General features: G+C 64.9%; 106 protein-coding genes and 1 tRNA gene (2 of these 107 only partly in view). 53 read left to right on the plus strand and 54 right to left on the minus strand.

All coding sequences use genetic code 11. The annotated features are described in order from the left end of the window. A protein-coding gene (panC, locus tag ACFC2Y_RS09680) for a pantoate--beta-alanine ligase (RefSeq protein ID WP_375174698.1) crosses the window boundary here: on the plus strand, positions 1-823 show its 3' portion. Its footprint begins 59 nt before the window's first position; only the last 823 of its 882 coding nucleotides appear in the window; the start codon falls outside the window, past its left edge; it ends in the stop codon at positions 821-823. Positions 824-825: 2 nt separating this feature from the next. Here panC and ACFC2Y_RS09685 read toward each other — a convergent pair whose 3' ends face one another. After that, positions 826-1,434 (minus strand): LuxR C-terminal-related transcriptional regulator, encoded by a 609-nt coding sequence (locus ACFC2Y_RS09685; RefSeq protein ID WP_375174697.1) that lies wholly within the window; start codon positions 1,432-1,434, stop codon positions 826-828. 111 nt (positions 1,435-1,545) lie between these two features. On the opposite strand from ACFC2Y_RS09685, the gene ACFC2Y_RS09690 reads away from it, so the two are divergent. From ACFC2Y_RS09690 to ACFC2Y_RS09770, 17 genes are all read left to right on the plus strand, one after another. Continuing rightward, positions 1,546-2,742, plus strand: coding sequence for a substrate-binding domain-containing protein (locus ACFC2Y_RS09690; protein ID WP_375174696.1), 1,197 nt, complete (start codon positions 1,546-1,548; stop codon positions 2,740-2,742). 76 nt (positions 2,743-2,818) lie between these two features. Next, on the plus strand, positions 2,819-3,583 hold the full coding sequence (locus tag ACFC2Y_RS09695; protein ID WP_375174695.1) for an ABC transporter ATP-binding protein: 765 nt from the start codon (positions 2,819-2,821) through the stop codon (positions 3,581-3,583). Then, positions 3,580-4,284, plus strand: a complete 705-nt coding sequence (locus ACFC2Y_RS09700) for an ABC transporter ATP-binding protein (protein ID WP_375174694.1) — start codon at positions 3,580-3,582, stop codon at positions 4,282-4,284. Before ACFC2Y_RS09695 ends, ACFC2Y_RS09700 begins: the two co-directional genes overlap by 4 nt. Before the next feature lie 11 nt (positions 4,285-4,295). Next, positions 4,296-5,288, plus strand: coding sequence for a branched-chain amino acid ABC transporter permease (locus tag ACFC2Y_RS09705; RefSeq protein WP_375174693.1), 993 nt, complete (start codon positions 4,296-4,298; stop codon positions 5,286-5,288). A gap of 7 nt (positions 5,289-5,295) precedes the next feature. Next, on the plus strand, positions 5,296-6,369 hold the full coding sequence (locus tag ACFC2Y_RS09710) for a branched-chain amino acid ABC transporter permease (protein WP_375174692.1): 1,074 nt from the start codon (positions 5,296-5,298) through the stop codon (positions 6,367-6,369). Next, entirely contained in the window at positions 6,366-7,217 is an 852-nt protein-coding gene (locus ACFC2Y_RS09715; RefSeq protein WP_375174691.1) for an alpha/beta fold hydrolase, read from the plus strand. The genes ACFC2Y_RS09710 and ACFC2Y_RS09715 overlap by 4 nt, the downstream gene beginning before the upstream one ends. Before the next feature lie 61 nt (positions 7,218-7,278). Next, the gene (locus ACFC2Y_RS09720) at positions 7,279-8,112 is read left to right on the plus strand and encodes a helix-turn-helix domain-containing protein (protein ID WP_375174690.1); all 834 of its coding nucleotides are present in this window, start codon (positions 7,279-7,281) and stop codon (positions 8,110-8,112) included. Continuing rightward, entirely contained in the window at positions 8,109-9,107 is a 999-nt protein-coding gene (locus tag ACFC2Y_RS09725; protein WP_375174689.1) for an ArsJ-associated glyceraldehyde-3-phosphate dehydrogenase, read from the plus strand. Before ACFC2Y_RS09720 ends, ACFC2Y_RS09725 begins: the two co-directional genes overlap by 4 nt. 61 nt (positions 9,108-9,168) lie before the next feature. Then, complete coding sequence (gene arsJ, locus ACFC2Y_RS09730; protein WP_375174688.1) at positions 9,169-10,434, plus strand: organoarsenical effux MFS transporter ArsJ; 1,266 nt, start codon at positions 9,169-9,171, stop codon at positions 10,432-10,434. After that, positions 10,431-11,444 carry an ACR3 family arsenite efflux transporter gene (gene arsB, locus ACFC2Y_RS09735; RefSeq protein WP_375174687.1) on the plus strand — a complete coding sequence of 338 codons (1,014 nt, stop codon included), beginning with the start codon at positions 10,431-10,433 and terminating at the stop codon, positions 11,442-11,444. The genes arsJ and arsB overlap by 4 nt, the downstream gene beginning before the upstream one ends. A gap of 306 nt (positions 11,445-11,750) precedes the next feature. Beyond that, positions 11,751-12,422: a TetR/AcrR family transcriptional regulator gene (locus ACFC2Y_RS09740; protein ID WP_375174686.1), complete on the plus strand. Its 672-nt coding sequence runs from the start codon at positions 11,751-11,753 to the stop codon at positions 12,420-12,422. A gap of 57 nt (positions 12,423-12,479) precedes the next feature. Beyond that, positions 12,480-13,538: a C4-dicarboxylate TRAP transporter substrate-binding protein gene (locus ACFC2Y_RS09745; RefSeq protein WP_375174685.1), complete on the plus strand. Its 1,059-nt coding sequence runs from the start codon at positions 12,480-12,482 to the stop codon at positions 13,536-13,538. Beyond that, positions 13,535-14,095 carry a TRAP transporter small permease subunit gene (locus tag ACFC2Y_RS09750; protein WP_375174684.1) on the plus strand — a complete coding sequence of 187 codons (561 nt, stop codon included), beginning with the start codon at positions 13,535-13,537 and terminating at the stop codon, positions 14,093-14,095. Before ACFC2Y_RS09745 ends, ACFC2Y_RS09750 begins: the two co-directional genes overlap by 4 nt. Next, positions 14,088-15,392, plus strand: coding sequence for a TRAP transporter large permease (locus ACFC2Y_RS09755; protein ID WP_375174683.1), 1,305 nt, complete (start codon positions 14,088-14,090; stop codon positions 15,390-15,392). The genes ACFC2Y_RS09750 and ACFC2Y_RS09755 overlap by 8 nt, the downstream gene beginning before the upstream one ends. Positions 15,393-15,406: 14 nt before the next feature. Next, the gene (locus tag ACFC2Y_RS09760; protein WP_375174682.1) at positions 15,407-16,402 is read left to right on the plus strand and encodes an MBL fold metallo-hydrolase; all 996 of its coding nucleotides are present in this window, start codon (positions 15,407-15,409) and stop codon (positions 16,400-16,402) included. Next, entirely contained in the window at positions 16,402-17,145 is a 744-nt protein-coding gene (locus tag ACFC2Y_RS09765) for a glutathione S-transferase family protein (RefSeq protein ID WP_375174681.1), read from the plus strand. Before ACFC2Y_RS09760 ends, ACFC2Y_RS09765 begins: the two co-directional genes overlap by 1 nt. Then, positions 17,142-18,050 (plus strand): fumarylacetoacetate hydrolase family protein, encoded by a 909-nt coding sequence (locus ACFC2Y_RS09770; protein ID WP_375174680.1) that lies wholly within the window; start codon positions 17,142-17,144, stop codon positions 18,048-18,050. Before ACFC2Y_RS09765 ends, ACFC2Y_RS09770 begins: the two co-directional genes overlap by 4 nt. A 115-nt stretch (positions 18,051-18,165) precedes the next feature. Here the strand turns inward: ACFC2Y_RS09770 and ACFC2Y_RS09775 are convergent, their stop codons facing one another. Beyond that, positions 18,166-20,043, minus strand: coding sequence for an FAD-dependent monooxygenase (locus tag ACFC2Y_RS09775; RefSeq protein ID WP_375174679.1), 1,878 nt, complete (start codon positions 20,041-20,043; stop codon positions 18,166-18,168). A 118-nt stretch (positions 20,044-20,161) separates the two neighbouring features. On the opposite strand from ACFC2Y_RS09775, the gene ACFC2Y_RS09780 reads away from it, so the two are divergent. Then, positions 20,162-20,602: a MarR family winged helix-turn-helix transcriptional regulator gene (locus tag ACFC2Y_RS09780; protein ID WP_375174678.1), complete on the plus strand. Its 441-nt coding sequence runs from the start codon at positions 20,162-20,164 to the stop codon at positions 20,600-20,602. A 75-nt stretch (positions 20,603-20,677) separates the two neighbouring features. Here ACFC2Y_RS09780 and ACFC2Y_RS09785 read toward each other — a convergent pair whose 3' ends face one another. Both ACFC2Y_RS09785 and dmdD read right to left on the minus strand, forming a co-directional pair. Beyond that, a complete protein-coding gene (locus ACFC2Y_RS09785; protein ID WP_375174677.1) occupies positions 20,678-21,826 on the minus strand; it encodes a WD40/YVTN/BNR-like repeat-containing protein in 1,149 nt (382 codons plus the stop codon). Positions 21,827-22,040: 214 nt separating this feature from the next. Then, positions 22,041-22,847 (minus strand): methylthioacryloyl-CoA hydratase, encoded by an 807-nt coding sequence (gene dmdD, locus ACFC2Y_RS09790; RefSeq protein WP_375174676.1) that lies wholly within the window; start codon positions 22,845-22,847, stop codon positions 22,041-22,043. Positions 22,848-22,986: 139 nt separating this feature from the next. Here dmdD and ACFC2Y_RS09795 point away from each other — a divergent pair, with 139 nt between their 5' ends. Then, positions 22,987-23,982, plus strand: coding sequence for an MDR family oxidoreductase (locus tag ACFC2Y_RS09795; RefSeq protein ID WP_375174675.1), 996 nt, complete (start codon positions 22,987-22,989; stop codon positions 23,980-23,982). Between the two features lie 383 nt (positions 23,983-24,365). Here the strand turns inward: ACFC2Y_RS09795 and ACFC2Y_RS09800 are convergent, their stop codons facing one another. From ACFC2Y_RS09800 to ACFC2Y_RS09815, 4 genes are all read right to left on the minus strand, one after another. After that, on the minus strand, positions 24,366-24,767 hold the full coding sequence (locus ACFC2Y_RS09800; RefSeq protein ID WP_375174674.1) for a hypothetical protein: 402 nt from the start codon (positions 24,765-24,767) through the stop codon (positions 24,366-24,368). 245 nt (positions 24,768-25,012) lie between these two features. After that, positions 25,013-25,894 carry an amidohydrolase family protein gene (locus ACFC2Y_RS09805; RefSeq protein WP_375174673.1) on the minus strand — a complete coding sequence of 294 codons (882 nt, stop codon included), beginning with the start codon at positions 25,892-25,894 and terminating at the stop codon, positions 25,013-25,015. After that, positions 25,891-26,367, minus strand: a complete 477-nt coding sequence (locus ACFC2Y_RS09810) for a MarR family winged helix-turn-helix transcriptional regulator (protein WP_375174672.1) — start codon at positions 26,365-26,367, stop codon at positions 25,891-25,893. The genes ACFC2Y_RS09805 and ACFC2Y_RS09810 overlap by 4 nt, the downstream gene beginning before the upstream one ends. Continuing rightward, positions 26,364-27,146, minus strand: coding sequence for a crotonase/enoyl-CoA hydratase family protein (locus ACFC2Y_RS09815; protein ID WP_375174671.1), 783 nt, complete (start codon positions 27,144-27,146; stop codon positions 26,364-26,366). Before ACFC2Y_RS09815 ends, ACFC2Y_RS09810 begins: the two co-directional genes overlap by 4 nt. A gap of 88 nt (positions 27,147-27,234) precedes the next feature. Here ACFC2Y_RS09815 and ACFC2Y_RS09820 point away from each other — a divergent pair, with 88 nt between their 5' ends. Then, complete coding sequence (locus tag ACFC2Y_RS09820; RefSeq protein WP_375174670.1) at positions 27,235-29,073, plus strand: feruloyl-CoA synthase; 1,839 nt, start codon at positions 27,235-27,237, stop codon at positions 29,071-29,073. A 4-nt stretch (positions 29,074-29,077) separates the two neighbouring features. Continuing rightward, positions 29,078-29,836, plus strand: a complete 759-nt coding sequence (locus ACFC2Y_RS09825; RefSeq protein ID WP_375174669.1) for an SDR family NAD(P)-dependent oxidoreductase — start codon at positions 29,078-29,080, stop codon at positions 29,834-29,836. Positions 29,837-29,961: 125 nt separating this feature from the next. Here ACFC2Y_RS09825 and ACFC2Y_RS09830 read toward each other — a convergent pair whose 3' ends face one another. The 8 genes from ACFC2Y_RS09830 to ACFC2Y_RS09865 all read right to left on the minus strand — a co-directional run bounded on the left by ACFC2Y_RS09830 (position 29,962) and on the right by ACFC2Y_RS09865 (position 38,105). Next, a complete protein-coding gene (locus ACFC2Y_RS09830) occupies positions 29,962-31,107 on the minus strand; it encodes an iron-containing alcohol dehydrogenase (RefSeq protein WP_375174668.1) in 1,146 nt (381 codons plus the stop codon). A 94-nt stretch (positions 31,108-31,201) separates the two neighbouring features. Continuing rightward, positions 31,202-32,587, minus strand: a complete 1,386-nt coding sequence (locus ACFC2Y_RS09835; RefSeq protein WP_375174667.1) for an aldehyde dehydrogenase family protein — start codon at positions 32,585-32,587, stop codon at positions 31,202-31,204. Further along, positions 32,580-32,948, minus strand: a complete 369-nt coding sequence (locus tag ACFC2Y_RS09840; RefSeq protein WP_375174666.1) for a VOC family protein — start codon at positions 32,946-32,948, stop codon at positions 32,580-32,582. The genes ACFC2Y_RS09835 and ACFC2Y_RS09840 overlap by 8 nt, the downstream gene beginning before the upstream one ends. 1 nt (position 32,949) lies before the next feature. Beyond that, complete coding sequence (locus tag ACFC2Y_RS09845; RefSeq protein WP_375174665.1) at positions 32,950-34,314, minus strand: glutamine synthetase family protein; 1,365 nt, start codon at positions 34,312-34,314, stop codon at positions 32,950-32,952. 73 nt (positions 34,315-34,387) lie between these two features. Further along, positions 34,388-35,425 carry a TRAP transporter substrate-binding protein gene (locus tag ACFC2Y_RS09850; RefSeq protein ID WP_375174664.1) on the minus strand — a complete coding sequence of 346 codons (1,038 nt, stop codon included), beginning with the start codon at positions 35,423-35,425 and terminating at the stop codon, positions 34,388-34,390. 55 nt (positions 35,426-35,480) lie between these two features. Continuing rightward, the gene (locus ACFC2Y_RS09855; RefSeq protein WP_375174663.1) at positions 35,481-36,809 is read right to left on the minus strand and encodes a TRAP transporter large permease subunit; all 1,329 of its coding nucleotides are present in this window, start codon (positions 36,807-36,809) and stop codon (positions 35,481-35,483) included. Continuing rightward, positions 36,799-37,344 (minus strand): TRAP transporter small permease subunit, encoded by a 546-nt coding sequence (locus tag ACFC2Y_RS09860; protein WP_375174662.1) that lies wholly within the window; start codon positions 37,342-37,344, stop codon positions 36,799-36,801. Before ACFC2Y_RS09860 ends, ACFC2Y_RS09855 begins: the two co-directional genes overlap by 11 nt. Beyond that, entirely contained in the window at positions 37,341-38,105 is a 765-nt protein-coding gene (locus ACFC2Y_RS09865) for an N-formylglutamate amidohydrolase (protein WP_375174661.1), read from the minus strand. The genes ACFC2Y_RS09860 and ACFC2Y_RS09865 overlap by 4 nt, the downstream gene beginning before the upstream one ends. A gap of 118 nt (positions 38,106-38,223) precedes the next feature. Between ACFC2Y_RS09865 and ACFC2Y_RS09870 the strand changes: the two genes are divergently transcribed. Next, positions 38,224-39,087, plus strand: a complete 864-nt coding sequence (locus ACFC2Y_RS09870) for a MurR/RpiR family transcriptional regulator (RefSeq protein WP_375174660.1) — start codon at positions 38,224-38,226, stop codon at positions 39,085-39,087. Between the two features lie 133 nt (positions 39,088-39,220). Here the strand turns inward: ACFC2Y_RS09870 and ACFC2Y_RS09875 are convergent, their stop codons facing one another. From ACFC2Y_RS09875 to ACFC2Y_RS09915, 9 genes are all read right to left on the minus strand, one after another. After that, positions 39,221-39,961: a GntR family transcriptional regulator gene (locus tag ACFC2Y_RS09875; RefSeq protein ID WP_375174659.1), complete on the minus strand. Its 741-nt coding sequence runs from the start codon at positions 39,959-39,961 to the stop codon at positions 39,221-39,223. Positions 39,962-40,126: 165 nt separating this feature from the next. Next, positions 40,127-41,287 (minus strand): acyl-CoA dehydrogenase family protein, encoded by a 1,161-nt coding sequence (locus ACFC2Y_RS09880; RefSeq protein WP_375174658.1) that lies wholly within the window; start codon positions 41,285-41,287, stop codon positions 40,127-40,129. A gap of 145 nt (positions 41,288-41,432) precedes the next feature. After that, positions 41,433-42,590 carry an acyl-CoA dehydrogenase family protein gene (locus tag ACFC2Y_RS09885; RefSeq protein WP_375174657.1) on the minus strand — a complete coding sequence of 386 codons (1,158 nt, stop codon included), beginning with the start codon at positions 42,588-42,590 and terminating at the stop codon, positions 41,433-41,435. Positions 42,591-42,714: 124 nt separating this feature from the next. Continuing rightward, positions 42,715-43,878: an ABC transporter substrate-binding protein gene (locus ACFC2Y_RS09890; RefSeq protein WP_375174656.1), complete on the minus strand. Its 1,164-nt coding sequence runs from the start codon at positions 43,876-43,878 to the stop codon at positions 42,715-42,717. A 29-nt stretch (positions 43,879-43,907) separates the two neighbouring features. Further along, on the minus strand, positions 43,908-45,737 hold the full coding sequence (locus ACFC2Y_RS09895) for an AMP-dependent synthetase/ligase (protein WP_375174655.1): 1,830 nt from the start codon (positions 45,735-45,737) through the stop codon (positions 43,908-43,910). Further along, positions 45,728-46,489, minus strand: a complete 762-nt coding sequence (locus tag ACFC2Y_RS09900) for an ABC transporter ATP-binding protein (protein ID WP_375174654.1) — start codon at positions 46,487-46,489, stop codon at positions 45,728-45,730. The genes ACFC2Y_RS09895 and ACFC2Y_RS09900 overlap by 10 nt, the downstream gene beginning before the upstream one ends. 178 nt (positions 46,490-46,667) lie before the next feature. Beyond that, positions 46,668-47,438 carry an ABC transporter ATP-binding protein gene (locus ACFC2Y_RS09905; protein WP_375174653.1) on the minus strand — a complete coding sequence of 257 codons (771 nt, stop codon included), beginning with the start codon at positions 47,436-47,438 and terminating at the stop codon, positions 46,668-46,670. Beyond that, the gene (locus ACFC2Y_RS09910) at positions 47,435-48,529 is read right to left on the minus strand and encodes a branched-chain amino acid ABC transporter permease (RefSeq protein ID WP_375174652.1); all 1,095 of its coding nucleotides are present in this window, start codon (positions 48,527-48,529) and stop codon (positions 47,435-47,437) included. Before ACFC2Y_RS09910 ends, ACFC2Y_RS09905 begins: the two co-directional genes overlap by 4 nt. A gap of 3 nt (positions 48,530-48,532) precedes the next feature. Next, a complete protein-coding gene (locus ACFC2Y_RS09915) occupies positions 48,533-49,408 on the minus strand; it encodes a branched-chain amino acid ABC transporter permease (protein ID WP_375174651.1) in 876 nt (291 codons plus the stop codon). A 145-nt stretch (positions 49,409-49,553) separates the two neighbouring features. Here ACFC2Y_RS09915 and ACFC2Y_RS09920 point away from each other — a divergent pair, with 145 nt between their 5' ends. From ACFC2Y_RS09920 to ACFC2Y_RS09950, 7 genes are all read left to right on the plus strand, one after another. Beyond that, positions 49,554-50,174 (plus strand): TetR/AcrR family transcriptional regulator, encoded by a 621-nt coding sequence (locus tag ACFC2Y_RS09920; RefSeq protein ID WP_375174650.1) that lies wholly within the window; start codon positions 49,554-49,556, stop codon positions 50,172-50,174. 27 nt (positions 50,175-50,201) lie between these two features. After that, positions 50,202-51,410 carry an acetyl-CoA C-acetyltransferase gene (locus ACFC2Y_RS09925; RefSeq protein ID WP_375174649.1) on the plus strand — a complete coding sequence of 403 codons (1,209 nt, stop codon included), beginning with the start codon at positions 50,202-50,204 and terminating at the stop codon, positions 51,408-51,410. 11 nt (positions 51,411-51,421) lie between these two features. Beyond that, on the plus strand, positions 51,422-53,569 hold the full coding sequence (locus ACFC2Y_RS09930; RefSeq protein ID WP_375174648.1) for a 3-hydroxyacyl-CoA dehydrogenase NAD-binding domain-containing protein: 2,148 nt from the start codon (positions 51,422-51,424) through the stop codon (positions 53,567-53,569). Beyond that, the gene (locus ACFC2Y_RS09935) at positions 53,566-54,693 is read left to right on the plus strand and encodes a CaiB/BaiF CoA transferase family protein (protein WP_375174647.1); all 1,128 of its coding nucleotides are present in this window, start codon (positions 53,566-53,568) and stop codon (positions 54,691-54,693) included. Before ACFC2Y_RS09930 ends, ACFC2Y_RS09935 begins: the two co-directional genes overlap by 4 nt. An 11-nt stretch (positions 54,694-54,704) precedes the next feature. After that, positions 54,705-55,475: an enoyl-CoA hydratase/isomerase family protein gene (locus tag ACFC2Y_RS09940; protein ID WP_375174646.1), complete on the plus strand. Its 771-nt coding sequence runs from the start codon at positions 54,705-54,707 to the stop codon at positions 55,473-55,475. Positions 55,476-55,568: 93 nt separating this feature from the next. Beyond that, entirely contained in the window at positions 55,569-56,180 is a 612-nt protein-coding gene (cobO, locus tag ACFC2Y_RS09945; RefSeq protein WP_375174645.1) for a cob(I)yrinic acid a,c-diamide adenosyltransferase, read from the plus strand. Between the two features lie 3 nt (positions 56,181-56,183). Next, the gene (locus tag ACFC2Y_RS09950) at positions 56,184-57,629 is read left to right on the plus strand and encodes a cobyric acid synthase (RefSeq protein WP_375174644.1); all 1,446 of its coding nucleotides are present in this window, start codon (positions 56,184-56,186) and stop codon (positions 57,627-57,629) included. A gap of 80 nt (positions 57,630-57,709) precedes the next feature. Here the strand turns inward: ACFC2Y_RS09950 and ACFC2Y_RS09955 are convergent, their stop codons facing one another. The 14 genes from ACFC2Y_RS09955 to ACFC2Y_RS10020 form a co-directional block, all read right to left on the minus strand. After that, on the minus strand, positions 57,710-59,254 hold the full coding sequence (locus tag ACFC2Y_RS09955; protein WP_375174643.1) for an aldehyde dehydrogenase (NADP(+)): 1,545 nt from the start codon (positions 59,252-59,254) through the stop codon (positions 57,710-57,712). 127 nt (positions 59,255-59,381) lie between these two features. After that, the gene (locus ACFC2Y_RS09960; RefSeq protein ID WP_375174642.1) at positions 59,382-60,530 is read right to left on the minus strand and encodes a fumarylacetoacetate hydrolase family protein; all 1,149 of its coding nucleotides are present in this window, start codon (positions 60,528-60,530) and stop codon (positions 59,382-59,384) included. A 10-nt stretch (positions 60,531-60,540) separates the two neighbouring features. Beyond that, positions 60,541-61,308, minus strand: a complete 768-nt coding sequence (locus ACFC2Y_RS09965; protein WP_375174641.1) for an enoyl-CoA hydratase/isomerase family protein — start codon at positions 61,306-61,308, stop codon at positions 60,541-60,543. Continuing rightward, positions 61,305-62,399: a carbohydrate ABC transporter substrate-binding protein gene (locus ACFC2Y_RS09970; protein ID WP_375174640.1), complete on the minus strand. Its 1,095-nt coding sequence runs from the start codon at positions 62,397-62,399 to the stop codon at positions 61,305-61,307. Before ACFC2Y_RS09970 ends, ACFC2Y_RS09965 begins: the two co-directional genes overlap by 4 nt. Next, entirely contained in the window at positions 62,396-63,589 is a 1,194-nt protein-coding gene (locus tag ACFC2Y_RS09975; RefSeq protein ID WP_375174639.1) for a CaiB/BaiF CoA transferase family protein, read from the minus strand. The genes ACFC2Y_RS09970 and ACFC2Y_RS09975 overlap by 4 nt, the downstream gene beginning before the upstream one ends. Positions 63,590-63,613: 24 nt before the next feature. Further along, complete coding sequence (locus tag ACFC2Y_RS09980; RefSeq protein WP_375174638.1) at positions 63,614-64,402, minus strand: SDR family NAD(P)-dependent oxidoreductase; 789 nt, start codon at positions 64,400-64,402, stop codon at positions 63,614-63,616. Beyond that, a complete protein-coding gene (locus ACFC2Y_RS09985; protein ID WP_375174637.1) occupies positions 64,399-65,577 on the minus strand; it encodes an aldose 1-epimerase family protein in 1,179 nt (392 codons plus the stop codon). Before ACFC2Y_RS09985 ends, ACFC2Y_RS09980 begins: the two co-directional genes overlap by 4 nt. Positions 65,578-65,668: 91 nt before the next feature. Then, entirely contained in the window at positions 65,669-66,583 is a 915-nt protein-coding gene (locus tag ACFC2Y_RS09990; protein ID WP_375174636.1) for a sugar phosphate isomerase/epimerase family protein, read from the minus strand. A 15-nt stretch (positions 66,584-66,598) separates the two neighbouring features. Further along, entirely contained in the window at positions 66,599-67,684 is a 1,086-nt protein-coding gene (locus tag ACFC2Y_RS09995) for a Gfo/Idh/MocA family protein (protein ID WP_375174635.1), read from the minus strand. A 22-nt stretch (positions 67,685-67,706) separates the two neighbouring features. Further along, positions 67,707-68,723, minus strand: a complete 1,017-nt coding sequence (locus ACFC2Y_RS10000; RefSeq protein WP_375174634.1) for an ABC transporter ATP-binding protein — start codon at positions 68,721-68,723, stop codon at positions 67,707-67,709. After that, the gene (locus ACFC2Y_RS10005) at positions 68,723-69,781 is read right to left on the minus strand and encodes an ABC transporter ATP-binding protein (protein ID WP_375174633.1); all 1,059 of its coding nucleotides are present in this window, start codon (positions 69,779-69,781) and stop codon (positions 68,723-68,725) included. Before ACFC2Y_RS10005 ends, ACFC2Y_RS10000 begins: the two co-directional genes overlap by 1 nt. Continuing rightward, the gene (locus ACFC2Y_RS10010; RefSeq protein WP_375174632.1) at positions 69,778-70,713 is read right to left on the minus strand and encodes a carbohydrate ABC transporter permease; all 936 of its coding nucleotides are present in this window, start codon (positions 70,711-70,713) and stop codon (positions 69,778-69,780) included. Before ACFC2Y_RS10010 ends, ACFC2Y_RS10005 begins: the two co-directional genes overlap by 4 nt. Positions 70,714-70,718: 5 nt before the next feature. Continuing rightward, positions 70,719-71,579 carry a carbohydrate ABC transporter permease gene (locus tag ACFC2Y_RS10015; protein ID WP_375174631.1) on the minus strand — a complete coding sequence of 287 codons (861 nt, stop codon included), beginning with the start codon at positions 71,577-71,579 and terminating at the stop codon, positions 70,719-70,721. A gap of 63 nt (positions 71,580-71,642) precedes the next feature. Further along, positions 71,643-73,253: an extracellular solute-binding protein gene (locus ACFC2Y_RS10020; protein WP_375186435.1), complete on the minus strand. Its 1,611-nt coding sequence runs from the start codon at positions 73,251-73,253 to the stop codon at positions 71,643-71,645. A 232-nt stretch (positions 73,254-73,485) separates the two neighbouring features. Here ACFC2Y_RS10020 and ACFC2Y_RS10025 point away from each other — a divergent pair, with 232 nt between their 5' ends. Beyond that, the gene (locus tag ACFC2Y_RS10025; protein WP_375174629.1) at positions 73,486-74,493 is read left to right on the plus strand and encodes a LacI family DNA-binding transcriptional regulator; all 1,008 of its coding nucleotides are present in this window, start codon (positions 73,486-73,488) and stop codon (positions 74,491-74,493) included. A gap of 194 nt (positions 74,494-74,687) precedes the next feature. Here the strand turns inward: ACFC2Y_RS10025 and ACFC2Y_RS10030 are convergent, their stop codons facing one another. After that, positions 74,688-75,689 carry a LacI family DNA-binding transcriptional regulator gene (locus ACFC2Y_RS10030; RefSeq protein ID WP_375174628.1) on the minus strand — a complete coding sequence of 334 codons (1,002 nt, stop codon included), beginning with the start codon at positions 75,687-75,689 and terminating at the stop codon, positions 74,688-74,690. Positions 75,690-75,809: 120 nt separating this feature from the next. Here ACFC2Y_RS10030 and ACFC2Y_RS10035 point away from each other — a divergent pair, with 120 nt between their 5' ends. From ACFC2Y_RS10035 to ACFC2Y_RS10080, 10 genes are all read left to right on the plus strand, one after another. Further along, entirely contained in the window at positions 75,810-76,868 is a 1,059-nt protein-coding gene (locus tag ACFC2Y_RS10035) for a sugar phosphate isomerase/epimerase family protein (RefSeq protein ID WP_375174627.1), read from the plus strand. Beyond that, a complete protein-coding gene (locus ACFC2Y_RS10040; protein WP_375174626.1) occupies positions 76,868-77,998 on the plus strand; it encodes a Gfo/Idh/MocA family protein in 1,131 nt (376 codons plus the stop codon). Before ACFC2Y_RS10035 ends, ACFC2Y_RS10040 begins: the two co-directional genes overlap by 1 nt. Continuing rightward, the gene (locus tag ACFC2Y_RS10045; protein WP_375174625.1) at positions 77,995-78,843 is read left to right on the plus strand and encodes a sugar phosphate isomerase/epimerase family protein; all 849 of its coding nucleotides are present in this window, start codon (positions 77,995-77,997) and stop codon (positions 78,841-78,843) included. Before ACFC2Y_RS10040 ends, ACFC2Y_RS10045 begins: the two co-directional genes overlap by 4 nt. Further along, positions 78,840-80,351 carry a sugar ABC transporter ATP-binding protein gene (locus tag ACFC2Y_RS10050; protein ID WP_375174624.1) on the plus strand — a complete coding sequence of 504 codons (1,512 nt, stop codon included), beginning with the start codon at positions 78,840-78,842 and terminating at the stop codon, positions 80,349-80,351. The genes ACFC2Y_RS10045 and ACFC2Y_RS10050 overlap by 4 nt, the downstream gene beginning before the upstream one ends. After that, positions 80,348-81,337, plus strand: a complete 990-nt coding sequence (locus ACFC2Y_RS10055) for an ABC transporter permease (RefSeq protein ID WP_375174623.1) — start codon at positions 80,348-80,350, stop codon at positions 81,335-81,337. Before ACFC2Y_RS10050 ends, ACFC2Y_RS10055 begins: the two co-directional genes overlap by 4 nt. Next, a complete protein-coding gene (locus ACFC2Y_RS10060) occupies positions 81,334-82,317 on the plus strand; it encodes an ABC transporter permease (RefSeq protein WP_375174622.1) in 984 nt (327 codons plus the stop codon). The genes ACFC2Y_RS10055 and ACFC2Y_RS10060 overlap by 4 nt, the downstream gene beginning before the upstream one ends. A gap of 36 nt (positions 82,318-82,353) precedes the next feature. Continuing rightward, complete coding sequence (locus ACFC2Y_RS10065; RefSeq protein WP_375174621.1) at positions 82,354-83,472, plus strand: substrate-binding domain-containing protein; 1,119 nt, start codon at positions 82,354-82,356, stop codon at positions 83,470-83,472. Between the two features lie 68 nt (positions 83,473-83,540). Beyond that, positions 83,541-84,104, plus strand: a complete 564-nt coding sequence (locus tag ACFC2Y_RS10070; protein ID WP_375174620.1) for a cupin domain-containing protein — start codon at positions 83,541-83,543, stop codon at positions 84,102-84,104. Between the two features lie 331 nt (positions 84,105-84,435). Continuing rightward, complete coding sequence (locus tag ACFC2Y_RS10075) at positions 84,436-84,660, plus strand: hypothetical protein (protein WP_375174619.1); 225 nt, start codon at positions 84,436-84,438, stop codon at positions 84,658-84,660. A 2-nt stretch (positions 84,661-84,662) separates the two neighbouring features. Continuing rightward, the gene (locus ACFC2Y_RS10080; protein ID WP_375174618.1) at positions 84,663-85,061 is read left to right on the plus strand and encodes a hypothetical protein; all 399 of its coding nucleotides are present in this window, start codon (positions 84,663-84,665) and stop codon (positions 85,059-85,061) included. A 60-nt stretch (positions 85,062-85,121) separates the two neighbouring features. On the opposite strand, the gene ACFC2Y_RS10085 is transcribed toward ACFC2Y_RS10080, so the two are convergent. Continuing rightward, positions 85,122-88,595 carry an AAA family ATPase gene (locus ACFC2Y_RS10085; RefSeq protein WP_375174617.1) on the minus strand — a complete coding sequence of 1,158 codons (3,474 nt, stop codon included), beginning with the start codon at positions 88,593-88,595 and terminating at the stop codon, positions 85,122-85,124. Between the two features lie 361 nt (positions 88,596-88,956). Between ACFC2Y_RS10085 and ACFC2Y_RS10090 the strand changes: the two genes are divergently transcribed. The 5 genes from ACFC2Y_RS10090 to ACFC2Y_RS10110 all read left to right on the plus strand — a co-directional run bounded on the left by ACFC2Y_RS10090 (position 88,957) and on the right by ACFC2Y_RS10110 (position 92,536). Then, entirely contained in the window at positions 88,957-89,907 is a 951-nt protein-coding gene (locus ACFC2Y_RS10090; protein WP_375174616.1) for a homocysteine S-methyltransferase family protein, read from the plus strand. A 244-nt stretch (positions 89,908-90,151) separates the two neighbouring features. Further along, positions 90,152-90,751 (plus strand): GNAT family N-acetyltransferase, encoded by a 600-nt coding sequence (locus ACFC2Y_RS10095; protein ID WP_375174615.1) that lies wholly within the window; start codon positions 90,152-90,154, stop codon positions 90,749-90,751. A 171-nt stretch (positions 90,752-90,922) separates the two neighbouring features. Next, the gene (locus ACFC2Y_RS10100; RefSeq protein ID WP_375174614.1) at positions 90,923-91,444 is read left to right on the plus strand and encodes a GNAT family N-acetyltransferase; all 522 of its coding nucleotides are present in this window, start codon (positions 90,923-90,925) and stop codon (positions 91,442-91,444) included. Between the two features lie 8 nt (positions 91,445-91,452). Then, positions 91,453-92,121 (plus strand): GNAT family N-acetyltransferase, encoded by a 669-nt coding sequence (locus tag ACFC2Y_RS10105; RefSeq protein WP_375174613.1) that lies wholly within the window; start codon positions 91,453-91,455, stop codon positions 92,119-92,121. Between the two features lie 19 nt (positions 92,122-92,140). Next, positions 92,141-92,536, plus strand: coding sequence for a hypothetical protein (locus tag ACFC2Y_RS10110; RefSeq protein ID WP_375174612.1), 396 nt, complete (start codon positions 92,141-92,143; stop codon positions 92,534-92,536). A gap of 532 nt (positions 92,537-93,068) precedes the next feature. Here the strand turns inward: ACFC2Y_RS10110 and ACFC2Y_RS10115 are convergent. The 4 genes from ACFC2Y_RS10115 to gmd form a co-directional block, all read right to left on the minus strand. Next, positions 93,069-93,158 (minus strand) — tRNA-Ser (locus tag ACFC2Y_RS10115). A 207-nt stretch (positions 93,159-93,365) separates the two neighbouring features. After that, a complete protein-coding gene (locus tag ACFC2Y_RS10120) occupies positions 93,366-95,618 on the minus strand; it encodes a molybdopterin-dependent oxidoreductase (RefSeq protein ID WP_375174611.1) in 2,253 nt (750 codons plus the stop codon). A 93-nt stretch (positions 95,619-95,711) separates the two neighbouring features. Further along, on the minus strand, positions 95,712-96,662 hold the full coding sequence (locus ACFC2Y_RS10125; RefSeq protein ID WP_375174610.1) for a GDP-L-fucose synthase family protein: 951 nt from the start codon (positions 96,660-96,662) through the stop codon (positions 95,712-95,714). 8 nt (positions 96,663-96,670) lie between these two features. Further along, complete coding sequence (gene gmd / locus ACFC2Y_RS10130; RefSeq protein WP_375174609.1) at positions 96,671-97,792, minus strand: GDP-mannose 4,6-dehydratase; 1,122 nt, start codon at positions 97,790-97,792, stop codon at positions 96,671-96,673. Between the two features lie 240 nt (positions 97,793-98,032). Here gmd and ACFC2Y_RS10135 point away from each other — a divergent pair, with 240 nt between their 5' ends. Continuing rightward, positions 98,033-98,761 (plus strand): hypothetical protein, encoded by a 729-nt coding sequence (locus ACFC2Y_RS10135; protein WP_375174608.1) that lies wholly within the window; start codon positions 98,033-98,035, stop codon positions 98,759-98,761. A 27-nt stretch (positions 98,762-98,788) separates the two neighbouring features. Here ACFC2Y_RS10135 and ychF read toward each other — a convergent pair whose 3' ends face one another. Continuing rightward, entirely contained in the window at positions 98,789-99,886 is a 1,098-nt protein-coding gene (gene ychF, locus ACFC2Y_RS10140) for a redox-regulated ATPase YchF (protein WP_375174607.1), read from the minus strand. Between the two features lie 70 nt (positions 99,887-99,956). Then, entirely contained in the window at positions 99,957-100,304 is a 348-nt protein-coding gene (locus tag ACFC2Y_RS10145; RefSeq protein WP_375174606.1) for an H-type lectin domain-containing protein, read from the minus strand. A 286-nt stretch (positions 100,305-100,590) separates the two neighbouring features. Between ACFC2Y_RS10145 and ACFC2Y_RS10150 the strand changes: the two genes are divergently transcribed. The 3 genes from ACFC2Y_RS10150 to ACFC2Y_RS10160 all read left to right on the plus strand — a co-directional run bounded on the left by ACFC2Y_RS10150 (position 100,591) and on the right by ACFC2Y_RS10160 (position 103,798). Then, positions 100,591-101,694, plus strand: a complete 1,104-nt coding sequence (locus tag ACFC2Y_RS10150) for a C4-dicarboxylate TRAP transporter substrate-binding protein (RefSeq protein WP_375174605.1) — start codon at positions 100,591-100,593, stop codon at positions 101,692-101,694. 92 nt (positions 101,695-101,786) lie between these two features. After that, positions 101,787-102,413, plus strand: a complete 627-nt coding sequence (locus ACFC2Y_RS10155; RefSeq protein WP_375174604.1) for a TRAP transporter small permease — start codon at positions 101,787-101,789, stop codon at positions 102,411-102,413. 71 nt (positions 102,414-102,484) lie between these two features. Further along, the gene (locus tag ACFC2Y_RS10160) at positions 102,485-103,798 is read left to right on the plus strand and encodes a TRAP transporter large permease (protein WP_375174603.1); all 1,314 of its coding nucleotides are present in this window, start codon (positions 102,485-102,487) and stop codon (positions 103,796-103,798) included. Between the two features lie 18 nt (positions 103,799-103,816). On the opposite strand, the gene ACFC2Y_RS10165 is transcribed toward ACFC2Y_RS10160, so the two are convergent. Continuing rightward, positions 103,817-104,161, minus strand: coding sequence for a winged helix-turn-helix transcriptional regulator (locus ACFC2Y_RS10165; RefSeq protein WP_375174602.1), 345 nt, complete (start codon positions 104,159-104,161; stop codon positions 103,817-103,819). 93 nt (positions 104,162-104,254) lie between these two features. Between ACFC2Y_RS10165 and ACFC2Y_RS10170 the strand changes: the two genes are divergently transcribed. Next, complete coding sequence (locus ACFC2Y_RS10170; RefSeq protein WP_375174601.1) at positions 104,255-104,581, plus strand: nuclear transport factor 2 family protein; 327 nt, start codon at positions 104,255-104,257, stop codon at positions 104,579-104,581. A 134-nt stretch (positions 104,582-104,715) separates the two neighbouring features. On the opposite strand, the gene ACFC2Y_RS10175 is transcribed toward ACFC2Y_RS10170, so the two are convergent. From ACFC2Y_RS10175 to ACFC2Y_RS10200, 6 genes are all read right to left on the minus strand, one after another. Further along, a complete protein-coding gene (locus ACFC2Y_RS10175; RefSeq protein WP_375174600.1) occupies positions 104,716-105,135 on the minus strand; it encodes a F0F1 ATP synthase subunit epsilon in 420 nt (139 codons plus the stop codon). Between the two features lie 11 nt (positions 105,136-105,146). After that, positions 105,147-106,571, minus strand: a complete 1,425-nt coding sequence (gene atpD / locus ACFC2Y_RS10180) for a F0F1 ATP synthase subunit beta (protein ID WP_375174599.1) — start codon at positions 106,569-106,571, stop codon at positions 105,147-105,149. 19 nt (positions 106,572-106,590) lie between these two features. Continuing rightward, positions 106,591-107,466: a F0F1 ATP synthase subunit gamma gene (locus tag ACFC2Y_RS10185; protein ID WP_375174598.1), complete on the minus strand. Its 876-nt coding sequence runs from the start codon at positions 107,464-107,466 to the stop codon at positions 106,591-106,593. Positions 107,467-107,478: 12 nt separating this feature from the next. Next, the gene (gene atpA / locus ACFC2Y_RS10190) at positions 107,479-109,017 is read right to left on the minus strand and encodes a F0F1 ATP synthase subunit alpha (protein WP_375174597.1); all 1,539 of its coding nucleotides are present in this window, start codon (positions 109,015-109,017) and stop codon (positions 107,479-107,481) included. Further along, complete coding sequence (locus ACFC2Y_RS10195) at positions 109,017-109,583, minus strand: F0F1 ATP synthase subunit delta (protein ID WP_375174596.1); 567 nt, start codon at positions 109,581-109,583, stop codon at positions 109,017-109,019. The genes atpA and ACFC2Y_RS10195 overlap by 1 nt, the downstream gene beginning before the upstream one ends. Positions 109,584-110,074: 491 nt before the next feature. Beyond that, positions 110,075-110,836: a class I SAM-dependent methyltransferase gene (locus ACFC2Y_RS10200; protein ID WP_375174595.1), complete on the minus strand. Its 762-nt coding sequence runs from the start codon at positions 110,834-110,836 to the stop codon at positions 110,075-110,077. Between the two features lie 61 nt (positions 110,837-110,897). Between ACFC2Y_RS10200 and gloB the strand changes: the two genes are divergently transcribed. Then, complete coding sequence (gene gloB / locus ACFC2Y_RS10205; protein ID WP_375174594.1) at positions 110,898-111,659, plus strand: hydroxyacylglutathione hydrolase; 762 nt, start codon at positions 110,898-110,900, stop codon at positions 111,657-111,659. Between the two features lie 168 nt (positions 111,660-111,827). Next, positions 111,828-112,622 carry the 5' end (the start) of an ATP-dependent Clp protease ATP-binding subunit ClpA gene (gene clpA, locus ACFC2Y_RS10210; protein ID WP_375174593.1) on the plus strand. The gene runs 1,539 nt beyond the window's last position, so the window shows 795 of its 2,334 coding nt (coding positions 1-795); the start codon lies at positions 111,828-111,830; its stop codon lies beyond the right edge, outside the window.

Below are 112,622 nucleotides of genomic sequence, written 5' to 3' on the forward strand. Positions count from 1 at the left end.
CGGGGAGAGCATCGGCGTAGTCCCCACCATGGGCGCCCTGCACGCCGGGCACCTCAGCCTCGTGGACGCCGCGCGCGAGGGCACCGACCGCGTGATCGTCACCCTTTTCGTCAACCCGCGCCAGTTCAACAGCCCCCAGGATCTGGAGAATTACCCAAGAACGGAGGAAAGCGACGCGGCCAAGCTCATGCCCTACGGCATCGACGTGCTCTACATCCCGGAGCCGGAGGAGATCTATCCCGAGGGCTTCGCCACCACGATCTCCATCACCGGGCTGACCGAAGGCCTGTGCGGCGCCACCCGGCCCGGGCATTTCGACGGTGTCGCGACGGTGGTGGCTAAACTCTTGCTGCAAACCGATGCCGACCGCGCCTATTTCGGGGAAAAAGATTACCAGCAGCTACAGGTCGTCCGCCGTCTGGCCACCGACCTCGACCTGAAAACCCGGATCATCGGCTGCCCCACGATCCGCGAGGAGGACGGGCTTGCCATGTCCTCCCGCAACCTGCGCCTCGATGCGGCGGCCCGTGACACCGCCCCGGCGATCCGCCGCGTGTTGACCGACACCGCCCATGCGATCGAATGCGGCATAGCGGTCCCTGCCGCCCTTGCCGCCGCCCGCGAAGCCCTCGCAGCGGCGGGGATGGGCGAGATCGACTACCTCGACCTTCGCGGCGACCCGGATCTGCAGCTGATGACGGAGGCCAACCGCCCCGCCCGGCTCTTCATCGCCATCTGGCTGGACGGGGTGCGCCTGATCGACAACCTGCCCGTTCCGGCCACGCAGCCGATCAGTACCGACAGGCCCGTTCAGCCCGCCTGACCCTAGCGCCCCACGATCCGGGATTCGTCCAGGCTGCCCATGGACTGGAACAGCGCGCTGGTGTTGGCCACGCCGAACTTCTTGAGCAGCTTGGCGCGATAGACCTCCACCGTGCGGTGCGACAGGTCCAGCTTGATCGCGATTTCCTTGCTGGTCAGCCCGTCCGCCAGCAGCGAGACGATCTCCCGCTCGCGCCTGGTCAACTCCCGGTAGGGCCGGATTTCCGACAGATCGGCAAAGCTCCAGACCGCGCGCATCAGCGGCTCGTCGGGGGTGAAGGAATGCCCCCGCACCCGGCACCAGAACAACGTCCCGTCCTTCTTGGCCATGATCCGTTCGTCCCAGTAACGGTTCGTCTCACGCAACTCCTCGACCCCACGGTCGCGTATGTTCACGAATTCCTCGTTGCTGGGATAGAGCGCCGAGAAATAGCAATCCCGCAACTCCGCAGGGGCATAGCCGAACATCGCGGCGAAGGCCTGATTGCAATCGCGGATCACCCGGTTTTCGGTCAAAACCAGTCCGATAGGGGCGTGATCAAAGGCGATGCGCGCGAAATCACCCGTTTCATAGGCCTCGTCGATACGCGATTCTACTGTACGTGTTTCCACAATATTGTGCCGTTCCGACCCTGGGAGGATACTCTCGTCCGCAGATAGGCTTAGACGACGACCCTCTGGGACACAACGTTGCAGCGTCGTCTGACAACGGGAGGATAGATTATGAAATCGCTATTCCGCGCGATTGGAACCGCTGCGGTCGGCCTGGCACTGGCGACCACGGCAATGGCCGAGGACCCGATCAAGATCGCACTGGTCCACGGTATGTCCGGCTCGTCCTTCGAGGTCTTCTCGAAGCAGACGCACACCGGCTTTGAAATGGGTCTCGAATACGCCACCGGCGGCACGATGGAGATCAAGGGCCGCAAGATCGAGATCATCAAGAAGGACACCCAGTTCAAGCCCGACGTGGCCCGCGCCGTCCTGGCCGAGGCCTATGGCGACGACGAGGTTCTGATCGCCGTTGGCGGCACCTCTTCCGGCGTGACCAAGGGGATGCTGCCCATTGCGGAGGAATACGAACGTATCCTCCTCGTCGAACCCGCCGTGGCCGACAGCCTGACCGGGCCTGACGCCAACCGCTACATCTTCAAGACCTCGCGCAACTCCTCCATGGACATGCAGGCACAGGCGCTGGCGCTCCAGCCCGACGAGAACCTCCATGTCGCCACCCTGGCCGAGGATTACGCCTTTGGCCGCGACGGGATCGAGGCGTTCAAATCCGCCCTCGACGGCAGCGGCGCGACCATCGTGACCGAGGAATACGTGCCCCAAGGCACCACCGACTTCACCGCAGCCGCCGAACGCATGTTCAACGCGCTGAAGGACAAGGAGGGCCGCAAGGTCATCCTGATCTACGTCGCCGGCGGTGGCGATGCGCCGGGCAAGATCCAGGCCATGGACCCCTCGCGCTATGACATCGAGATCTCCATGGGCGGTCACATCCTGCCGGTCCTGCCGACCTACAAGCGGTTCCCCGGCATGGAAGGCGCGGTCTATTACTACTACGAAGCCTACGACAACGAGATCAACAATTGGCTTGTCGAGGAACACATGAAGCGGTTCGAGACCCCGCCGGATTTCTTCACCGCAGGCGGCATGGCCTCGGCCCTCGCCATCGCGAAGGCGCTTGAGACGGCAGAAACCATCGACACGGAAGGCCTGATTGCTGCGATGGAAGGCATGACCTGGGACACCCCCAAGGGCCCGATGACCTTCCGCCCCGAAGATCACCAGGCGCTGCAGTCCATGCTGCACTTCAAGATCCGCGTGGACGAGGGTGTGGACTGGGCGATCCCGGAAAAGGTCCGGATCATCGAAGCCGACGAGATGGACATCCCTCTCGGCCGCATGAACTGATCGGCGCCATCCCGGCCCGATCCCCGGCCCGCCCCCGACGGCGGGCCGGACACCCCAAAAGACTGCCAGACATCCCATGACACGCCCTTCCCTCACGACCGAGGACCTGACGATCCGTTTCGGCGGCCATGTCGCGGTCAACAAGGTCTCCTGCGACTTCCGCCCCGGTGAACTGACGGTGATCGTCGGCCCGAACGGCGCAGGCAAGACGACCTACTTCAACCTCATTTCCGGTCAACTGACCGCCACCGAAGGCCGCGTCCTCAAGGACGGCGTCAATCTGACGACCCTGTCGCCGTCGGCCCGCGCGCATCACGGCATCGGCCGTGCGTTTCAGCTGACCAACCTCTTTCCGCAGCTTTCGGTGCTGGAGAACATCCGTCTCGCCGTGCAGGCCCATTCCGGCGATGGCTGGCGCATGTTCAAATCCGCCGCCGCGCTGACCGACCTCACCGCCCGCGCCGAACGCTACCTCGAGGCGGCCAAGCTGACCCGGGTGGCGCATCTGCCCGCCGCCACCCTGCCCCATGGCGACCAGCGCAAGCTGGAGGTCGCCCTGCTGATGGCGATGGAGCCCGACATCTACATGTTCGACGAACCGACCGCCGGCATGTCGCTGGATCACACGCCCGACGTGCTGGACCTGATCGCCGAGTTGAAGCACGACCAGACCAAGACGATCCTGCTGGTCGAACACAAGATGGACGTCGTCCGCGCCCTCGCCGACCGCATCATCGTCCTGCACAACGGCGAACTTCTGGCCGATGGCGCCCCCGAAGAGGTCATGTCCAGCCAGATCGTCCGCGACGTCTACCTCGGCAAGTCGGAGGACGCGGCATGAGCCTCCTCTCCCTCCGCTCCATGAAGACCGACATCGGGCAATACGCCGTGCTGCACGATGTCTCCATCGAGGTGCCCGAGGGCGGCGTCTTTGTCCTGCTTGGCCGCAACGGCGCGGGCAAGACCACCACGCTGCGCTCGATCATGGGGCTCTGGCAGCCCTCCCCCGGGTCCGTGCACTTTCGCGGTCAGGACATCACCGGGATGCACACCGCCGACATCGCCCGCCTCGGCATCGCCTTCGTGCCCGAGGACATGGGCATCTTCGGCAGCCTCACGGTGGAGGAGAACCTCGTCCTCGCCACCGCCTCCGGCAGCTTCGACCAGGACCGCCTGCAGCGGATCTATACCCTCTTCCCCGCGCTGGAAAAGTTCTGGACCAAACAGGCCTGGAGCCTGTCGGGCGGGCAGAAACAGATGCTGTCGGTCGCCCGCTCGATCATCGAACCCCGCGACCTGATCCTGATCGACGAACCGACCAAGGGCCTCGCCCCATCCATCGTCGATGCCATGGCCGAGGCCTTTCAGGACATCTCCGCCACCACGACGATCCTGCTGGTGGAGCAGAACTTCCAATTCGCCAAACGGCTGGGCCGCGACATGGCCGTCATCGACGACGGCCGCATCGCCCACGCCGGAACAATGGCCGATTTCGTGGCCGACAAGGCCCTGCAGGACCGCCTGCTCAGCCTGTCAGCCTGAGGACCCAGATCATGGACCAACTTTCCCGCACCCTCGAACGCTTCGGCGGCGTGAACCTGTTGCCCCTCGCCGTCGCGCTGGTGGCCTTCGTGCTGATCGGCACCCCCTCCTCCTGGGTCACTCTGACCGTGGCGGGCCTCGCCATGGGGATGATGATCTTCCTCATGGCCTCGGGCCTGTCGCTCGTCTTCGGCCTGATGGATGTGCTGAACTTCGGCCATTCCGCCTTTGTCAGCTTCGGCGCCTTCGTTGCCGCCTCCACCCTCGCCTACTTCAGCGGCTGGCTGGGCGGGGACAGCGTGATCCTCTCGGCCCTCGCCCTGATCCTCGCCATCGCCGCCGCCATCGCCTTTGGCCTCATCGGCGGCTGGTTCTTCGAGACTGTGATCATCAAGCCGGTCTACAAGGACCACCTGCGCCAGATCCTGATCACCATGGGCGCGCTAATCGTCGCCGAACAGATCATCCTGGCCATCTGGGGCGGCACGCCGATGTCCGTCCCGCGCCCCGCCTTCCTCGAAGGGTCCTGGATCATCGGCGATGTCTCGATCGAGATCTACCGCATCTTCGCCCTTGCCCTCGGTGTCGTCGTCTACGCCCTGCTCTACCTCGTGCTCAACCGCACCCGGATCGGCCTGCTGATCCGCGCCGGCGTCGAAAACCGCGAGATGGTCGAGGCGCTCGGCTTCCGCATCGACCGGCTCTTCATCGGGGTCTTCATGGCGGGCTCCGCCCTGGCGGCCATGGGCGGGGCGACCTGGGCGGGCTATCAGACGCTGATCGACCCCGCGCTTGGGGCGGAGATGATGATCATCGTCTTCATCGTCGTCATCATCGGCGGCCTCGGCTCCATCGAGGGCACGCTTCTGGGCGCCCTGCTGGTCGGGCTGGTCTCCAACTACGTCGGCTTTCTCGCCCCCAAAATGTCGCTCGCCTCCAACATGATCCTGATGGTGGCGATCCTTCTGTGGCGGCCTGTCGGCCTGAAACCCGCGATCAAGTGAGGGCGCTATGACAACTCCGCAAACCAAGGGCGCCCTGCTGGTCAAGACCGTGGTCTTCGTCATCGCCGCGATGCTCCTCTTCGCCCCCTTCCTCTTCCAGGACGTCCGCTCGATCGAGGTCGCGGCCCGCATCTGCATCTTCATCGTGCTGGTCGCCAGCTATGACCTTCTGATCGGCTACACCGGCATCGTCAGCTTCGCCCATACGATGTTCTTCGGCTTCGGGGCCTATTGCGCGGCCATCGCGCTGAAGGAAATGGGCAATGGCTGGGGTTCGGTCCTCGTTGGCTCCGCCGCCGGGATCGCCCTGTCGCTGGCGCTGGCCGTGGCCATCGGCCTGCTGTCGCTCCGCGTCAAGGCGATCTTCTTTGCCATGATCACCCTCGCCGCCGCCTCCGTCGCGCTGGTGCTGGCCTCGCAGCTGAACCAGATCACCGGGGGCGAAGACGGGATCACCTACCGCGCGCCGGACCTCTTCAAACCGGCAACCAAGCTCTGGGTGGACGGTGAGGGCAAGGTCGCCCGCCTCTTCGGGGTCCGACTGAACGGCAAGATCGCCGCCTATTACTTCGTGTTCTTCACCTCGCTCGCCCTCTTCATCGTGATGCTGCGCATGGTCGCCTCCCCCCTCGGCACCGTCCTCAAGGCCATCCGCGAGAACGAGGCCCGGGCCGAGGCCACCGGCTACCGCGTCGTCAGCTACCGGACCTTCGTCTTCTGCATCACCGCCGTCATCGCCTCCCTCGCGGGCAGCATCTATGCGATCTGGCTGAAATACACCGGGCCGGACACCGCCCTGTCCTTCGCCATCATGATCGACATCCTGCTGATGGTGGTGATCGGCGGCATGGGCACGCTCTGGGGCGCGGTGATCGGCGCGGTGCTGATGGTGCTGGCGCAATACTACCTGCGCGACCTGATGGAGGTCGCGGCAGAGGCCACCACCGCAATCCCCCTCCTGCCAGACCTGCTGGACCCCGACCGCTGGCTCTTCTGGCTGGGCATCATCTTCATCCTGCTGGTCTACTTCTTCCCCAAAGGGATCGCCGGCACGATTATGGACCGGGGGGCCCGCACATGAGCGCGCCCCGCCATGCCCTCGTCCCGGTGATGGACCACGAAATCCACGTCACCGAATGGGGCACCCCCGGCAAGCCCGGCCTGATCATGTGGCACGGCCTCGCCCGCACCGGGCGCGATTTCGACGAACTGGCCGCCGCCCTCTCCGCCGATTACTTCGTCCTCTGCCCCGACACGATCGGCCGCGGCCTTTCCAGCTGGTCCGCCGATCCGGAGCGGGAATATTCGCTCGAATACTACTCCGGCATCGCCGCCGACCTGATGGACGCCTACGGGCTGGAGAGGGTCGGCTGGATCGGCACCTCCATGGGCGGGCTGATCGGCATGCGCCTAGCGTCCGGCCCGCTGGCCGACCGGCTCAACTGGCTGATCGTCAACGACATCGGCCCGGAAATCCCGCAAGACGCCATCGACCGCATCCTCGCCTATGCCGCCACCTCGCCCGAGTTCCAGACCGTGACCGAGGCCGAGACCTGGCTGCGCACCGCCTACATCCCCTTCGGCGAGGCGCCAGACGCCTTCTGGCGCCGCATGGCCCGCAGCTCCGTCCGTCGCCAGGCCACCGGCACCTTCACCACCCATTACGATCCGAAGATCACGGTTCAGTTCACCGCCTCCCCCGACGATTTCCGGGGCTGGGACCGCTTCAGCAAGATCACCCTGCCGCTGCACCTCATCGCCGGGGCGACCTCCGACCTCCTCACGCCCGAGATCATCCAGCGGATGCAGGCGCTTCAGCCCGCGATGGAGGTCTCCGTCGTCGATGGCGCGGGCCACGCCCCCACCCTGTCGCGCGATCAGGACATCGCCCGGGTCAAGGCCATCATCGCCCGGCTCATCAGCACCTGACCCCCGGCGTCACAAAACCTTCACTTGCGACTCCACTCTATATTTCATAATTCCATGAATTATGGAAAAAGCGATCTCCGATATCCTGACCACCCTGGGTCACCCGCAGCGGATCGCGCTGTTCCGCCTGCTCATGCGTCGCTATCCCGACCGCGTGCCCGCAGGCGAACTGGCCATGACGCTCGACATTAAACCCAGCACCATGTCCACCTATCTCTCTGCGCTACAACGCGCGGGGCTGGTGACACAGGAGCGCGTCGGCACATCGCTTCTCTACGCCATCGAGATGACAACCGTGCAACGGATGTTCGACTACCTTTTTGTGGACTGCTGCCGCAACCGCCCTGACCTCTGCCTTTCTCTCAGCCCAGGAACCGCCCCCATGTCTGATAAGAAATACACCGTCCTCTTCATCTGCACCGGCAATTCCGCCCGGTCGATCTTTGCCGAAACCCTGCTGCGCGACCTCGCAGGCGACCGGTTCACCGTCTATTCCGCCGGCACCCGGCCGCAGTCCGAACTCAACCCCTTCGCCGTGCAGGTGCTGAAGGACAAGGGCCACGACACCTCCGCCCTGCGCGCCAAGAACGTCGCCGAATTCTCCGGCCCCGAAGCGCCCGACCTCGATTTCGTCTTCACCGTCTGCAATCAGGCCGCGAACGAGGAGTGCCCGGCCTGGGAAGGCCAGCCGATCAGCGGCCACTGGGGCATGGAAGACCCGGTCAAGGTCACCGGCACCGACGCCGAAAAAAGCCTCGCCTTCCAGCAGGCCTATGGCGCCCTGAAACGCCGGATCGAAGCCTTCACCGCCCTGCCGGTCGACAGCCTCGACCGCATCGCCCTGCAATCCGCCGTCGATGACATCGGCCGCACCGGTACGGAAACCACAGCATGACCACCTACGCGCTCAACGGCCTAGGCCGCATGGGAAAACTCGCCCTCCGCCCCCTGTTGGAGCGCGGGGCGAAGATCGCCTGGATCAACGACGCCACCGGCGATCCGGAAATGCACGCCCACCTTCTGGAATTCGACACGGTCCACGGTCGCTGGCCCGCCGCCTTCTCTCATGACGCCGATAGCGTCACCATCGACGGCTCCCGCCTGCCCTTCATCGGCACCCGCGACCTGACGGCCTTGCCTCTCGACGGGGTCGACGTGGTCATCGACTGCACCGGCGCCTTCAAGACCGAAGCGAAACTCGCCCCCTATTTCGATGCCGGTGTGAAAAAGGTCGTCGTCTCCGCCCCGGTCAAGGACGGCCCCACGGCCAATATCGTCATCGGTGTGAACGACACCACCTATGACCCCGCCGCACATCACATCGTCACTGCCGCCTCCTGCACCACCAATTGCCTTGCCCCGGTGGTCAAGGTCATCCACGAAAACCTGGGCATCAAACACGGCTCCATGACCACGATCCACGATGTGACCAACACCCAGACCATCGTCGACCGCCCCGCCAAGGACCTGCGCCGCGCCCGCTCCGCCCTCAACTCGCTGATCCCCACGACCACAGGCTCCGCCACCGCGATCACCCTGATCTACCCCGAACTCAAGGGCCGCCTGAACGGCCACGCCGTCCGCGTGCCGCTCTTGAACGCCTCGCTCACCGACTGTGTTTTTGAGGTCGAACGCGCGACCACCGCCGAAGAGGTCAACGCCCTCTTCAAGACCGCCGCCGAAACCGACCTCAAGGACATCCTGGGCTACGAGACCCGCCCCCTCGTCTCCGCTGACTATACCAACGACACCCGCTCCTCCATCGTGGATGCGCCCTCGACCATGGTCGTCAACGGCACCCAGGTGAAGATCTATGCCTGGTACGACAACGAGATGGGCTATGCGCATCGCCTTACCGATGTCGCGCTGATGGTCGGGGCCGCGCTCTGATCCCCGGCTCCATCTTTCCTCAAATACTCAAAAGACCCAACCACCCGGAGCGACCGCCCCGATGACTGACCGCCCCCAAGGCCTCTCCGCCTATATCGCCGTCACCGCCGCCTACTGGGCCTTCATGCTCACCGACGGGGCGCTGCGGATGCTCGTGCTGCTGCACTTCCACACCCTCGGCTTCACGCCAGTGCAGCTGGCCTATCTCTTCGTGCTCTACGAGGTCGCGGGCATGATCACCAACCTCACGGCCGGTTGGATCGCCGCGCGCTTCGGCCTGACCGCGACACTCTACGCCGGGCTTTCGATCCAGGTGCTGGCGCTGCTTGCCCTCACCCAGCTCGACCCCGGATGGGCCATCGCCACCTCCGTCGCCTTTGTCATGTGCGTCCAGGGGGCCAGCGGGGTGGCCAAGGACCTCGCCAAGATGTCCTCCAAATCCGCCGTCAAACTCCTCGCCCCGACAGAGGGCGGCGGCCTCTTCAGATGGGTCGCCCTGCTGACCGGCTCGAAGAACACGGTCAAGGGGCTGGGCTTCCTGCTTGGCGCGGCCCTCCTTGCCACGCTTGGCTTCACCGGGTCGGTGCTGGCCATGGCGTTGATCCTCGCCCTGATCCTGGCCGCCGTCGCCACCTTCATGCCCGGCGGCCTGCCACGCGGCCGCAAGGGGGCAAAGTTTTCCGAGGTCTTCTCGAAATCCGCCAACGTCAACTGGCTGTCGGCGGCCCGTGTCTTCCTCTTCGGGGCGCGCGATGTCTGGTTCGTCGTCGGCATCCCGATCTACTTCTACGCGGTCCTCTCCGACGGGACGGAGGAGGGCAACCGCGCCGCCTTCTTCATGATCGGCAGCTTCATGGCGCTCTGGATCATCCTCTACGGCGCGGTTCAGGCCGCCGCCCCGCGCATCCTGCGCGCCGCCACCCGACCCGAAGCCGATCTGATCAGCGCGGCCCGCCAATGGGCCGCCCTCCTGTTCCTCGTCCCCGCCGCGCTGACCGCCGCGACGCTGACGACCTCCGGCCCGCAGGACTGGCTGACAGTCACCCTTGTCGCGGGTCTGCTGGCCTTTGGGGCGATCTTCGCGATCAACTCCGCGCTCCACTCCTACCTGATCCTCGCGTTCACCAGATCCGAACGGGTCACCATGGACGTCGGCTTTTACTACATGGCCAATGCCGGGGGGCGCCTGATCGGCACGTTGCTCTCCGGCCTGACCTACCAGATCGGCGGCCTGCCTCTGGTCCTCGGCACGGCCTCCGCTATGGTGGCGTTGGCCGCGCTCACCTCCGGCCGCCTCGATCCGCAACACCAAGACATCCCGACATGAACACATTCGAACGCCTGCTGACCCTCTGGGTCGCGCTCGCCATGGCGGCAGGGCTGATCCTTGGCACCCTGGTCCCCGGCCTTGTCCAGACTGTCGCCGCCGCCGAGGTCGCCTCGATCAACCTCGTCGTGGCCGTGCTGATCTGGGCCATGGTCTATCCCATGATGGTCAACGTCGATTTCGGGGCCGTCGCCGGGGTCGCCCGCCAGCCCAGGGGTCTGTTGGTTACCCTCACGGTCAATTGGCTGATCAAACCGTTCAGCATGGCGCTACTGGCCGTTCTCTTCTTCGAGCACATCTTCGCCCCCTGGATCGACCCGCAGGATGCGACGCAATACATCGCCGGGCTGATCCTGCTGGGTGCGGCCCCCTGTACCGCCATGGTCTTCGTCTGGGCGCAGCTGACGCGGGGGGATGCGACCTACACGCTCGTCCAGGTGTCAGTGAATGACTTGATCATGGTCGTGGCCTTTGCCCCGATCGTGGCCCTGCTCCTCGGCGTAACAGACATCACCGTGCCATGGGAAACGCTCGTCCTTGCAACCATCCTCTACGTCGCCCTGCCTCTGATTGCGGGCCTGCTCACACGCCGCGCCCTCGGGACGGCACAGGCCATCGACGCCTTCACCACCCGGATCAAGCCGCTCTCCATGGTCGGCTTGATCGCCACCGTCGCCATCCTCTTCGGACTGCAGGGCGAGGTCATTCTGTCGAAACCCGCGGTCATCGCGCTGATCGCCGTGCCGATACTGATCCAGAGCTACGGGATCTTCGCCATCGCCTATGCCGCCGCCTATGTCCTGAAGGTGCCGCACCGCATCGCCGCCCCCTGCGCTCTGATCGGCACGTCGAATTTCTTCGAACTCGCCGTGGCCGTGGCGATCAGCCTCTTCGGCCTGAACTCCGGCGCGGCGCTGGCCACTGTCGTCGGGGTCCTGGTCGAGGTCCCGGTGATGCTCTCGCTCGTCGCCTTCGCCAACCGCACGCGGAATAGCTTCATCACAGAGTGACCACGCGTCCCGGCCCCCGCGCCGGGACCCGCTGAGCCGACGCGCCGGATGCATCGGCTAGGACGCACGGGCGCGCTGTGGTGACAGCGGATACGGGTAGAGAGCCGTGCGAAGGTGGACCCTCGGCGAGGCTCCGGCGCAGGGCCGTGGCAGATCGACCGCAACCCGGCCCCCGCGCGTCCCGGCCCCTGCGCCGGGACCCCGCCCTACCGACGCTTACCCCATAAAATCAATAAATTCATCCACATACCAAAAACACAAATCCGGTCATTGACTCATCGCCCGATTCAAACAACTGTTTCAATCATGCGCTTGAACCCTGATGATCGCAGCCGCTCCGACACCCGCGTCGCCATCCGCGCCGCGGCCGAGGACCTATATGCCGAGCAGGGGATCAACGGGGTCACCACCCGGGCGCTGGCCGAACGGGCCGGGGTGAACATGGCGGCGGTGAACTATCATTTCGGCAACAAGGACAACCTCACGCTGGAGGTCTTCCGCGATGTCTGCCGCCGCACCGTGCGGCGCCGTCTCGACAGCCTGAACCGGATCGAGGCCGAGGCACAGGCCACCGGCACCCGCGCCCGGGTCGCCGATATCGTCGAGGCCTTCGTCGACGCCTACGTCAACGAGGACGACCCGCAATCCGGCATCCTGCTGGCCGAGTTCGTTCTCAAGCACCGGGTGGAACCCAACGAATGGACCCGCGCCATCGTGGCCGAGGAACTGGACGAGCTGGCCCTGCGCTATATCGCGGCGCTGAATGCCGCCGCCCCGCACCTCACCCCGCGTGAGGCGCACTGGCGCTACCATCTGATGGTCGGCGCCATCCTGATGACCCTCAGCGACGAGGCCACGGGCGGGCGTATCGCACGCCTCTCCAATGGCCTCTGCGCACCCGAGAACCGCATGGAATTCCGCCATCAGATGGTGGCCTTCCTCAGCGATTCCTTCGGCAGGGGGGACGACCGAACCTGACATCAACCAATGACAAGCCGGGCCAACCGGCACACTGAAATCTCTGGGAGGAGAAACATGACCAAACTCACCACGACCGGCCTGGCCGGTGCCTTCGTCCTCGCGTCGGGCCTGCCCGCCCTGGCCGAAACCTATTCCTTCACCATCGTCGCCGGCCACCCGCCGATCACCGGCGGCGTCGCCGAACTCAACGAGGTGTTCATCCCCGAGGTGAACAAGCGCCTCGAAGCCATGGGCCACAGCGTCAACTGGACCGAGGCCTACGCCGGCTCCGTCGCCGATTTCCAGGGCGTGCTGGAGGCCGTCGAAAGCGGGATCGCCGAATTCGGCTATGTCCCTCACCTCTTCGAGGGCGACAAGCTCCCGCTGGAACAGATCACCTATGTCACCCCCTTCGGCACAAGCGACCTGAGCGTGCTGATGGATGTGATCGGCAAGCTGCACGACGAAATCCCCGAAATGGACGAAGCCTGGGCCGAGAACGGGCAGAAGGTCCTCGCCCCTGTCGGCATCGACAGCTACCACTTCGTCACCAACTTCGAGATCAACTCCATGGCCGATCTCGAAAACCGCAAGATCGGGACCGCCGGCCTCGCGCTCAACTGGCTGAAGGACACCGGCGCGATTCCCGTCGCGGGCGCCCTGCCGACCTTCTACAACTCCATGTCCACGGGGCTCTATGACGGGGTCATGACCTTCGAAAGCGCGATCACGCCCTACAAGTTCTTCGAAGTCGCGCCCAACATCACAAAGATCGACTTCGGGGCGCAGTACGCCTCGGCCCTCACCGTCAACCTCGACATCTGGAACGACCTGCCCGAAGACGTGCAGGCCGCGATCCAGGAGGCGGCGGACCTCTACCGCGAAAGCACCGCGCAATACTACCAGGACGCGGGTGCGAACTCACTCGCCAAGGCCGCCGAAAGCGGCGCCACGATCAAGGAGGTCTCGCCGGAGTTCCGCGCCGAATACGCCGCCGCGCTGCCCAGCTTCGCCACGGAATGGGCCAAGAAGCTGGACGCCGAAGGCAAGCCGGGCACCAAGACACTGGAAACCTACATGCGCCTGTCCAGGGAAGCCGGGGTGGAACACGCCCGCAAATGGGGTGACATGTGAGCCAGCCTGACACAGCAACCCTGCCCGACCGCCTCCCCGGCGGTCGGGTCGCCCGGTGGCTGCAGATCGCGGCCCTCGTCCTGGCCGTCATCGGCGGCCTCGGCACGCTCTTCATCATGGGCATCATCAACGCCGATGTGATCGGACGCGGGGCCTTTGGCAAACCGGTGCCCGCCACCGCGGAAATCGTCTCCGCCATGATCGTGGCCGTGGTCTTCCTGCAATTGCCCCAGGCGACGGCAGCGGGGCGCAACGTCCGCGCCGACATGCTGATCGGCAAGCTGCACGCGCGCGGCGGACGCTCCGGCCCGATGCTGGATTTCTTTCACCACCTCGTGGGCGCGATCATGCTGGCGATCCTGCTGCGCTACATCTGGCCCGAGATCATGGGCTCGATCCGCGGCAATGAAACCGTCGGCCTCTACGGCATCTTCACCATGCCCCGCTGGCCCTTCGTCACCGCCGTGCTGATCGGCTGCGCGCTGACGCTGGTGCAATACCTCCTTCTCACTCTGGGCTTTGCCAAGGCCGCCTTCGGAAACCCCACGCATGACTAATGTAGAAATCGGCATCGCCTCCATCGCGATCATCCTGCTGCTGATCCAGATGGGGATGCATGTGGCCATCGCCCTGATGACCGTCTCCTTCTTCGGCGTCTTCTTCGTGAAGGGCAAATTCATCGTCGCCGGATCGCTGCTCAGCCAGGCTGCACTCGACGGGGTCGCGCGCTATTCGTTCGGGGTGATCCCGCTCTTCGTCCTTATGGGGGTCCTTGTCGGGGCCTGCGGGCTGGGCCGCGATGTCTTTGACGTGGCCGGACAGCTCTTCCGCAAGTTCAAGGGCGGGCTGGGCATCGCCACCGTCTTTGCCAATGCGGTCTTTGCTGCGGTCAACGGCACGTCCATCGCCTCGGCTTCGGTCTTCACCAAGGTCGCCGTGCCCGAATTGGTCCGCCAGGGCTACACTCCGCGCTTCTCCGTCGGGGTGGTCGCGGGCTCCTCGGTGCTGGGCATGCTGATCCCGCCCTCTCTGCTGCTGATCCTCTACGGCATCATCGCGGAAACCTCGATCGGCGACCTCTTCACCGCAGGCATCGTGCCGGGGTTGATCCTGGCCGCCTTCTTCTGCCTCGCCATCATCTTCATGGCCCGCTTCTTCCCCGGCTTCACCGGCGCGCCCGAAACCTCGAGCCTGCCGCTGATGTCGCGCGGCACCATGGCGCTGAAATCCCTGCCGATCGTCCTGCTGATCCTGCTGGTCCTCGGCGGCATCTACGGCGGCTTCTTCACCCCGACAGAGGCCGGCGGCGTCGGCGCCCTCGGCGCGCTCATCATCGCGCAGATCAAGGGCCGACTGTCTTGGCGCGAAATCGGACGCATCCTGCTGGAAACCGGGCAGGTCACCGCCTCGATCACCTTCCTGATCATCGCCGCGCACATGTATTCGCGCCTGCTCGCCCTGACCGGGCTGCCGAACGCGATGACCTCGCTGCTGGCGACCTATGACCTCGGCCTCTATGCCGTGCTGGTCCTCTACCTGATCGCGATCCTGCTGCTCGGCACGATCCTCGACAGTTCGTCGATCCTGCTGATCCTGCTGCCGCTGATCCTGCCCGTGGTCATGCCCTTCGGCGTCGACATCATCTGGTTCGGCATCCTCACGATCATCGCCGTTGAGGTCGGCCTGCTCACGCCACCGCTCGGCGTCGCCTGTTTCGTCATCAAGGCGAACATCGACGACGACCGCATCACCCTCAACGACATCTTCGCCGGTGCCGCACCCTTCGCCCTGATCATGGTGGTGATGGTGGCGCTGGTGCTCTTCTTCCCCTGGCTCGCCACGGCGCTGCTCTGACGAAAGGTCATCCCATGTATTCAGACACCAAACGCGATCTGGAAAACCTCGGCAACGGGCTCTGGGCCTGGGTCCAGGGGGATGGCTCCTGGGGCTGGTCGAACTCCGGCCTGATCACCGGCGAGGACGGGCAGTCCCTCGTCGTCGACACGCTCTTCACCGGCAAGCTGACAGAGGACATGCTGGAGGCCTACCGCCGCGCCGATCCCGCCGCCGCGCAGATCGACATCCTCGTCAACACCCACTCCAACGGCGACCATACCTTCGGGAACCACCTGGTTGGTGACGCCCGGATCATCGCCTCCGAAGCGGCCCGCGAAGAGATGGAGGAGCGCCCCGCCTCCTTCTTCAAGGCCGCCGCCGCCGACCCCGCCGCCTACGGCGTCTTTGGCAATTTCCTGCACAACTACATGGGCAAGACCTTCGATTTCTCCGACATCGAACACACCCCCCCGACCGAGGTTTTCAAGGGCTCGAAGACCCTCACCGTCGGCGGCCGCAGGGTCGAGCTGACCGAGCTGGGCCCGGCCCACACGCGCGGCGACATCATCGTCTACCTGCCCGACAGCAAGGTCTGCTACACCGGCGATCTGGTCTTTCACGGCGGCCACCCGATCATGTGGGCCGGGCCGGTCGGCAACTGGATCGCCGCTTGCGACCATATCCTCGGCCTCGACGCCGACATCATCGTCCCCGGCCATGGCGCGATCACCGACAAGAGCGCCGTACAGGGCCTGCGCGACTACTTCGCCCATATCCTGGCCGAGACGAAGAAATGCTACGAGGCCGGGCTGAGCTGGGAAGAGGCCGCCTTCGAGGTGGGCTATGCCAATTTCGACAGCTGGCTGGATCGCGAGCGTGTCGTTGCCAACGTGGCCACGATCTATCGCGAACTGTCGGGCGGCAAGGTCAACCCCATGCAGGAAGACGTGCTGCGCCACATGCTGCGCTACTCCGCCGGGGCCAAATGCCCGCATGACGAGGCCTGCGGTTGCGGAAAGGCCCACTGATGCTTGAACTGCTGAACAACCCGATCTCCACCTGTTCGCAGAAGGTCCGTCTGACCCTGCACGAAAAGGGCATCCCCTTCACCGACACCACGCTGAATTTCCGCAAGAAGGATCACCTCAGCCCGGAGTACCTGAAGCTGAACCCAGATGGCGTGGTGCCCACCCTGCTGCACGACGGCCGCCCGGTCTGCGACAGCTCCGTCATCATGGAATACCTCGACGAGGTCTTCCCGGCGACGCCGCTCTCCCCCACCAATCCCTATGACCGCGCCAAGATGCGCAAATGGCTGCGCTTCATCGAAGAGGTGCCGACCGCCGCCATCCGCATCCCCAGCTTCAACAAGGTCTTCGTCCGCCACCGCCGCGACCTGAGCCAGGAGGATCTGGACAAGGACACCAAGGCCCGCACCCTGCGCAAGACCTTCTATGAGGAAATGGGCCGCGACGGGTTTTCCGACGCGCGCGAGGCGGAGTCGCTGGAACGCCTGCGCGAAACCGTCACCCGGATGGATGGGGCGCTGGCCGACAAGGACTGGCTCTGCGGCCCGCTGACCCTTGCGGATTTCTGCGTCGTCCCCACCATCGACCGGATGCGCGATCTGGGCCTCGCCCCGATCTGGGACGACCTGCCCAACTTCGCCCGCTGGTGGACGGCCATGCAGGACCGCCCCGCCTACCGCGCCACCTATTACGAGGGCACTCGCGTGTCCGACATCTATCCCGATCTGAAGGAACCCGCATGAAACTCGTCACATTCGAAGCCACCCCCGGCACACAGCAGATCGGCATCCTCGAGGGCGAGGAAATCGCGATCCTCGACGGTGCCGCCAACCCCGCCTTCGCCTCCATGCTCGCCCTGATCGAGGCCGGCGACGAGGGCCTCGACGCCGCCCGCGCCGCGCAATCCGGCGCCAAACGCATCGCCCTGTCGGAGGTCCGCCTGCGCGCCCCCCTGCCCCTGCCGGTGCAGATGCGCGATTGTCTGACGTTCGAGCTGCACCTGCGCCAGGCCCGCGCGCGGCTCATGGGCAAGGAACCGGACGAGATCGAGCTGCCGCAGATCTGGTACGACCAGCCGATCTACTACAAGGGCAACCGCTTCTCCGTCTCCGGCCCGGAGGACGAGATCATCTGGCCCAAGGGCGAAACCCGCCTGGATTTCGAACTCGAACTCGGCGCGATCATCGGCAAGGGCGGCTGCGACATCCCCGCTTCCGAAGGGGTCAACCACATCTTCGGCTTCCTGATCTTCAACGATTTCTCCGCCCGCGATCACCAGATGATGGAAAGCGCCGGCGGCCTTGGCCCGGCCAAGGGCAAGGACTTCCGCACCGCCAACGCCATGGGCCCCTGTCTGGTGACCCGGGACGAGATCGGCGACGGCTCCGGCCTGACCATGATCGCTCGTGTGAACGGCGAGGAATGGGCACGCGGCAACTCCTCCTCCATGCACCACAGCTTCGGCCGGATCATCGAACATGTTTCCCGTGACGAGGTGCTGCACCCGGGCGAATTCCTCGGCTCCGGCACTGTCGGCGGCGGCTGCGGGCTGGAGATCGGCCGCTTCCTCGAACCCGGCGACGTGGTCGAACTGGAGATCGAGGGCATCGGCGTCCTGCGCAACCGGATCGCGCCCGAGCGGCGGTAGCGTCGGCGGGCCTGGCGGCGGGGTAGAACCCCGCCCGACGCCCGCGCGCGTCTCACTCTGCAATCCCCGCACCGTAGGGTGGGGGTTCCACCCCACCTACAAACACCCCCACGCCCTAACGCGCCGACAAAAAAACCCCTTCGAAAAACGCCGCCAACCCCGCATGATCCCCGGTCGGCAGAACATGCGCCACGTACTGATCCGGCCGCACGATCACCAGCGCGCCCTCTGCCCTGTCGATCCCCCGCATCGCATAGATATCCCGCGCCGGGTCGGTCCCGAATATCTTCTCATGATCCATCAGCCCGAACCGCCCCTTGCGCGGCTTCAATCCCTCCGGCATCTCTTCATAGGCCAGGTCATGCACCCCGGCCGCGAACACCGCCCGCAGGTCGATCACCGCATCCGGGTCCGCCCCCTCCGGCGTGACCCGCAGCACCGGTGAGCCCGCACTGCCCAGAAAATCGCACAGCCCCGCAATGGCCCCGCCGGGCAGCCCGCGATCCTCCTCCGGCGCAAAGGCAAAGATCGTCCAGCGCGCCGCAACACCGATCACATGGCCCAGATGGATCGGCTTGGAATCCGCCAGCCGCACCACCGGCGCCGAATGGAACCGCGCCCCGATGGCGAACCCGCGGGCCAGCCCCTGATGCGCCGCCCCCCCGGTCAGCGCCGAGGGCGGATAGGTCACCGACATCCCCGCCGTATACCGCCCGTTCTTGATGAACGCCTCCTGAAAGCGCGGCGCATCGCCCCCCGCTCCCTCTGGCCGCTCGCTAATGATCCGCGACCACTCCCGGTCAAAATCAATGAGGTCCTGCGCCACCGCCTGCCGCTCCTCCGAATAGCTGCGCAGCAGGTCCGGCGCAGCCCGCCCCGTCAGGACCGAGACCAGCTTCCACCCCAGATTGAACGCATCCCCCATGGAGACATTCATCCCCTGCCCCGCCTTGGGCGAATGCGTATGACAGGCGTCCCCGGCGATGAACACATGCGGCAGCACATCGCCCTCCGCATCGTCGAACTTGTCGGTCAGCCGCTGCCCGATCTCATAGACCGACCACCAAACCACATCCTTCACATCCAGCGCATAGGGCCGCAAAATCCGCTGCGCGGCCCCGATCAGATCCTCGACCTGGATATTCCGGCTCTTGACCCGCTCCCCCTCGTTCAGCTTGTCGACCTCGATATAGAACCGGACCAGATACCCCCCCTCGCGCGGGATGATCAGCAGCGTGCCCTCCTCCGCCGACTGGATCAGCGACTTGCGCCGGATGTCCGGAAAATCGGTATTGCACAGCACATCCATCACGCCCCAGGCATGGTTGGCGCTGTCGCCGACCAGCTCCCGCCCGATGGCCCGGCGCACCTGCGACCGCGCCCCGTCGCACCCCACGACATAGCGCGCGCGCAGCACCACCCGCTCGCCCTCCCGGCCGGGATCGCAGCGCTCCAGCGTGACGGTCACCGGATACTCTTCCGCCCCGTCATCGACCACCAGATCGACCAGCTGCAGTGCATAGTCCGGCACCAGACGCGACGGCGATTTCTCCATCACCTCCAGATACATGTCATGCACCCGCGCCTGGTTGAGGATCATATGCGGCATCTCCGACAGACCCTCCTCCACATCCGGGATCCAGCCGTTACGGGTGATCCGCGATGGGTCCTCCGCATCGGGCTTCCAGAAGGTCGTCTCCCGCACGTCATAGCCCTGCGCCATCACCTTGTCGGCGAACCCATAGGCCTGAAACATCTCCATCGACCGGCAAGAAATCCCGTCCGCCTGCCCTCGTTCCAGCGGCCCCGCCTTGCGCTCCACGATCCGGGTCGTGATCTCCGGAAACCCCGCCAGATAGGCCGCCAGGGTCAGCCCCGCCGGACCGCAGCCGACGATCAGCACATCCAGCACCTCCGGCACCTCTCCCTGCTCACGCGCGGCGGGGTGCAGCTCGGGGTCTCCGGCGCGAAATCCGTTCAGGTGATACTGCATGCCGTCCTCGCAGGATAATAAGTCAACATACTAAATACGCCGATTCCCGCGCCGTGGAAAGAAAATAGTATGTACAGCTACCATTTCCCGCTAAGCTACTGCCAATTCAGGGGAACCCATGTCACGACCCGCCATCACTATCCGTTCCGCCCGCCTTCCCGGTCACCTGATCCGGCGGCTGCACCAACTCTCGACTCGCGTGTTCACCGAGCAGGTGAAGGCCGCAGGCTTTGACCTGACCCCGATCCAGTTCGTCGCCCTCGACGCCCTGTCGCTGAACGACGGCATAGATCAGGCCGGCCTGGCCCAGGCCATCGCCAAGGACCGCGCCACCACCGGCGCCGTCGCCGACCGGCTGGAACAAAAGGGCCTCGTGACCCGCGTCGTGAACCCCCGCGACAAACGCGCCCGCACCCTGACCCTGACCGAAGAGGGCCGCGACCTCCTCACTGCCATGACCCCCGTGGTCGAGGCGCTGCAGACCGACATCCTGCCGGGTCTGACGGAAAAGGAATATGCCCAGTTCGTTGCACTGGCGGAAAAGGCAACCCGGGAATGAAGCCCCACCACCCGACGCAACGGGTCCCCTCTCCCCTCGGGGGAGAGGGTTAGGGAGAGGGGCAAGCCACCACCTCTACCGCTCCAGCACCTCCACCGACAGCACCGTCGGCAGATGCCGCGCGATCTCGTCCCATGTCTCCCCCTCGTCCACCGAGGCAAAGACCGATCCGGAGTTCGTGCCGAAATACACCCCCGCAGGCTCCGCCCGGTCGCCCGCCATCGCCTGCCGCAACACGGTGAAGAAACAGGCCTCCTGCGGCAGACCCGCCCGCTTGTCCTGCCAGCTTTCCCCGCCGTCGGCGGATTTCCATACCGCTGCTTTCGCGTCCGGTGGATAGCGCCCCTCCATGTCGCCGTTCAGCGGCAGGGTCCAGACCACGTTGGGATCACGCGGATGCACATGGATTGGAAACCCGAAGGTCGACGGCAGCCCGGCCGAGATATCGTCCCAGCTGCGCCCCCCGTCCACGGACCGCCAGACCCCATGATGGTTCTGTTGATACAGCAGATCGCCCGCGCCCTCCGCCCGAACCATGTTGTGCACGCAATGGCCGACCTCACCGTCCGAGGGCCCGGCCGGATGGTGATGATCGGCACAGGCCCCCTCGTTGCCCAGCCGGTTGCGCCGCTCCCACGTCTTGCCGCCATCTTCGGTGGCAAAGACCCCGGCGGCGGAAATGCCCAGCCACATGCGCTGCGCATCTTCCGGGTCAGGGACGATCGTATGCAGCACCAGCCCCGCGCCGCCGGGGTTCCAGCTCTCCCGCGAGGGATGCTCCGTCAGCCCGCCGACCTCATCGAAACTCTCGCCCCCGTCCGCGCTGACCAGCAGGCGCGCGGGTTTCGTTCCCGCGTAGACCCGTCCATGCGCCGCCCGCAGCGACCAGACCTGCGACATTCCCTCGAAGGGCGCGGGGGTATCCGTCCAGCCGATCATCTCGGCAAAGCCCGGGTCGTTTGAGGCCCATTCATCCATCTCGCCCCGGCTCAGCTTGACCAACTCCCAGCTCTCGCCCCCGTCCGCCGACCGCCAGACCCCGGCCCCGAACCAGTCGCCCCCGCCGCCGGCCCAGATCACGCCGCTCTCCGGATCGCCGACGACGTGATTGATCGGCCAGCCGCCGCAGAAGGGCCCCCGCACCCGCCAGCCCGACCGCGCCGCACCCCCCTCGATCAGGAATGCCCCCTTGGTCGTACCGACCAGCACCGTGACCTCGCCCATACCGATTCCCTCCTGTTGCGCAGCCCCAGCTTACGCCCGGACCGCCACAGGACCAAATCTATTTCGCGCTTTCGTTAAACAAAGATCACGTCCCGCCCCCGCGCAGGGACCCCGCCAAACATAACCATTGCCTCGTCCCGGCCCCCGCGCCGGGACCCCGCCGAAACCGGAAAACCAGAAAGAGGTCCCGGCGCAAGGCCGGGACACGCCATCGTCAGCTGTTCGGCCGGATTCGCGCCGCGCTCTTGTCGGCGAAGGCCGCCAGCCGCTCCCGCGCGGCGGGCTGCGTATTCACGATCCCGGCCACGCAGCTTTCCGCATAGGCCGCATCCAGCGCCGACATGTTCTGCATGTGAGAGATCGCCGAGCAGATCGCGAAGTTCGTCAGCGGCAGGTTCTCCGCCGCCCGCCGGGCCAGTTCCATCGCCTTGTCAAAGGACGAGCCCTCCACCCGGTATTGCGCCAGCCCGAGGTCCACCGCCTCCTGCCCCTGATGCACCCGGCCCAGCAGGATCATGTCCAGCATCCGCGCCTTGCCGATCAGATCGGACACCCGGATCGTCGCGCCGCCGCCGGTGAATATCCCCCGCTGCCCCTCCGGCAGGGCGAAATAGGTCGTCTCGTCCATCACCCGGATATGGGCCGAGGCCGCCAGCTCCAGCCCGCCGCCGACGACCGCCCCCTTCAGCGCGGCGATCACCGGCACCCCGCCGTATTCCATCTTGTTGAACGCCTCGTGCCAGCGCAGGCAGACATGCATGAAATCCGCCGGGCTGCGGTCCGCGTCGTGATGTTCGATCAGGTCCAGCCCGGCGCAGAAATGATCCCCCGCCCCCGCCAGCACCACCGCCTTCACCCCCGCCCGCGGGGCGAGCGAGAAGAACTCCACCAGTTCCTCCACCGTGGCCAGGTCCAGCGCATTGCGCTTGGCCGGGCGGTTCAGCGTGCAGACCCAGACCCCGTCCTCCTGCGGGTCGAGGGCAAGGTTGGCAAAGCGGGCGATATCGAGATCGAGGGGCATGTCGGGTCCTTTCCAGTCATCGGCCTCCTCCGGGCCGTCGCCACAGGATTGGTCCGCCACCGCGCCGGGCGCAAGCCCGACCGGACTCGACGCGCCCCGACCAACGGGCTAACCACGGGTTAACCAAGAGGAGGATACCATGGCCGAGACATTCAATGCCTTCGTCATCACCCGCGACGACGACACGAAAGAGCAATCCGCAGGCTGGACCACAGTCTCGATGGAGGACCTGCCCGAGGGCGACGTCACCCTCCGCGTCCGCCACACCACGATGAACTACAAGGACGCGCTCGCCATCACCAACAAGAGCCCCGTCGTCCGCCGTTTCCCCATGGTCCCCGGCATCGACATCGCAGGGGAGGTCACCGCCTCCGACAGCCCGGATTTCGCTGTGGGGGACGAGGTGATCATGAATGGCTGGGGCGTGGGCGAGGTGCACTGGGGTGGCTATGCGCAATATGCCCGGATGAAATCCGACTGGCTGCTGAAGAAACCCGCGGGCCTCTCCGGCGCGGATTGCATGGCCATCGGCACCGCCGGCTATACCGCCGCGCTCTGCGTCCAGCGCCTGCTCGACGCGGGGCTGACCCCCGACAAGGGCACCGTTCTGGTCACGGGCGCCAACGGCGGCGTCGGCTCCTTCTCCGTTGCGCTGCTCTCGGCCCTGGGCTTCACCGTCGCGGCCTCCACCGGCCGCCCCGAAGAGGCGGACTACCTCAAGTCCCTCGGCGCGAGTGAAATCGTCGACCGGGCGGAGCTGTCCGAAAAGGGCCGTCCCCTCGACAAGGAGCTCTACGCCGGCGCGGTGGATTCCGTCGGCTCCACCACCCTCGCCAATGTGCTGTCCAAGGTGAAATACGACGGCACCGTCGCCGCCTGCGGCCTGGCCCAGGGCTTTGACCTGCCCGCCACCGTGATGCCCTTCATCCTGCGCGGCGTGACCTTGGCCGGGGTGGATTCGGTCATGGCCCCCAAGCCCCGGCGCGAGGCCGCCTGGGCCCTCCTGGACAAGCACCTCGACCGCGCCAAACTGGCAGAGATCACGCAGGAGGCGGATATCAAGGACGTCGCCGACATCGCGCCGGACCTGATCGCCGGCAAGATCCGCGGCCGCCTGCTCTTCAAGGTCGACTGAGGGGCGCCTGCGTCACCGTAGGGCGTCATCCCCGGGCTTAGCCCGAGGACTCACCTCGCACCCTCCGAACAAACGTCATCCTCGGGCCCGACCCGAGGATCTCCCGTTAGAAAGCGCACGCCATACCACAAGATCCCCGGATCAAGTCCTGGGACGACCTACTTTGCTATCCTCATATCTGGTCACCCCACCCCAAGCACAACAGGTCCCCTCTCCCCTCGGGGGAGAGGGCTAGGGAGAGGGGCAGCCCACACACTCCACACAGCGCCACCTAGCGAATTTCACAAATTTCAGAAATTAATGAACATTAACAGCACCTTATCCGCGGATAAGGTAGCCGAAGCCGCCACCAAAGACCAGCCCCTTCGTCACACAGCACCACGTCAGGCGTAGAAATCCACGATCGGGGTCGAGGGGTCCAGCCCGGCCTCCTCCAGCTTCTGCAGCAGCTTGGTGGTGAAATCCTCTTCCGGAGGAATGTCGTCCGTATCCGCCAGAACCCCCTGCACGATGGAGGCCAGGGTCTGCACCCGCGGAGTATCCGGCCAGCCGGGGCCCTGGGTGATGAGCTTGGGCTTTTCCCGGGCCGCGGTGCCGCTCTCGCCGGTCTTCGCGGCCTCCGTCACCGGCGCGACCCCGGCCGGGTCGATCTCCCTTACCCGCAGGGCGGCCTCGCCGCGTGTCAGGCCGGATGTATCGTATTTCGACAGCATCCGGTCCACGATCCGTTTCTGGGTCGCAGACAACATCGTCTCACTGACCCGGGCCACCTCTGCCAGTGGCATGCCAATTTCCGATTGCATCATTGTGCTTTTCCAAAGCTACCCCGGGACCGTCCCCGGTAACGGAAGGTTAAGCCTCGGACCCTTTCCGCACTCTTAACGACGCAGTGCATTTGAAACAAAAACGACCCCCGCCGCGAGATGCGGCAGAGGTCTGATACGAAACGCTTTTTCCTGAACGCAGCGCCAAAGCCCAACAAATCCGACGGGAAATTTTCAGGGCCGGTTAGTGAAAACTTGAACGACCCTCAGGCCGCGCCCAGCAGGCGCATGGCGTTTTCCTTCAGGATCAGCGGGCGCACCTCGTCCTTGATCGGGATCTCCTCGAAGTCCTTCAGCCAGCGGTCCGGCGTGATCGCCGGCCAGTCCGACCCGAAGAGCATCTTCTTCTTCAGGATCGAGTTGGCGTATTTGACAAAGATCTCGGGGAAGTACTTGGGCGACCAGCCGGACATGTCGATATAGACATTCGGCTTGTGCGTCGCGACCATCAGCCCCTCTTCGGTCCAGGGGAAGCTGGGGTGCGCCAGGATGATCTTCAGGTCCGGAAAATCCACCGCCACGTCATCCACATGCACCGGGTTGGAATATTTCAGCCGCATCCCCATGCCGCCCCGCATCCCCGATCCGACGCCCGTCTGGCCGGTGTGGAACAGGGCAATCGCGCCTTCCTCCTCGATGGCCTCGTACATCTGGTAGACCAGCTTGTGATCGTTCGGCCAGAAGCCCTGCATCGTCGGGTGGAACTTGAACCCCCGCACGCCGAAATCGCGCACCAGCCGCCGCACCTCGCGCACGCCGGCCTTGCCCTTGTGCGGGTCGATGGAGGCGAAGGGGATTAGGATGTCGTCATTCTCGGCACAGAGCTGCGCGACCTCCTCGTTGGAATACCGGCGGAAGCCCGTCTCGCGCTCCGCATCCACGGGGAAGATCACCGCGCCGATCTTGCGCTCGCGGAAATACTCGGCCGTCTGCGGCACGGTCGGCAGCATCCCCTCCGCCCCTGCGGGGTTCTTGAAATACTTGGCCATCCCGGCCTGAAACTCGTTGTAGCCATCGTCGCGCCCGTGGTTGCACGGCTCCTCGGCATGGGTGTGAATGTCGATCGCGACCAGATCGTCAAAGTTCATGATGTCCCTCCCAGTCGGGTGTATTTCTGCAACAAAGCGATCAGCTGCCGCCCCTCCGCAGGGGTCAGTCGGCTCACTTCGCTGTCGGCATAGGTGAAGAATTCATCCGCATAATCCCGGACAAAGCGTTCGCCCTGCGGGGTCAGCCTCAACTCGATCCCCCGCCGGTCCGCCTCCGGAATATGCCGGTCGATCAGCCCGTCCTCCTCGAAAGAGCGGATCAGTTTCGTCATATGCGCAGGCTTGATCCGCAGCGTCTCCGCCACCGCGCCCTGCCGCACGCCCGGGTTGAGATAGATGGCCCAGAGGACCGAGAACTCCCCCGGTTTCAGCCCCAGTTTTCCCAGGGTTTCGTAGAACAGACCGAAGACCTCGATCTGCCCCATCCGAAACAAGAACCCCAGGGACGACGCCAGCGGACCGAGGTCGACCTCGGCCTCTCCGTCCGTCTTCGGCGCGCCGTCCCTGCTCACCGGTCCGGATGCGCGAGCCGCGCCGCCTTCTTGGTGAGAAAGGCATTCAACCGCTCCTCCGCCTCGGGCGAGGTCTGGGTCATGGAGGCCACGAAGCTCTCGACGAAAAGCCCGTCCGACCGCGCCATATCGGCGATTCGGGGGAGAGCCTGCAGGATGGCATAGTTCGACATTTCAGCATTCTGCGCCGCCTTCCGCGCGAGGTCGATGGCAAAGTCCCGCGCCGTCCCCTCCGGCACGACATACTGGCAGAGGTTCCAGCTCTCGCCCAGCTCGGCCGAGACAGTCCGCCCGGTCAGCATCATGTCCGTCATCCGCGCCACGCCGCACAGCCGCCCGACCTTGACCGACCCGCCACCGCCGACAAAGATCCCGCGCGTCCCCTCGGGCAGCGCGAAGAAGGTCGACGAATCAGCGACCCGGATATGGGTCGAGGCCGCAAGTTCCAGCCCGCCGCCGACCACGGCCCCGTGCAGCGCCGAGAAGAAGGGGATCGCCCCGCCTTCGATCGTCTCGAAGATGGCGTGCCACAGGCGGGAGTGATGCACCCCCTCGATCGGGCTGCGCTTCACATGCTCCGCGAGATCCAGACCGGCGCAGAAATGCTTTCCTTCCCCGCAGATAACAGCCGCCTTGGCCTCTTTCTGCGCACGCGCCACGACCGTACCGAGCGCCTCGATCAGCCGGTCGCTCACCGCGTTGCGCTTCTCCGGCCGGTTCAGGGTGATGATCGCGACGTTACCATCAAGCTCGTAGAGTACGATATCGCTGTCGGTCATGGGGTCCTCACTTTTGTCATTGATTGTTTCCCAGAAAATTGTTTCCTTGTAAACGAATTTCTCGGGCACCATCGGAGGAGAACCCGTCATGGCAAACGCACCCCGTTACCGGCAGGCCGCGCTCTGGGAGCCCGTCCTGAAGTGGGAGCAACGCGCCGACGGCAGCTGGCTGATCTGGCGCGAGGACGAGATCGCCCCCTATCCCGACCGCATGACCGACATGATCGACCATTGGGCTGAAAAAACCCCTGACACGGTCTGGATGGCCGAACGTGACGGCGACGCCTGGCGCCAAGTCACCTATGCACAGCTGGCCCGCGATGTCCGGCGCATTGGCCAGTGGCTGCTGGATCGGGGCCTCTCAACCGAGCGGCCGGTGATGATCCTGTCGGAAAACACCCTCGAACATGCGATCCTCGCCCTCTCGGCGCAATATGTCGGCCTGCCCTCCGCCGCGGTCTCTCCCGCCTATGCGCTGGTCGCCACGGATTATGCCAAGTTGCGCGGCATCGCCGACCAGATCACCCCCGGCGCGGTCTTCGCGCAGCAGGCCGGGCCCTTCGCTGACGCCATCCTCAAGGCCCTGCCCGACGACATCCTCGTCATCACCACCGCGGGTCGCGTCGAAGGTCGCCCCACCACGCTCTGGTCCGAGATCGACAGCACCCCCACCGAGGCCGTGCAGGCCGCGCACGAGGCCTCCGGCCCCGATACGGTGGTCAAATTTCTCTGCACCTCCGGCACCACCGGCACGCCCAAGGCGGTGACCCAGACCAATCGTATGCTGACCTCCAATCAGGAGATCATTGCGGATTGCTATGCCTTCCTGCGCGACGAACCGCCCGTAGTCTGCAACTGGCTGCCCTGGAGCCATACGGCCGCAGGCAACAAGGTCTTCAACATGGTGCTCTATAACGGCGGCACCTATTACATCGACCACGGCAAACCGACCCCCACAGGCATGGCCGAGACGATCCGCAACCTGCGCGAGGTCTCGCCCAACTGGCACCTGACCGTGCCTGCGGGGTTCGAGGCCCTGGCCAAAGAAATGGACACCGATGACCAGCTGCGCGAGAGTTTTTTCAAGAACCTCAAGCACATGATGTATGCCGGGGCCGGTCTGGCCCAGCACACCTGGACCCATCTGGAGGAGCTGGCCGAACGCACCGTCGGCCACAAGATCCTGATGTCCACCGGGCTGGGATCGACCGAAACCGCGCCCTTCTCGCTCTATTGCACTGACCCGCAGAAGGGACCCGGCAATGTCGGCATCCCCAGCCAGGGCGTGGTGATGAAGCTGGTGCCCGTCGACGGCAAGCTGGAGGTTCGCATCAAGGGGCCGAACGTGACGCCCGGCTACTGGCGCAACCCCAAGCTGACCGCCGAAGCCTTTGACGACGAGGGGTTTTACAAATTCGGTGACGCCCTGCGTTTTGCCGAAGAGGGTAATCCCTGGAAGGGTTTCTTCTTTGACGGGCGTATTGCCGAGAATTTCAAGCTGCAGACCGGCACCTGGGTCGCGGTCGGTGCGTTGCGGGCGAAACTGGTGGACCAGATGGGGGGCCTGGCCTCCGACGCGGTGATCGCCGGCGAGAACCGGGAATACCTGACCGCGCTGCTGGTGCCCGACATGACCCGCCTGTCCAAGATCGCCGCGCCGGGCACACCGCCCGAGGCCGTGCTGGACGACCCGGCGGTGCGCGCGGCCGTGGCGGAGAAGCTGGCGGCCCAAGCAACCATGGCAGGCGGCTCGTCAGAGCGTGTAACGGCGGTCATGCTGATGAAAGAGCCTTTGGACCTCGACAAGGGCGAGGTGACTGATAAGGGTTCCGTCAACCAGCGCGCCGTGCTGCGGCATCGCGCGGATCTGGTGGAACGACTGTATGCGGAGGACGATCCCCACGTCATCCGGCCGAAAGGGAGGTAAGACCATGAAAATTGCAGGAAGCGGTGCACTTGTGACCGGTGGCGGCTCGGGCCTGGGACAGGCCGTGGCGCGCGTATTGGCAGAGGCAGGGGCCGAGGTGACGGTCCTGGACCGCAATGCCGAAGCGGCGGAGGCCATGGCGAAAGAGATCGGCGGCAAGGCTGCGGCGGGCGACGTGACCTCGGAAGAGGACGTGCAGAAGGCCGTGGACATCGCCGACAGCGGCGCGCCCCTGCGCATCGTGGTCAACTGCGCGGGCATCGGCCCGCCGGAAAAGATGGTCGGCCGCAACGGCCCGATGCCGCTGGCGAATTTCGAGACCGTGATCAAGGTGAACCTGATTGGCACGTTCAATGTCTCGCGCCTGGCCACGGCGAAGATGATGGAGCGCGACCCGATCGAGGACAACGCCCGCGGCGTCATCGTCAACACCGCCTCCGTCGCGGCCTTTGACGGTCAGATCGGCCAGACGGCCTATTCCGCCTCCAAGGGGGGTATCGTCGGGATGACCCTGCCGATGGCGCGTGAACTGGCGCGGTCCGGCATCCGGGTGAACACCATCGCTCCGGGCATCTTCGAGACGCCGCTGCTGGCCTCCCTGCCCGACGAGGCGAAGGAAAGCCTGGGGATGCAGGTCCCCTACCCCTCGCGTCTGGGCAATCCGGTGGAATATGCGGGGACGGTGAAATTCCTGGTGGAAACGCAGTACATGAACGGGGAAGTGATCCGCTTGGACGGCGCGATCCGGATGGCACCGAAATAAGCCCCTCACCCTAGCCCTCTCCCCCGCGGGGAGAGGGAATCCCGTCGCGCGGGATATTTAGTAGTACGCCCATCACAGGCGCTATTCCATCTCCCCTCCGGGGAGAGAGTCAGTGTTAGGGGCCGCTACATTGCCGCCTCGAACAAGCCCTTCAGGTTCTCCGCCGTCAGCTCCACCGGGTTGCCGCCGCAGGAGGGATCCTCCAGCGCCATGGCCACCAGATCGTCGATCCGGTCCGCGTTCACGCCCATCTCACCCAGCCCCTTGGGGATCGCGAAACTGGCGTTGAACTCATTCACGAAATTTCTGAAACCGTCGTAACCACCTGTGACGCCGATATAGTCTCCGGCCCTGTCGAACCGGTCGCGGATCTTCGGCGCGTTCAGGTCCAGCACGGCGGGCATGCAGACCGCGTTGGTCGTGCCGTGGTGCGTGCCATAGACCGCGCCGATCGGATGGCTCATCGCATGGATCGCGCCGAGGCCCTTCTGGAAGGCCGTCGCCCCCATGGCCGCTGCCGACATCATGTTCGCCCGCGCCTCCAGATCGGACCCGTCGGCATAGGCGCGCGGCAGGTTCTCGATCACCAGGCGCATCCCCTCCAGCGCGATGCCCTGGGACATCGGGTGGTAATGCGGGCTGCTGAAGGCCTCCACGCAATGCGCGAAGGCATCAAGCCCGGTGCCCGCCGTGATATGCTTGGGCATGCCGACCGTCAGTTCCGGGTCGCAGATCACCACCGTCGGCAGGACCTTGGGGTGGAAGATGATCTTCTTCACATGCGTCACGGAGTTTGTGATCACAGAGGCGCGGCCGACCTCCGACCCCGTCCCGGCGGTGGTCGGAACGGCGATGATCGGGGCGATCCCGGCGGGGTCGGCGCGGGTCCACCAGTCGCCGATATCCTCGAAATCCCAGACAGGGCGCGACTGGCCGGCCATGAAGGCGACCATCTTGCCCAGATCCAGGCCGGAGCCGCCGCCAAACGCGATCACCCCGTCATGCCTGCCCTCGCGGTAGACCTTGAGCCCGGCCTCCAGATTGACCTCCGACGGGTTCGGATCGACCTCGGCAAAGAGACCGCGCCCCAGACCGGCGCCATCGAGGATATCGAGCGCCTTCGTCGTGATCTCCATGCTTTTCAGGCCCTTGTCGGTCACCAGCAGGGGGTTTGTCATCCCCGCCGCGATGCAGGCCTCCGGCAGTTCGGCGATGCGGCCAGCCCCGAAACGGATGGCCGTGGGATAGGACCAGTTGGCGGTCGGGCTCATGATGTCACCTTCTTCTTTTAGCGTTTAGTAAATGGCTGCGTCGCCGATGCCCTGCCGCGTTGCGCGCTCTCGGGACATCGGCGACCATGTTTGCTCAAGCATTTCCCAAACGCTTGAGATGATACGATTTCGGGCGTGTAAGGTTCTGGTAGCCGATCACCGACAAGCCGCCGCCGCGCCCGGTCTCCTTGCAGCCGGTCCAGCAGAGGCCGGGGTCGAGGTAATCGGCGCGGTTGAGGAAGACGGTGCCGGTCTCGATCCGGTCGCCGATGGCCACAGCGCGGTCGAGGTCGCTGGTCCAGAGCGAGGCGGTCAGCCCGAACTTGCTGTCGTTCATCAGCGCCACGGCCTCGTCGTCTGATGAAACCTTCATGATGCCGACCACGGGGCCGAAGCTTTCCTCGCGCATGACCTCCATATCGTGGGTCACATGGGTCAGCACCTGCGGTGTCAGATAGGCCCCGCCGTCGTCCCTGGGATCGGTCGGTATATGTGCCACCGCGCCCGCCTTGACCGCCGCGTCGATCTGGTCGCGCACCACCTGCGCGAAGCGGGCGTTGGCCATCGGGCCGATGGTCGTTTCTGGGTCCAGCGGGTCGCCCAGTTTCAATGCCTTGGCAAACTCCACGGCCTTTTCGACAAAGGCGTCGTAGCGGCTTTCATGCACATAGATCCGCTCGATCCCGCAGCAGCACTGGCCGGAGTTGAAGAGCGCCCCGTCCATCAGCGTGGCGACCGCCGCGTCGAGATCCGCATCCTCCATCACATAGCCGGGGTCCTTGCCGCCCAGCTCGGTCGAGACGGGCACGAAGGTCCCCGCCGCGGCGCGCTCCATCGCCTGCCCGCCGCCGACGGAACCGGTGAAATTCACGAAATCGAACGCACGCGCCTTCAGCAGCGCATCGGTCGTGTCGTGATCGAGGAAGACGTTCTGAAAGACATCCTCGGGCACACCGGCCTCGTGGAAGGCCCGCGCCATCCGTTCGCCGACCAGCAGGGTCTGGGTGGCATGTTTCAGCACCACGGTATTCCCCGCAATCAGCGCCGGGGCGACGGTGTTGATCGCGGTCATGTAGGGGTAGTTCCAGGGTGCGACGACAAAGACGACACCCCAGGGCAGACGACGGATATAGCGTTTGAAGGTCGCATCCTCGCCCACCTCGATATCCTTCAGCGCGTCTTCGGCTATCGCGGCCATATGCGAGGCGCGTTCGTTGAAGCCGCCAAACTCGCCCCCGTATTTCACCGGGCGGCCCATCATTTTCGCCAGTTCCGGCACCACCTCGTCGTTCATGGCGCCCACGGCGGCGACACCGGCCATCACCAGGTCGATCCGTTCCTGCAGCGGACGGGCGGCCCAGACGGCCTGCGCAGAGCGCGCGCGGGCGGCGACCGCCATGGCCTCGTCAAACGACAACGCGGTACGTTCCGCGAAAACCGATCCGTCGATCGGAGAGATACATTGCAAAGTCTTAGTCATAGCGGCTCACTTCAATCAGATTGCCATCGGGATCGTTGAAATAGACCGAGGTGATCGGACCGAGTGCCCCCGATTTGGCAACCGGTCCCTCCACCACCTCGACACCCTCGTCCGAGAGCTTTTGCATCACGTCCTCGACCGCCCAGTCGGTGATCAGGCACAGATCGCCCGACCCGATACAGGCGTGATTCCGCACCTCCTGCCCGAGCACCTGCAGATTGATCTTCTGCTGCCCGAAGGCAAGCGCCCGGCGGCCGTTCCCGAAACTCACCGCCTCCATGCCGAGAACGCGGACGTAGAAGGCGACCGAGGCCTCGATATCACGGACCGTCAGCACGACATGGTCGATACGGGTGATCATGTCAGGCCCGCTCGAACCCGCGTTCGATTTCCCAATCGGTCACGACGCGGTCGTATTCCTCCTGCTCCCACTGGGCGCAGCGGACGTAGTGATCGACGACGAAATCGCCGAAGGACTCGCGCAGCATGGCAGACGCGGCCAGCGTTTCCGTCGCCTCGCGCAGGGAGGTCGGGATTTCCGCCACCCCCTCGGCATCGTAGACATCGCCCTTGGTCGGCGGTGCCAGCTCCAGCCCCTCCTCGATCCCCTTGATGCCCGCCGCCAGCAGCGCGGCCTGGGCGAGATAGGGGTTCAGGTCCGACCCGCCGATCCGGCATTCCATCCGCACGCCCTTGGTCCCCTCGCCACAGAGGCGGAAGGCGGCGGTGCGGTTGTCGACGGACCAAACGGCCTTGGTCGGCGCGAAGGTGCCCTTGGCAAAGCGTTTGTAGCTGTTGATGTAGGGCGCCAGGAAGAAGGTGTAATCGCGGGCGTATTTGAGCAGCCCGGCGGTAAAGCTTTTCATCAGCGGCGACATGCCATGGGCGTCGTCCTTGTCGAAAAAGGACGCCTCGCCTTCCTTCCAGAGGGACATGTGAACATGGCTGGAGGACCCGACCTTGTCCGAGGCCCACTTCGCCAGGAAGGAGGCGGAGCGGCCATTCATCCAGGCGATTTCCTTGGTCGCATGTTTGGCGATCGTATGGTTGTCGGCGCAGTCCATGGCCCCGGCGTAGCGGATGTTCAGCTCCTGCTGGCCCAGCTCAGCCTCGCCCTTGGTGTTCTCCACCGGGATGCCCGCGCCGACCAGATGGTTGCGCAGGGGGCGCATGATCCCCTCCTCCTTGGTGGTCTGGAAGAGGTTGTAATCCTCGTTATGGCCGGAGAGCGGGATCAGCTCGGCGTAGTTTTCTTTCTGTAATGTCCGATAGTTCTGTTCAAACAGAAAGAACTCCAGCTCCGTCGCCATCATCGCGTCGAACCCCATGGACTTGAGCCGCGCGACCTGGGTCTTCAGCATCTCGCGCGGGGCATGCGGCACGGGGGCGTGGGTATGGTGATCCTCCAGATCGCCCAGGACCAGCGCCGTGCCTTCCAGCCAGGGCACGTGGCGCAGGGTCGAGAGATCGGGTTTCAGCGTGTAGTCGCCATATCCCTTCTCCCAGGAGGTCGATTTGTAGCCGTCGGGCGTCGACATCACCAGATCGGTCGCCAGCAGGTAGTTGCAGCAATGCGTTTCCTCCACCGAATGCTCGATGAAGTTCGACACGTGGAACCGCTTGCCCATCAGGCGGCCTTGCATGTCCACCAGCGCGACGAGGACCGTGTCGATCTCTCCGGTCGCGGCCATTTCCTTGAGCGTCTCGAATGTCAGGTTGCCCGGCATGTTCCATTCCTTCCCGTGTCACGCGACAGGGCGGCCCGCGACGGGGCCACCCTGCAAGTCATTGATATGGCGATCAGCCGTTGGTGTACGGCGGGCCTGCCTGGTTGATGACGGAGTTGTACTCCTTGAAGATGTTGACGATCTTCTGGTGCACTTCGCCTTCCTGCGCGACCTCTTCCCAGAAGGCCTTCGCGGCATTCTCGACCTCGGCCCATTCGGCCGCGGGCACCGTGCGCAGTTCCAGCTTGTCACCGGTGGCACGCAGCTTGGCCTCGCCGCCCCAGTACCACTGGTTGCGGTAGGTGTGGCCCGCCTCGATCGCCGCCATGACCAGCGACTTGAGGTGATCCGGCAGGTCGGCCCAACGCCCCTCGTTCACGAAGAACGACCCGATCCAGGCACCGGAGATGTTGTTGGTCAGGAAGTAGTCGGTCACATCCGCCCAGCCGACGGTGTAGTCCTCGGTGATCCCCGACCAGGCCATGCCGTCCAGCTCACCGGTCTGCACGGCAACCTCCGCATCCTCGTAGGGGATGTTCATCGGAACGACGCCGAACTGCGCGAGGAAGCGACCGGCGGTTGGGAAGGTGTAGAGCTTCAGACCATCCAGATCGGCGACCGAGGTGATCTCCTTCTTGGTGTTGAAGTTGCACGGGTCCTGCCCGGCGGCGGACAGCCACTTGACCCCGACCTTGGCGTATTCCTCTTCCCAGATCTCCTTCAGACCGTACTGGTTGAACAGCACCGGCACGTCGAGGATATGCTTGGTGGCAAAGGGGAAATAGCCGCCGAACTGGCGCAGCGGGGTCGGCGAGGCCATGCTATCGTCATCCGAATGGACGCCGTCGATCGTGCCCCGCTGCAGCGCCTGGAAGAGCTCGCCCGTCGGCACGATCTGGTCGGCATAGAACAGCTCGATCTCCAACTCGCCATTGGCGGCGGTATTGATGTAGTCGATGATCGGCTTCGTCACCTGTTCGCCGAGCGCGGAGCCGGCATAGGTCTGGAAGCGCCACTTGATGGCGTCCTGCGCCTTGACGATGGCGGGGGCCGCCAGAGTCGCGGGGATGGCCGTGGCCGCCCCTCTGATAAATGAGCGTCTGGTTGTCATTTCTCTCTCTCCTGTTGGTTTCGAATTGGGTGAACCGGTTGTCCCGGTCTCTGGTTCATCTTGAATAGACAAGCTCCGGCAGCCAGAGCGCGATCTGCGGGAAGACCATCACGATGGCCAGCGCCAGGGCCATCACGCCGACGAAGGGGATGATCGAACGATAGATGTCCTTCAGCCCGATCTCCGGCGGCGCCATGGCCCGCATCAGGAACAGGTTATAGCCAAAGGGCGGCGTCATATAGGCGATCTGACAGGTGATCGTGTAAAGCACCCCATACCAGATCAGGTTGAAGCCCAGCTCACCGACGAGCGGCACGTAGAGCGGCGCGACGATCACCAACATGGCGGTGTCGTCCAGAAAGGTGCCCATCAGCAGGAACGAAAGCTGCATCAGGATCAGGATCACCCAGGGGGAAAGCCCCAGCTGTTCGGTGAACAGGTTCTCGATCGCCTTCACCGCCCCCAGCCCGTCAAAGACCGCCCCAAAGGCCAGCGCGGCGAGGATGATCCACATGAACATGCAGGTCACGCCGAGCGTCTGGCGGATGCAGGTCTCGAACACCTTGCGCGTCATCCGGCCCTTCAGCACGGCGGCGAAAAAGGCCGACATCGCCCCGATGGCCGAGCTTTCGACCAGCGAGGTCCAGCCGTTCACGAAGGGCACCATCATGATGAAGAAGATCGCCAGCGGCAGCAGCCCCGCACGCAGCAGGGCAAACTTTTCGCGCATCGGCACCGCGTCGCGTTCGGCCTTGGGCAGGACCGGTCCAAGCGCCGGGTTCAACCGGCAGCGCACCGCGATATAGATGATGAAGAGCGTCGCCATCATCAGCCCCGGCAGCACCCCCGCAAGCCAAAGCTGGCCAACCGGCTGCCGCGCGATCATCGCGTAAAGGACCAGCACCACCGAGGGCGGAACGAGGATCCCGAGCGATGACCCGGCCTGGATCACCCCGGTCACCATGATCTTGTCATAGCCCCGCCGCAGCAGTTCCGGCAGCGCGATGGTCGCCCCGATGGCCATGCCCGCCACGGACAGCCCGTTCATCGCCGAGATCAGCACCATCAGGAAGATCGTCCCGATGGCCAACCCGCCATGCACGCCGCCCATCCAGACGTGGAACATCTTGTATAGGTCATCCGCGATCCGGCTCTCCGACATCACGTAGCCCATGAAGATGAACATCGGCAGGGTCAGCAGCGGATACCACCGCATCAGCTTGATCGCCGCCGAAAACCCGATGTCATACCCCCCCCGGTCACCCCAGAGCAGCACCGCCGCGATCACCGCGACAAAACCGATGGCACCAAAGACCCGCTGCCCGGTAAAGAGCATCACCATCATGGTCGAGAACATCAGGATCGCGATCAGTTCATACGGCATCGGAGGCCTCCTGATCGGCGCGCCCGACCGGCCGCGCGCCGGTCCTGAGGAAGATGATGTCCTTGAACAGCTCCGACAGGGCCTGCAACAGCATCAGCGTGATCCCGATGCACATGACCACCTTGATCGGCCACATGTAGGGCCGCCAGACCGATGAACTGCGCTCGCCCCCGTATTGAAAGGCATATTGCGTGGATTCGATTCCGCCCCAGAGCAGGATGCCGAGATAAGTGATCAGGAAGAGCACGGTAAAAGCGTCGAACCAGGCTTTTCTGCGAGGACTGAAATCCCCGTAAAACAGATCCATCCGCACGTTGGACCCCATCTGGATCGAATAGGGCCCGCCCAGCATGTAATAGCCGACCATGATGAACTGGGCCATTTCCAGCGTCCAGAGGGACGGGCTGAAGGCGGCCTTGGACAGGATCGACCAGGCCAGCACGGCCATCAGCACGAAAAGCCCGTACATGATCAACCGGCCCAAACGATAGTTGAACCCATCTACGAGGGCCACGTAGCGGTGCATGAAATTCATCGCGTCACCTCCGCCACCCGGCCCATGGCCTGCAGCGCCTTTTGCAGGGTGCCGGACAGATGTACCGCCATCTCCCGCGCCGCCTCGGGCGTGTCGATCAGATCGTTCCGCACCTCGATCATCAGCGTCGGTAGACCCCGCGCCTCGCCATGTTTGCGCAGCGTATAGGTCACGCCGTCCTGTGCGGAATAAGGCTCGTTCAGGGCAGCACGGAAGCGTCCCGCGTCCTCTTCCGCCGCCAGTGCGGCCTTGGCAAATTCCGCACCGTCGTCATGCAGGAAGCCGATCTCCACCTCCCGCGTCTTGCCGTGGAAGACGGGGGTGAAGCTGTGAATGGTCACAAGGGCGATCTCCGCATCGGCCCGTGCCTCCAGCACGTCGGAAAGGGCGGTGTGATAGGGCTGATGATAGCTGTCGAACCGCGCCTGGCGCGCCGAGGCGGAGAGGGAGGTATTGCCGGGAATGTCAAAGATTTCACTCGTTTCGGGAATCGCCGACGCGGCCTCCAGTGGCCGGTTCAGATCATAGACCAGGCGCGACACACCGCCCGCGACCAGTGGCGCGTCGAAAATCTCCGACAGGGCAAGCGCCAGATCCATCGCGCCGATATCCCAGGCCACGTGCGAGCTGAGCGCCGCGCCGGTCAGACCCAGGTCGTCAAACTCCGCCGGGATCGCCTTCGACGCATGTTCGCAGGCAAAGACCACCAGCCCCCGTCCCTCCGGGCGCGTGATCTGGAATGGAGGATGGCTGTCTTGCACGAAATCCGGTCCCTGTGGTGCGCTGTGTAATGATCACTACAATAAACTCTGGCCTGTCAAGAATTGAGATGTAATATTCTCTTCACCTGCCCGATCTTTGTCGAAAAAGGGAACAAAGTTGGAGAACCGTCCGCTCATCCGCGACCTGCTGAAGGAGCGTCAGGCCGATCTTACCGCGGCCGAACGCAGGCTGAGCGCGGTGCTGGAGGCGGACAGCCTGGTCACGGGCCTGCAGTCGATCACCCGGCTGGCCGAAAGCGCCGATGTCTCCACCCCCACGGTGATCAGGCTGGCCCGCAAGCTGGGCTTCGAAGGGTTTCCAGATTTCCAGAACGCCATGCGCGAAGACGTCGCCGCGCGGATCAAGCAGCCCCTGGCCAAGTTCCGCGCCGCGCGGGAAGACGCGCGCGATCACATCGTCTCGCGCTTCGCCGAAGCGGCATCGGCCAATATCAACCGCACGCTGGATCGGCTGGATCTGGGCGAGTTCGATGCCATCGCCGCCCTGCTGTCGGACCCCGCGCGCCGCCTGCACCTCTTGGGTGGGCGCATCACCCGGTCGAACGCGCATTATTTCTACAACCACCTGCAGATCATCCGCCCACAGGTCACCCTGCTGGACAGCTCTCCCAGTGCCTGGCCGCAGGCACTGCTGGATATGGATGCGCAGTCCACGCTGATCATTTTCGACATCCGCCGCTATGAGCGGGAGCTGGAAAAACTCGCCTCCCTCGCCAAGGGACAGGGGGCGAACATCGTGCTTTTCACCGATGTCTGGGGCTCGCCGATTGAACGCTGCGCCAGCCATACGATCCGCGCCATGGTCGAGGTCCCCTCGGCCTGGGACAGCACCCTGGCGATCAGCTTCATCGTCGAGGCACTGATCGCCGAGGTCCAGACCCGCCGTTCAGAATCCAGCGCCGACCGGATCGCTGCGTTGGAAGACATGATCGGGGAATCGCGCATCTTCCGCGGCTCGTGACGGTTTTTGGGGTTACCGGGGCGTCGTGACACACGGGTTCATCCTCGGGCTCGATCCAAGGATCTCCGGCCATAAGCGCAGCCCCGCAAGACCCTCGGATCAAGTCCGAGGCGAAGGGGCGACCGGAGCCTCCCTACCCCTCGACAAACCCGATGCCCGAACTGCCGTCGCGGCGGATCAGGTCGACGTTGAAGCTGTAGAAATGCGGGTGATACCAGACCCGCTGGAAGTAGATCGGCAGGTCCTTGACCGTGAAGACCGTGCGATGCGCGCAGATTGCCGGGGTGCCCTCTTCGACCTGCAGCAGCTCCGCCACCGCGCCGCGCACCGCCTCGGGCACCAGCTGCTGTTCGGCGCGATGGACGCGGCGTTTGATGCGGATGCCCATGGCGATGGCCGTGGCCACGTCGTGCTCCAGATCGCCCTCGGTCTGGCGCGCCTCGTCCGTATCGGGGGAGTAGCCGTCCGAGACGGTGACCGGCACGCCCTCGTCCCGATGCACCAGGGTGCGGATCTGGCGCACCTGCGCGCCGCTGGACAGACCGAGCGCGCCTGCGACCTCCTCATCCGCCGCCACGGCGAGGTTGAAGACCGGCGTCGCCTTGTAGAGCCGCGCCTCCTCGATGAAGCCGACGAGGTTGAACTCTCGCGCGGTATGGCTGCGCCCGGTTACAAAGGTGCCGACGCCGGGCCGCCGCGTCAGCAAACCGCGGTCCACCAGCTGCGCAATCGCCGCGCGGATGGTGATCCGGCTGACCCCGTATTCCTCACACAGCGCGGCTTCGGAGGGCAACATGGCCCCCTTCTGCATATCCTCGCGCCGCAGCCGGTCCATCAGGTCGCGTGAGACCCGCTCGTAGAGAACACCTGCCATCTGACCCTTTCCGCCTGCGATCGCCGTTCATGTTGTCATGACAGGGCAGAGCGGTCAAACCATCGCCCCTTCCGAGACAGGGTGAACTCCCGCTCTGTTCGGCATTGCCCGCGTGTGGAGGAGAGAGGGAGCAGGACCACGCCAGCCAAGCTGCCCCCGGGCGCCCTACCGCAGGTCCCGCTCGCCCAGGCCCAGACCACGACCGATGATCTCCTTCATGATCTCGGACGTCCCGGCATAGATCCGCGCGATGCGGGCGTCGCGGAACATGTGGCTGATCTCGTATTCGTCCATATAGCCCGCGCCGCCGTGGAACTGCAGGCCGGCATCCACGACCTCCCCCTGCAACTCCGAACACAGCAGCTTTGCCCCCGCCGCATCCTCCGGCGTCAGCTTGTCTTCATTGGCCAGCACCACGCATTGATCGAGGTAGGCCTGCGCCGCATCCAGCCGCGCCCGGAGGTCGGCCATGACGAAGCGCGTGTTCTGAAAGGCGCCCACGGGCTGGCCGAAGGCGCGGCGTTCCTTGATGAACTCCAGCGTGATGTCAAAGGCCGCCTGCGCGTGGGAGAGCGAGGAAATCGCGCTCATCGTCCGCTCCACCGCGAGGCATTCGGCCATATAGGCAAACCCCTTTCCGGGATCGCCCAGCAGGTTCGCCTTGGGCACCTTCACTTTGTCGAACCGGATCTCGGCGGTGTCCTGCACCGGCAGGCCCATCTTTTTCAGGTGCCGCCCACGCGAAAAGCCCGCCATGTCGGAGGTGACGACAAACAGCCCGATCTCCCCTCGCTTCTCACCGGTTTTCGCCGCAACGACAAAGAGATCGCCGATGATCCCGTTGGAGATGAAGGTCTTGGCACCGGTGAGCAGGTAGTGATCGCCTCTGTCCTCGGCCTTCGTGCGGATCGCGGCCAGGTCCGAACCGGTGTCGGGCTCGGTCATGGCGATGGCCATGATCGTCTCTCCGCTCACCGCGCCGGGCAGGAAGCGCGCCTTCTGCTCGGCAGTGGCAAACCGGTCGAGGTAAGGGCCGACCAGCATGGAATGGGCGTTGTGGAAAAAGCCGATGTCGGTCCAGCGGATGGTTTCCTCCTGCAGGACCTGATCGTAGCGGATGTCGCGGATGCCGGGACCGCCGTAGTCCTCCTCCGCCCAGAGGCAGAGCCAGCCGTTGGCCCCGAACGCGGTGAAATCCTCGCGGTCGACATGGCCCTGTTCGCGCCATTTGCCGACCTTGCCGGACATCGTGTCCTTGAGGAAGCGGCGGACCTGATCGCGAAACATCTCGTGCTCCGGCTCAAGATGGGTACGGGGGAAGGGCATTTGAGGTTCCTTCGTCAGGGGTCTTTCAGGGGGATGCGGACGCGCGTTGGCCTGCGGATTGGTGCCCCGCCAACACGGGAAGCACCGTCCGTGATCGAGACCGCCATCTCGGGCCGACCGGCTGTGTCAGGCCCGGCCCCGGGCATCAGTTGCGCTGCCGGTCGTCCAGACCCAGGCCACGGCCGATGATTTCGCGCATGATCTCGGACGTGCCCGCATAGATCCGGCTGATCCGCGCATCGCGGTAAAGGCGCGAGATCTCGTATTCGTCCATGTAGCCAGCGCCGCCATGCAGCTGCAGGCATTCATCCACCACGCGCCCCTCGACCTCGGAGGTATAAAGCTTGGCCTCCGCCGCCATTTCGGCTGACAGACGCCCCTCCATGTGCTCGCGCACGCAGTGGTCGGAGAGCGCCCAGGCGGCGTCCAACTCGGTCCGCATCGAGGCCATCTTGAACCGCGAATTCTGGAAGGTGCCAATGGCGCGGCCAAAGGCGCGGCGCTCCATGATGTATTCCATGGTGATGTTGAAGGCATGTTCGGCCCGCGCGACGAACCCGACCGCGCCGATCAGCCGTTCCTCCGCCAGGTTCATCATCATGGTCTTGAAGCCGCCCCGGGGATCGCCCAGCACGTTTTCCTTGGGCACCCGGACGTTGTCGAAGAAGAGCTCCGCCGTGTCCTGGCTTTCCAGCCCCACCTTCTTGAGGTTGCGGCCGCGCGCAAACCCCGGCGTATCCGTTTCCACCCAGAAAAGACCCACCTCATGGCTGGCCTCTGGGTTTGTCTTGGCGGCGACCAGCACCAGATCGGCGAGAAAGCCGTTGGAGATATAGGTCTTTGATCCGTTGAGGACCCAGTGATCGCCGTCCTCCACCGAGCGGGTCTTGATGCCCGCCAGGTCCGACCCGGTGCCGGGTTCCGTCATGGCGATGGCCAGGATCGTCTCGCCGGAAACGACGCCGGGCATGTATTTCTGGCGCTGCGCATCGCTGGCGAAATTCTGCAGATAGGGGCCGACGATCCGGTTGTGCAGCCCCAGGAAGAAGCCGGGCTCGCGCGGGCCGATCTCCTCGCACAGGATCATGTCGTAGCGGAAATCCTTCAGGCCCAGCCCGCCATGGGCCTCGTCGGCATACATGCAGAGGAACCCCTGCTCCCCCGCGCTTTTCCATACCTCGCGCGAGACACAGCCCGCCTCCCGCCAGGCTTCGCCGTGGGGGAAGACCTCCGCCTCGGCCCAGGCCCGGACGGATTTCCGGAAAATCTCGTGTTCTTCGTCGTAGATCGTGCGGTTCAGCATCTCTGTCTCTCTCGGTTGGTGGGCACAGTCAGCGGGCACAGGCCCTCCGTGCCCCGGCTAAGAACCGGGGCCGCTGGTTGCATTGTCGGGGATGGGCCCCGGCGCAGGGCCGGGGCGCCGACGGTTAGTCCAGAGTTTGGACCAGCACCCAGGAGCCGTTTTCGATCCGGTTCACGAAGACCTCATCCGCGCCCTCGTGGTCCGTGGCGCTGAAATCGACATGGTTGCCCGCGATCTTGTCTTCATAGTCGAGCGATTCCATCGCAGCGATGAAGCCCTCGCGCGTCAGGTCAGGCCCGGCGGCTTCCAGTGCAGCGACCAGAACCCCCGCGCCAGCACGGCCCAGAAGGGCGCCCGTGCCGGGATAGTCTTCGCCGGTCGCGGCCTTGTACTTGGCCACCCAGTCCGCCACTTCCGGCTCGCCCAGACGGGCCTCCAGATCCTGCCAGCCGGCAGCGGAATAGACCCCGTCCATCACGCCCTGCGCCGCCAGACCCTTGGCAACGACCGTATGGAAGCCGGCGCTGGAGAGCATGAACTTCAGATCATCCATACCCAGTTTGCGCGCCGTGGTAATGGCGTTGATCATCTGGCTGATGCCAAGCGCCATGCCGACCGTATCGCAACCGGAGTCCTTGACCTTGCCGAGCGCGCCGGTGAAGTCGCTCTCGTCCGGTTTGTGGCCGATCTCCGCCCCCAGCTCGATGTCGCCGGCCTCTGCCAGCTCATGCACCGCCGCCTCGATCTCCTTGCCGAAGTCCGTGGGCAGGATCATCAGGCAGACCTTCTGGGTCCCCTCGTTTTCCTGCATATAGGCGATCGCCGCCTTCACGGCGGCATAATAGGAGGCCGTGCCCGCGAACTTCCACGGCTCCAGCGGCTCCACCATCTGGCGCGCGGCTGTGATGGGCGAGACGTTCGGCACGCCCTGCGGGCCCATCAACTGGAACATCGCCAGGTTCTGCGGCGTGCCGAGGTTCAGCAGCATGGCAAAGACCTGGTCGCGGTTGATCAGCTTGTTCGCCGCCTGCGCCGCCTTGGGCACCTGGTAGCCGTGATCCTCCACGATATAGTTGATCTTGCGGCCATGAATGCCGCCATTGGCGTTGATCTCGTCGAAATAGATCTTGGCCGCGGTCACGGCGGGCACCGAAAAGGGTGCAAAGATGCCGCTGAGGTCATGCGCACCGCCGATCTTGATCTCGTCATCGGTCACGCCCGGCGCCTGGGCCAGAAGCGGTGACGCGGCCAGCGTGGCCGCTGCCGCCAGTGATTTGAGGTATTTCATGTCTTCCTCCCTTTTGTGATCTCTCTGGATCAGTACATCTCGTCGATCAGCGCGGAATGGCGCTGGTTCACGAAATTCCGTTTGAGCTTCATCGTCGGTGTCAGCTCTTCATCCTCGGCCGTCAGCAGGATGTCGATCAGGCGGAAATCCTTGATCTGCTCCACCTGCGCGAAGGCCTTGTTGGTTTCCGCCACCACCCCGCCGATCAGCTCCCGCACCTCCTGCGCCTGCGTGAGCGAGGCGAAGTCGGAAAACGGGATCTGCCGGTCCTGGGCAAATTTCTCGACATTCTCCTGGTCGATCATGATCAGGCAGGTCAGATATTTCCGCCGGTCCCCGATCACCACCGCGTCGGAGATATAGGGGCTGAACTTCAGCTTGCTCTCGATCTCCGCCGGGGTGATGTTCTTGCCGCCCGCGGTGATGATGATGTCCTTCAGTCGCCCCGTGATCGTCAGCGCCCCGTCATTGCCGATGCGCCCGATATCGCCGGTGCGCAGCCAGCCGTCGCCGGTCATGGTCTCCGCCGTCTTCTCGGGTTTGTTCCAGTAGCCGCCAAAAACACAGGGGCCGCCGACCAGCAGCTCTCCGTTTTCGTCGATGCGCAGCTCCACCCCCGGCAGGGGCGGGCCGACGGTGCCGATGCGGTTGTCGTCTACCGTGTTGACGGTGGCGACCCCGGCGGTTTCGGTCATGCCGTAGCCCTCGATCAGCGGCACGCCGAGGGCTGCGAACCAGTGGATCAGTTCGGGCGAGATCGGCGCCGCGCCCGAGGTCACGCGCCGCGCCTTGCCCAGGCCCAGCATCCGGCGCAGGTTGGACAGCACGGTGACATCCGCGACCCAATGCGCAAGGCGCAGCCCCGCGCCCGGGGCCTCGGCCGCCGCATGGCGGGCACCGATGGCCAGGGCACGGTCAAAGGCCCAGGCCCCGACCGGACCGGCCTCCGACCGCAGGATCATGACCCGGGAATAGATCTTCTCCCAGATCCGCGGGACGCCGGCGAAACTGTCCGGGCTGACCTCCTGCAGGTTGTCGAAGACCGTCTCCGGGCTTTCGGCGAAATTCACCGTACAGCCATTGGCGATTGGCGCCTCGACCGAAACCAGCCGTTCCAGCACATGGCACAGCGGCAGGAAACACAGCAGGTTGTCGTCGGCCCGGAAATCCAGCAGCTGATGCCCGGCCTTGAGCTGAAAGATCATGTTGCGATGCGTGATCACCGCCCCCTTGGGCGGGCCGGTCGTGCCGGAGGTATAGATCAGCATCCGGGGATCTTCGGGCCGGATCGTCGCCATCGCCTCCTCGAAGAGGCCGGGCGCGCGCCGCTCCTCGGCCTCGCCCATGGCATAGACATCCTCCAGGAACATCACCTGCGGATCGGAGAACCCGGCCAGACCGTCGGGATCCAGCACCACGACCTTTTCGATGCCCGGCATCTCGCCCCGGGCCTGCAGGAACTTGTCGAGCTGTTCGTCATTCTCGACGAAAAGCACCCGCGCCCCGCTGTCTTTGGCCAGATAGGCCAGCTGCCCCGCGCTGTCGGTGGTATAGACCCCCGCCGGGATCGCCCCGATGGAAGCCGCCGCCAGGTCGATGTAGAGCCATTCGCGCCGGTCCTCCGACAGGATCAGCACCGGCTCGCCCTTCTGCACGCCAAAGGACATGAGCGCGCGGCCGATCTTGCGGGCGCTCTCGTAGTAGTCGCGCCAGGAATAGGCCTGCCAGATGCCCAGCTCCTTCTCCCGATGCGCCACGCGGTCGCCGTAGCGCGTGCAGCGATCGGCCCACAGCGCCGTCATCGTCTCGAACCCGTCAAAACTCAGCAGGTCGGAAGTGTCCACGCGGCTCATCTCCATGTCTTGCGCCTTTTCCAGCGTTTCTGGTCGCGCTGCGTCTCGCCCGTGCGGCCGAGGTAGAACTCCTGGATATCGTCGGAGGCGCGCAGCTTTTCCGTGCTGCCCGCCATCACGATCCGCCCCATCTCCAGCACATAGCCCTTATGCGCCGTCGCCAGCGCGATATGGGCATTCTGTTCGACCAGCAGCATCGTCACGCCCTGTTCGGCATTCAGCCGCGCGATGATCGCAAAGATCTCCTGCGTCAGCAGCGGCGAGAGGCCGAGGCTGGGTTCGTCCAGCATCATCAGCCGCGGCCGCGCCATCAGCCCGCGCCCGATGGCCAGCATCTGCTGTTGCCCGCCCGACAGGAAGCCTGCGGCCTGCTTCCGACGCTCCTTGAGGATCGGGAAATACTGGTAGACCAGCGCCAGATCGTCGGCGCTGCTGTCGCGCCGCGTGTAGGCGCCCAGTTTCAGGTTCTCCTCGATGGTGAGATAGGGAAAGACCTCCCGCCCCTCGGGCACTAGGGCGATCCCCTGGCGGACCACACGGTCCGGGTCGAGGCCCGCGATCTCCTCGCCCAAGAAGGAAATCGTGCCCTTCTCCGGGTCCATCAGCCCGGCGATGGTCTTCATCAGGGTTGTCTTGCCCGCGCCATTGGCACCCAGGATCGTGACGATCTCGCCATCCTCGACGTCGATGGAGACCCCACGCAGGGCCATGATCGCGCCGTAGAAGGTTTCGAGGTTGCGGACGGAGAGAACGGTCATGGTTGCCCCTCCTGCCCCGGCCCTTGCGCCGGGGCCTCCCGCACGAGGCGAATGGCACCACGCCCCGGCCCCCGCGCCGGGGCCTCGCCGTCCCAAGACTTCGAACAGACCCAAGCGTGGTCAGTGGCCGTGAGGCCCCGGCGCGGGGGCCGGGGCGTGTCGTGCGTCAATGTCCGCCTCATGCTGCCGCCCCCGTGCCCAGATAGGCCGCCTGCACATCCGGATGCGCCTGCACCTCAGCGGGCGAGCCGAGCGCCAGCGGTTGACCGTTGGCCATGGCCAGCACCCGGTCGGAGACGCGGTTCACCAGGCTCATGTCATGTTCCACCATCAGCACGGTCAGCCCCATGTCGCGGCGCATGTCCTCGATCCAGAAGGCGACGTCGCGGGTTTCCTCGACCGAGAGGCCGGAGGCCGGTTCATCCAGCAGGATCAGTTTCGGCCCGATGGCCAGCGCGCGCCCGATCTCGACCACCTTTCGGACCCCATAGGGCAGGCCCGCGATCATCTTCTTGCGGTAGGCCTCCAGCTCCAGCAGTTCGATCACCTGTTCGACGCGGCGGCGGTGTTCGCGTTCCTCCCGCCGGACCTTGGGCAGGAAGAGGATATCCTGCACGAAATTCGTCGCGCGGTGCGTGTGGCGGCCCATCAGCAGGTTGTCGAGCACGGTCGAATGATCGAAGAGCTCGATATTCTGAAAAGTCCGCGCGATGCCCAGGCCCGCGATGTCATGCGCCTTCAGCCGGGTCAGTTCATGCCCATCGAACCGGATCGTGCCGCGCGTCGGCGCATAGACCCGGGAGATCAGGTTGAAGATCGTCGACTTGCCCGCGCCGTTCGGGCCGATGATCGCAAAGACCTCGCCCTTCTCGACAGTGAACGACACGCCGTCCACGGCCTTCACCCCGCCGAAATGGATTGCCAGATCTTCGACTTGCAGAAGGCTCATTTCATCCGCTCCGTCTTGAGATAGGACTTCTGGCGGCGGAACATGTCGCGCCGGGCCAGCGGGAAGATCTCGAACCAGAAGCGGATCTTGAGCCAGCGGCCATAAAGCCCGGTCGGTTCGTAGATGATGAATCCGATCAGGATCAGCGAGAAGATCATCGTGTCGAGGCCGGGAATGCCGCCGAGGTCGATCCCGACCGTCACCAGATTGTCCCGCAGGATCGAGATCATCTGCGGCACCGCCGTGATCAGGATCGCCCCCAGGAAGGCCCCCTGGATGAAGCCCAGACCGCCGATGGTCACCACCAGCAGAAGGTTGATCGAGATGAAGATCGAGAAGAGCTCGTAATTGAAGAAGCCGATGTAATGCCCCATCAGCGCCCCGGCCAGGCCGGTCACCCCCGAGGACAGACCGAAGGCCAGCGCCCGGGTCCGCGTCACGTTGATGCCAAGCGCACGCGCCGACACCTCGCTGTCGCGCACCGCCAGGAACGACCGCCCCGAGGGCGAGCGCATCAGGTTGGCGTATCCCCAGGTGACCAGTGCCACCACGGCGAGGCAGAGCCAGTAGAAGTGATCCAGCGCGGCATAGCGGTCGAAACTGATCCCGAGGATAGTGATCGAGGGCGCCATGATCCCGCCGACCCCGCCGGTGATCGGCTCCAACAGGATCACCAGTTCCTCGACGATGACAAAGACCGCCAGCGTGGCGATGGCCAGGTAGATGCCTGACATCCGCACCGCGGGCACGGCGATGACAGCCCCGAAGACCCCGGCGATCAGCCCCGCCAGCGGGAAACTGATCAGGAAGGGCACCCCAGCATTCATCAACGCGGAATCCGCATAGGCCCCGATTGCGAGGAAGGCCGCATGGCCCAGGCTGACCTGCCCGGTATGGCCGACCGCCACCATCAACCCCATGCCCGCCAGCGCCCAGATCAGGGTATTGGCGGCCTCGGCCAAGTAATAGTCCCCTACCACGAAGGGCAGCACGATCATGATCGCCAGAAGCACGGCGATCTTGGCTCGGCTGCGCCCGTGTTCATGCAGGTCTATATCCCGGTCGTAACTGGTCTTGAACACTATCCGCATCGTTCAGACCTTCTTCATCTGGATCTGGCTGAACAGACCACCCGGACGGGTGATAAGGACCAGCAACATGATGATATAGGGCGACATCTTGGCCAGCTCGCCCGGCGCATAGCGGCCTGCGATCGGTTCCACCACGCCGATGATCAGCCCGCCGATCAGCGCGCCCGGCAGCGAGCCGAGGCCGCCGATCACCGCCGCCGCAAAGGCCTTGATCCCGAGCAGGCCGATATTCGGATCAATCGCGCCGCGCGTAGCGTAAAGCACCCCCGCCACTGTCGCCACGGCCCCCGACAGCCCCCAGATCAGCGAGTTGATCCGCATCACCGGCACGCCCACGATATAGGCCGCCATCTGGTTCTGCGACGCGGCCTGCGCGGCCAGCCCGATCCGGGTGAAGGCAAAGAAGGCCCAGAGAGCGACAGTCAGAACAAAGGTCACCCCGATGGTCACCAGATCGGCGAGCGAGATCACGATCCCGCCGCCGCGCAGGTTCTGCCCGGCAAAGGGCGTTTCCAGCACCAGCGGCGTGTAGCCCCAGATCGACCCCGCAACAAATCGGAAAACAAAGCCGAGGGCGATGGTCAGGATGACGAGGGCGAACTGCGGCTGCCCGAAAATCTGCCGGACGACGACGCGTTCCACCCCCCAGCCGATGCCGAACATCAGCACCATGGCGAGAATCATCGCCAGGCCGAACGGCAGGCCCATCTGGTCGGAATTCCCGAGGCCGAGCGCAATGAAAGCGCCCAGCATCATCATGTCGCCCTGGGCGAAGTTCACCCCTTCGCTGGCCTTGTAAATCATGACGAATCCAAGGGCGACGAGCCCGTAGATACAGCCATTTGCCAGGCCGCCGATAACGAGTTGCAACAGCTCCATCAGCGGAGCCCGGACGCAGCACTGCGCCCCCATTGGGTATCCATGCCGTCTCCTCCCCTGCGGCGATGAACGATGTTGACAGGAATTAAACACTCGTGTTCAATTTCCGTCAACACTCAAATTTCGCATGTCGAAAATAGGCCCGATGAACACAGCCACCCTTCGCATCCACCACGCCGCCATGCGGCTCTTCGCCGAGAACGGGGGCACCAGCCTGGCCGTCAGCGATCTGGCGAAGGAGGCGGGGCTGTCGCGCGGGACGATCTACAACAACCTCGATGATCCGAACGGGCTCTTCACCTCGGTCTGCGCCACGGTGGCAGACGAATTCGGCGACACAATCGGCCACGCCACGCAGGAGATGGACGACCCGGCTGAAAAGCTCTCCGCCGCGATCCGGCTTTGCGTGCGGCGGGTGCATGAAGACCCGCATTGGGGCCGCTTCATCGCCCGATATGCCATGCTGGAGCCGACGCTCGGCAGCTTCTGGGGCACCATGCCCGCGGATGAGCTGCGCCGCGGTATGGTTTCGGGCCGATTCACCATTCACCGCGATCAGGTCGCCTCGATCACGGCCACGGCCGGGGGCGCGACCTTTGGCGCGATGACGCTTGTGCTCGACGGCTACCGCACCTGGCGCGAAGCCGGGTCGGACACCGCCGAAATCATCCTGCGCGGCGTCGGCATCGACCGTGCCGAAGCCCGCGACATCACTCAGAAAGAATTGAATCCGCTGCCCAAAATGTCCGTGTTCGACGCGGCCTGACGGCAGACCGAAATGGGAGGACCCAATATGGCCGAAGCTGCCTATATTTACGATGCGATCCGCACACCGCGCTCCAAGGGCAAGGGGGACGGTTCGCTGCACGAGGTGAAACCGATCAACCTCGTCACCACCCTGCTGGACGAAATGCAGCAGCGGCATGATCTGGACACCTCCCGCGTGGATGATGTCATGCTGGGCTGCGTCGCCCCGGTGATGGAACAGGGCGCGGTCCTGCCCAAGATCGCCCTGCAGAAGGCCGGATGGGACGAAACCGTGCCCGGCGCGCAGGTCAACCGCTTCTGTGCCTCCGGCCTCGACACGTTCAACACCGCCGCGGCCAAGGTCGCCAGTGGCTGGGAGGATCTGGTCTGCGCGGGCGGCTTCGAATCCATGTCGCGCGTGCCCATGGGCGCCGATGGCGGCCCCTTTGCCGAGGATCCGGAAACCGCGATCAACACCGGCTTCGTGCCCCAGGGCATCGGCGCCGACCTGATCGCCACCATCGAAGGCTGGAGCCGCGATGACGTGGACGCCTTCGCCCTGGAAAGCCAGAAGCGCGCCGCCCATGCCCGCGACAGCGGCTGGTTCGACCGCTCTGTCGTGCCGGTGAAGGACGAGAACGGCATCGTCATCCTGGAAAAGGACGACTTCATCAAACCCGACACGGATATGCAGAAACTGGGCGCGCTGAAGGCCAGCTTTGCCATGCCCGGCTCCATGGGATTTGACGCCGTGGCCCTAGCCAAATACCCGGAGGTCGAGCGGATCAACCACGTCCACACGCCCGGCAACTCCTCCGGCATCGTCGACGGTGCCTCGCTGGTCATGGTCGGCAACGAAAAGGTCGGCAAGGATCTGGACCTAACCCCGCGCGGCCGGGTCCTGTCCATCGCGCTGACCGCGACCGATCCGACGATCATGCTTACCGGCCCCGGACCGGCATCGGAAAAGGCGCTGGCCAAGGCCGGGCTGACCATCGACGACATCGACCTGGTCGAGATCAACGAAGCCTTCGCCTCTGTCGCGTTGCGCCTTCAGAAGGATCTGAACGTGCCGGACGAAAAGCTCAACGTCGTGGGCGGCGCAATCGCCATGGGTCACCCCCTGGGGGCGACGGGTGGCTGTCTGGTCTCGACCATGCTGGACGAGTTGGAACGCCGGAACCAGAAGCGCGCGCTGATCTGCATGTGCGTCGGCGGCGGCATGGGCATCGCGTCCATCATCGAACGCCTGTGAGGGAGGGGACCATGGAAGATTTCATCTACGAAAAGGATGCCGACGGCGTCGTCACCGTAACCATGGACATGCAGGGCCAGTCCGCCAACACGATGAACGACCGGTTCGAACCGGGGATGCGGGCGATCTGTGACCGGCTGGACGCCGAAGAAGGGCTGACCGGCGTGGTCTTTGCCTCCGCCAAGTCGACTTTCTTTGCCGGGGGCGATCTGAACAACATCCTCGCGACGGAGGTGGCCGACGAGGCCGTGTTCAACATGATCGAGGCCAGCAAGCTGACCTACCGCCGTCTGGAAAAGCTGCCCGTCCCCGTGGTCGCCGCGATCAACGGCGCGGCGCTTGGCGGCGGGTATGAGCTCTGCCTCAGCTGCAACCACCGCATCGTGCAGAACACTCCCAAGGCCGTTGTCGGCCTGCCCGAGGTGACCCTGGGCCTGCTGCCCGGGGCCGGTGGTGTGGTGCGTCTGACCGCCCTGCTCGGCTTTGAAAAGGCGATGCCCTATCTGCTGGAAGGCAAGCAGGCGAAACCGGCCGAGGCGCTCAAGATGGGCATGGTCGACGAGGTCGTCGAAACTCAGGACGATCTGATCCCCGCCGCCAAGGCCTGGATCAAGGCCAACCCCGAGGCCGCCGTTCAGCCCTGGGATCAGAAGGGCTTCCGCTATCCCGGCGGCGATGCGAGCCACCCCAAGGTACGCCAGATGATCCAGGTGTCCTCGGCGATGCTGTACCAAAAGACCCGGGGGCTGCTGCCCGCGCCGGAGAAGATCCTCGACGTGGCCGTGAACTCCATGCGGATGAACTTTGACGCGGCGCTGCGGATGGAGACGCGGCGCTTCATCGGGCTGATGGCGTCGAAGGAGGCCAAGGCCGCGATCTCCACCTTCTTTTTCGGCATGCAAAGCATCAAGTCCGGCAAGGTCCGCCCCGAGGGCGATCACTGGAAAGCCGGGTCCGCCGCGGTTCTGGGCGCGGGCATGATGGGATCGGGCATTGCCTATGCCCATGCCAAACGCGGGCTGGCCACGCGGCTGAAGGATACCGAGATGGCCAATGCCGAGAAGGGCAAGGGCTATTCGGAAAAGCTGTGTGACAAGGCCATGAAGCGCGGGCGGATGGACGAGGCGGGCAAGGTCGCCCTGCTGGATCAGATCACCCCCGCCACGGAAAACGCCGCCCCCGGCAGCGTCGACATCATCATCGAGGCGGTGTTCGAGGACATCGACCTGAAAGACAAGGTCATCGCCGACACCTGGCCGATGCTGTCCGACGACGGGATCTATGGCTCCAACACCTCGACCCTGCCGATCTCGATCCTGGCCGAGTCGTGCCCCGATCCAACCCGCTTCATCGGGCTGCATTTCTTCAGCCCGGTCGACAAGATGAAGGTGGTCGAGATCATCATGGGCGAAAAGACCAGCGAAGAGACGCTGCGCAAGGCCTACGACTACGTCCAGCAGATCGGCTACATGCCGATCGTGGTGAACGACAGCCGGGGGTTCTTCACCTCCCGCGTCTTCGGCACTTTCATGGACGAGGGTTGCCAGCTGCTGGTCGACGGCATGGCGCCCACGGCCATCGAACGCGCCGCCTGGCTGGCGGGGATGCCGGTCGGGCCGCTGCAGGTCTTTGACGAGGTCTCGCTGATCCTGGGTCAGAAGGTGCGCAAGACGCATGAGGCGCTGGACAAACGTCTGGGCGTCGACAGCGACTTCGGCCACCACAACACCGCCACCGTCGAGGTCACCGACAAGATGATCGAAATGGGACGCGGCGGGCGGCAGTACGGCGGCGGCTTTTACGACTATGACAGCGAGGGCAAGCGCACGCTCTGGCCCGATCTGGGTCAGTTCGCCCGGGGCAATACTCAGGTGCCGTTGCAGGATGCCGTCGACCGCATCCTCTATCGGCAGGCGATCGAAACCCTGCGCTGTCTGGACGAAGGCGTGCTGAACACCGAGGTCGAGGCGAACCTCGGCGGTATCTTCGCCATCGGCTTCCCGGCCCACACCGGCGGCGCGATCCAGTACATCCGGGGCGAGGGGGTGGACACCTTCAAGGCCCGCGCGAAAGAACTGGCCGAGACCTATGGCGAAAGGTTCGCAGTGCCCGACAGCATCTATGACCGGCTGCGCGACAGCACAGCCAAGGCGGCATGAGCGGACCACTCACGGGGCTCAAAATCGTCGAGATGCAAGGCATCGGCCCGGCTCCACTGGCCGGGCAACTGCTGGCCGATCTCGGGGCGCAGGTGACGCTGATCACCCGCGCCTCGGGCAAGGCCGACCCGACCGACATCAACAACCGGGGCAAACGCTCCGTCGCGCTGAACCTCAAGAGCGCCGCCGGGATAGAGGTCGCCCTCGCCCTGATCGAAACCGCCGATGTGCTGATCGAAGGGTTCCGCCCCGGTGTGATGGAACGGATGAGCCTGGGTCCGTCCGACTGCCACGCCCGCAACCCCGGTCTCGTCTATGGCCGGATGACGGGCTGGGGCCAGGACGGGCCGCTGGCGCAGACCGCCGGCCATGACATCAACTACCTCGGCCTGACCGGGCTGTTGCAGGCGACCGGCGACCCGGATCGCCCCCCGACCCCGCCGCTCAACATAGGGGCGGATTACGGTGGCGGGACGATGTTCCTGCTCTTCGGGATCATGGCGGCGCTTTATGAACGCCAGTCCTCCGGCGTGGGTCAGGTGGTGGACGCGGCAATGGTCGACGGCGCTTCTGCCCTCATGGGGCTGGTGCATGGGTTCATCGGTGCGGGACGGTGGAGTGAACAGCGCGGCGCCAACCTGCTGGACGGCGGCGCCCCCTTTTACCGCAGCTACGAATGCGCAGACGGGAAATTCATCGCGGTCGGCCCGCTGGAGCCACAGTTCTTTGCCGAACTGGTCCGCCTGGCCGACCTGCCGGACGATCACCGCGCCACCCAGTTGGACACGCGCACCTGGGCAGAGCGGCGCGAAAGCTACGCCCGGGTTTTCCGCCAGAAGACCCGCGACGAATGGGCGGCGATCTTCGAAGGGTCCGACGCTTGCGTCACCCCGGTGCTCAGCTGGTCCGAAGCCGCCAGCCATCCGCATCTGGCCGCCCGCGAAACCTTTGTCACCCGCGACGGTGTGACCCAGGCCGCCCCCGCCCCACGCTTCAGCCGCTCCGCCCCCGGTCCGGTGGCCCCGCCCCCGGCCCCCGGAGGTGACACGGAGACAATCCTGCACGACCTGGGCTATGACCGGGACGAAATCGACCAGATGCGCGCCGATGGCACGCTCAGTTAACGGAGATCGCAATGTCTGACCCCCTTCTACTGGAATTCGAGGGCCCGATCGCCCGCGTCACCCTGAACCGGCCCGAGGCCTTCAACGCCATGAATGCCCCGATGCGGGATGCCTTTCGCGACGCGATTTCGCAGATCCATGCCACGCCCGACATCCGCGTGGTGGTTCTGTCCGGGGCCGGGCGCGGGTTCTGCGCCGGGACGGATTTGACCGAAACCCTGCCGGAACCCGCCTCCCTGCTGATCGACCGGGAATACCGCCCGATCCTGAATGCCATCGCAACCGCCCCGCAGATCTGGATTGCCCAGGTCCATGGCTCCGCCGCCGGTATCGGCGCGGCGCTGGCGCTCAACTGCGACCTCGTCACCATGGCCGAGGATGCCTCGATCTACATGGCCTTTGCCGCCATCGGTCTGGTGCCCGACGGGGGCAGCACCTGGCTGCTGCAGCGCAGCCTGGGCAGCAAGCGGGCGCTGCAGGCGATCCTGGAGGGCCGGAAGATCCCCGCGCAGCAGGCGGTGGATTGCGGCCTGGCCAATGCGGCGCATTCCCCCGATGCCCTGGCCGCCGAAACCGAGGCCCTGGCGCAACGACTGGCCCTCGGCGCGCCTCTGGCGGCTGCTGCGGCCAAGCGGCTGATCCGGTCCATGGACGGGGTCGGCTATGACGCCGCGATCTCTGCCGAAGGGGTGGAACAATCCGCCCTCTCCGCTTCCGAGGACGCGCGCGAAGGAATCGCCGCCTTCCTCGAAAAGCGCCGCCCCGACTTCAAGGGCCGCTGAACCGACCGGACGCGGGCCGACCCATTGCAATTGCCGGATTGACGCCCCCGGGCCCGAGTGCCACCTCTGGTCCCCGAAAAGGGAGCCCGCACCATGACCGATGACATCACCACCCGTCACAAAGAGAAGATGCGCAAAATCAAGGCCGCGCGCGACCGGATGATGGAGACCAAGACCGAGGAAAAGGGTCTGATCATGGTGCATACCGGCACCGGCAAGGGCAAATCATCCTCCGGCTTCGGGATGATCCTGCGCTGCATCGCCCATGGCATGCCCGCCGCCGTGGTGCAGTTCATCAAGGGCAACTGGGACACCGGCGAGCGGACCTTCCTGCGCGACAATTTCGCCAATCAGGTCCGCTTCTTCGTCTCCGGCGAGGGGTTCACCTGGGAAACCCAGGACAGGGAGCGCGACATCGCCGCCGCGCAGAACGGCTGGCGCATCGCCAGGGAACAGATCCTCGACCCCGAGATCCAGTTCGTCCTGCTGGACGAGATCAACATCGCGCTGCGCTATGATTACCTGGACATCGACGAGGTGGTCGATTTCCTGCTGCATGAAAAGCCCGCCATGACCCACGTCTGCCTGACCGGACGCAACGCCAAGCCCGAGCTCATCGAGGCGGCCGATCTGGTGACCGAGATGACGCTGGTCAAGCACCCCTTCCGCGACGGGGTGAAGGCCCAGAAGGGCGTCGAGTTCTGATCCATGGGCCAGGCGCTCATGATCCAGGGCACCGGCTCCAACGTCGGCAAGTCGATGCTGGTGGCGGGACTGTGTCGCGCGGCGCGGCGGCGCGGCCTATCGGTGGCCCCCTTCAAGCCGCAGAACATGTCCAACAATGCCGCCGTGACCCGGGACGGCGGCGAAATCGGCCGGGCCCAGGCCCTGCAGGCGCTGGCCTGCGGGCTGCCGCTGCATACGGATATGAACCCGGTTCTGCTGAAGCCGGAAACCGACGTGGGGGCTCAGGTCATCGTGCAGGGCAAACGCCTGACCACCGCCCGGGCGCGGGATTATTTCCAGCTGAAACCTCAACTCCTTGGCAAGGTGATGGAAAGCTTCACCCGCCTGGAATCCGCCCATGATCTGGTGATCGTCGAAGGCGCGGGCAGCCCGGCGGAGGTCAACCTGCGCCCCGGCGACATCGCCAACATGGGCTTTGCCCGGGCCGCCGACGTGCCGGTGATCCTCGCCGGGGACATCGACCGTGGCGGCGTGATCGCGCAGATTGTCGGCACCCAGGCGGTGATCGACCCCGAGGATGCCGCGCTGATCGCCGGCTTCGTCATCAACAAGTTCCGTGGCGACCCCAGCCTCTTTGACGACGGCTATGCCCTGATCGAGGCTCGCACAGGATGGCGCGGCTTTGGCGTGGCGCCGTGGTTTTCCGAGGCCTGGAAACTGCCCGCCGAGGATGCGCTGGACCTGGGTGCGCCGCAGCGCGAGGGCGGGTTGCACGTGGTCTGCCTGGCGCTGTCCCGCATCGCCAATTTCGACGACCTCGACCCGCTGGCGCAGGAGCCGGGGGTGCGGCTGACCATGCTGGGCCCGGGCCGCGCCCTGCCCGGCGATGCAGACCTGGTGATCCTGCCCGGGTCCAAATCCACACGCGGCGATCTGGCCTTTCTGCGGGCGCAGGGCTGGGACCTAGACCTGGCCGCGCACCTGCGGCGCGGGGGCCATGTGCTGGGCATCTGCGGCGGCTACCAGATGCTGGGCAACAGCATCGCCGACCCGGGGGGCATCGAAGGCCCGGCGGGCACGGACGAAGGGCTCGGCCTGCTGGAGATCGACACGGTCATGACCCCGACCAAGCGTTTGACCCGGACAGCCGCCACCCATTGCGCGACCGGACAGGGGTTTCGCGGCTATGAGATCCACATCGGCGAAAGCACCGGCCCCGACCGCGACCGCCCCTTCGCCCATATCGGGAACACGCCCGAAGGCGCCACCTCGGCCGACGGGCGGGTGATGGGCAGCTACCTGCACGGCATGTTCTCCGACGACGCCTTCCGCGCGGCCTTCCTGGCGGGCTTCGGGGTTGCCTCGCAGGGCCGCTACGACGCAACGGTGGAGCAGACGCTGGACGCGCTGGCCGACCATCTGGAACAGCATCTGGATGTCGCGGGGCTGCTGGCCACGGCGCGGTGAGGGACATCCCCCGCCGCAGGGTGTTAGAGAAAATCCTCTAAGCTGCACCGGTCGAATGCGGCAACAAGGGCCGCACGCGCTCAGCCCCCGAGCGCCCCGGCCAGATCGTCGGGCAGCACTGTCGCAGGCACGTTCTGGTAACACACCGGCCGCAGGAAACGGCGGATCGACAGGGTGCCGACGGAAGTGGCGCCAAAGTTGGTCGACGCCGGATAGGGGCCGCCGTGGACCATGCTGTCGGCCACTTCGACCCCGGTCGGGAAACCGTTGACCAGCAGCCGCCCCGCCTTGCGTTCCAGAATCGGCAACAACCGCCGAGCCGCCGCCGCATCCGCATCCTCCATATGGATCGTCGCAGTCAGCTGTCCCTCGAACCCCTTGGCCAGCGCCTCCATCTCCTCGGCGCCGGAGACGCGGACGACCAGACCGAGCGGGCCGAACACCTCTTCACCAAGCCCTTGATCCTGCAGGTAGTTTGCCGCATCCGTCTCATAGAGATTGGGCAAGGCGCTGCGCCCCTCCTGCGCGGTGGTCAGCACCGGGCGCACAGCGTTTCGTCCGTGGAAGCGGGCCTTGCCGTCGCGGTAGGCCTGGGCGATCCCCGGGGTCAGCATCACCTGCGGCGCGGCCTCGCGCAGGGCGTCGGCGGCGGAGGCGACGAAGGCGTCGCCAGCCGCTCCCTGGGCCACGACGGCAATCCCGGGGTTGGTGCAGAACTGCCCTGCCCCCATGGTCAGCGATCCGGCCCAGCCCGCGCCGATCTCCGCCCCGCGGGCAGCGGCGGCTTCTGCCAGCACGAACATCGGGTTGACGGAGCCGAGCTCGCCGAAGAAGGGGATGGGTTCGGGCCGTTGCGCACACAGGTCAAACAGCGCCCGCCCGCCGCCGAGCGAGCCGGTGAAGCCGACGGCCTTGATCAGCGGATGTTGCACAAGGGCCTGACCCACATCACGTTTTCCGCCCTGGATGAGAGAGAAGACACCGGCGGGCATGCCGCAGGCGGCAATGGCGGCATGGATGGCTTCGGCCACGATTTCTCCGGTGCCGGGGTGGGCGGAGTGGCCTTTCACCACCACCGGACACCCGGCGGCCAGCGCGGCGGCGGTGTCGCCGCCGGCGGTTGAAAAGGCGAGCGGGAAGTTGGAGGCGCCGAAGACGGCGACGGGGCCGATCGGGCGTTGCATCATGAAAAGTTCAGGCCGGGCAAGGGGTTGGCGATCGGGCAGCGCGGCGTCGTGGCGGATGTCGAGGTAATCGCCCTTGCGGATATGCTCGGCAAAGAGGCGGAGCTGGCCGGTGGTGCGGCCGCGCTCGCCCTCCAGACGGGCCTCTGGCAGGCCGGTTTCGGAGGTGCCAATGGCGGTGATCGCCGCGCCCCGCGCCTCGATCTCATCGGCGATTTTATCAAGGAAAACAGCGCGCTCTTCGCGCGACGTATAGCCGTATGTCCAAAAGGCCTCCTCCGCCGCGCGGCAGGCGCGGTCCACCAGATCGGGGGTGCCGACGGAGAAGTCGTGCGCCGGGCCATGGGCGGGATCGGAGGTGAAACGGCTCTCTCCGGGGACCCAGTCTCCGGCGATCAGGTGCTTGCCATGGGGGGTGAAATCGGAAGGTGTTCCGTCCATCTGTAGGGTCCTTTCGGGTCTCGGATCCGGCATCGGCAATGCGTCGGTATCACGTCGGTATTACGTCGGTGCCCCCGTGCGGGGCGTTCATGTGCTGTTCATCCCGGTTAACGGGACGGGAAGGGCCTCAGCCCTGCGCCAGCAATCTGCGGGTCGCCAGGTTGGCCATCAGGGCGCGGGTGCCGAAGGTCCATTCCGGGGCCTCGGTCGACAGGCGGACGGTATTGGTCAGTGCGCCGAGGCCGGGGGCGGAGATCGTCACCACATCGCCGGTCTTGTGGGTGAACCCCTCGCCCGGGACATCGCGATCTTCGGTCGGGGCGAAGAGCGTGCCGAGGAACAGCACCATCCCGTCAGGATACTGGTGATGCCGCCCGAGGGCCTGGGCGGTCAGGTCTTCGGGATCGCGGCTGATCTCGGACATGGAGGAATGGCCGGTCAGGTGATAGCCATCCTCACCCGCGACGGTCAGCGTCAGCTCCGCCCGGCGCACATCGTCCAGCGTCCAGTTGCCGTCGAACAGCCGGATCATCGGCCCGATCGCGCAGGAGGCGTTGTTGTCCTTGGCCTTGCCGAGCAGCAGGGCCGACCGCCCCTCCACGTCGCGCAGGTTCACGTCATTGCCGAGCGTCGCGCCCAGGATGCGGCCGGAGGAGGAGATGGCCAGCACGATCTCCGGCTCCGGGTTGTTCCAGGTGGAGATGGGATGCAGCCCAATCTCCGCCCCCGTCCCGACCGAAGCCATGGGCGGGCATTTGGTGAAGATCTCCGCATCCGGGCCGATCCCGACCTCCAGATACTGCGACCAGAGCCCTTCGGCCTGTAGGGTCTTCTTGACCTCCGCCGCCTCGGGCGAGCCCGCTTTCAGGTTGCGCAGACTGTCGCCGATGACCTGGCCCACACGGGCGCGGATCGCGTCGGCCCGGGCCGGATCACCGGCGGCCTTTTCCTCGATCACGCGTTCGACCATCGACCGCGCGAAGGTCACGCCGCAGGCCTTCACCGCCTGCAGGTCGCAAGGGGCAAGCAGGTGCAGTGTGTCGGCCTGCGGGGTGTTGGCCGCGATCTCCTCCAGCGACCCGAGCGCCTGACCGGGGGCCGCGCGCACATGGGAGGCCGGATCGTCCAGGTCCAGCACATGGCTGACCGTGGGCGCGGCGGCGGCGGTGATGTCGATCAACTGGCCGTCGCGCAGGGTGACCACGGCGGGGCCCTGCACGTCCGGGCGCCAGCAACGACCGAGCCAGAGGCCCTCGGGGGCGTCGATGATGCTCATTCTCTGCTCCTCAGCGGCGTTTGAAATCGGGGGCGCGTTTTTCGGCAAAGGCGGCGCGCCCCTCGGCGGCATCTTCGGTGCCGAAACAGATGGCTTGCAAGTCGCGCTCGTAGGCCACGGCCTTTTCCAGCGGCATGTTGTAGGCCGCCTGAAGGTTCAGCCGCGCGGTTTCCGCAGCCACGGGGGCGCGGCTGGCGATGGTTGCGGCAATTTCCGTCGCGCGGGTCATCAGCGCGTCGGGCGTCGTGATCTCGGAGACCAGCCCCCAGGCCAACGCCTGATCGGCGGGCACGGGATCGCCGGTCATCACCATCATCGCGGCATTGGACGGGCCGATGGAATGGGCCAGCAGCGCGGTCATGCCACCGCCGCCGATCCAGCCCAGCTTGATTTCCGGCGCGGCGAGTTTCGCACTCTCGGCGGCGATGCGGATATCGCAGGACAGCGCCATTTCCAGCCCGCCGCCCATGGCATAGCCGTTGATCGCCGCGATGGAGGGTTTCTGCAGCGCCCGGAGTGCGTCGCAATATTCCGGCCGGTTGCGGAAATCCCAGGGCGTGGCGTAGCGGTCCAAGTCGGAGATGTCCGACCCCGCGCAAAACGCCTTGCCCGTGCCGGTGAGGATTACCACGCGGGCCGCGTCATCGGCGTTGATCTTGTGGACCGCGTCCCACATCAGCTGCGCCATTTCGGGCGTCATGGCGTTGAGCTTTTCGGGCCGGTTGTAGGTGATCGTGGCGATCCGGTTCTCGATCGTCAGGGTGAGCGGGGCGCTCATGCGGTGGTCCTTTCGGGTTGGCTGGCCTCGAACATCTCGCGCAGGGCGCGGATGGCGCGGGGGGCCGGGGTCCGCGCGTCGAAGGCGTCGCGCAGGAAGGCGGAGGCGCGGGTCTGGAAGGCGATGTAGCCGTCGTGGCGGGGGCGGATCGCCGCGGCCTCCAGCGTGGCGGCGGTGTTGGTGTAGAAATCCCCCCAGGCCGCGTTGACAGCCGGGTCGGCCCAGGCGGACCGCAGGCCGGGCTGGCCGTCGTGATCGGGGATGAAGCCGCGCTGCGTGGCGTCCGACATGAGCCAGAGCAGGTGATCGCGCAGCGCATCGTCCACCTGCGCGCGGCGGGAGATGCAGATGCCGGTGCCGCCCAGGATCGAGCCGGGCCGACCGCCCGCCGTCGGGGCATCGTGGAAGGCCACGGGGCGCGGGGCGCGGGTGTAGTTGACGTAGCCGTAGACCAGCGGGATCAGGTGGATGTCATCCGTGCGGCCCATCAGATCGAGCAACCCGATCGGGTTGAGCGTCCTGGTGTGCTCCGGCGTGCGCGCGGCCAGCGGGGCAAGGATGTCGTAGGCCTTTTCGGCGGTGCGATCGGCGGGCCAGCCGCCGTCGCGCATATCCAGCTTGCCATCCAATGCGGCGCAGACCGACAGGAAGGAGAGCGCGGCGTGGGGCCCGGCCAGCGAGAGGGCAACCCCGCCCTCTTGGGACAGGCTCTCGACCTCCTCCCATGTCGTCGCGGGTGTGGTCAGGTCGGGGCGCAGGGCCATGACCTGTGTCGCGGCATCCAGCGGCAGGGCCCATTGGTGGCCCGCCATCGCATAGCTGGTGTAGGCCGAGCCGATGGCGGCACCGGCGATCCGGGCCAGGTCGGCGGGGGCGAAGACCTCTTCCAGCGGGGTGAGGCAGTCATGCGCCATCGCCTCGCCCAGGTGTGGGTGGTCGAGGACGACCAGGTCGTATTCGGCGCAGAGTTCCGCAATCGGGGCGGATTCGAAACCTTCGAGAGGTTGGACATCCCAGATCACCGGGCCTTGCGCGGCGGCCAGGGCGTTCAGGCCCCGGGGATGATCCCATGTCAGACCGCGAAAGCTCATACCGTGCCCCGCGCGATGGCGCCGGCGCCTTCCATCTCGGCGATCTCCGCATCGGAGAAGCCGGCGGCGCGCAGCACTTCGTCCGTATGTTCGCCGGTCAGCGGTGCGCCGCGGCGCAGTTCGGCCGGGCTGCGGGAGAAGCGGATGGGGAAGCCGGGGGTTTTCACGTGGCCCTCGGTCGGGTGGTCGTATTCGATGAAGGTGCCGTTATGGGCGATCTGCGGATCGGCGACGAGATCGGCGTAGCCATAGACGGGTCCCGCCCAGATGCCCTCGGCCTCCAGCCGCGACAGGCAGTCGGCGGTGGAGAACTTGGCGATGGCCTCGCGGACGGCAGCGAATGTGGCGTCGCGGTCGTCCCAGCCGGCGGTGGCCTCGTCCAGATCGGCCAGGTCCGGCGCGTCGAGGGCGCGGGCGAGGCCGGGGAAGTTGGGCATGGCCAGCGCGATGTAGCCATCCGTCGTGGCGAAGGTGCCGTAGGGCGAGCGGATGTAGACATGGGCGTGCGGTTCGGCGCTGCGTTCCTGCGGCTTGTGGCCGACGGTGAAGACCGACAGCTCCTGCATCTGCAGCGTGGTGATCGCGTCGAGCATGTTGACCTCGACCTTCTGCCCCTCGCCGGTGCGTTCGCGGTGCAGCAGCGCGGCCAGTGCGCCCTCGAAAGCGGTGTAGGCGGTGACGGCGTCGACCAGGTATTGCCCGGCGGCCTGGGGCGGTTCGCCCTTGCGGCCGGTGGACATCATCGCGCCGGACATGGCCTGCAGCAGCAGGTCCTGGCCGGGGCGCTGCGCGTGGGGGCCGTCCTCGCCATAGCCGGTCATGGAGACGTAGACGAGGCCGGGGTTGATCGCCGACAGGGTGTCGTAATCGACGCCCAGACGCCCGGCGACCCCGGCCCGGTAGTTCTGGATGAAGACGTCGGCCTTTTCGACCAGCTTGCGGATCACCGCCTGCCCGCCTTCGGATTTCAGGTCCACCGCGAGGGACCGCTTGTTGCGGTTGAGCGAGAGGAAGGAGACGTTGATCTTGTTGCCGGTGATGCCGCCGGCGGGGGCGTGGCGCTGCCATTCCCCGGCGATCGGTTCGACCTTGATGACGTCAGCGCCCAGATCGCCCAGGCGCTGCGCCGCAAAGGGCCCCGCCATGGCGATGGAGCAGTCGAGAACGGTATATCCGTCGAGAATTCCCATTGGTGTCTTCCAGGGTTGGAGGTGTCAGGACATGTTCCAGCCGCCGTCGACGGCCAGGTTCTGCCCGGTGATGAAGCCCGCCTCGTCGGAGGCGAGGAAGAGGATCGCGGCGGCGATGTCATGCGGGGTGCCGCGCCGTTTGACCGCCTGATGGTCGAGCACGAACTTGCGGTAGCCCTCGGGGTCCGGGTGGATCTTTTCGGCATCCGTCGGAAAGGCCCCCGGTGCGATGGCATTGCAGGTGATGCCCCATTTCCCGAACTCCCGCGCCCAGGCCCGCGTCAGACCCAGGAGCGAGCCCTTGGACTGGACATAGGGGGCGAGGTTTTCCCACCCGCCGGTCAGGGTGATGGAGGTGACGTTGATGATCCGGCCCCAGCCCTGATCCCGCATCCCGGGCAGCGCCGCGCGGGTGCAGATCAGCGCCGCCTCGACGTTGACCGCATGGACCTGGCGCAGTTCCTCCATCGAATAGTCCTCGAAGGGCTTCGAGGGGTAGATGGCGGCGTTGTTGATGACCACATCCAGCGGGCTGTCCGCCGTGATCTCGGCCAGCTTGGATTCCAGCGCCGCCTGATCGGTCAGGTCCATTTCCAGCAGATGCAGGCGAGCGGCTTCGCCCTTGGGCGTGTCCGCCAGCAGGCTCTCGTTCTTGGAATGGTCACGGTCGAGGGCGAAGACCTCCGCCCCTTCGGCCAACATGTCGAGCGTGGTTTGATGGCCCAGCCCCCCGGAGGCACCGGTATAAAGCACCCGGCGCCCGGCCAGACGGCCCTGGCCGGTGGTCCTGGCCATGGGTGTTTCGCGGTTCATGAGCGGCCTCCGATCGGTTGGAAGTTGCCCGAGGGGGCGGGGTAATCCTGATCCGGCTGCGTCGCGATGGCACTGATCGCGGCCTCCGCCCCGGCGATGGCCGCGGCATCGGGCAGGATGGTGAAGGTGGTGTCGTAGCGGCATTCCTCGCCATGGCTCAGGCGGATCAGCTCGCCACGTTCGCGCGCGCCGCCGTTGCCGGTGACATGGTTGGTCGAGGGTTCGATGCCCACGGCATATTGCCCGGCCTGAAGGTTCTGCCATTCGTACATGCAGGGGAACTGGTCCTTTCGCGTGGTGACCATGAAGCCCAGCCCCATCCGGTCATTGACCAGCGCCACGGGCACGCGCCCCTCGGCGTCTGCGCCCATCTCGTGCTGCCAGACCTGTTCATGGAAGCCCATCTGCGGGGCGGGCAGCTGGCGATAGCCAACCCCCTGTTTTTCGTACTCTTCCTCATGCGCGGCCCAGACCACATCGCGGATCGGGGCGAGGTAGCGCGCGCCCTCCTCCACCACGGGGTGGCCGACGTTGATGTGGTAGCAGAACATATGCGGCGTCTCGTAGAAGCCGCGGTTCACCACGCGGTCGGTCAGGCGGATCTCGTCGCTGCCCACCTCGACCTCGATCCGGCGGTGCAGTTCCAGGTGTTCGCCAAAGACGGTGCCCTGGGTCACGACGCCCTCGGCCCAGAGGGTGCAGGTATCGCCGTCCCATGCCTCGCCATAGCCGGTGAGCCTGGCGGGAATGGTCCCGGCGCGGCCGTGCAGGGAGTGTTTCGCGGTCTGGCGGGGGCCGTAGACATATTCCGGCGTCTCGGCCTCGTGCATGAAAAGGATGTGATCCAGCCCGCAGGTCACCATCAGGCCGGAGAAGCTGCGCATCCAGCCCAGGCCGCCCTCGCCTTCGTAGTCGTGCAGCGATGGATGGCGGAACCCGGCGGGGGAATGCCAGCCGATGGCGCGGCCGTTGTGTTCACACTCTGCGATGTCCATGCAGCGGTCGACCAGCACGGTGAAGCGCAGGCCGCTGCCGGTGCGAAACTCCAGCATGCGGTTTCCGCGTTCCAGCCCGTCCTCCAGCGTCATCAGGCGGACACCGGCCGCGTGGCCGAGCGAGCCGCTCAGCGCCTCGGCCTCTGCCCTTTTCAGGTTCTTGCCATAAAGCTTGACCATGACTACTCCGTTCGCCGCCGCTGGACCGGGGCGCTTCTTGATTTCGATCTTGGAAGGGGCGAGCCGGGTCAGACCGGCCCGCCGGGGTGGCTCAGCAGCCGTTGGCTTTCATCTTGTCGTCGATGAACTTCTTGGCGCGCGGCACATCGGCCTCGTCCAGGTGTTCGATGATCATCGGGATGTTCGGATGCTTTTTCGCCAGACGCTGGAAGTAGAGATCGTAGTTCAGCTCGCCGAGGCCGGGGGCCGGCAGCTCGATCTCGCCGACACCGCGGAAGGTGTGGCTTTCGGCGGCCGAGTCATCGCCGATATCGGCGTGCTTTTCGGCCTTGTCGTCGCCGGAGCGTTTCACGTCCTTGGCATGGGCGATGCAGATCTTGTCCGACAGCGCGTCGAAGACATGGTTCAGGATCCGGTCCATGTCGTCGATGTTGTGGGCCTCGAAATAGTTGGTCGGGTCCATCAGCAGGCCGAGGCCCGGATGATCGACTTCGGCGAACATGCGCAGGGTTTCCTCGACACTGCCCACGACGTTGTTGACGTAGGTTTCCAGCAGGAAGACCGAGCCGTGATCATAGGCGAACTGCGCCAGGTCCGAGATCACGTTGCGGCAGTCTTCCCAGCCCTCTTCGGTCTTGTTCTTCGGGTGGTGGACCCAGTCGGATTCCGTGTCGAAGGTCCCGGTTTCCGAGATCACATAGGGCGTGCCCAGGTACTGCGCATGGGCGATCAGTTCCTTCAGGCGGGCCAGACGTTCCTTGCGGGTTCCGGCATCGGGGTGAACGATGTTCGTGTAGCCCGAGATCGCGCAGATCGGCAGGTCATGGTCGCGGAAGGTGTCGCGGATGGTGCGGCACTTCTCAGGCGTCATCTGACCTTCGCTGACGTCGATATCCTTGAAATGCAGGTCAAGCTGCACGGTGCTGAACCCGTGGCCCTTGATGACCTCACAGGTCTTTTTCACGTCGTAGGGGAAATACCCCGAGAAAATTCCAACAGGCATCATGATGTGTGTCCTCCCTCAGTCTTTGGACAGGTCGAGCTTGATCGTCCGACCCTCTTCGATGGATTGGTAAGCCGTTTCGACAAGCGCCATGGTGCGGACGTTGTCGGCAACGTTCAGGACCGGCGTCGTGCCGGTGTCGACGGCGTGCTGGAGCTGCTCCATCACGCCGATGAAGGCATGCGGGAACCACATCGTGTCCCATTCGGGGGTGACCCACTTGCCGTTCGTTTCTTCGATCCCGTTGTAGGACAGGGTCGAGGCCGCGCCGGTCGGCCAGCCGATCGTGCCCTTGGCCACCCCCTTGGTCCCCTCGACGCGCCAGGTGATGTGCTGGTCGTCCTCGTAGCCCCCTTCGCGCGGGCCGGACCAGACGTCTTCGGTGCTGAGCGCCATGAGGCCGGAGGGGAAGCGCATCGTGGTGATGACGATCCCGTCGGAATGGTCGAACTGCGTGCGCGGGTCGGTGCGGGTGAGGGTCGTGACCTCCTCCGGATCGCCGAAGAGGAAGCGCAGCGCGTCCAGGTGGTGCACCGACATGTTGGACAGGGTCAGGCGGTCGTAGCCTTCGAGGAAACCCTGCCAGTGCGGGATCGCGTGCATGTCGATTTGGGCGAAGACCGGATCGCCGATGGCGCCGCGGTCGAGGATCTGCTTGAGCACCTGCATCGACTGGTCGTAGCGCATGTTCTGGTTGACGCTGAGCGGCTTGCCCGCCGCCTTGGCCTCGTCCCTGAGCGCGCGCGCTTCCTCCAGCGACAGGGCCAGCGGCTTCTGCGCGAGGATCGCCTTGACGTGCGGGGCGGCGAGCGCCTTGCGGATCAGGGCGGGCTGCTGGTCGGGGGGATAGGCGATGTCGACGATCTCGACCTCCGGATCGTTGATCAGCGCCTCGGGCGTGTCATGCACGGTGCCGATGTTCCAACGGTCTGCCACGGCCTGCGCATTGGCCTTGGTCCGGGACGCGATGGCGTGGACGGGGAACCCGGCCTCGTCATAGGCGGCGAGATGGCAATCGGCCATGATCATGCCCGCGCCAATCGCGCCGATCTTGTATTTGCGCACGCGGACCTCCGGGTCCGGCCTGTAGGCGAAATCTTTCATAATTTCCTCCCTCTCCCTGTCTTCAATGTGCCGCGATCGCGGCGCCACCGGCATCGAAAAAATGGGCCCGTCCGGCATCGACCGTCAGGCCGACCCTCTGGCCGGTGGTGAATTTCGGCTGCCCGCGCAGGGTGACACGCAGATCCGTGCCCTCCAGCGACAGCCCCAATGTGGTGAAGCCGCCCAGCGGTTCGACCTCGATGATCTCGGCGGTGTCGCCGTCGCTGACCCGCAGGTTTTCCGGCCGCACGCCCAGGCTGTCGGCCCGGTCGGGGGCGGAGGCCACCTGCATCCGCGAGGCCAGCGCCATGGGCACCACGTTCATCGCGGGCGCGCCCAGCATCCCGGCCACATAGGTGGAATTGGGGCTGCGGTAGAGCTCCTCCGGCGTGCCGGTCTGGCGCACCTTGCCGTTTTCGAAGACGGCCATGCCATCGGCGACGGACATCGCCTCCTCCTGGTCGTGGGTCACATAGACCAGCGTCTTGCCCATCTCGCGCTGGATACGGCGCAGTTCGACGCGGGTTTCCTCGCGCAGGCGGGCGTCGAGCGCGCTGATCGGGTCGTCCATGAGATAGGCGACGGGATCGCGCACCAGCGCCCGGGCGATGGCGACGCGCTGCCGCTCCCCGCCCGACAGTTGTGCCGGGGGTTTGTGCAGGATGTGCCCGATATGCAGCTTTTCGCTGACCTCGGCGACGCGCGCCTCGATCTTTGCGGGATCTTCGCGGCGTTCGACCAGCGGAAAGCGGACGTTGTCCAACGCCGACATATGCGGGAAGAGCGCGAGGTTCTGGAACACCATCGCCACATTGCGCTGTGCCGGGCTGACATGGGTGACGGGGCGGCCGTCGATCAGGATCTCGCCCTCGTCCGGCGCTTCGAGCCCGAGGATCAGCTTGAGGATCGTCGACTTGCCCGAGAGCGGCGGACCGAAGAGGCAGAAGAAGGCGTTGTCGCGGATATCGAGCGACACGTTGTCCACGGCGACGGTATCGCCGAACCGCTTGGTCACATTGCGGAAGGAAATCGAGGCCATCAGAGCGCCCTTTCAGTTTCGGCGTCGAACAGGCGTACGTCCTGCGCGTCGAGGCGGAAGCGGAACGGCTCGCCCTGATCCGGCACCGGGGTTTCGCTGTCGAGCACGGCCTTGGCCTCGTGGTCGCCCGCGGCCAGGTGCAGGATCGTGCGCGCGCCGATGCGTTCGACAACGGTCACATGCATTTCCAGCGGGCCGCTCGGGTCCGGGTGGACCTGTTCCGGCCGGAACCCGAACAGCACATCGCCCCCCTGCCCGCCGGTCACCGGGCAATGGCCCGCCGCGCCAAGATCGACGACCAGCCCGGTGTCGGCCCCGGTCACACGGCCCTTCAGCAGGTTCATCCCCGGCGCGCCGATGAAGCGCGCGACAAAGGTGTCGGCGGGGTGGTTGTAGACCTCCAGCGGGGTGCCGACCTGAAGGAGTTTCCCGTGGTCCATCACCGCGATCCGGTCGGCCATGGTCATGGCCTCCAGCTGGTCGTGGGTCACATAGACCATGGTCTGCTTGAACTGGCGTTGCAGCGATTTCAGCTCGGCCCGCATCACGGCACGGAAGGCGGCGTCGACGTTCGACAGCGGCTCGTCCAGCAAGAAGATCGCAGGTTCCACCACCGCCGACCGGCCGATGGCGAGGCGTTGGAGGATGTTCACCGACAGGCCCGCCGCCTTGCGGTCCAGCATCGGGGTCAGTTGCAGCAGGTCTGCAATCTCTCCGACGCGGCGGTTGGTTTCGGCCTTGCCGACGCCCTGGGATTTCAGCCCGTAGGCCAGATTGTCCCGCACCGTCATATGGGTGAAGATCGCGTAGTTCTGAAAAACGAAGCCCACCCCGCGTTTCGCCATCGGCACGCCGTTCATGTTGCGCCCGTCAAAGAGGATGTCCCCCTGGGTCGGGTCCAGCATCCCGGCGATCATGTTCATCGTCGTGGACTTGCCGCAGCCCGAGGGGCCAAGCAGGGCCACAAACTCACCGGAGCCGATGGTCAGGTCCATATCGGCCAGGGCGGTGAAGTCGCCGAATTCCTTGCCGAGGTTCTGCATCACGATCTCGGTCATTGGGCGTTCCTCAGTTTCTTGATGGCCAGCGCCGAGACGATGGAGAGGACGATCAGGATGGCAAGCGCGATGGCCGCGACATAGCCCCAGATCAGCTCCTGCTGGGTGACCTTGTAGATATAGATGGAGATGGTTTCGGTCGCGACGCCCGGGCCGCCCCCGGTCATGATGTAGAAGTTGTCGAAGACCTTAAAGTTCTCGATCACCCGGATCGCGATGGCGATGATGATGATCGTCTTCATCCGGGGCAGCACGATGGTGAAGAACCGCCGGGTCCACGACGCTCCCAGGAGCACCGCCGCCATCTGCTGATCCTGCGGGACCGAGACCATGCCGGCCAGGAGGATCAGGAACATCAGCGGCGTCCACTGCCAGATGTCCGACACGATGGTGGCAAAGAGCGCCAGGTCGGGGTCGCTGAGCCAGGCGATGGTCACCGGACGGCCCGCGAAGAAGGACAGGATGTCGTTCACCGGCCCGCCCGACTGGAAGAGCATGAAGAACATGTAACCGGCCACGGCGGGCACCACCATCATCGGCACCAAGATTGTGGAATAGAGCACCCGCTTACCGCGAAAGTCGTCGACGAAGAGGATCGCCAGCCCGAGGCCGAGGAAGAACTGCACCGGCACGCAGATCGCCATCACGATGCAGGTGCGCCACAGGGCGGACCAGAAGCGGGGGTCGGCGGCCAGATCGGTGTAGTTCAGCAGGCCGATCCACAGCTCGTAGGCGCGGTACCAGGGGATGCCGTCCAGCGGCGACCAGTCGGTCAGCGAGATATAGACCTGCATCAGGATCGGGAAGAGCGCGATGAACAGGACCAGCAGCTGTGCCGGAAGTGTCAGCCAGAAGCCCAGCTTCTTTTCCTCGGCCCCGCCGTGCAGCGCGGTGTCCTCGCCCCGGTCGGCGGGCAGTGTATCGGTGGTCATGTCGGTCATTCCTTCAGCGCTCCGAATGTGAGGCCGCGGACGAGTTGTTTCTGAATGGCGATGCCCATGATGACGGGCGGCACGGCGGCGATCAGGCCCAGCGCGGCCTTCGCGCCATAAAGCTGCCCGGTCATCGAGGAGCTGAGCGAGGCCATGTAGACGGGGATCGTGATCCAGTCGCGCGTCGTCAGCAGCAGGGCGATCAGGTAGTCGGACCAGTTCAGGATGAAGACGAAGAGCGCGGAGGAGGCCAGCGCCGGGCGCATCATCGGCAGCGTGATCTTGAGAAAGACGCGCCAGCGCGAACAACCCTCGACCAGCGCGGCATCCTCGATCTCGCGCGGGAGGTCATCAAAGAAAGTCTTCATCAGCCAGAAGCTGAAGGGCATGGTGACGATGCCGTAGATCAGCGCGAGGCCATACCAGGTGTCGATCAGGCCGAGGAAGGCCCACATGATCATCACGGGGATCATCACGGCCATCGGCGGGAAGATCCTGAGCTGGATCAGCGCCAGCGGCAGGTTGCCCCCCGCCCCGAAGCGCGACAGCCCGTAGGCGGCTGCGGTCCCGGCGGTCATGGCGATCACCGTGCCGAAGGTCGCGGCCAGCAGCGAGGCCAGGATCGGGCGGCCTGCCGTGCGCTCCAGCGCGACGATCAGGTCCGATCCGCTTTCCCCGAAGATGAAACGGAAATTGTCGAGCGTCGGATTTTCCGGCCACCAGGTGAGGTTGGCACCCGAGGCCTGCCATTCCGCGATCGGTTTGAACGCCATCGAGATCATCCAGATCGTCGGGATGAGCGACAGCGCGAGAAAGGTGAAGATCGCGGCGTAGCGGAAGATCTCGAAGGAGAGTGAGCGTTGCATGATGTGTAGTCTCGATCAGGTCGCGGGGCCGACGGGAGTGACGGCCCCGCAGGGAGGAACCGGTCAGCTTGACGCGGGATCCATGATGGTCGGCCATGCGGCCTTGTTGGCCTGGATGGCCTCGATCAGCTTCTCCTCGCCGACGCGGCGGGCGATGCGTTGCCACTGACGCTCCGTATTGGCCATCGCCGCCTCGGCATCCATGCCGCCGGTCAGCGCCGCCATCAGGTTTTCGTCCAGCGCGTTGTGGAAGGCCGTGGCGCCGGGGTAGTTGATCGTCGGCACGGTGCGCTTCACGCTCTCGCGGACCACGTCCATGTGGTAGTCGTGGTAGGTTTCGCGCACCAGCGGATCGGCGAAGTTGGCCAGCTGGAACGGGTCGAAGTAGCCACCCGGGTTCGCCGTCATCCAGGAGTAGATCCGGCTGGAGCCGAGCCACTGCAGCAGCAGATAGGCGGCTTCGGGGTGTTCGGACTGGGACGAGACACAGGCGGTCAGGTTCAGCCACAGCACGGTGCGGGCGGAGATGCCGTCGTCATGTTCACGGCCCGGCGGCAGGTGGCTGCCGACCTTGCCAGTAACCTTGGAGCCGTCGTTCGCCGCATTGTCGAGGAACTTGGGCAGGTTGGAGAAGGCACAGGTCATTGCCGCGCCGCCGCTGCCGAAGTTGCCATACTGTTCCGGCCAGCCCCAGCTGATCGCGTCGGGCGAATGATGCGACAGGCTGTCGATATATTCCTGGGTCGCGGTCCAGCCGGCCTCGGAATTGATCAGCGCCGTGCCGTCATCGGCAAAGAGGAACTGGTTCGGCGAGCCCATGGAGACATAGCGCTGATACCAGTTGGTATAACCCCAGCCCTGGTTGCGCAGGTCGGTGGAGCCGAAAAGCCCCTGATCCGGGCGGTGGAAGAAGGCCGCGATCTCGTCGTGCTGCTTCCAGGTCTTCGGCGGGGCCAGTTCATAGCCGTGCTTGTCAGCGAAGGCCTTTTGCTCCGCCGGGTCGTTGAACAGATCGGTGCGGTGGTTCCAGGTCTGGAAATCCCCGTCGAGCGAGACGCCGTAGGTCGAGCCGCGGTATTGGTTCAGCAGCGACACGCCCTGTTCACCGTTCACATAGCCACGCTCGGGATCGTCCCATTCAGGCTTGTGCGCCGCGACGAAATCATCCAGCGCCACGATGCCGCCGGTTTCGGCCAGATCGCCCAGGCGGTTCCATTCGACCGCGTAGATGTCAAAGCCGCCGCCCTTGGTGGAGACGTCCTGCATCACCTTGGTGAATTCCTGGCCGTTCGGCACGCCGACGATGTCGAGCGTGATGCCGGTTTCCTGTTCCCACAGGTCCTTGACCGACGGCGCGCCTTCGGGGAAGGGCTGCGTGATCTGACCGATGGAGCCATCGGAGAGGCCAAGAACGATGCGTTCCGGTGCCTTGCCGGCAGCCTTGAGCGCCTTGGCGGCTTCAATCGCGCGCCCCTCGGGCGTGTCGGGTCCGTATTGGTAACGCTCCGCCCCGGCAAAGCCGGTCGGGCCGCCGATCATGCCATCGGCAAGATCGCTGGCCGCGCGGGCCCGGTCGGCCCGCAGGATGAGCGGCGAAGACAAGGCGACGAGCGCAGTTGTCTGGGCGGCGGCCGACATGAAACGGCGCCGCGAAAGTCGCGGTTGTTGGGTCATTTTTCCCTCCCTGGTCGCGCCCCTCCCGGACGCGGTCTCCAATGAGGGACAGCATCATACGACCTCACCTCGGCCACAATCATCAAAAGCAATCATTTTCCGTCATTTCGCCTGATTTGAGGGAGAAATGGTCCGAAAAAGGCGATATGACGCGACCAAGCGCCGATTAATGATTGCATCACGTCAGAAAAATGATGTGAAATGATGTTCAGCGGAATCAGAAAGGCTCAGTATGCGCACGACCGTTTCACAGATCGCCCGCGAGGCCGGGGTGTCCTCGGCCACGGTGGATCGGGTCCTGAACGACCGCGACGGCGTGCGGCCGCGCACGCGCGATATCGTCATGCAGGTGGCCCGGAAGCTGGGCTATTTCGGCCCCGTCGATGCAGCGCCTGCAACACAGAGCGTGCGGCTGGATTTCGTCCTGCCTGCGGGCAGCAACTCCTTCATGCGGACGCTGAAGACGCATCTTATGCAGGAAAGCCACGCGCGCGACGACGTCACCGCGACCCTGCACGAGATCGAGGGCTTCGACCCCGAGCGGCTGTCGGCCAAGCTGTTTGAACTGCGCCAGCGCACGGATGCCGTCGGGCTGGTGGCGCTGGACCATCCGCAGGTGCGCGAGGCGATCAATGCGTTGGCGGCCTCGGGGGTGCGGATCGGCACGCTGGTTTCGGACATCCCGACCGTGGACAAGGTGGGCTATGTCGGCGTCGACAACCGCGCCGCCGGTCGGCTGGCCGGTCTGTTGCTGGGCCGCTTCCTGCCGCCCGGCCAGCACCGCGTGGCGGTCTTTGTCGGCTCCCTCGCCTATCGCGGCCATGAGGAGCGGGAGATGGGCGTGCGGTCGATCCTGTCGGAGGAGTTCCCGGAAATCCGCATTGTCGGCACGGCGGAGGTCAGCGACGACCGCGACCGCGCCTATGCGGAGACGATGCAACTGCTGGAGCGCGGGGATATCAGCGGCATCTACAACATCGGCTCCGGCAACCAGGGGATCGCCCGGGCCCTGCGCGAGGCGCGCAAGGAACGTGACATGGTTTTTATCGGCCACGACCTGACCGATGCGACACGGTTGATGCTGCTGGACCGGACGATGGATGCGGTGATCGACCAGAACCCACGGGTCGAAGCGCGGGAGATCATCCGGCTTCTTGCGTCATCTGTCCGCGGCACGGTGGAACCGGAATACCTGCCCCGGCTTCAGGTTGTCTTCAAGGAAAACATCCCCTCGAACTGAAGGCTGGCGGCCGGGCCGGTCACATGGGCCATCCGACCGGCAAGGCGGCACCAGGATCCAGGCGGATGTCGCGTGCCCCCTCAGGATCAAGGCCTGCCTATGATCAGCGAGGTTCCAGATCACCGGGCCTGGCTGTTTGACGCGGAGCGGGACATACGTCAGATGCACAGCGTCACTATGGACCGCTCAATGCGTCATGCAACGGCAGGGCCAGTAGACGACCGGTGGACCAGCGTGGCGTCGACGGAGGGGTGCGGTTCGGGTGTCGGCCCGGGGTCTTCGCCTCGCGCCTTTAGCATCATCCCGATCAACTGATTTGCCGCCGCGCGGCCCATCTCGTTGCGCGGCTGACGGATCGTGGTGAGCGACGGCAGGAAACGATCCGCGAAATCGATGTCGTCGAAGCCCATGACCGAGACATCGTCAGGCACCTTCAGGCCCATGTGGGCGCATTCCGATATGAACCCGAGCGCGCATTCGTCCGAGGCACAGAAAACCGCTGTCGGACGCGGCTGCATTGCCGACCAGTCCCGGGCCGCCTCCGCGCCCGCCTCCAGCGTGAAGGCCCCGTGGAAAACGGAATGATCTAGCCCGCGTTCCTCGGCTCCGGCGAGGAAGCCTTCCAGCCGCGTGACGGCCAGAATGTTCTCCTGCGGGCCGCTGACATGCAGAAGGCGGCGATGCCCCAACCCGGCGAGGTGGTCTACCGCAAGGTCCGCAGCCGCACGATTGTCGATCCCCAACCGGGGCGCATCGTAGGCGTCGTTCCATTCGCTGAGCTGGATCAAGGGCAGGTGCCAGCCATTGACGACCTCCGGATCGAGACCGCCATCGAGCAGGACGATCCCGTCGGCCCGGCCGTCCCACCCCAGTGACAAAAGCCGGTCGCGCCCGATACGGCTGTCCGAGATCTGCACCGTCAGTCCGGCGGCGCTGGCTTCTTCCTGGATGGCTGCGAAGATCTGGCTGAAAAAGGTGTTGGACAGGTTCGGCGCAAGAATGAGGATCGACCGGGCGCGGCGCTGTCGCAGGTCGCGCGCGGCCCCGTTGATGCGGTAGCCGGTGGCCTTCACGGCCTTCATGACCTTTTCCTGCGTCTCGTGCCCGACGGCCTCCGGCGACGACAGCGTCCGGCTCACGGTGGCGGTGGACACCCCGGCAAGCATCGCGACGTCCTTGATCCTTGCCCTTGGCATAATGTGGCCTCCGAAATCCTGTCGTTTGGTAATCGATTACAAAATTCATTGCAATCGCGTGGTGAATCAGATGTAATCGATTTCAATGGTGCCGGGGAGGTCGGCGCCACGGGAGGTGTCATGAAGACGATCAAGGGTCCGGCCCTGTTTCTGGCGCAGTTCGCGTCGGACGAGGCGCCGTTCAACGAATGGGGTGCGATCACGCGTTGGGCGGCGGATTGCGGCTACGACGGGGTGCAGGTGCCAAGCTGGGACAAGCGCCTGTTTGACATCGAAACCGCCGCAACATCCCGCGACTATTGCGACACGTTCAAAGGCACCGCCGCCGAGAATGGCATCGCCGTGACGGAGCTTTCGGCGCACCTTCAGGGTCAGCTTGTTGCGGTCCACCCGGCCTACGACATTGCCTTCGACGGCTTTGCCGACACCTCCGTTCAGGGCGATCCCAAGGCACGGCAGGCCTGGGCCGTGCAGCAGGTGAAGCTTGCGCTGGACGCGTCCCGCAACCTTGGCCTGTCCGCGCTTGGTGTCTTCTCCGGCGCCCTGGCCTGGCCATATGTCTATCCCTGGCCGCAACGGCCCGAAGGCCTGATCGAGGCGGCGTTCGATGAGCTGGCCGCGCGCTGGCGTCCCATCCTCGATCACGCCGAAGAGAACGGCATCGACATCTGCTACGAGATCCACCCGGGCGAAGACCTGCACGACGGGATCAGTTTCGAGATGTTCCTCGACAGGGTCAAACAGCATCCGCGTGCCCGCATGCTATATGACCCGTCGCATTATGTGCTGCAGTGTCTCGACTACATCGCCCACCTCGACGACTACAGCGAGCGGATCGGCATGTTCCACGTCAAGGACGCCGAATTCAATCCGACCGGCAAGCAGGGTGTCTATGGCGGCTACCAGTCCTGGCAGAACCGCGCCGGGCGGTTCCGCAGCCCGGGCGACGGCCAGGTCGATTTCGGCGCGATCTTTTCCAAGCTCACGACCATGGGCTTCGACGGCTGGGCGGTGGTTGAGTGGGAATGTGCGCTCAAGCATCCTGAGGACGGCGCCCGCGAGGGTGCCAAGTTCGTGCGCGACCACATCATCCGCGTGACCGAACGCGCCTTTGACGACTTTGCGGATGGCGGGGCGGACGACGCGGCCAACCGCAGAATGCTGGGACTGGAGGAGTAATGGCCGAAGGTCCGATCAGACTGGGCATGGTCGGCGGCGGCGCCGATGCCTTTATCGGGGGCGTGCATCGGATCGCGGCGCGGCTTGACGGGCACTACACGCTTGTCGCCGGCGCGTTGAGTTCCACGCCGGAGAAGGCCCGCGCCAGTGCCGAGGCCCTGGTGCTGCCACGCGGATACGACAGTTTCACGGATATGGCCGAGGCCGAAGCCGCACGCGATGACGGGATCGAAGCGGTCGCCATCGTGACCCCGAACCACGTTCACGCGGACGCGGCAATCGCGTTTCTGGAGCGCGGCATTCACGTGATCTGCGACAAGCCTCTGACCGCCACGATGGAAGATGCGCATCGGCTTGCCGATGCCGCGCGCGCCTCCAAGGCGCTGTTCATGCTGACACATAATTACACCGGCTATCCGATGATCCGGCAGGCCCGCCAGATGATCGCGGACGGCGATCTGGGGACAGTGCGTCTGGTGAATGTGGAGTATGCGCAGGACTGGATGACCGGTGCCGCCGAGGGCAAGCAGGCCGAATGGCGCATCGACCCGGCCCGTTCCGGCGCGGGGGGCGCGATCGGCGATATCGGCACCCATGCCTATAACCTTGCGTGTTTCGTTTCGGGCCTGAAGCTCGACAAGCTGGCCGCTGATCTGGATGTCTTCGGCGCGGGCCGCACACTCGACGAAAACGCCCATGTCCTGCTGCGCTGGCAGGGTGGCGCGAAGGGGATGCTCTGGTGCAGCCAGGTCGCGCCCGGCAACGAGAACGCCCTGCGCCTGCGTGTCTACGGCGACAAGGGCGGGCTGGACTGGTCGCAGGAGGACCCGAACCGGTTGTGGTTCACGCCCTTCGGCGCACCAAAGCAGATGCTGACTCGCAACGGCGCAGGCGCGACCGAGGCGAACACGGCGGCGAGCCGCATTCCGGGCGGGCACCCCGAGGGCTATCTGGAGGCTTTCGCGAACCTCTATTCCGAGGCCGCACGTGCGATCCGGGCACATCGGCATGGCGAGGCGATACCGGGCGATCTGCTGGTCCCGACACTAGAGGACGGCATGGACGGCATGCGGTTCATCGACGCCTGCGTCCGGTCATCCGCCCAAGACAGTGACTGGGTGTCGCCATGAAACTCGGCATCAACCTGCTGTGCCTCGGCGGCCATATCGACGAGAGCCACCTGCCCCAGATCGAACGCCTTGCCGAGATCGGTTTCGATCATGTCGAGGTGCCGGTGATGCGCGGCAGGCCCGATCATTACGCATGGCTCGGCGACCGTCTTGGCGATCTCGGACTGGGACGCGCGCAGACATCCATCATTCCGGAGCCCTCGGCCAACCCGCTATCCGGCGATCCCGCGATCCGGCAACGGGGGCTGGACCACCTCGACTGGATTCAGGACTGCGCCGAGGCCCTGGGCTCTGAGACCGTGGGCGGGCCGTTCCATGCCCCGATCGGGCATTTCACCGGCCAGGGTCCGACGGAAGAAGAGATCGCCAACGGGGTGGACGCGCATCGGGCCATGGCCGAACGGGCGGCGCGCGGCGGCTACATCCTGGCCCTCGAGCACCTCAACCGGTTCGAGACCTACTTCCTGAACACCATGGAACAGGCCCGCGCCTATGCGGACCGTGTCGATCACCCGGCCTTTGGCATCATGTACGACACCTTCCACGCCAACATCGAGGAACTGAACCAGGGCGATGCGATCCGGCATCTGGGCGACAAGATGCACGTCCTGCATGTCTCCGAGAACGATCGCGGCATCCCCGGACGCGGACAGGTGGATTTCACGGCTGTTTTCCGGGCCGCGAAGGCGACCGGGTTTGACGGCCACGTCGTGGTGGAGGCCTTCGGCGCCGGTGTTCCGGAACTCGCCGCCGCCACCCGGGTCTGGCGGCCGTTGTTTCCCGATTTCGAAACCCTCTTCACCGAGGCGCACGATTTCATCCGCGCGACGTGGGAGGCCGCATGACCACGCCCGTGATCTCCATGGAGGGGATAACCAAGACCTTCCCCGGCGTGCGGGCCCTGTCCGGTGTCAGCTTCGACGTGCGGGCCGGCGAAGTGCAGGCCCTGGTCGGCGAGAACGGTGCCGGGAAATCGACCCTGATCAAGATCCTGTCGGGCGTCTACCAGGCTGATACGGGGGAGGTCCGGTTGAACGGCGAGGCCGTGCATTTTGCCCACCCGGTCGAATCGCTTCGCGCGGGCATCTCCGTCATCTACCAGGAGTTCTCGCTGCTGCCCGAACGCACCGTGGCGCAGAACCTCTTTCTCGGGCGCGAACCCCGGACCCGGTTCGGCCTGATCGACGGCGCGCGCATGCGTGCCGAAACCCGGGAGGTGCTGGCCTTGTTCGCGGCTGCCGGGCGCATAGACCCCGACCGAATAGTAGGTGATCTTGACGTGGCCACCCAGCAGGTCGTGGAGATCGCAAAGGCGGTCTCGACCAATGCGCGCGTCGTCGTGATGGACGAGCCGACCGCGGCGCTGAACGAGGCCGAATGCGAAGAGCTCTTCGCGACCGTGGACACGTTGCGCGACCGGGGCGTCGCTGTCATCTATATCACGCACCGCATGCGGGAAATCGCGCGCCTTGCCGACCGTGTCACCGTGCTCAAGGACGGCGAGATCGCGGCCCGTTTCGACGAGGTGCCTGCCCCCGACGCGATTGTCCGCGCGATGGTCGGGCGCGACATCGCGGATTTCTATGCCCCCCCCGCCACCGCGGAAGAGATCGGCGAGCCGGTCCTGACCGTGCGCGGCGCGGGCAACGAGATCCTGCGGGATATCAATCTCGATGTGCGGGCCGGAGAGATCGTCGGCCTGGCCGGCATCCAGGGGGCCGGACGCGTGGCGCTGGCCATGGCATTGTTCGGCCAGACACCTTTCGAGCGGGGGGACGTGACGCTGGCAGGCGCCACGGTTTCGTTCCAGTCGCCGCGCGAGGCGATCATGGGCGGGATCGGGCTGCTACCTGGCGACCGCAAGAGCGAGGGGCTGGTGCTGATGCAGTCGGTGCGCGACAACGGGATGCTGACCTCCCGCGCCTTCGCGACCCTGTGGTCCAGCGACCGCCGCAATTCCCTCACCGATACCGGGCGGATGAATGGATTGCTCGATCAGATGGAGATCCGCGCCGCCTCCTACGAGCAGGAGATCCGCGCCCTGTCCGGTGGCAACCAGCAGAAGGCCATCGTGGCCCGCTGGCTGTCGATGCGGCCGAAACTGCTGATCTTTATCGAGCCGACACGCGGCATCGACGTGAATTCCAAGGCCGGCATCTATCATCTGATGCGGGATCTGGCCCGCGAGGGCGCCGCGATCCTCATGATCTCCTCCGACCTGCCGGAGGTCATTGGCGCGGCCGACCGCGTGCTTGTCATGCAAACGGGACGGATCGTCGCCGAATTTCCGCATGGCGCATCCGAGCAGGACATCATGCATGCGGCGACGGCAGAAAACGAGGTGGCCGCATGAGCGCGTCAAGCGACAGCCCGCCGCCCGTCCGCAAGAGCTTCCGGTTCGACCGTTGGGCCCCCGTCCTTCTGCTGGGGGGCGCCTTCGCGATCTACCTCGGTGTCGCCATCGCGACGGGGCAGACACAGTACCTGACCTTCGACAACCTGATCGCGATCCTCGGGCGCTCCATCGCGCTTGGCATCACGGCGATCGGTCAGACCTTCGTCATCCTCGTCGCCTCCATCGACCTGAGCGTCGCCAGCCTGATTTCCGCAACCGCCGTGCTGGCTTCGGTGGTTATGGATGGCTCCCCGGCGATGATCCTGCCTGCCCTCGTTGCGGCGATCGCCCTGGGGGGCTTCGTCGGACTTGCGAACGGGCTGATCATCAGCGGGCTGAAAGTGAACCCGCTGATCGCGACACTGGGGATGAGCCTTATCATCCAGGGCTGCCTGTCCGCCTTCGTGTCGAACTTCGCAGGCGAAGTGCCCGCAGCCTTTCAGGTATTCGCATATGGCGAGGTCGGGCCCTTCCCCCTCGCGCTGCTCTTCCTGGCTGGCCTCTCGGTCCTCGCCTGGATCGTCCTGCGCTTTACCAAATTCGGCTCGGACATCTACGCCGTGGGGGGCAACGAGGAGGCCGCGCGCTTTGCAGGGATCAAGACCGGGCGCATCGTGGTCTTGTCGCATATCATCTGTTCGGTCTGCGCGGCCATTGCGGGCCTCTACCTCGCCTCCCGCTTGCGCTCGGGCGCGCCATGGATCGGGTCCGACGGGGTCTATGACCTGGAAAGCATCGCGGTTGTCGTGATCGGCGGGACGGTTCTGGCCGGCGGGCGCGGCGGCATCTGGGGGACGATGGCAGGGATGCTGATCTTCTCGCTCATCGACTCGGTGTTCAACATCGCCGGGGTCGACAGCTACGCCAAGCAGGTACTGCGCGGCGTGATCATCGTGGCCGCCGTCGCCTTCTATGCCATCAAATCGAAACGGATCGTGGCATGACCGACCAAGCAACCCCATTCTCCACGGTGCGCAGCCGCCTGAAGCAGATCAACCCGGTCTGGGTTCTGCTGGTCCTGCTGGTTCTCGCAATCATCTTCATGAACCCGCGCTTCGTCGAACCGACGGGGTACATGAATTTCCTCAAGCGCGCGGCGCCGTTGGCCATCCTCGCCGCCGGGCAGGTCTATGTCATCGTCTCCGGCGGCTTTGACCTTTCGGTTGGCTCTATCATCACTCTGGTCGTGGTCGGGTCTTCGATGCTGACCAACAACGACCCCGCGGCGACATACTGGGTGATCCCCCTGATGCTGACCCTGGGCCTTGGCGTGGGGGCGATCAACGGATTGATCGTCTGCTTCCTGCGGGTTCCGTCGCTCATCGCCACGCTTGGCATGATGATCACCCTGAACGGCCTCGCCTTTCTGTGGTCGGGCGGCGCGCCGCGCGGCTATCTGCCCGACACCTTCCGGTTCTTCGGGCGCGAACTTATTCGCGACGTGCCGCTGGTGCGGTTCATTCCGGTCTCGGTCATCGTGCTGATCGTGGTGGTAGGCGCCCTTGCCTGGGCCATGCACCGCACCAACCTGGGCCGCCATGTCCACGCCATCGGGGACAATCCGGCGGCGGCACGGCTGGCCGGTGTCGCGGTGAACCGGGTCCGGATCGTCGCCTTCATGCTGTCGGGCCTGTCCGGCGCAATTGCGGGCATCCTGCTGGGCGGATTTGCCGGCGTGTCCACCGACGTCGGTTCGGGGTACGAGCTTCAGGCGATCACCGCCGCCGTGCTTGGCGGCGCGCAGCTTCTGGGCGGCAAGGGGTCGGTCCCGGCCGCGCTTGGCGGCGCCCTCGCCTTGACCGCCATATTCACACTTTTGAACTTCCTTGGCCTGCCGCAACCCGTCCGGCAGGTGGTGCAGGGTCTCATACTGATCGCGGCTGTCGCGCTCGCCATGCACAGAAGGAAACAGACGGGAACGTGATGGGCGCCATTCTGCCCCATCAATAGGGAGAGAGAAATGAGACATATCATTATCGCGACCAGCGCGCTGGCCCTCAGCGCCCTGCCGCTTCACGCCCAGAACTTCAACGACCCGGCGGAATTCGCGAAACAGCAGGAACAGCTTCAGGCTGAAGCCATGGGCCCCGAAGGCCAGCCCTGGCTGCAGCATATCGGCGACGGGATGGTCGAGACGGCCGATCTCGGGGTCGAGGGGCCGGCCACCGTCTGCTTCTCGAACGCCGGTGTGAACAACCCCTGGCGCGTCGTGGGTTACACCAACATGACCGAAGAGGTCGCCAACCACGACTCGATCGGCGAATTCATCCATGTCGATGCCGAAGGGTCCGACGACAAGCAGATCGCGGACATCGACGATCTGCTGGCCGGGGGCGATTGCGACGTGATGATCGTGTCGCCCAACACCACTGCCGCCCTGACACCTGCTGTCGAGCGGGCCTGCGAAGCGATGCCGGTCATCGTGTTCGACCGTGGCGTCAACACCGACTGCCCCGTGACCTTCGTCCACCCCGTCGGCGGCTACGGCTTCGGCATTCAGGGTGCGGAGTTCATCGTCGACAACGTCGATGAAGGCGCCAACGTGCTCATGCTGCGCATCCTTCCGGGGGTCGATGTGCTGGAAACCCGCTATTCGGCCGGGCGCCGCATCCTGGACGACGCAGGCATGAACGTCGTCGGGGCCGAGTTTACCGACGGCGACAACGCCAAGACCAAGTCGATCGTCGAGGACTACCTGCAGCGTGGCCAGATCGACGCCGTGTGGATGGATGCGGGCGCCACGGCGGTTGCGGCCATCGAGGCATTCGAAGACTCCGGCTACGACATCCCGGTATTCGTGGGCGAGGACCAGCAGGACTTCCTGCGGAAATGGCAGGATGAGGGCATGACGGCCATCGCGCCGACCTACCCGACCTACCAGTGGCGGACCGCGGTCATCGCGGCCGCGCGCGTGATCGCAGGCGAAGCGGTGCCCGGACCGGAGTGGGTGCTGCCGCAGCCCGCCATCACCCAGGAGAACCTCGACGACTTCGTGAACCCCGCGATGCCGCCGCTGCACTACGCAATGTGCGGCTGCGAGGAGATGGAGAACTATCCCGGCGCCTGGGGCGGGAACTGATCCGAAAGGGGGCGGCGCAGGCCGCCCCTTTTTTTTCACCGCGTGTGTCGCAGCGAAGGAGGATCGCCATGTCCGGACACATAGAAGAACTGACATCACGGCCGAACGGACGCGTGCCCAACAGCCGCTTCCCCTTGCTCATCCACCGCAACGGCGTTCCGGGGGGCGGCACCGAAGCCCTCATTGATCGCTTCCGGCAGAGCGGATGGCTCAACAACTGGCAGTATCCCGGGATCTATCTCTATCACCACTTCCATTCGACCAGCCATGAATGCCTGGGGGTCGCGACGGGCTGGATGGAGTTGGAACTGTTCGGAAAAGGCGGCCAGCGGGTCCGGGTAGAGGCCGGCGACGTGGTGGTGATGCCCGCAGGTGTCTCCCACGCCATGGTCGGCAATTCCGATGACGTCATGGTAGTCGGCGGGTACCCCGAGGGCCGCGATTGGGACAATATCCAGGAGGAATTCCTGAGTGCCGAAGACTTTCGCGCCGCTGCCAAGCTGATCATGTCCCTGCCGATACCGGCGACCGACCCGGTCACTGGCGGGCCTCTGACGCAATGGCGGGACACGCCCTCGTCCGTGGATGCGGGATGGAACGACTACCGAGACGCGCTCGACGCATCGTCGTGAACCGGTAAGTCTTCTGCTCTGCCAAGAGCATCGGTTGCAGGTGGGGCTTGCCCGTAGCACGCCCGCGTATTGTTTCGCCCTTCGCACCCTCGCCTCACAGCCGGAACAGGACTTTCGGCCCACGTGTTGCACAGCGTGACAGTCATTTCGAACAGGTGGCGAAGGAAATCGCTGTCGCGGAAACCTCAGTGCGGGTTCCAGACAGTTGCTGGCCGCCATGACAGCACGGCCGAAAATTTTCACGAGTATTTCACGCGGTGACCCGTCCGGAATTCACCGCGACTTGGGAAACGACCTTGTCATCTTTTTCCAATGTCTTGGCGAGCTCTCCATGATCCAGCATATCGAACAACCGGGAAAACTCTCGGCTCTCCTTTCGCCGACGCGCCGCATCCGCTCATTCCGCGCAGAAAGAAAGCGAGGTTTTCAACTCGCAGAATACGGCCATCGCGACTGGCGGGCGCGACGCCGTCAGATGTCGCGAAGTGTCGATCTCCGCCAGGAACGTTCAGGCGTGGGCAGCCTGCAGATTCTTATTTGCGGTGCGGAGGTGTAGCGATGGGCTATCCAGCTGTTGAGCGCGCGGTCTGCGGCCCCGATGGCTGGCCCCTGTCCGGGGCCACGCATGGCAGCGTCGCGCATCTCGACCGCGCGATCGGATTGTTGCATTCGGCGCCCGAAGACGCCGTGAAAGGCTGCGGAGTGGCGCTGCGACTGGCGCCGTGCTTCGTGATGGCGCATATCGTGATGGCACATGCCCTGAAGGACAGCGACCCGGCGATGGGACGCGCGGCCAACCGCCTGCTTGCATGGCTCCCCGCGACCGACAGGGAAAAGTCGCATCTGGCTATACTGGGGGAACGCCTCCCCGGTCCGGCGTTGCACCATCACCTCCGGCGCTGGCCGGGCGACAGTCTTGCGAGCAGTCTGCTGAGGGAAGAGGCCGCGGTAATATAGACACGCCTTGGTCCGACGTCCGGCGATGCTGCCGCGTCACCATCACGCGTCTTGCGGCGGTCAGGGTCTGGCGTAGTCCTGTTGCGGGTTGAGCAGGATCAATGCGCAATCCTCGAGACCTGCGGCCCTGACGACCTGCGCGTGGCTATGGCGATCCTGCTCAGATGAGGGCCACAGGACAAGCTCTGCCGTGCGGATGTAGAGTGACACGATCCCGATCGGCTCTTCTGCCGCGAAGGCCTTCATCGCGTCGATCTCCTCCTGAGCCAGGGCGTGGTCGCGGTCCATCACGGCACGTTCCAGGACGCTGGCGTGATACGAGAAGACGGAATGGGCAAGAGAACCGCGCGCCAGGCATTCCCTGCCTTTCGCGATCCAGGTATCCCGTGTCTCTCGGTCCTCTGCCAGCAAGGCCGCAAGGCCCAGTATTTTACCGCCGATATAGGCGTCGGAGCAGGCGTCTTCGAGATACGGCGCGATGTAGTTGCGCGCCACCTCCAGGTCTCCCCTGCGCATGTGCAGATAGGCGTAAAGCGTCTGCACATCCTTCATGAACCGGGTTTCCCCCTTCGCAGTGGCGAGCTTCGAGATCGCGGTGAGGTCTTCCTCCAGCCCCTGCAGGTCGCCGTTAGCGGTGCGCATTTCCGCGCGTATTTCGCGGGCGATCAATTCCGTCCGGGCGGCGCCACATTGCACCGCGCTGTCGACCGCGACATCGGCCAGAAGAAACGCCTTCGGTCCGGGGTCGGCGAAGAACAGCGAAAAGGCCCGCATGAACATGTACTCTTCCCGGACGAGTCCCAGACCTGCCTTTTCGGCAGCTTCGATGGCTTTGGTGAAGTGTCCATAGGCGGTTGCGAACCGCCCGGCCGCGTAGGCCGCGTCGCCGAGGCCACCATGACCACGGGCAATGCCGCGCGGATCACCCGAAGCCTCGGCCACGGCGAGGGCGGCAGTGTGATGTGCCATGCAGGCGGCATGATCGCCCTGCACGAAGGCACGGTTCCCACGTTGTTCGTAGATTTCCGCCCGGGCCGGACCGGATAGCCCGACGGAATCGGCAATTTCCTCGGCCGCGTCCAGCGCCCGGTCGGCCTCGTCCCCGCGGCCAAGCCGATGCAGAACCAGCGCCTGACGGGTCAGCATGCCGACACGCGTCTCCGCGCGCGTGGCGAGGGCATGAGCGGTGCGGTAGTCCTCCAGCGCTCCGGCCATGTCGCCGCGTGTCCGGCGGATGCTGGCGCGGCAGGAGTGCAATTCGGCATGATCCTCGGGATCGCCGTCACGGGCCAGGCCGGCCTCAATATAGGGGAAGGCGGCAGAGAAGCGACGCGCGGCAACCATGGCGTTCGCCGCCGCCACAGTCGCACGGCCGACATCGATGTCATCCGTTGCCCGCAATGCGTGATCTGCCCAGCTGAACGGCGATACTCCGCGGAAATGGGCCGCCGCGCGCGCGTGCCAATCCTGCCGCGTCTCCTCGGGAATGGCCTCGTAGATCGCCAGGTGGACAAGGTCGTGACCGAAGGCCAACCCGGTTTCCGTCTCGTGCAACAGGTCTCCGCTGGACCGCAGCCTTGCAGTGTCGGGAAAGATCGCGGCGGCGTCCGCACGGTCGAAACTGACACCGAGGATCGCGGCCTGCCGCAATCCGTTCCGCTCGACCTCGGGCAGACGTTCAACCTGTTCCTGCACCAGTTCGGCAACACTCGCTGGGAGAGAGCCGTCGCTCCATTTCGCTTCGAGCAGGCGGATCAGGAAAAGCGGATGCCCGGCGGCGCGTTCGATAGCCGCCTCGGGGGCGGCGATATCAGGGGCCACGGCACGGACCAGATCGCGCGCCATTGCGTCGGGCAGCGGCGGCAGGGTGACCCGCACCAGACCCGACCGCGCCCGCACGGCAAGCCGATTCTCAAGGCTGCGAGGTCCCGGCCGTTCAGTCAGCAGAAGAACGGTGCGACTGTCTTGAAGCTGCCCGACCAGATCGAGGATGAAATCGCCCGCGCCCATGGGCCGCCAGTGACAATCCTCGATCACGACAAGCAGACCCGAGGGCTGCGCCGCGCGGGCCAGCGCGGCGGCCAGGACGTCCACGATCCGGGCCTGCTGTGCCTCGGGCGACAGCGCGCTCATCCGCAGTTCCACGTCCTTGGCCGGCTCCGCATCGCGCAGCCACGACCAGACCGCCCGATCGATCGAGGACACTTCGACAGGCTCCGGTAGGTCCGGAAGCGCGGCCATGATCCTCTGGGCCAGGTGGCGCGCCCCGGGAGAGAACGCCTCGAACCCCGCAGTCACGATGGTCATTCCGGATTGGCCGACACTGTGAACGATTTCCGTGGTCAGGCGGCTCTTGCCAATCCCTGCCTCCCCGGCCAGGTGAATCGTCAGGCCCGTTCCTGCCGCCTGCGCCGTCGCGATCGCGGCTTTGATCTGGGCCAATTCCGTGTCCCGCCCGATGAGGGGCAGATCAGGACGCTTGCGCGTGGCACCCGGTTGCAAGGCGACGGCGCGTTGGCCCGCCTCGACCGCCAGACCGAGACGCGGCGCCAGGTCCGGGGGCACGAGTACCTCACCGGGTGCAGCCATCGCCGCAATCCGCCGCGCCTGAACGAGGGACCGGGATGCTGCCTGCGCGTCAATGCCCTGAGCGGTCAGGCCAAAAGACAGCGCCTCGCCCGCCCCCTCGGCCAGTTGCAGAGCCGTGTTCGACACGTCGCGCAAAGCCCGATCAGTGAAGAGGAACGCCACCTCGCCCGGCCCCGCCTCCAGCTCTGCCGCACCGTCGGCAACCGCCCTGTCCCGCAGCCAGGCAAGATCGGCCGTGCCTTCGGCCTCCATGCAGACGAGGAGGAAGGCCGTGCCCGGCGTTGCCGCCTCCCCCATGTCGGGCACTGTGTCCGTTTCTGGTTTACTGGCCGCAGCACCGCCCCCCCGGCGCAGCCGGTCATAGAGCGCGCGCGTCTCGGTCGCAGGTGCTGCGCCAAGGTCGCGCCGCAATGCGGCTTCCAGCGTTTCATACCTTGTCCGCACCGCCCCCCGCATGCCGCGCGCCGCGTCCAGCTGCATCAGTCGCCGATGCGCCGCTTCGTTCAGCGGGTCCAGCCCCAGCATCCGATGCGCCAGCGCCGCGGCTTCCGGTTTATCGCCCAAGCGATCCAGCTCCCGCGACAGCGCTTCAGTCGCGAGGGTTGTGAACCGCGCGCGATGCTCCGCGATGGCCTGCGCAAGGTCTGACGCATTAGCCTCGAGGCCTTCCAGAAACGGCCCGCGATAGAGGCGCGCCGCCTCTGCCGGATCATTGCGCGCCAGGGCCTCCTGAAACGCGTCCAGATCGGTAGAGACGTCCGCCCCAAGGCGCAACTCCTCGCCCTCCGCCTCAATCCAGCCATCGCCCCCGGCGCGCCGCATCTGTGCCAGCGCCTGGCGCAGGCTGACCCGGGCCTGTTCGGCGTCGCTATCCTCCCACAGCAGCGCGGCCAGCCGCTGACGCGGCATCGACCGGTGCCGTGCTACCGCCAGAAGCCCAGCCATAATCCGAGGTTTTCGTGCGCTCAGCTGAACCTTTTCACCGTCCCGCGTCATCGCGAAACCGCCCAGACATTCGACCCGGAGACTCATCTTTCACGCACCTTTCACGCATGGGCCCCCGGGTGAATTCACGAAGACCGGGCAGAAGCCGTCTCATCAGACAAATTCAGAAGAACCGACACATGACCCAATCCAATGCAATCCCGAGGTCCGGCCAAATGTCCGGACCATCAAAGCCGAATTTCGTTCTCGGCCTGATCACACGCGTTTTCGGGCTGCCGCGGATCGATCCCCTCGACGAGGTGACCGGTCTCCCGCCGCGACCTGCGAAGTTTCCTCAAAATCTGACTCTATGGTGACCCACATGGCGACCTACCGCAATAACCTTCCCCAGCTCGACAACACGATGCTGCTGACCGATTCCGGGCTTGAAACGACGCTGATCTTCCACGACGGCCTCGATCTGCCAGCCTTCGCCGCCTATCCGTTGATGGAAACGCCCGAGGGGCGCGAGACCCTGGCGCGTTACTATCGCCGCCACATCAGCATCGCCGCCGATCACGGCACCGGCTTCCTGCTGGAAGCGCCAACCTGGCGCGCCAGCCGTGCCTGGGGCGCACAGCTCGGGCACAGCCCCGAGGATCTGGCGCGGGTCAATCGCGCCGCGATCGGCTTTCTGTCCGACCTGCGCGGGGCGGCCGGGTCGGTCCGGCCGATGGTCATCTCGGGCAATATCGGTCCGCGCGGCGACGGCTACCAGCCGGATACCGCCATGACGGCCGCCGAAGCCGAGGACTGTCACGGCGAACAGATCGGCTGGTTCGCACAGACCGACGCGGACATGGTAACCGCTGTGACGCTCTCGACAGTGGCCGAAGGCGTTGGCGTGATCCGCGCCGCAAAGAAGGCCGGGATGCCGGTCGTCGTGGCCTATACAGTGGAAACCGATGGGCATCTGCCCGATGGCACCCCGCTTGGCCGTGCGTTCGAGGAGACGGATGCACGCACGGACTGCGCCGCAGCCTACTTCATGGTCAACTGCGCCCATCCCGACCACTTCCGCGAAGCGCTCGAATCCGGGAACGGTTGGCTGAAGCGGATCGGCGGCGTGCGCGCGAATGCCTCCCGCCTCAGCCATGCAGAGCTGGACGAGGCCGAGGAACTCGACGCTGGCAACCCGGCCGAGCTGGGTCGCGACTATGCCCGGCTGCGCCGCCTGCTGCCCAACCTCACGGTTCTGGGCGGCTGCTGTGGCACCGACCACCGCCACGTAGAGGCGATGGCTGATTGCTGCGTGGGGTCCCACGCCGCCTGACCCGACACCGGACTTGCTTCGCCCGGGCCGTACCCGGGCGGTGGCTCCAAACCTATTTCCAGAAAGGACCGTATTATGACCTTCCGACTGACCCTGACTGCCGTTCTTGCGGCGACCACCGCACTGGCCCTTCCCGCAGGCGTCGGCGCCCGCATGCCTTGAACCGCCTCTGACCCCATGGGGTGCCGACGCTGCCCGGCACCCTCAACCGCCACGAGGCGCAAAACAATCAAAGGACAAGACAATGACACACGCAACTCTGGCCACACTGTCGCCGCCCGCAAAGACGGCCTCCCGCACGCCCGCCGATCAGGCACTTACGATTATTCAAAGGGCATTCGAACAGGATCCTCCCGTCCGCTGGCTCTACCCGAGTAACGCGGATTACCAGCGGTACTTCCCCGATTTCGCCGCCGCCCTCGGCGCGCCCGCCTTTACGGAGGGAACCCTGGGCCTCAACGCCGCTGCCGCCGCGCTCTGGATTCAGCCTGGCTCCGAACCGGATGAGGCCGCCTTGGGGGCTCTCATCGAACGATCCATCCCGGCGCACCGCCAAGCCGACGTCTTCGCCGTTCTCGAAGAGATGGGCGCGCATCACCCGGTGGAACCGCACTGGTACCTGCCGGTCCTCGGCACGCAGCCCGAGATGCAGGGCCGGGGTCATGGGGGCGCACTTCTCCGTCCCGTGCTGGAGATCTGCGACCGCACCGGCGTGCCGGCCTATCTCGAGGCGACGACCGCGCGCAATCGCGCGCTCTATGCCCGGCACGGGTTCGAGGCGACGGCAGAGATCAGGGCCGCCGACTGTCCACCGCTGACCGCGATGGTCCGCAGACCCCGGTGATAGGACCAGAGCCATGACAGTCGAATTGTGTGAGGCCACTGGGGCGTTCGACTGTTTGAACGCAGCCACTGACCGAAGCCCTGCGCTTTTCACATGCCGCGGCGTCAAAACGCGCGGCATGATCCAAGTGGCGGGTTTTCCGCCGCTCCACGCATTATTAAGGCAACCGCGATGACATCCGGACTGACGCTACGACTCTACGAAAGCTCCGACGCAGAAGCCCTCTCTGCGATTTGTCGCAAGGCCGTGATTCACCTCGGGCCGCACGCCTACCGGCCCGATCAGGTCGCAGCGTGGTTATCCCTCGCACCGGACGCCGCGACGTTGCACCAGATCTACAGCGATGGTCGGCACGCCATGGTCGCCGCCGACGTAGCGAGTGGGCCGATCGCATTCGCGGATCTGACCGACACCGGCCACATTCGGTTTCTCTATGTGGACCCCGATCACGCCGGTCGTGGCATCGGCGCAGCCCTTGTGAAAGAGCTGCTGGAACACGCTCGGGATGCGGGGATTTGCAGCGTATGGTCCGACGCCAGCGAACTGGCCCGCCGGGTGTTCGAGCGAGCCGATTTTGCCTGCGTCTCCCGGCAAGAGCACGAGATCGCAGGCACCTGGATCCACAATTTCTTGATGCGCAAATGCGTATTGGGCGCCGATGCCTCGGGACGGCGTTCGCAGAGACAGGATTAGTCAGGCCAATGGAATTGCATTTCGAATTCGACATCCGGCGTGCCGAACAGAAGGACGCCGCAGAAATCGCGGGCCTTTTCCTCATCTCGTCGGACGGCTTGGCGACCTATATCTGGCGCAAGCTGGCCACAGATGACACATCGCTCGCAGCGGTCGGTGCCGCACGCTATGCCCGCACAGACACCGCCTTTTCCTATCAGAACTGCCTGCTCGCGACGCAGGGCGGTCAAATCGTCGGCATGGCCCACGCCTTCGAGATGCCGGAAGCGGGCGGCGAGGATCCGGAAACCGATCCGGTGCTCGCCCCCTACGCGTCGCTGGAGGATCCGGGCTCGCTCTACATTTCCGGGCTCGCGGTGCATGCCCCGTTCCGCTCTCGCGGGATCGGAGCCGCGCTTCTCGACTGCGTCGAGGCCGTAGCCTTCACCCGCGCCATACCACGCATGTCGCTCATCTGCTTCGAGCAGAACACACGTGCTATCGACTTCTATCTTCGCCACGGATTTCGCGTCGCGGACCGGCGGCCCATCGTTCCGCACCCGGACCTGCACTACGCCGGGGGTGACGCATTTCTCCTGATCCGCACTGTTGGCGACGCGCGCGCCGACGCCGTGCCGGTCCTTCGTCGCGCCGTTGCCGCCCCTCAAGGCGGGAACGCACCCTCCCAAGCCCAATAATGAACAAGGACATAACCAGATGACCTCCAGAACACTCCAGATCTGTCTTGCCGCGATCTTCCTTTTCTTGGGCGCCTGGTGCCTTCTCGCCCCGGGCATGGTGGTGCGCGTCACCTTCCGCCCTGAACTCGCGACAGCGACCGAACAGGCGCGCTTCCTGATGGGCTGCTTCGGCGCGCAGGCAGTCCTTTGCGGCACGATCATCGCCACCTCCCGCTTCACCCCCACGACTTTCCTGATCTTCGGGCTGGTGGGTTCGGTCCCTTTCTTCGCCTTCAACATCTGGTTCTGGCTGATCGAGCCGGTCCTCAACACCTGGATGCTCCTGGACCTAGCCGGAAACATCGGGATCTTCGCGACCGGGCTCTGGGGATGGCGACTGGCGAGGCGGGAACATCTGGCCGCACCTGCCTGAACGAAATCCGCCTGAACGATCCCGGCATCGACCAAATCCTGAAGGACCGCCACCCATGCCAAGCACCGAATTTACAGCGAAAGTGCAGACGGTTTCGTTTACACTACTGTTGCGGGCTCACCGAACCCGAAACTCAATGGGTCTTAGAATGCTAGAGGGTAATAGCATTTTTTTTCGTACTCTATCTGGAACAATCGACGAGATCATCGAACGCTCTGACCGAAGTTTGTTCAACAGAGTACATACTCGAACTCGAGCTCACAGCCATCGCCATTGACCGGCTGCGTCACCAACTTGCTGTCGGCGAAACGTTCATCTTCATGGCGAAACCTGACAAGCGCGCGAAGCCCGGTTCTCGTGCAAGGGAATATCTCAAATCCATTGCGAACCAACTCACGACATAGCCACGCCGGTGATGGACCTGTCATTTGGCCGTCGCAACAGATCGCGATCAATCACTTTTTGCATTGATCGGAAGGATGGTGGATAGAGCCCGAGACGCTTCAGAAGCCGAAGAGAAATTAAGGCGTGATGGCGGAGACGAAGGGATTCGAACCCTCGAGACGGTTTCCCGCCTACTCCCTTAGCAGGGGAGCGCCTTCGACCACTCGGCCACGTCTCCGCCGACGGGTATAGCCGCGCAAACCTTCGGAATACAAGGCGAAATTGCCTTTGGCTCCTCGATACGGGGCAAGTACCTCAACCCCATGAAAAGGCGCCGGAAATATGCGTCGCTTGTCCACATCGCGGGTCAGACCCGATATCCGAACGCCTGGGGATCGGCGGAATCCTCTCCCGCGTAGGACGGATCCGTGGGTGCCATGGCACATCAAGGCTCCTGCCGGGCGACCTGGACCAGAGCGGAATGGGCGCTGCTCCCCTGCCCCAGGCGCGAGGTGCCCACGTCCTGCGTCAGGACATTGGGATTGCCGTCGGGGTCGATATTGCTGCCCGGGTCGCCATACCAGGCCCCCGTCGGCAGGGCGACGACCCCCGGCCGGATCGCATCGGACAGAACCGCCCGCGCACGGCAGGCGCCGCGGCGGTTGAACACGCGCACCAGATCGCCCGGTTCGAGGCCTCGTGCGTCGGCATCATCGGGATGGATCACCAGCTGCACCGGACGTGCGCCGGGAACGTCGGCCAGGGCGCTTTCCAGCTGGCTGTGCAGCTTGTCGCCGGGCTGAGGTGAAACGAGATGCAAGGGTGTCTCCTCCGTCGCGCGACCCAGCCATTCAGTGGGAGGCAGCCAGACGGGATGGCCCGGGCAATCGTCATATCCGAAGCCATCGATCCGGTTGGAAAAGATCTCGATCCGGCCCGAGGGCGTGCCGAGCGGCGCGGCCTGGGGATCGTCGCGGAAGGGCGCCAGAAAGGTCCGGTTCGGCCCCGGCGAGCGGATCGGCAGGCGTACCCAGTTCCGTGCCTTCAACCCCTCGAAATCGGGCACCTCGATCTCCTGGGCCGCGGCTTGTTCTACATAGTCCTGATAGAGGTGAGGCAACCACTCCGCCGCACTCATCCCGCCGGTATAGGCCGCACCCGCACCCAGACGCTCCGCCAGCCCGGCGAAGATGGTGAAATCATCGCGCGCCTCGCCGACGGGCGGGATCAGTTGCGGCATGTGGAAGAGGTAATCGTCGAGGGGCGTCCGCCCGATGTCTTCGCGCTCATAGGGGGTGGTCGCCGGAAAGACGATATCCGCCCGCTTGGCGGTCGCTGTCCACCAGGGTTCGTTGACGATGATCGTCTCCGGCGCCTGCCAGGCCTCGTGCAGGGCGTTGAGATCCTGATGATGGTGGAAGGGGTTGCCCCCGGCCCAGTAGACCAGCCGGATATCCGGGTAAGGCTCACGCCGCCCGTTGAAATCGTATAGTTGCCCGGGGTTGCGCAGCATATCCGCCACCCGCGCCACGGGGATGACACGCGACACCGGGTTCTGCCCCTGGTCCAGCGTGACACCGCGCAGCCCGATCAGCGACTTGCCGACACCCCCGATCGCCCCGTAGCCGTAACCGACGCCGCCCCCGGGCAGACCGATCTGGCCCAGCATCGCCGCCAGGACCGCCGACATCCAGTAGGGCTGTTCGCCATGTTCGGCCCGTTGCAGGGACCAGGCCACGGTGATCAGCGTCCGCGTCCCCGCCATGCGGCGGGCCAGATCGCGGATCGCCCCGGCCTCCACCCCGCAGATCGGGGCCGCCCATTCCGGGGATTTCGGCTGCCCGTCGCTTTCCCCCATCAGATAGGGGCGGAAACGATCGAACCCGACCGTGCAGCGCGCCAGAAAGTCGTGATCGGCCAGCCCCTCGGCCTCCAGCACATGGGCTAGCGCCAGCATCAGGGCCGTGTCCGACCCAGGGCGCACCGACAGCCATTCGCACCCCTCGGGTGCATCCGTGCGCTGCGGGCCGATATTGACTAGGCGCATGCCCTTCTCGGCAAACCTGTCGAACCAGCCCGCGGTCTCATGTTCGGTGATTCCGCCCATGCTGACCTGCGAATTCTTGGGATTGATCCCCCCGAACATCACCAGCGTTTCGGTGTGGTCGTGGATCACCTCCCAGCCGTCCTGATGCTCGTAGAGCTGCTGCAGGAAATTCACCCCGAAGACATGCGGCATGATCGACTGTGCGCAGCCGGTCGAATAGCTGCCGAAGGAGGCGACATAGCCGCCGATGCTGTTCAGGAACCGATGCACCTGGCTCTGCGCATGATGAAAGCGCCCGGCCGAGCCCCAGCCGTAGGAGCCACCGTAGATCGCCTCGTTGCCATGGCGGGCCTTGACCCGCGCGATCTCTTCCGCCGCGATGTCCAGCGCCTCGTCCCAGGGCAGCGCGACATAATCATCACTTCCGCGCCCGTCCCGCCTGCGGCTGTCCAGCCAGCCCCGGCGGATCGACGGGCGCGCCACGCGGCTGCTGTGATGCACCGCCTCCGGTAGGATCGAAGGGATCGCCGGGGGATCGGGATCTTCGGAAAACGGCCGGGTCGCGACGATGCGCCCGCCTTCGACGTCGACCTCGAACGCGCCCCAATGGCTGGTCGTGACCTTGGTCACTCTCCCGGATCCATCCGCCATGGCATGCCCTCCCCGCCCATCTGTCGCGACGGGGCCGATCCTAGGGGATATCCGAAGCGCTGAGAAGGGAGGCCCCGACCCGGCCCCACCAGGTCACGCGGCCCGATCGCGGTGCTGCAGGAACCAGTCGTAGGTCCGCCGCAGCCCCTCCTCCAGGGGGACGGAGGCCTCCCAGCCCAGCCGATCCAGTCGTGAGCTGTCCAGCAGCATCCGCGACGGCCCGTCCGGCTTGGTCGTGTCCAGTGTCAGCTTGCCTGAAAACCCGACGACCCGCGCCACAGCGCGCGACAGATCGCGGATGGAGATGTCGCGCCCCGACCCGATGTTGAGCTGCCCCAGCTCCGCCTCGATCGCCCCCTCAAAGGTCTTTCGAGGCAGATCCGCGACAAACATCACCGCCTCGGCAAGATCCTCGACATATAGGAAATCGCGCAGCGGCTTGCCCGTCCCCCAGACCGAAAGCTGTGTGTCGCCGCGTGCCACGGCGGCATGACAGCGCTGGATGAGGGCCGGGATGACATGGCCGGTATCGGGATCAAAGTCATCTTCGGGCCCGTAGAGGTTCGTCGGCGTGACACAACGATAGTCGCGGTTATGTTCACGGCGATAGGCGTCGCACAGGGCAATCCCGGCCAGCTTGGCCATGGCCACCGGCTGGTTCGTGGCATCCAGCCTGCCCGTCATCAGCATGGCTTCCTTCAGCGGCTGTCCCGCAGCCTTTGGATAGATCTCCGACGACCCGATATAGAGCAGACGCTCCACCCCTGCCCCGTGGGCCTGGTGGATGATGTTCGCCGCGATCATCAGGTTGTCGTAGAGAAACTCCGACGGATGCGCCGCCCGGTCCGCTATGCCCCCGCGCCGTCCGGCCGCGACAATCACCATGTCGGGTCTCTGCGCGCGCATGAATTGTCGCACGGCCAGCTGGTTGGTCAGATCCAGTTCCGCATGCGTCCGCACCAGAACCTCGTCACCGCGCGCCCGCAGGCGCCGCAGGATCGCACCACCTGCCATCCCGCTATGCCCCGCCAGGAATACACGCATATCCGACCTCAGTTCTCCATCGACACTGGGCCATCCAGCCCGTGTTCCTTCAACAGCGCATGGCGCCGGGCAGAAACGATATCCGCCGCCACCATTTCCGCGCACATCTCCCGCGCCGTGATCTCCGGCACCCAGCCCAGTTTCTGCTTGGCTTTCGAGGGATCGCCCAAAAGGGTCTCCACCTCCGCCGGGCGGAAATAGCGCGGGTCGATCCGCATCACCACGTCACCGACATTGAGCGCCGGGGCCTTGTCCCCGTCGATCGCCGCGACGCGCGCGACCTCGTCCACACCGCTGCCGGAAAACTCCAGCGTCAGGCCCAGTTCCTCGGCCGTCCAGGCGATGAATTCCCGCACGGAAAACTGCACACCGGTCGCGATGACGAAATCGTCCGGCTCCTCCTGCTGCAGCATCATCCACTGCATGCGGACATAGTCCTTGGCATGGCCCCAGTCGCGCAGCGCGTCGATGTTGCCCATGTGCAAACAGGTCTCCAGCCCCTGGGCGATATTGGCCAGCCCCCGGGTGATCTTGCGGGTCACGAATGTCTCGCCCCGCCGCGGGCTCTCGTGGTTGAAGAGGATGCCGTTGCAGGCGTACATCCCGTAGGCCTCGCGGTAGTTCACCGTGATCCAGTAGGCGTACATCTTGGCCACCGCATAGGGCGACCGGGGGTGGAAAGGGGTCGTTTCCTTCTGCGGAACTTCCTGGACCAGCCCGTATAGCTCCGACGTCGAGGCCTGATAGAAGCGCGTCTTCTTCTCCAGCCCGAGGAACCGGATGCCTTCCAGCAGGCGGAGTGCCCCCATGGCATCCACATCCGCCGTATATTCCGGGCTTTCGAAACTGACCGCGACGTGGGACTGCGCACCCAGATTGTAGACCTCGTCCGGTTCGATATCCCGCAGCAGCCTGGTCAGGTTGGAACTGTCTGTCAGATCGCCGTAATGCAGCCTCAGGCGCGGGTTGGGCTCATGCGGGTCCTGAAAGATATGGTCGATTCGGTCGGTGTTGAACAGCGAGGCGCGCCGCTTGATCCCGTGGACCTCATAGCCCTTTTCCAGCAGGAACTCCGCCAGATAGGACCCGTCCTGTCCCGTGATCCCGGTGATCAGCGCCCGTTTGGTCATGCAGAGGTCCTTCTTTCCGTCCGTTCCTGACACCTACAATCCGGATCGCGTGTTGGGAAGCGGCAAGGCGCCACCGCCATGTCCCTGCCAGATTTTGCGCGATGAAGCGCCAGCGACACACTGCGGACTGAAACAATAGGCCGCAGCCCCGACCTTTGCGCTTTTTCGTCGAACAGGGTTTTCACACCGCATCTAGCGGGTCACAATAGGGCAACAACAAAGAAAAGGGGCGATACGGGCATGATCATCGCGGAATCCATCGGCTTTGCAGCCACCCACAGCATCACTGAAATCCTTGGCAACGTCCCGGAGGTGGAGGTCAGCCACGGCAGTCAGCATTTTGAGCGCAAGTCCCCCCTTGGCAAGGGATCGCAGAGCATTGATGAATTCCTGTCCAGCATGGAAGCCGCCCAGGACGCCGGGCGCAGCCCGGTGGCGGTTCACACGCTCTTCCCGCCGCAGGACATGAAACCGGCCTGCGATGCCGCGGGCGTCGATTACTGGCTGCTCGTCCGTGATCCGGTCGCCCAGATCGAAAGTTGCTACGCCTGGATCGCACGCAGCACGCTCGAAGGCAATTCCAGCCATTTCCTGCAGGTTCTCAAGGTCGCGCTGAACCCGTTGAGCGCGATGCAGACAGAGGCCAGCCTGCCGAATGCCCTCTACTACTACGCCGTTAATCACGTGCTCAGCTTCAACTTCCTCGCCATCGGCCTCGGCGCGCCGACCCGCAAGATGGAGGAACTGCTCTCCGACGAAGCCGCCTTCCGCGAGGCCTTCGCGATTGATCTGGATGTGACGCTGCCGCATTTCGCCGGAGAGGCCGTTCACCGCGCCTCGCACCGGTCACACAAGGAGGTCGAGGCCCTGGCCGCGCCGGAACGCGAGAAGATCCTCGACCGCTATTCCCTGTCCTTTGGCGGACGGTCGTACCGGCTAGCCGACATGCAGATGTTGCTGGGCTACTGACCCAGCCCCCGGGCCCGCCGCCGGGGATCAGGCGTTGAACAGGAAGTGCAGGACGTCGCCGTCCTTCACCACATATCCCTTACCCTCGGCGCGCAGCTTGCCCGCATCCCGCGCGCCCGCCTCGCCGCTGCAGGCGATATAGTCGTCATAGGCGACGGTCTCGGCCCGGATGAAGCCCTTTTCGAAATCCCCGTGGATCACGCCGGCCGCCTGCGGCGCGGCGGTGCCCTGACGGATGGTCCAGGCCCGGGCCTCTTTCGGGCCGACAGTGAAATAGGTCTCCAGATGAAGCAGGTCGTAGCCCGCGCGGATCAGGCGATCCAGGCCCGGCTCTTCCAGCCCCATCTCGCCCAGGAACATCTCCGCCTCCTCGGCGTCGAGTTGCGAGATCTCTTCCTCGATCCGGGCGGAGATGATGACATGGGCGTTCCCCTGCGCGGCGGCCATTTCGGCCACCGCCGCCGAATGGGCATTGCCTTCGGCAGCTTCGTCCTCGGCCACGTTGCAAACAAAGAGCACCGGTTTGGTGGTCAGCAACTGCAGCATCTTCCAGGCGCGCGCATCCTCGGCATCCACTTCGACCACGCGGGCGGGTTTGCCGTCTTCCAACGCCGCCTGGGCCGCGGCCAGCAGACGGTCCTGCTGCGCGGCCTCCTTGTCATTGCCCTTGAGCTTGCGGACGAGGTTCGCGCGCCGCTTCTCGATCGACTCCAGATCGGCCAGCATCAGCTCGGTCTCGATGGTCTCGGCATCCGCCACCGGATCGACACGGCCCTCCACATGGGTCACGTCGCCATCCTCGAAACAGCGCAGCACATGCGCGATGGCATCGACCTCGCGGATATTGGCCAGGAACTGATTGCCCAGCCCCTCGCCCTTCGACGCCCCTTTCACCAGGCCCGCAATATCGACAAAGGTCATGCGAGTGGGAATGATATCCTTGGACTTGGCAATCGCGGCCAGCTTGTCCAGCCGCGCATCCGGCACGGCGACCTCACCGACGTTCGGTTCGATGGTGCAGAACGGGAAATTGGCGGCCTGCGCTGCCGCGGTCCGGGTCAGCGCATTGAACAGCGTGGATTTGCCCACGTTCGGCAAGCCCACGATCCCCATCTTGAAACCCATCTGATCCCCCGTCCGAAGTTGTTCGGCGCCTCATACGCCGCAGGGCGGGAGGGTGCAAGCGATGGCGGGATCAGACGTCCCAGTCGTCGGGGTCTTTCACCTCGCCGATGGCCATCCAGCCGATCCTGGCACGGGCCACACGGGTATCACCCCAGGTGCGAAAGACGATGTCGAACCCATCGTCGTCGATGCATTCGGCCTTCACATCCGCCCGGACATTGGCCGTGCTGTCCATGTCCCACAAGGATAGGGAGCAGTGAACCACCGGGCGCTTGCGGAAGGCCTCGGAAAACGTGACCCGCTTGCGCCGCTCGCGGTCGCCTTCGCCGGTCCACATCTGTCCGCCGTGCTGGAAATCGGAGAACACGACGGATTCCCCCTGTTCCACACCGATCGAGTTGTTGCCAAGCTTTTGCATGTCCGCTGATCCAACTGTTCCGGCCCTCAGTCTCCGGGTGGATTCCGGCGACAATGGGCTCAAGAAAAAGGAAATATCCGGGCAACGATGCCAATGTAGTGCGCCCCCGGCTCGCAACCTGACCGGAGGGGTACAACGGGCCGGGTCAAAAAATGGTATGACCACAGCGCCGAAATACTTGCTTACCGGCCGGTCAATTAATAGTCTTCCGAAACAAGAACCGGGCCAACCCGGTCGAATCCACCGCACGAGGAGGGTGCGGTTCAACGTCTAGGGAGGACATTCTATGACCACACGCATTGCGTCTGCCGCGGCCATTGCCGCCGGCATCGCCCTCGCCGCCACCAGCGTCGGCGCACGGGAACTCACTTACGGCAACTACACCTCGCCCACGCACACGACCTATGTGAACGGCGCGCTTCCGGCGATGGAACGCATCACCGAACAGACCAATGGCGAGATCACCTTCGAGACCTTCACCGGTGGCGCCATGGGCGGCCCCAAGGAGCTTCTGGGCAACGCCAGCAACAACATCCTCGACATCGTTTCGGTCGTCGACATCTACGTGAAGGCGGCGCTGCCCGTCTCGGCCATGCTGTCCGGCATGATCGTCGTCGGCGAGGACCCCAAGGTCATGGCCGCCGCGATGAACGAGATGCAGCTTCTGCGCTGCCCCGAATGCAAGGAAGAGCGTGACAGGAACAACGTGGTCGGCCTCAGCTGGTCCGCCACAGCATCCTATCACGTGATCTGCAAGGATCCGATCAGCGGCCTGGCTGACCTTCAGGGCACCAAGATCCGCGCGACCTCTTCGGTCGGCCGCGGCATGCAGGACATCGGCGCGGCCCCCGTGTCGATCACCACGGCCGAGATGTACGAGGCCATGCAGCGCGGCCAGATCGACTGTGCCGCCGGCTCGACAGCCTGGCTCAAGACCTACAACCTCAAGGACTTTGCGAAGATGGCCTGGTCCAATTCGCTTGGCTCCTACTTCGGCACCATGAACTTCACCATGAACAAGGACGTCTGGGAAGAGGACCTCACCGACGAGCAGCGCCAGGTGTTCCATGACAACATGGCCGAAGCGGTGGCGGACGTCATGTGGGCTTACGTGGCCGATGGTGAGGAAGGCATGCAGTGGCTGCGCGACAACGGCGGAACCGTGGTCGAAGCTGACGATGCCTTCAAGGAAGCCTGGGCCAAGGTTCAGGCCGGGACCGTCGCCGAGACGATCGAGGCCGGCAAGGAAGGCGGCATCGAGAACGCCGAGGAGATCGTCAACACCTTCATGGGTCTCGTCGACAAATGGACCAAGATCGTCGAGGAGGTTGGCGACGACAAGGACGCATACAGGCAGAAATTGCAGGAAGAGATCTTTTCCAAGATCTGATCCGGCACGGGGTCGCGCACTCCCGTTCGCGGCCCCGAACTGATCTCCGGCTCTGCCGGAACCCCGTCCATTCTGCCTGAAGGAATCCCGATATGCATGCGATCGAAGCTGTCGCAAGCCGTGTCTCCGGCTTTGTGGCCCTGATCGGAGGCATTGTCATTGTCCTGATGATGTCGCTGGTCTCACTCGATGTGGCGATGAAGTACATCTTCCACAAACCCATCACCGGCACGCTGGAGATAACGTCCGCCTATTTCATGGTAGCCCTCGTCTGGCTTCCCCTCGGGGCCGTGACCCGCGACCACGAACACCTGGAAGTGGAACTTTTCACACAGCACCTCGCCCCGCGGAAGCTGGCCGGGTTCAAGCTGTTCGGCTGTGTCATCGGGGCCGTCTATGCCGCGATCATGAGCTTCAACGGATTCGAGGAAGCCATCCACCAAACCCATATCGGCGAGGTCTGGGAAACCGCCACTTTCGACATCCCGGTCTTTGGTGCGCGCTGGTTCATGCCGATCGGCACCTTCCTGGCGGCGCTCTATCTGGTGATCTACGCGCTCGACAACCTCTCCTTCATCGTCCGTGGAACCCGGATCGTGCCGGACCGCAGCCTGCATTCCTCGGTCGAGGCCGCCATGGCGGATGCCGAGAAAGCCACGGCGACAATGGGCGAGGACGGCAACATCGGCGTCGGACGCGGAGGTGGATCGGCCGACTGACGCCGATCCCAACAACATGACAATCCGGGCCCGTCTTGGCGGAAATCCCGGTGGAACAGGGAACCTGAAAGATGGACTCACTCACTATCGGATTTTCGGGCATTGGCGCGATCCTTGTGCTGCTTGCGGCCCGTGTCCCCATTGCCTTTGCCCTGGGGTCGGTTTCCCTGGTCGGCATCATCCTGGTGCGAAACGAACGCGCGGCCTTTGCCATGGTGGGGTCGCTCCCGCATGAATTCTCTTCAAGCTGGGAGCTGTCGGCGATTCCGATGTTCCTGCTAATGGGGGCCATCGCCTACAAGACCGGCCTGACCTCCTCGCTCTATGCCGCCGCGCGGGTCTGGCTGAACGGGTTGCCCGGCGGTCTGGCCGTGGCGACGAACTTCACCGCAGCGGGCTTCGCCGCCGCCTCCGGCTCCTCGGTCGCGACCTCCGCCGCCGTTGGCCGCCTGGCGATCCCCGAGATGCTGCGCTACGGCTACGACAAATCGCTCGCCACCGGCACCGTTGCGGCCTCCGGCACGCTTGGCGCGCTGATCCCGCCCTCCATCGCTTTCGTCATCTACGGATTCTTTACCGAGCAGTCGGTCGGGCGCCTGCTGATCGCCGGGCTTATCCCCGGTCTGATTACTGCAGGCGCCTATACGATCATGATCGTCGGTCGCTGCGCCATCTGGCCGAAGCTGGCCCCGAGGGTCACGATAGAGGTCACCTGGGCAGACCGCATCCGCGTGCTGAAGGAGATCTGGCCGCTGCCGCTGCTCATCCTCGGCGTCGTCGGGTCGATCTACGCCGGTGTAGCGACGCCGACCGAGGCCGGGGCCCTCGGCGCCCTCTTCGCCCTTGTCATCGGGGTGGCCCAGGGGCGGGCCGACTGGGACGTTTTGAAAAGCTCGGTGATGGATGCCCTGCGCACGACTTCCTCTCTCTTCTTCCTGGCCATCGGCGCCGTGCTGCTGACACGCTTCCTCGCCATGGCGGGCGTGCCCAGCTACATCGCCAGCATCGTGGCCAGCTACAACCTCGGCGAGGTACAGCTCGTCATTGCGCTGGCGATCATCTACCTGATCCTGGGTATGTTCCTCGACCCGATCGGGATCATGCTGCTGACGCTTCCGGTGTTCCTGCCGGCCTTCGACGCGCTGGATGTGAACCTGATCTGGATCGGTGTGATCGTGGTCAAGATGATCGAAATCGGGCTGCTCACCCCGCCAGTGGGGCTGAACGTCTACATCGTGAAGAACGTCGTCGGGGACACCGTTCCGCTGTCGACGATCTTCAAGGGGGTCGGCTGGTTCCTGGTTTGCGAGTTCTTCATCATGTGGGCCCTGATATACAACCAGAACCTGTCGCTCTGGTTACCCAGCCTGATGATGGACGGCTGAAGACCGGCCCGGCCGGTCTCACTCCGGCCGGGCCGCAGCCCAGGACAACAGCGCATCAAGGGCCGGGCATAATGCCTGGCCCCAGTCCGTCAGGCTATAGACCACGCGGGGCGGGACTTCCGGATAGACCTTGCGCCGCACGATACCGTCGCTTTCCATCTGGCGCAGCTGCTGGATCAGCATTTTCTGGGACACCTCGGGAATGGACCGTTCGAGTTCCGAAAACCGCATGGACTGGCCGCCGAAGAGGTGAAACAGGATCACCAGCTTCCAGCGCCCTTCGATCATCTTCAGGGCCTGTTCGACCCCTTCGGTCGCGCTTTCGCGGGTGTGACTGGTCGGGGTATCGGCGGCATGGGCCATGACTTACCTCCAGGTGAGTACCCTACTTTTTCGTCTGTACTTGCCTGATCTGCAGCGGCAGCACAAGTATCCACGAGACATAGGAGACGCCCCATGACCAGTGAGACCCACGACACCCTGCCACTGCCGGTGGTCCGGTACCTTGCCGCAAGAACCCCGTCCGAAATTGCCGAAACCTTCACGCCGGACGGCGTCGCCACCGATGAACGCCGCACTCATCGCGGCCGGGTCGCGATCCAAAATTGGCGGGAAGAGGCAGACCGCGTCAGCTATCGCCAGGACATCCTCACCGCCAGCCACGAGGGAAACAGGGCCTCGTTGACTTGCCGACTGACCGGCGATTTCCCGGGAAGCCCCGTCAACCTCACCTACCGTTTCGAAATCGCCGACGGGCTGGTTTCACGGCTTGAGATTTCCTGATCGCATCCGGTGACCAGACGAGCTGCGGTACCGGTTTCCAGTGGTCGGGAAGCACTTCCGCCGGAGGCCTTCAGCAAAGTCAGAAACGAAAAAGGCCCCGGAAACCAGGGCCTTTTCAATCTGTTGAGGAAGGATCAGAGGTTCGCCTGGTTCGTGTCCAGACCGATGTGACCGCCCACGGCGACCATGTCGGCCAGCAGCTTTGCCGCGCTGTCGGCCGCATCGCCGGACGCATTCGCATGCGCCTCTTTCGCTTCCTTGACCCAGTCGTTCATGATCTCCTGGGTCATCTCCTTCTGGTGCAGCGCCCGCTCGGCCAGGACCGTGACGCCTTCGGCGGAAATCTCCGCGAAGCCGCCGGTGACGACGTAATCGTCCTCACCATCCGGGCCCGACACGTGCAGCACGCCGGGACGCAAGGTGGTGATCAGCGGGGCATGACCTGCCATCGCCGTCAGGTCACCGTCAGCGCCCGGGATCTGCACTTGGCTCGCCGTGCCGGAGGCAAGGCTCCGTTCCGGTGAGACAAGGCTGAAGTTGAGGGTATCTGCCATCTGTCAGACCCTTACGCCGCTTCCGCGGCCAGACGCTCGGCCTTGGCTTTCACTTCCTCGATGCCGCCAACCATGTAGAAGGCCGCTTCGGGCAGGTGGTCGTATTCGCCGGCCACAACTGCCTTGAAGGAGGCGATGGTGTCTTCCAGCGGAACCTGGACACCGTCGGAGCCGGTGAAGACCTTCGCAACGTCGAACGGCTGGCTGAGGAAACGCTGGATCTTCCGGGCACGGGCCACGGTCAGCTTGTCCTCTTCCGACAGTTCGTCCATCCCGAGGATCGCGATGATGTCCTGCAACGACTTGTAGCGCTGGAGGATACCCTGCACATCACGGGCAACGTTGTAATGCTCCTCGCCGATCACCTGCGGGTCCATCAGACGCGAGGTGGAGTCGAGCGGGTCCACGGCCGGGTAGATGCCCAGCTCGGAGATTGCACGGTTGAGAACCGTGGTCGCATCGAGGTGGGCAAAGGTCGTGGCAGGCGCCGGGTCGGTAAGGTCGTCCGCGGGAACGTAGACGGCCTGGATCGAGGTGATCGAGCCGTTCTTCGTGGAGGTAATCCGTTCCTGCATCGCACCCATGTCCGTGGCCAGCGTCGGCTGGTACCCCACGGCCGAAGGGATACGGCCCAGAAGCGCGGACATTTCCGACCCTGCCTGAGTAAAGCGGAAGATGTTGTCGACGAAGAACAGAACGTCGGTCCCGGTTGCGTCGCGGAACTGTTCCGCCAGCGTCAGACCGGTCAGGGCAACACGTGCACGCGCTCCCGGCGGCTCGTTCATCTGGCCGAAGACCAGCGCGATCTTGGAGTCGGGCAGATTGTCCGGGGTCAGAACGCCGGATTCGATCATCTCGTGGTAGAGGTCGTTGCCCTCACGGGTCCGCTCACCCACACCGGCGAACACGGAGAGACCCGAGTGCACCTTAGCGATGTTGTTGATCAGTTCCTGGATCAGAACCGTCTTGCCCACGCCGGCACCGCCGAAGAGGCCGATCTTACCACCCTTCGAGTAGGGGGCGAGAAGGTCGATCACCTTGATGCCGGTCACCAGCACCTCGGCCTCGGTCGCCTGGTCGGCAAAATCCGGGGCGGGGGCGTGGATCGGGCGATATTCGTCCGCTTCGACCGGGCCTTTTTCGTCCACCGGCTCGCCGATGACGTTCAGGATGCGGCCGAGGGTGGCCGTGCCGACCGGCACCTGAATCGCGTCGCCGGTGTCGGTCACTTCCTGGCCGCGGACAAGACCTTCGGTCGCGTCCATTGCGATGGTGCGCACGGTGTTTTCACCAAGGTGCTGCGCCACTTCCAGAACCAGCTTGTTGCCGTTGTTGTCGGTGGTCAGTGCGTTGAGGATCTCCGGCAGGTGATCGTCGAACTGCACGTCCACAACGGCGCCGATGACCTGGGTCACTTTGCCTTTTGCGTTTGCCATGTATTCGTCTCCGGTTCCGTTAAAGCGCTTCCGCGCCCGAGATAATTTCGATCAGTTCGTTGGTGATGACGGCCTGACGCGAGCGGTTGAACTCGATCGTCAGCTTGTCGATCATTTCGCCCGCGTTGCGCGTTGCGTTGTCCATCGCCGACATCCGTGCACCCTGTTCGGATGCGCCATTTTCAAGCAGTGCCGCGAAGATCTGGGTCGCCACGCCGCGGGGCAGCAGGTCTTCCAGGATGGTCTCTTCGTCGGGCTCGTAATCGTAGAGCGTGCCTTCACCGGCATCTTCCGAAGCTTCGAACGAAGCCGGGATGATCTGCTGCGCGGTCGGCTTCTGGCTCACGACGTTTTCGAACTCCGAGAAGAAGATCGTCGCGACGTCAAACTCGCCCTCGTCGAACCGGCCCAGAAGATCCTTCGCGATGTCCTGCGCATTGGCATAGCCGATCCGCTTCACTTCGCTCAGGTCCACGTGGCCGACAAAGAGGTTGGCATAGTCACGCTTCAGCTGTTCCCGGCCCTTCTTGCCGACAGTCAGGATTTTCACCGTCTTGCCTGCGGCCTTGAGGTTCACGGTTTTCTGTTTCGCCAGCTTCACGATGTTGGAGTTGAAGCCGCCGCAGAGACCGCGTTCCGCCGTCATCACCACCAGCAGGTGCACATCGTCCTTGCCCGTGCCGCGCAGCAGCAGGGGGGCGGAGTCAGACCCACCAACCGAAGCCGCAAGCTGACCCAGAACGGCGTTGAACCGTTCTGCGTAGGGGCGTGCGTTTTCAGCTGCTTCCTGTGCCCGCCGCAGTTTCGCGGCGGCCACCATCTGCATGGCCTTGGTGATCTTGCGGGTCGATTTGATCGACTCGATCCTGATCTTTAGGTCCTTCAGAGAAGGCATAAGCTCTCTCCCTTAGGCGAAGTCTTTGGCGAATTCGTCGATTGCGGCCTTCAGTTTGTCGGCTGCGTCGCCTTTGATCTTCGGGTCCTCGTTGGTGATCCAGTCGAGGATGTCCTTTTTGGAGGTCCGCATGAACTTCAGCAGGTCAGCTTCGAACCGGGCAACATCGCCAAGCGGCAGCTGGTCGAGATACCCGTTGGTGCCCGCGAAGATCACGGTCACGATCTCGGCGTTGGTCAGCGGCGAATACTGCGGCTGCTTCATCAGCTCGGTCAGACGCGCACCACGGGCCAGCAGACGCTGCGTGGAGGCATCGAGGTCGGACCCGAACTGGGCAAACGCCGCCATCTCGCGATACTGGGCGAGCGACAGTTTCACCGGACCGGCGACCGAGGACATGGCCGAGGTCTGAGCGGACGAACCAACACGGGACACCGACAGACCGGTGTTCACGGCCGGGCGGATACCCTGGTAGAAAAGTTCGGTCTCAAGGAAGATCTGACCGTCGGTGATGGAGATCACGTTGGTCGGAATGAACGCCGACACGTCGCCACCCTGGGTTTCGATGACCGGCAGCGCCGTCAGCGACCCGGCACCGAATTCGGGGTTCAGCTTTGCAGACCGCTCCAGCAGGCGCGAGTGGAGGTAGAAAACGTCGCCCGGGTAGGCTTCACGGCCCGGCGGGCGGCGCAGCAGCAGGGACATCTGACGGTACGCAACGGCCTGCTTGGACAGGTCATCGTAGATGATGAGGGCGTGCTTGCCATTGTCGCGGAAGTATTCGGCCATCGCAGTCGCGGCGTAGGGCGCCAGGAATTGCATCGGCGCCGGGTCGGACGCGGTGGCGGCCACGACGATCGAATATTCGATCGCACCGGTCTCTTCCAGTTTCTTCACCAGCTGCGCCACGGTGGAGCGCTTCTGGCCGACAGCCACATAAACGCAGTAGAGCTTCTTGCTCTCGTCGTCGCCCGCGGCGTCGTTGTAGGACTTCTGGTTCAGGATCGCGTCGAGAGCCACAGCCGTTTTACCGGTCTGACGGTCGCCAATGATCAGCTCACGCTGGCCACGGCCGATCGGGATCATGGAGTCGACAGCCTTGAGGCCGGTCGCCATCGGCTCGTGCACCGATTTCCGGGGAATGATGCCCGGGGCCTTCACGTCCGCGATGCGGCGCTCGGAGGCTTCGATCGGGCCCTTGCCGTCCAGCGGGTTGCCCAGACCGTCGACAACGCGGCCCAGCAGCGCCTCACCGGCGGGAACGTCCACGATGGAGTTCGTGCGCTTGACGGTGTCGCCTTCCTTGATGTCGCGGTCGGAGCCGAAGATCACGATACCGACGTTGTCGGCTTCGAGGTTCAGCGCCATGCCCCGGATACCACCGGGGAATGCGACCATCTCACCGGCCTGGACACTGTCCAGACCATAGACGCGGGCAATCCCGTCGCCGACGGAGAGCACACGGCCCACTTCTGCAACTTCGGCTTCCGTGCCGAAGTTCGAAATCTGATCCTTGAGGATCGCAGAGATTTCGGCTGCTTGGATTCCCATTATCCGACCTCTTTCATGACATTCTGAAGGGATGCGAGCTTCGCTTTGACCGACGTATCGATCATTTTGGAGCCCACTTTGACGACGAGACCGCCGATGAGGCTTTCATCGACGGACGAGTTGAGTTTGACATCCTTGCCGACCTGCGCCGACAGAACCTTGGACAGTTTGGTTTCCTGGGTCTTGGTCAGGGCCTTCGCGCTGACGACCTCGGCGGTCACCTCGCCCTTGTGGTCCGCGATCAGCGCCTGAAGCTGCGAGACGAGCTGCGGCAGAACGAACAGGCGGCGCTTCTCGGCCATCAGGCCCAGCGTGTTCTTGAGGACAGTGGGCAGGCCCATCTTGTCCGCGAGGGCGGCAACCGCCTTGCCCTGTGCGTCGCGCGAGTAGACCGGCGACGCGATCACGTCACGCAGGTCTTCGCTGTCTTCAAGGGCAGTGCCCAGGTCCGCGACGCCGGTCTCGAGAGATGCGAGGTCGTTGCTGTCACGGGCTATTTCGAAAATCGCGGTGGCATAGCGCTGCGCGATGCCGGAGGAGATCGAAGCTGGTTCGGACACGTCCACCCTTCCGATGTTCTTGGCCCCGTTCGATGCGAGTGTTGCACAGGCAGGGGGCGTTAGGCCTCGGCCTTGGCCAAAGCGGTAAAATCGGCGTGGGTTTAGCAGAGGCATCCCCCCCTATCAACCCGCTTGCTAGGGCTTCTGATTACCCCTTTTTTGCAAGGCGTTCGACGCTCTGCGCACCCTCACTCGCGCCAACAACCCGGAGCGAACCTGCAAGCCGCGCCCAAGCCTGTTTGCGATTCCCCAACCTTTTTGTGTCGCGCAGGGTGCGAGAGCCGACCGGAGCCGACGCGACATTTGCCGCTAACAGCGTGCGGACCGTCCCACGGCCTGCGTCATTTTGCGCATCGCGAATGCACATTTTTTCGATGCCGAGCATTTTCGAGGCAGTTCCCGCCCGCCCCCACTGCCCGAGCCAATTTGGGAGATTCTGCCCTCTCCGAAGGCGCAACACAGTCGCATCGCCGGTCTTCACGCCGAGCCTCTGACCCTCAGACCTTCCGCGCCGGTTCCGCGGTCGGTTTCGGCGAGGTCAGCCCCTCCAGCACCTTGAGACCGGCGGGTTTCTTGTCGCGCACGCCCGGTCCGCTTGGCATATGCACGCGCTTGGAGGCCTCCACGATCAGCACGCCGCCTGACAGGATCATCCCGAACCGCCCGCCCAGCTTTTCCCAGAACGGACCGGTCTTGCGCCAGAACCGCCGGGTCGAGGGCGGCTGGAACAGCGTCTGCACATGGCGTTCGGGCATGAAGGAATGCCGACGCAATTGCGCCTCAAGCTGACCCAGGCTGTAAGGACGGCCGAACCCGAACGGTGTCCTGTCGGACCGGGACCACAGCCCCGACCGGTGCGGCACGATGAAGACCGCCCGCCCGCCAGGGCCAAGCACGCGAAAGCATTCCTCCAGCAGGTCGGAGGGCCGTTCCGATGTCTCCAGCCCATGCATCACGATCAGCTTGTCCACATGCCCGGTTTCCAGCGGCCAGGCGGTTTCCTCGCACAGGACCGAGATATTGGGCATGTTCTGCGGCCAGGGCATGACCCCCTGCGGCCCGGGCATCAGCCCGATCACCCGCCGCGCATCCGCCAGATAGGGCCGCAGCAGGGGCACCGCAAAGCCGAAGCCCGCCACGGTCTGCCCCTTCGCTTCGGGCCACAGGCGCAGCAGTTCCGCCCGGACGCGCGCCTGGGCCGCCCGACCCAGGGTCGACCGGTAATAGAAATTGCGCAGATCCTGAACGTCCTGGTGCATTGCACTTGGCCCCCGTCTGGGTTTCCATGGGGGCAAGATAACAACGAGGAGGCATTTTGCCATGACTTTGGAGATCGTCACCGTCCCCTGCCGGGCAGACAACTACGCCTACCTCGTCAAAGGGCCCGACGGCACCTGCATCATCGACGCCCCTGACGCCGCCCCGATCATCGCCACCGCCGACCGCCTGGGCTGGACCCCCGGGGTGCTGATGATCACCCACCATCACGGCGACCACACCGAAGGCACCGCCGCGCTGCGCGACCGCTACGGGCTGAAGGTCATGGGCCCCAAGGCGGAGGAGGACAAGCTTCCCCCGCTCGACATGGCGCTGACCGAGGGCATGAACGGCGGCAATGGCGAGGCCTACACCGTCCCGCTCGACGTGCCCGGCCATACCCTGGGCCATATGGCCTTTCATTTCCCCAATGCCGCCGCGATCTTCACCGCCGACAGCCTCATGGCCTGGGGCTGCGGCCGGGTCTTTGAGGGCACGATGGAAATGATGCACGCCACGATGCAGAAACTCGCCGCCCTGCCGCCGGAGACGATGATCTACTCGGGCCATGAATACACGCTAGGCAACATGAAATTCGCGCTGTCGCTGGAGCCGGACAACCCCGCATTGCTGAAACGGGCCGAGAAAGTGAAGGCGCAGCGCGAGCGGGGCGAGGCCACGGTGCCCGTCTCCCTGGCCGAGGAATTGGAAACAAACCCTTTCCTGCGCTGCAACACGGCAGAGCTGCAAAAGGCCGTCGGCATGGAAGGCGCAAGCCCGGAAGCCGTCTTTGCAGAGGTCCGGGGCCGCAAGGACCGGTTCTGAAACGCCACAATCTCGGGCCCAATCAGTGTCAAGTCGATAAATGTGATCGGTCTTTTCAAGAAAACCCTTGAAGACCGGCCATAATCGACCAAACTTTAAGACTATGAGGCCATGGTTGACGCCGGGGCCTGACCCCGCGCTCCAACCCAAATCAAAAGGAGCATGCGAGTGCCCTCATTCTCGAATACGCTCGAACAGGCAATCCACGCTGCCCTGGCCCTGGCCAATGCGCGGCGCCATGAATTCGCAACGCTGGAGCATCTGCTTCTGGCCCTAATCGACGAACCTGATGCCGCCCGCGTGATGCAGGCCTGCTCGGTCGATATCGAAGACCTCCGCAAGACTTTGCTGGAGTTTGTTGAGGACGACCTGTCCAATCTCGTAACGGATGTGGACGGCTCCGAGGCCGTGCCGACCGCCGCCTTCCAGCGCGTGATCCAGCGCGCCGCGATCCACGTCCAGTCCTCCGGCCGGACTGAGGTGACGGGCGCCAATGTCCTGGTCGCCATCTTCGCCGAACGCGAAAGCAACGCCGCCTACTTCCTGCAGGAGCAGGACATGACGCGCTATGACGCGGTGAACTTCATCGCCCACGGCGTGGCCAAGGACCCGGCCTTTGGCGAAAGCCGACCGGTGACCGGCTCCGACAATCCCGAAGATGCGGCAGAAGAGGCTGCAAGCACCGCCCCCGAAGGGGACGGCAAGGAAAGCGCCCTGGCCAAGTACTGTGTCGACCTGAACGCGAAATCCCGCGTCGGCGATGTCGATCCGCTGATCGGCCGCGCACACGAGGTCGAGCGCTGCATCCAGGTGCTGTGCCGCCGCCGGAAGAACAACCCGCTGCTCGTCGGTGATCCCGGCGTCGGCAAGACGGCGATTGCCGAAGGCCTGGCGCGCAAGATCGTTTCGGGCGAAACCCCGGCGGTTCTGGCCAACACCACGATCTATTCGCTCGACATGGGC

This window comes from Pseudooceanicola sp., from assembly GCF_041987405.1.
Classification (GTDB): Bacteria; Pseudomonadota; Alphaproteobacteria; order Rhodobacterales; family Rhodobacteraceae; genus Pseudooceanicola.

Bases quoted from the DNA above. Each gene is read 5' to 3' on its own strand.
- ACFC2Y_RS09930 (WP_375174648.1), top strand. From the start codon at position 51,422: ATGGAAGATTTCATCTACGAAAAGGATGCCGACGGCGTCGTCACCGTA.
- ACFC2Y_RS09860 (WP_375174662.1), bottom strand. From the start codon at position 37,344: ATGAATTTCATGCACCGCTACGTGGCCCTCGTAGATGGGTTCAACTAT.
- ACFC2Y_RS09700 (WP_375174694.1), top strand. From the start codon at position 3,580: ATGAGCCTCCTCTCCCTCCGCTCCATGAAGACCGACATCGGGCAATAC.
- ACFC2Y_RS09875 (WP_375174659.1), bottom strand. From the start codon at position 39,961: ATGGCAGGTGTTCTCTACGAGCGGGTCTCACGCGACCTGATGGACCGG.
- ACFC2Y_RS09975 (WP_375174639.1), bottom strand. From the start codon at position 63,589: ATGGGAATTCTCGACGGATATACCGTTCTCGACTGCTCCATCGCCATG.
- ACFC2Y_RS10135 (WP_375174608.1), top strand. From the start codon at position 98,033: ATGATCATCGCGGAATCCATCGGCTTTGCAGCCACCCACAGCATCACT.
- ACFC2Y_RS09830 (WP_375174668.1), bottom strand. From the start codon at position 31,107: ATGAGCCCGACCGCCAACTGGTCCTATCCCACGGCCATCCGTTTCGGG.
- ACFC2Y_RS10125 (WP_375174610.1), bottom strand. From the start codon at position 96,662: ATGCGTGTATTCCTGGCGGGGCATAGCGGGATGGCAGGTGGTGCGATC.
- atpD (WP_375174599.1), bottom strand. From the start codon at position 106,571: ATGGCAAACGCAAAAGGCAAAGTGACCCAGGTCATCGGCGCCGTTGTG.
- ACFC2Y_RS10145 (WP_375174606.1), bottom strand. From the start codon at position 100,304: ATGCAAAAGCTTGGCAACAACTCGATCGGTGTGGAACAGGGGGAATCC.
- arsB (WP_375174687.1), top strand. From the start codon at position 10,431: ATGAACACATTCGAACGCCTGCTGACCCTCTGGGTCGCGCTCGCCATG.
- ACFC2Y_RS10065 (WP_375174621.1), top strand. From the start codon at position 82,354: ATGAGACATATCATTATCGCGACCAGCGCGCTGGCCCTCAGCGCCCTG.
- ACFC2Y_RS09980 (WP_375174638.1), bottom strand. From the start codon at position 64,402: ATGAACCGCGAAACACCCATGGCCAGGACCACCGGCCAGGGCCGTCTG.
- ACFC2Y_RS10185 (WP_375174598.1), bottom strand. From the start codon at position 107,466: ATGCCTTCTCTGAAGGACCTAAAGATCAGGATCGAGTCGATCAAATCG.
- ACFC2Y_RS09760 (WP_375174682.1), top strand. From the start codon at position 15,407: ATGTATTCAGACACCAAACGCGATCTGGAAAACCTCGGCAACGGGCTC.
- ACFC2Y_RS09910 (WP_375174652.1), bottom strand. From the start codon at position 48,529: ATGCGGATAGTGTTCAAGACCAGTTACGACCGGGATATAGACCTGCAT.
- ACFC2Y_RS10070 (WP_375174620.1), top strand. From the start codon at position 83,541: ATGTCCGGACACATAGAAGAACTGACATCACGGCCGAACGGACGCGTG.
- ACFC2Y_RS09950 (WP_375174644.1), top strand. From the start codon at position 56,184: ATGGGCCAGGCGCTCATGATCCAGGGCACCGGCTCCAACGTCGGCAAG.
- ACFC2Y_RS10025 (WP_375174629.1), top strand. From the start codon at position 73,486: ATGCGCACGACCGTTTCACAGATCGCCCGCGAGGCCGGGGTGTCCTCG.
- ACFC2Y_RS10055 (WP_375174623.1), top strand. From the start codon at position 80,348: ATGAGCGCGTCAAGCGACAGCCCGCCGCCCGTCCGCAAGAGCTTCCGG.
- ACFC2Y_RS09815 (WP_375174671.1), bottom strand. From the start codon at position 27,146: ATGACCGACAGCGATATCGTACTCTACGAGCTTGATGGTAACGTCGCG.
- ACFC2Y_RS09770 (WP_375174680.1), top strand. From the start codon at position 17,142: ATGAAACTCGTCACATTCGAAGCCACCCCCGGCACACAGCAGATCGGC.
- ACFC2Y_RS09785 (WP_375174677.1), bottom strand. From the start codon at position 21,826: ATGGGCGAGGTCACGGTGCTGGTCGGTACGACCAAGGGGGCATTCCTG.
- ACFC2Y_RS09835 (WP_375174667.1), bottom strand. From the start codon at position 32,587: ATGACTAAGACTTTGCAATGTATCTCTCCGATCGACGGATCGGTTTTC.
- ACFC2Y_RS09900 (WP_375174654.1), bottom strand. From the start codon at position 46,489: ATGACCGTTCTCTCCGTCCGCAACCTCGAAACCTTCTACGGCGCGATC.
- ACFC2Y_RS10045 (WP_375174625.1), top strand. From the start codon at position 77,995: ATGAAACTCGGCATCAACCTGCTGTGCCTCGGCGGCCATATCGACGAG.
- ACFC2Y_RS10075 (WP_375174619.1), top strand. From the start codon at position 84,436: ATGATCCAGCATATCGAACAACCGGGAAAACTCTCGGCTCTCCTTTCG.
- ACFC2Y_RS10060 (WP_375174622.1), top strand. From the start codon at position 81,334: ATGACCGACCAAGCAACCCCATTCTCCACGGTGCGCAGCCGCCTGAAG.
- ACFC2Y_RS10090 (WP_375174616.1), top strand. From the start codon at position 88,957: ATGGCGACCTACCGCAATAACCTTCCCCAGCTCGACAACACGATGCTG.
- ACFC2Y_RS09855 (WP_375174663.1), bottom strand. From the start codon at position 36,809: ATGCCGTATGAACTGATCGCGATCCTGATGTTCTCGACCATGATGGTG.
- cobO (WP_375174645.1), top strand. From the start codon at position 55,569: ATGACCGATGACATCACCACCCGTCACAAAGAGAAGATGCGCAAAATC.
- ACFC2Y_RS10010 (WP_375174632.1), bottom strand. From the start codon at position 70,713: ATGACCACCGATACACTGCCCGCCGACCGGGGCGAGGACACCGCGCTG.
- ACFC2Y_RS09965 (WP_375174641.1), bottom strand. From the start codon at position 61,308: ATGAGCGCCCCGCTCACCCTGACGATCGAGAACCGGATCGCCACGATC.
- ACFC2Y_RS09955 (WP_375174643.1), bottom strand. From the start codon at position 59,254: ATGGACGGAACACCTTCCGATTTCACCCCCCATGGCAAGCACCTGATC.
- ACFC2Y_RS09795 (WP_375174675.1), top strand. From the start codon at position 22,987: ATGGCCGAGACATTCAATGCCTTCGTCATCACCCGCGACGACGACACG.
- ACFC2Y_RS09840 (WP_375174666.1), bottom strand. From the start codon at position 32,948: ATGATCACCCGTATCGACCATGTCGTGCTGACGGTCCGTGATATCGAG.
- ACFC2Y_RS10080 (WP_375174618.1), top strand. From the start codon at position 84,663: ATGGGCTATCCAGCTGTTGAGCGCGCGGTCTGCGGCCCCGATGGCTGG.
- ACFC2Y_RS09925 (WP_375174649.1), top strand. From the start codon at position 50,202: ATGGCCGAAGCTGCCTATATTTACGATGCGATCCGCACACCGCGCTCC.
- ACFC2Y_RS09970 (WP_375174640.1), bottom strand. From the start codon at position 62,399: ATGAGCTTTCGCGGTCTGACATGGGATCATCCCCGGGGCCTGAACGCC.
- ACFC2Y_RS10120 (WP_375174611.1), bottom strand. From the start codon at position 95,618: ATGGCGGATGGATCCGGGAGAGTGACCAAGGTCACGACCAGCCATTGG.
- ACFC2Y_RS10160 (WP_375174603.1), top strand. From the start codon at position 102,485: ATGGACTCACTCACTATCGGATTTTCGGGCATTGGCGCGATCCTTGTG.
- ACFC2Y_RS09695 (WP_375174695.1), top strand. From the start codon at position 2,819: ATGACACGCCCTTCCCTCACGACCGAGGACCTGACGATCCGTTTCGGC.
- ACFC2Y_RS09850 (WP_375174664.1), bottom strand. From the start codon at position 35,425: ATGACAACCAGACGCTCATTTATCAGAGGGGCGGCCACGGCCATCCCC.
- ACFC2Y_RS09775 (WP_375174679.1), bottom strand. From the start codon at position 20,043: ATGCAGTATCACCTGAACGGATTTCGCGCCGGAGACCCCGAGCTGCAC.
- ACFC2Y_RS10095 (WP_375174615.1), top strand. From the start codon at position 90,152: ATGACACACGCAACTCTGGCCACACTGTCGCCGCCCGCAAAGACGGCC.
- ACFC2Y_RS09960 (WP_375174642.1), bottom strand. From the start codon at position 60,530: ATGAGCATCATCGACGCCCCCGAGGGCCTCTGGCTCGGTCGTTGCTGG.
- ACFC2Y_RS10085 (WP_375174617.1), bottom strand. From the start codon at position 88,595: ATGGCTGGGCTTCTGGCGGTAGCACGGCACCGGTCGATGCCGCGTCAG.
- ACFC2Y_RS09995 (WP_375174635.1), bottom strand. From the start codon at position 67,684: ATGAAAGATTTCGCCTACAGGCCGGACCCGGAGGTCCGCGTGCGCAAA.
- ACFC2Y_RS10015 (WP_375174631.1), bottom strand. From the start codon at position 71,579: ATGCAACGCTCACTCTCCTTCGAGATCTTCCGCTACGCCGCGATCTTC.
- ACFC2Y_RS09895 (WP_375174655.1), bottom strand. From the start codon at position 45,737: ATGGAGATGAGCCGCGTGGACACTTCCGACCTGCTGAGTTTTGACGGG.
- gloB (WP_375174594.1), top strand. From the start codon at position 110,898: ATGACTTTGGAGATCGTCACCGTCCCCTGCCGGGCAGACAACTACGCC.
- ACFC2Y_RS09935 (WP_375174647.1), top strand. From the start codon at position 53,566: ATGAGCGGACCACTCACGGGGCTCAAAATCGTCGAGATGCAAGGCATC.
- ACFC2Y_RS09780 (WP_375174678.1), top strand. From the start codon at position 20,162: ATGTCACGACCCGCCATCACTATCCGTTCCGCCCGCCTTCCCGGTCAC.
- ACFC2Y_RS10110 (WP_375174612.1), top strand. From the start codon at position 92,141: ATGACCTCCAGAACACTCCAGATCTGTCTTGCCGCGATCTTCCTTTTC.
- ACFC2Y_RS10020 (WP_375186435.1), bottom strand. From the start codon at position 73,253: ATGACCCAACAACCGCGACTTTCGCGGCGCCGTTTCATGTCGGCCGCC.
- ACFC2Y_RS09985 (WP_375174637.1), bottom strand. From the start codon at position 65,577: ATGGTCAAGCTTTATGGCAAGAACCTGAAAAGGGCAGAGGCCGAGGCG.
- ACFC2Y_RS09725 (WP_375174689.1), top strand. From the start codon at position 8,109: ATGACCACCTACGCGCTCAACGGCCTAGGCCGCATGGGAAAACTCGCC.
- ACFC2Y_RS09825 (WP_375174669.1), top strand. From the start codon at position 29,078: ATGAAAATTGCAGGAAGCGGTGCACTTGTGACCGGTGGCGGCTCGGGC.
- ACFC2Y_RS10150 (WP_375174605.1), top strand. From the start codon at position 100,591: ATGACCACACGCATTGCGTCTGCCGCGGCCATTGCCGCCGGCATCGCC.
- arsJ (WP_375174688.1), top strand. From the start codon at position 9,169: ATGACTGACCGCCCCCAAGGCCTCTCCGCCTATATCGCCGTCACCGCC.
- ACFC2Y_RS09765 (WP_375174681.1), top strand. From the start codon at position 16,402: ATGCTTGAACTGCTGAACAACCCGATCTCCACCTGTTCGCAGAAGGTC.
- ACFC2Y_RS09710 (WP_375174692.1), top strand. From the start codon at position 5,296: ATGACAACTCCGCAAACCAAGGGCGCCCTGCTGGTCAAGACCGTGGTC.
- ACFC2Y_RS10170 (WP_375174601.1), top strand. From the start codon at position 104,255: ATGACCAGTGAGACCCACGACACCCTGCCACTGCCGGTGGTCCGGTAC.
- ACFC2Y_RS09990 (WP_375174636.1), bottom strand. From the start codon at position 66,583: ATGATGCCTGTTGGAATTTTCTCGGGGTATTTCCCCTACGACGTGAAA.
- ACFC2Y_RS10100 (WP_375174614.1), top strand. From the start codon at position 90,923: ATGACATCCGGACTGACGCTACGACTCTACGAAAGCTCCGACGCAGAA.
- ACFC2Y_RS09800 (WP_375174674.1), bottom strand. From the start codon at position 24,767: ATGCCACTGGCAGAGGTGGCCCGGGTCAGTGAGACGATGTTGTCTGCG.
- ACFC2Y_RS09745 (WP_375174685.1), top strand. From the start codon at position 12,480: ATGACCAAACTCACCACGACCGGCCTGGCCGGTGCCTTCGTCCTCGCG.
- ACFC2Y_RS09705 (WP_375174693.1), top strand. From the start codon at position 4,296: ATGGACCAACTTTCCCGCACCCTCGAACGCTTCGGCGGCGTGAACCTG.
- ACFC2Y_RS10165 (WP_375174602.1), bottom strand. From the start codon at position 104,161: ATGGCCCATGCCGCCGATACCCCGACCAGTCACACCCGCGAAAGCGCG.
- ACFC2Y_RS09880 (WP_375174658.1), bottom strand. From the start codon at position 41,287: ATGCCCTTCCCCCGTACCCATCTTGAGCCGGAGCACGAGATGTTTCGC.
- ACFC2Y_RS09690 (WP_375174696.1), top strand. From the start codon at position 1,546: ATGAAATCGCTATTCCGCGCGATTGGAACCGCTGCGGTCGGCCTGGCA.
- ACFC2Y_RS09915 (WP_375174651.1), bottom strand. From the start codon at position 49,408: ATGGAGCTGTTGCAACTCGTTATCGGCGGCCTGGCAAATGGCTGTATC.
- ACFC2Y_RS10000 (WP_375174634.1), bottom strand. From the start codon at position 68,723: ATGGCCTCGATTTCCTTCCGCAATGTGACCAAGCGGTTCGGCGATACC.
- gmd (WP_375174609.1), bottom strand. From the start codon at position 97,792: ATGACCAAACGGGCGCTGATCACCGGGATCACGGGACAGGACGGGTCC.
- ACFC2Y_RS09755 (WP_375174683.1), top strand. From the start codon at position 14,088: ATGACTAATGTAGAAATCGGCATCGCCTCCATCGCGATCATCCTGCTG.
- ACFC2Y_RS10005 (WP_375174633.1), bottom strand. From the start codon at position 69,781: ATGACCGAGATCGTGATGCAGAACCTCGGCAAGGAATTCGGCGACTTC.
- ACFC2Y_RS09890 (WP_375174656.1), bottom strand. From the start codon at position 43,878: ATGAAATACCTCAAATCACTGGCGGCAGCGGCCACGCTGGCCGCGTCA.
- ACFC2Y_RS09715 (WP_375174691.1), top strand. From the start codon at position 6,366: ATGAGCGCGCCCCGCCATGCCCTCGTCCCGGTGATGGACCACGAAATC.
- ACFC2Y_RS10200 (WP_375174595.1), bottom strand. From the start codon at position 110,836: ATGCACCAGGACGTTCAGGATCTGCGCAATTTCTATTACCGGTCGACC.
- ACFC2Y_RS09845 (WP_375174665.1), bottom strand. From the start codon at position 34,314: ATGCCGGGCAACCTGACATTCGAGACGCTCAAGGAAATGGCCGCGACC.
- atpA (WP_375174597.1), bottom strand. From the start codon at position 109,017: ATGGGAATCCAAGCAGCCGAAATCTCTGCGATCCTCAAGGATCAGATT.
- ACFC2Y_RS09940 (WP_375174646.1), top strand. From the start codon at position 54,705: ATGTCTGACCCCCTTCTACTGGAATTCGAGGGCCCGATCGCCCGCGTC.
- ACFC2Y_RS09920 (WP_375174650.1), top strand. From the start codon at position 49,554: ATGAACACAGCCACCCTTCGCATCCACCACGCCGCCATGCGGCTCTTC.
- ACFC2Y_RS10175 (WP_375174600.1), bottom strand. From the start codon at position 105,135: ATGGCAGATACCCTCAACTTCAGCCTTGTCTCACCGGAACGGAGCCTT.
- ACFC2Y_RS10040 (WP_375174626.1), top strand. From the start codon at position 76,868: ATGGCCGAAGGTCCGATCAGACTGGGCATGGTCGGCGGCGGCGCCGAT.
- ychF (WP_375174607.1), bottom strand. From the start codon at position 99,886: ATGGGTTTCAAGATGGGGATCGTGGGCTTGCCGAACGTGGGCAAATCC.
- ACFC2Y_RS10105 (WP_375174613.1), top strand. From the start codon at position 91,453: ATGGAATTGCATTTCGAATTCGACATCCGGCGTGCCGAACAGAAGGAC.
- ACFC2Y_RS10035 (WP_375174627.1), top strand. From the start codon at position 75,810: ATGAAGACGATCAAGGGTCCGGCCCTGTTTCTGGCGCAGTTCGCGTCG.
- dmdD (WP_375174676.1), bottom strand. From the start codon at position 22,847: ATGCCCCTCGATCTCGATATCGCCCGCTTTGCCAACCTTGCCCTCGAC.
- ACFC2Y_RS09905 (WP_375174653.1), bottom strand. From the start codon at position 47,438: ATGAGCCTTCTGCAAGTCGAAGATCTGGCAATCCATTTCGGCGGGGTG.
- ACFC2Y_RS10155 (WP_375174604.1), top strand. From the start codon at position 101,787: ATGCATGCGATCGAAGCTGTCGCAAGCCGTGTCTCCGGCTTTGTGGCC.
- ACFC2Y_RS10030 (WP_375174628.1), bottom strand. From the start codon at position 75,689: ATGCCAAGGGCAAGGATCAAGGACGTCGCGATGCTTGCCGGGGTGTCC.
- ACFC2Y_RS09885 (WP_375174657.1), bottom strand. From the start codon at position 42,590: ATGCTGAACCGCACGATCTACGACGAAGAACACGAGATTTTCCGGAAA.
- ACFC2Y_RS09740 (WP_375174686.1), top strand. From the start codon at position 11,751: ATGCGCTTGAACCCTGATGATCGCAGCCGCTCCGACACCCGCGTCGCC.
- ACFC2Y_RS10050 (WP_375174624.1), top strand. From the start codon at position 78,840: ATGACCACGCCCGTGATCTCCATGGAGGGGATAACCAAGACCTTCCCC.
- ACFC2Y_RS09805 (WP_375174673.1), bottom strand. From the start codon at position 25,894: ATGAACTTTGACGATCTGGTCGCGATCGACATTCACACCCATGCCGAG.
- ACFC2Y_RS09820 (WP_375174670.1), top strand. From the start codon at position 27,235: ATGGCAAACGCACCCCGTTACCGGCAGGCCGCGCTCTGGGAGCCCGTC.
- ACFC2Y_RS09720 (WP_375174690.1), top strand. From the start codon at position 7,279: ATGGAAAAAGCGATCTCCGATATCCTGACCACCCTGGGTCACCCGCAG.